Origin of the sequence: Brevibacillus sp. AG (assembly GCF_028369215.1) — a bacterium.
GTDB lineage: Bacteria > Bacillota > Bacilli > Brevibacillales > Brevibacillaceae > Brevibacillus > Brevibacillus porteri.
The window spans coordinates 1-115,343 of record NZ_JAQMYO010000005.1 but is presented as its reverse complement, the minus strand read 5'-3'; the positions used below and the strand labels follow the sequence as shown (position 1 = coordinate 115,343).

108 protein-coding genes, 1 pseudogene and 1 riboswitch (1 of these 110 running past the window's edge) are annotated in these 115,343 nt (G+C 48.7%); of the genes and pseudogenes, 69 read left to right on the top strand and 40 right to left on the bottom strand.

What is annotated here, in order from left to right; all coding sequences use genetic code 11:
• The 16 genes from POF51_RS14450 to POF51_RS14375 form a co-directional block, all read left to right on the top strand.
• On the top strand, positions 1 to 1,701 hold the 3' portion of the coding sequence (locus POF51_RS14450) for a phage tail sheath subtilisin-like domain-containing protein (protein WP_069848284.1). Its footprint begins 60 nt before the window's first position; the window shows 1,701 of its 1,761 coding nt (coding positions 61-1,761); the start codon falls outside the window, past its left edge; its stop codon occupies positions 1,699 to 1,701.
• Positions 1,702 to 1,738: 37 nt separating this feature from the next.
• Entirely contained in the window at positions 1,739 to 2,170 is a 432-nt protein-coding gene (locus POF51_RS14445; protein WP_007721341.1) for a phage tail protein, read from the top strand.
• Between the two features lie 86 nt (positions 2,171 to 2,256).
• Positions 2,257 to 2,634: a hypothetical protein gene (locus POF51_RS14440; protein ID WP_007721338.1), complete on the top strand. Its 378-nt coding sequence runs from the start codon at positions 2,257 to 2,259 to the stop codon at positions 2,632 to 2,634.
• On the top strand, positions 2,631 to 2,822 hold the full coding sequence (locus POF51_RS14435; RefSeq protein ID WP_017250500.1) for a DUF6760 family protein: 192 nt from the start codon (positions 2,631 to 2,633) through the stop codon (positions 2,820 to 2,822). The genes POF51_RS14440 and POF51_RS14435 overlap by 4 nt, the downstream gene beginning before the upstream one ends.
• 5 nt (positions 2,823 to 2,827) lie before the next feature.
• Complete coding sequence (locus POF51_RS14430) at positions 2,828 to 3,292, top strand: phage tail protein (RefSeq protein WP_048034038.1); 465 nt, start codon at positions 2,828 to 2,830, stop codon at positions 3,290 to 3,292.
• A gap of 33 nt (positions 3,293 to 3,325) precedes the next feature.
• Positions 3,326 to 7,306, top strand: a complete 3,981-nt coding sequence (locus POF51_RS14425; protein WP_069847666.1) for a hypothetical protein — start codon at positions 3,326 to 3,328, stop codon at positions 7,304 to 7,306.
• Between the two features lie 57 nt (positions 7,307 to 7,363).
• Complete coding sequence (locus POF51_RS14420) at positions 7,364 to 7,999, top strand: CIS tube protein (RefSeq protein ID WP_069847664.1); 636 nt, start codon at positions 7,364 to 7,366, stop codon at positions 7,997 to 7,999.
• Positions 8,000 to 8,006: 7 nt separating this feature from the next.
• Complete coding sequence (locus POF51_RS14415) at positions 8,007 to 9,122, top strand: phage late control D family protein (protein ID WP_271755640.1); 1,116 nt, start codon at positions 8,007 to 8,009, stop codon at positions 9,120 to 9,122.
• Positions 9,119 to 9,844 (top strand): phage baseplate assembly protein V, encoded by a 726-nt coding sequence (locus POF51_RS14410; protein ID WP_069847660.1) that lies wholly within the window; start codon positions 9,119 to 9,121, stop codon positions 9,842 to 9,844. The genes POF51_RS14415 and POF51_RS14410 overlap by 4 nt, the downstream gene beginning before the upstream one ends.
• A gap of 16 nt (positions 9,845 to 9,860) precedes the next feature.
• A complete protein-coding gene (locus POF51_RS14405) occupies positions 9,861 to 10,262 on the top strand; it encodes a GPW/gp25 family protein (RefSeq protein ID WP_271755639.1) in 402 nt (133 codons plus the stop codon).
• A 48-nt stretch (positions 10,263 to 10,310) separates the two neighbouring features.
• Complete coding sequence (locus POF51_RS14400; RefSeq protein WP_271755638.1) at positions 10,311 to 13,385, top strand: putative baseplate assembly protein; 3,075 nt, start codon at positions 10,311 to 10,313, stop codon at positions 13,383 to 13,385.
• 17 nt (positions 13,386 to 13,402) lie between these two features.
• On the top strand, positions 13,403 to 15,643 hold the full coding sequence (locus POF51_RS14395) for a putative baseplate assembly protein (RefSeq protein ID WP_271755637.1): 2,241 nt from the start codon (positions 13,403 to 13,405) through the stop codon (positions 15,641 to 15,643).
• A gap of 33 nt (positions 15,644 to 15,676) precedes the next feature.
• Positions 15,677 to 17,776, top strand: a complete 2,100-nt coding sequence (locus tag POF51_RS14390) for a phage tail protein (protein WP_271755730.1) — start codon at positions 15,677 to 15,679, stop codon at positions 17,774 to 17,776.
• Positions 17,777 to 17,812: 36 nt separating this feature from the next.
• Positions 17,813 to 19,450 carry a hypothetical protein gene (locus tag POF51_RS14385; RefSeq protein ID WP_069847652.1) on the top strand — a complete coding sequence of 546 codons (1,638 nt, stop codon included), beginning with the start codon at positions 17,813 to 17,815 and terminating at the stop codon, positions 19,448 to 19,450.
• Positions 19,451 to 19,528: 78 nt separating this feature from the next.
• On the top strand, positions 19,529 to 20,353 hold the full coding sequence (locus POF51_RS14380; protein ID WP_069847650.1) for an aldo/keto reductase: 825 nt from the start codon (positions 19,529 to 19,531) through the stop codon (positions 20,351 to 20,353).
• A 187-nt stretch (positions 20,354 to 20,540) separates the two neighbouring features.
• Complete coding sequence (locus POF51_RS14375; RefSeq protein WP_017250488.1) at positions 20,541 to 21,287, top strand: IclR family transcriptional regulator; 747 nt, start codon at positions 20,541 to 20,543, stop codon at positions 21,285 to 21,287.
• Between the two features lie 71 nt (positions 21,288 to 21,358).
• Here POF51_RS14375 and POF51_RS14370 read toward each other — a convergent pair whose 3' ends face one another.
• Positions 21,359 to 22,324 carry an NAD(P)-dependent alcohol dehydrogenase gene (locus POF51_RS14370; protein ID WP_271755633.1) on the bottom strand — a complete coding sequence of 322 codons (966 nt, stop codon included), beginning with the start codon at positions 22,322 to 22,324 and terminating at the stop codon, positions 21,359 to 21,361.
• 180 nt (positions 22,325 to 22,504) lie between these two features.
• Between POF51_RS14370 and POF51_RS14365 the strand changes: the two genes are divergently transcribed.
• From POF51_RS14365 to uvrA, 3 genes are all read left to right on the top strand, one after another.
• Positions 22,505 to 23,137: a TetR/AcrR family transcriptional regulator gene (locus POF51_RS14365; RefSeq protein ID WP_069847647.1), complete on the top strand. Its 633-nt coding sequence runs from the start codon at positions 22,505 to 22,507 to the stop codon at positions 23,135 to 23,137.
• A gap of 9 nt (positions 23,138 to 23,146) precedes the next feature.
• Complete coding sequence (locus POF51_RS14360; RefSeq protein ID WP_069847645.1) at positions 23,147 to 23,650, top strand: DUF4188 domain-containing protein; 504 nt, start codon at positions 23,147 to 23,149, stop codon at positions 23,648 to 23,650.
• A gap of 275 nt (positions 23,651 to 23,925) precedes the next feature.
• Complete coding sequence (uvrA, locus tag POF51_RS14355; RefSeq protein ID WP_271755631.1) at positions 23,926 to 26,367, top strand: excinuclease ABC subunit UvrA; 2,442 nt, start codon at positions 23,926 to 23,928, stop codon at positions 26,365 to 26,367.
• A gap of 60 nt (positions 26,368 to 26,427) precedes the next feature.
• On the opposite strand, the gene POF51_RS14350 is transcribed toward uvrA, so the two are convergent.
• The 5 genes from POF51_RS14350 to acnA all read right to left on the bottom strand — a co-directional run bounded on the left by POF51_RS14350 (position 26,428) and on the right by acnA (position 33,561).
• On the bottom strand, positions 26,428 to 26,751 hold the full coding sequence (locus POF51_RS14350; RefSeq protein WP_069847640.1) for a DUF3892 domain-containing protein: 324 nt from the start codon (positions 26,749 to 26,751) through the stop codon (positions 26,428 to 26,430).
• Between the two features lie 71 nt (positions 26,752 to 26,822).
• Positions 26,823 to 27,629 (bottom strand): DUF2785 domain-containing protein, encoded by an 807-nt coding sequence (locus tag POF51_RS14345; RefSeq protein ID WP_271755630.1) that lies wholly within the window; start codon positions 27,627 to 27,629, stop codon positions 26,823 to 26,825.
• A 110-nt stretch (positions 27,630 to 27,739) separates the two neighbouring features.
• Complete coding sequence (locus POF51_RS14340; protein WP_271755629.1) at positions 27,740 to 29,332, bottom strand: alkaline phosphatase family protein; 1,593 nt, start codon at positions 29,330 to 29,332, stop codon at positions 27,740 to 27,742.
• Positions 29,333 to 29,411: 79 nt separating this feature from the next.
• Positions 29,412 to 30,593 (bottom strand): alanine racemase, encoded by a 1,182-nt coding sequence (gene alr / locus POF51_RS14335; protein ID WP_069847634.1) that lies wholly within the window; start codon positions 30,591 to 30,593, stop codon positions 29,412 to 29,414.
• A 238-nt stretch (positions 30,594 to 30,831) separates the two neighbouring features.
• Positions 30,832 to 33,561: an aconitate hydratase AcnA gene (gene acnA, locus POF51_RS14330; RefSeq protein ID WP_069847632.1), complete on the bottom strand. Its 2,730-nt coding sequence runs from the start codon at positions 33,559 to 33,561 to the stop codon at positions 30,832 to 30,834.
• Positions 33,562 to 33,849: 288 nt separating this feature from the next.
• Here acnA and POF51_RS14325 point away from each other — a divergent pair, with 288 nt between their 5' ends.
• From POF51_RS14325 to POF51_RS14315, 3 genes are read left to right on the top strand one after another with little or no spacing between them, the layout of a single operon-like run.
• Positions 33,850 to 35,607: an ABC transporter ATP-binding protein gene (locus tag POF51_RS14325; RefSeq protein ID WP_069847630.1), complete on the top strand. Its 1,758-nt coding sequence runs from the start codon at positions 33,850 to 33,852 to the stop codon at positions 35,605 to 35,607.
• Positions 35,608 to 35,610: 3 nt separating this feature from the next.
• Positions 35,611 to 36,285, top strand: coding sequence for a response regulator transcription factor (locus POF51_RS14320; RefSeq protein WP_069847628.1), 675 nt, complete (start codon positions 35,611 to 35,613; stop codon positions 36,283 to 36,285).
• Positions 36,282 to 37,364, top strand: a complete 1,083-nt coding sequence (locus POF51_RS14315; protein WP_271755627.1) for a sensor histidine kinase — start codon at positions 36,282 to 36,284, stop codon at positions 37,362 to 37,364. Before POF51_RS14320 ends, POF51_RS14315 begins: the two co-directional genes overlap by 4 nt.
• 36 nt (positions 37,365 to 37,400) lie before the next feature.
• On the opposite strand, the gene POF51_RS14310 is transcribed toward POF51_RS14315, so the two are convergent.
• The 5 genes from POF51_RS14310 to POF51_RS14290 all read right to left on the bottom strand — a co-directional run bounded on the left by POF51_RS14310 (position 37,401) and on the right by POF51_RS14290 (position 41,318).
• Positions 37,401 to 38,426 carry a ThiF family adenylyltransferase gene (locus POF51_RS14310; protein WP_069847624.1) on the bottom strand — a complete coding sequence of 342 codons (1,026 nt, stop codon included), beginning with the start codon at positions 38,424 to 38,426 and terminating at the stop codon, positions 37,401 to 37,403.
• Between the two features lie 4 nt (positions 38,427 to 38,430).
• Positions 38,431 to 39,138 (bottom strand): molybdenum cofactor biosynthesis protein, encoded by a 708-nt coding sequence (locus tag POF51_RS14305; RefSeq protein WP_017250474.1) that lies wholly within the window; start codon positions 39,136 to 39,138, stop codon positions 38,431 to 38,433.
• A 103-nt stretch (positions 39,139 to 39,241) separates the two neighbouring features.
• A complete protein-coding gene (locus POF51_RS14300) occupies positions 39,242 to 40,060 on the bottom strand; it encodes an SPL family radical SAM protein (RefSeq protein WP_069847622.1) in 819 nt (272 codons plus the stop codon).
• A 12-nt stretch (positions 40,061 to 40,072) separates the two neighbouring features.
• Positions 40,073 to 40,786, bottom strand: coding sequence for a 2OG-Fe(II) oxygenase (locus POF51_RS14295; RefSeq protein WP_069847620.1), 714 nt, complete (start codon positions 40,784 to 40,786; stop codon positions 40,073 to 40,075).
• On the bottom strand, positions 40,779 to 41,318 hold the full coding sequence (locus POF51_RS14290; protein ID WP_069847618.1) for a methylated-DNA--[protein]-cysteine S-methyltransferase: 540 nt from the start codon (positions 41,316 to 41,318) through the stop codon (positions 40,779 to 40,781). The genes POF51_RS14295 and POF51_RS14290 overlap by 8 nt, the downstream gene beginning before the upstream one ends.
• 172 nt (positions 41,319 to 41,490) lie before the next feature.
• Here POF51_RS14290 and moaC point away from each other — a divergent pair, with 172 nt between their 5' ends.
• The 5 genes from moaC (at position 41,491) to POF51_RS14265 (ending at position 46,696) form a co-directional block, all read left to right on the top strand.
• A complete protein-coding gene (gene moaC, locus POF51_RS14285; protein ID WP_017250470.1) occupies positions 41,491 to 41,973 on the top strand; it encodes a cyclic pyranopterin monophosphate synthase MoaC in 483 nt (160 codons plus the stop codon).
• A gap of 3 nt (positions 41,974 to 41,976) precedes the next feature.
• Positions 41,977 to 43,224 carry an MFS transporter gene (locus POF51_RS14280; RefSeq protein ID WP_017250469.1) on the top strand — a complete coding sequence of 416 codons (1,248 nt, stop codon included), beginning with the start codon at positions 41,977 to 41,979 and terminating at the stop codon, positions 43,222 to 43,224.
• Positions 43,225 to 43,284: 60 nt separating this feature from the next.
• Positions 43,285 to 43,399: riboswitch (SAM riboswitch) on the top strand.
• Between the two features lie 83 nt (positions 43,400 to 43,482).
• On the top strand, positions 43,483 to 44,664 hold the full coding sequence (locus POF51_RS14275) for a pyridoxal phosphate-dependent aminotransferase (RefSeq protein ID WP_069847614.1): 1,182 nt from the start codon (positions 43,483 to 43,485) through the stop codon (positions 44,662 to 44,664).
• 151 nt (positions 44,665 to 44,815) lie between these two features.
• Positions 44,816 to 45,286 carry a hypothetical protein gene (locus POF51_RS14270; RefSeq protein ID WP_069847612.1) on the top strand — a complete coding sequence of 157 codons (471 nt, stop codon included), beginning with the start codon at positions 44,816 to 44,818 and terminating at the stop codon, positions 45,284 to 45,286.
• 201 nt (positions 45,287 to 45,487) lie between these two features.
• Positions 45,488 to 46,696 carry an aminotransferase-like domain-containing protein gene (locus POF51_RS14265; RefSeq protein WP_017250465.1) on the top strand — a complete coding sequence of 403 codons (1,209 nt, stop codon included), beginning with the start codon at positions 45,488 to 45,490 and terminating at the stop codon, positions 46,694 to 46,696.
• 55 nt (positions 46,697 to 46,751) lie between these two features.
• Here the strand turns inward: POF51_RS14265 and POF51_RS14260 are convergent, their stop codons facing one another.
• The 3 genes from POF51_RS14260 to POF51_RS14250 form a co-directional block, all read right to left on the bottom strand.
• Positions 46,752 to 47,570, bottom strand: coding sequence for an alpha/beta fold hydrolase (locus tag POF51_RS14260; RefSeq protein WP_069847610.1), 819 nt, complete (start codon positions 47,568 to 47,570; stop codon positions 46,752 to 46,754).
• Positions 47,571 to 47,713: 143 nt separating this feature from the next.
• Positions 47,714 to 48,562, bottom strand: coding sequence for a family 1 encapsulin nanocompartment shell protein (locus POF51_RS14255; RefSeq protein ID WP_007721249.1), 849 nt, complete (start codon positions 48,560 to 48,562; stop codon positions 47,714 to 47,716).
• A gap of 37 nt (positions 48,563 to 48,599) precedes the next feature.
• Positions 48,600 to 49,199 carry an IMEF encapsulin system ferritin-like cargo protein gene (locus POF51_RS14250; protein WP_017250463.1) on the bottom strand — a complete coding sequence of 200 codons (600 nt, stop codon included), beginning with the start codon at positions 49,197 to 49,199 and terminating at the stop codon, positions 48,600 to 48,602.
• A gap of 328 nt (positions 49,200 to 49,527) precedes the next feature.
• Here POF51_RS14250 and POF51_RS14245 point away from each other — a divergent pair, with 328 nt between their 5' ends.
• A complete protein-coding gene (locus tag POF51_RS14245) occupies positions 49,528 to 49,809 on the top strand; it encodes a DUF2325 domain-containing protein (protein WP_016742090.1) in 282 nt (93 codons plus the stop codon).
• A 63-nt stretch (positions 49,810 to 49,872) separates the two neighbouring features.
• Positions 49,873 to 50,019 carry a hypothetical protein gene (locus tag POF51_RS14240; RefSeq protein WP_017250462.1) on the top strand — a complete coding sequence of 49 codons (147 nt, stop codon included), beginning with the start codon at positions 49,873 to 49,875 and terminating at the stop codon, positions 50,017 to 50,019.
• 30 nt (positions 50,020 to 50,049) lie between these two features.
• On the opposite strand, the gene POF51_RS14235 is transcribed toward POF51_RS14240, so the two are convergent.
• From POF51_RS14235 to POF51_RS14225, 3 genes are all read right to left on the bottom strand, one after another.
• Entirely contained in the window at positions 50,050 to 50,328 is a 279-nt protein-coding gene (locus POF51_RS14235; protein WP_007721243.1) for a S1C family serine protease, read from the bottom strand.
• Positions 50,329 to 50,350: 22 nt separating this feature from the next.
• Positions 50,351 to 51,802: a recombinase family protein gene (locus tag POF51_RS14230; protein WP_069847608.1), complete on the bottom strand. Its 1,452-nt coding sequence runs from the start codon at positions 51,800 to 51,802 to the stop codon at positions 50,351 to 50,353.
• A 112-nt stretch (positions 51,803 to 51,914) separates the two neighbouring features.
• Positions 51,915 to 52,235 carry a winged helix-turn-helix transcriptional regulator gene (locus POF51_RS14225; protein ID WP_017250460.1) on the bottom strand — a complete coding sequence of 107 codons (321 nt, stop codon included), beginning with the start codon at positions 52,233 to 52,235 and terminating at the stop codon, positions 51,915 to 51,917.
• 199 nt (positions 52,236 to 52,434) lie between these two features.
• Here POF51_RS14225 and POF51_RS14220 point away from each other — a divergent pair, with 199 nt between their 5' ends.
• Positions 52,435 to 53,529 carry a YheC/YheD family endospore coat-associated protein gene (locus POF51_RS14220; RefSeq protein WP_069847606.1) on the top strand — a complete coding sequence of 365 codons (1,095 nt, stop codon included), beginning with the start codon at positions 52,435 to 52,437 and terminating at the stop codon, positions 53,527 to 53,529.
• 64 nt (positions 53,530 to 53,593) lie between these two features.
• Here POF51_RS14220 and POF51_RS14215 read toward each other — a convergent pair.
• A pseudogene (locus POF51_RS14215) lies at positions 53,594 to 53,848 on the bottom strand (trypsin-like peptidase domain-containing protein); the annotation flags it as partial.
• A gap of 398 nt (positions 53,849 to 54,246) precedes the next feature.
• Here POF51_RS14215 and POF51_RS14210 point away from each other — a divergent pair.
• Positions 54,247 to 54,780 carry a PadR family transcriptional regulator gene (locus POF51_RS14210; protein ID WP_017250457.1) on the top strand — a complete coding sequence of 178 codons (534 nt, stop codon included), beginning with the start codon at positions 54,247 to 54,249 and terminating at the stop codon, positions 54,778 to 54,780.
• A 57-nt stretch (positions 54,781 to 54,837) separates the two neighbouring features.
• Here the strand turns inward: POF51_RS14210 and POF51_RS14205 are convergent, their stop codons facing one another.
• Both POF51_RS14205 and POF51_RS14200 read right to left on the bottom strand, forming a co-directional pair.
• The gene (locus tag POF51_RS14205) at positions 54,838 to 55,950 is read right to left on the bottom strand and encodes an aminopeptidase (protein WP_069847601.1); all 1,113 of its coding nucleotides are present in this window, start codon (positions 55,948 to 55,950) and stop codon (positions 54,838 to 54,840) included.
• Positions 55,951 to 56,123: 173 nt separating this feature from the next.
• A complete protein-coding gene (locus POF51_RS14200) occupies positions 56,124 to 56,216 on the bottom strand; it encodes a YjcZ family sporulation protein (protein ID WP_017250455.1) in 93 nt (30 codons plus the stop codon).
• A gap of 225 nt (positions 56,217 to 56,441) precedes the next feature.
• On the opposite strand from POF51_RS14200, the gene POF51_RS14195 reads away from it, so the two are divergent.
• From POF51_RS14195 to ytxJ, 3 genes are all read left to right on the top strand, one after another.
• Positions 56,442 to 56,675 carry a hypothetical protein gene (locus POF51_RS14195; RefSeq protein WP_017250454.1) on the top strand — a complete coding sequence of 78 codons (234 nt, stop codon included), beginning with the start codon at positions 56,442 to 56,444 and terminating at the stop codon, positions 56,673 to 56,675.
• Positions 56,676 to 57,128: 453 nt separating this feature from the next.
• A complete protein-coding gene (locus POF51_RS14190; RefSeq protein WP_017250452.1) occupies positions 57,129 to 57,527 on the top strand; it encodes a hypothetical protein in 399 nt (132 codons plus the stop codon).
• A 123-nt stretch (positions 57,528 to 57,650) separates the two neighbouring features.
• Positions 57,651 to 57,977 (top strand): bacillithiol system redox-active protein YtxJ, encoded by a 327-nt coding sequence (ytxJ, locus tag POF51_RS14185; RefSeq protein ID WP_069847599.1) that lies wholly within the window; start codon positions 57,651 to 57,653, stop codon positions 57,975 to 57,977.
• 132 nt (positions 57,978 to 58,109) lie between these two features.
• Here ytxJ and POF51_RS14180 read toward each other — a convergent pair whose 3' ends face one another.
• On the bottom strand, positions 58,110 to 60,266 hold the full coding sequence (locus POF51_RS14180) for a cell division protein FtsA (RefSeq protein ID WP_271755625.1): 2,157 nt from the start codon (positions 60,264 to 60,266) through the stop codon (positions 58,110 to 58,112).
• Positions 60,267 to 60,580: 314 nt separating this feature from the next.
• Between POF51_RS14180 and POF51_RS14175 the strand changes: the two genes are divergently transcribed.
• The 4 genes from POF51_RS14175 (at position 60,581) to POF51_RS14160 (ending at position 64,216) form a co-directional block, all read left to right on the top strand.
• The gene (locus tag POF51_RS14175) at positions 60,581 to 61,678 is read left to right on the top strand and encodes a bifunctional 3-deoxy-7-phosphoheptulonate synthase/chorismate mutase (RefSeq protein WP_017250449.1); all 1,098 of its coding nucleotides are present in this window, start codon (positions 60,581 to 60,583) and stop codon (positions 61,676 to 61,678) included.
• A gap of 126 nt (positions 61,679 to 61,804) precedes the next feature.
• On the top strand, positions 61,805 to 62,113 hold the full coding sequence (locus POF51_RS14170) for a metal-sensitive transcriptional regulator (RefSeq protein WP_007720961.1): 309 nt from the start codon (positions 61,805 to 61,807) through the stop codon (positions 62,111 to 62,113).
• A gap of 115 nt (positions 62,114 to 62,228) precedes the next feature.
• Positions 62,229 to 63,239: a catabolite control protein A gene (gene ccpA / locus POF51_RS14165; RefSeq protein WP_017250448.1), complete on the top strand. Its 1,011-nt coding sequence runs from the start codon at positions 62,229 to 62,231 to the stop codon at positions 63,237 to 63,239.
• 44 nt (positions 63,240 to 63,283) lie between these two features.
• Positions 63,284 to 64,216: a 5'-methylthioadenosine/adenosylhomocysteine nucleosidase gene (locus POF51_RS14160; protein WP_069847595.1), complete on the top strand. Its 933-nt coding sequence runs from the start codon at positions 63,284 to 63,286 to the stop codon at positions 64,214 to 64,216.
• A 69-nt stretch (positions 64,217 to 64,285) separates the two neighbouring features.
• On the opposite strand, the gene POF51_RS14155 is transcribed toward POF51_RS14160, so the two are convergent.
• The 6 genes from POF51_RS14155 to POF51_RS14130 form a co-directional block, all read right to left on the bottom strand.
• Positions 64,286 to 65,434 carry an acetoin utilization protein AcuC gene (locus POF51_RS14155; RefSeq protein ID WP_069847593.1) on the bottom strand — a complete coding sequence of 383 codons (1,149 nt, stop codon included), beginning with the start codon at positions 65,432 to 65,434 and terminating at the stop codon, positions 64,286 to 64,288.
• Positions 65,431 to 66,075: a CBS and ACT domain-containing protein gene (locus POF51_RS14150; RefSeq protein ID WP_069847591.1), complete on the bottom strand. Its 645-nt coding sequence runs from the start codon at positions 66,073 to 66,075 to the stop codon at positions 65,431 to 65,433. Before POF51_RS14150 ends, POF51_RS14155 begins: the two co-directional genes overlap by 4 nt.
• 34 nt (positions 66,076 to 66,109) lie before the next feature.
• On the bottom strand, positions 66,110 to 66,742 hold the full coding sequence (locus POF51_RS14145) for an acetoin dehydrogenase (RefSeq protein ID WP_069847589.1): 633 nt from the start codon (positions 66,740 to 66,742) through the stop codon (positions 66,110 to 66,112).
• 71 nt (positions 66,743 to 66,813) lie between these two features.
• A complete protein-coding gene (locus POF51_RS14140; protein ID WP_069847587.1) occupies positions 66,814 to 69,954 on the bottom strand; it encodes a penicillin-binding protein 1A in 3,141 nt (1,046 codons plus the stop codon).
• Between the two features lie 180 nt (positions 69,955 to 70,134).
• Positions 70,135 to 70,734: a 30S ribosomal protein S4 gene (gene rpsD / locus POF51_RS14135; protein ID WP_016742106.1), complete on the bottom strand. Its 600-nt coding sequence runs from the start codon at positions 70,732 to 70,734 to the stop codon at positions 70,135 to 70,137.
• Between the two features lie 290 nt (positions 70,735 to 71,024).
• On the bottom strand, positions 71,025 to 73,313 hold the full coding sequence (locus POF51_RS14130; RefSeq protein ID WP_069847585.1) for a YcdB/YcdC domain-containing protein: 2,289 nt from the start codon (positions 73,311 to 73,313) through the stop codon (positions 71,025 to 71,027).
• A gap of 231 nt (positions 73,314 to 73,544) precedes the next feature.
• Here POF51_RS14130 and POF51_RS14125 point away from each other — a divergent pair, with 231 nt between their 5' ends.
• From POF51_RS14125 to POF51_RS14095, 7 genes are all read left to right on the top strand, one after another.
• The gene (locus POF51_RS14125) at positions 73,545 to 74,126 is read left to right on the top strand and encodes a histidine phosphatase family protein (RefSeq protein WP_069847583.1); all 582 of its coding nucleotides are present in this window, start codon (positions 73,545 to 73,547) and stop codon (positions 74,124 to 74,126) included.
• 38 nt (positions 74,127 to 74,164) lie between these two features.
• On the top strand, positions 74,165 to 76,405 hold the full coding sequence (locus tag POF51_RS14120) for a sensor domain-containing diguanylate cyclase (protein ID WP_069847581.1): 2,241 nt from the start codon (positions 74,165 to 74,167) through the stop codon (positions 76,403 to 76,405).
• Positions 76,406 to 76,472: 67 nt separating this feature from the next.
• Complete coding sequence (locus tag POF51_RS14115; protein ID WP_017250439.1) at positions 76,473 to 77,471, top strand: MBL fold metallo-hydrolase; 999 nt, start codon at positions 76,473 to 76,475, stop codon at positions 77,469 to 77,471.
• 127 nt (positions 77,472 to 77,598) lie between these two features.
• On the top strand, positions 77,599 to 78,492 hold the full coding sequence (locus POF51_RS14110; RefSeq protein ID WP_069847578.1) for a hypothetical protein: 894 nt from the start codon (positions 77,599 to 77,601) through the stop codon (positions 78,490 to 78,492).
• Between the two features lie 270 nt (positions 78,493 to 78,762).
• Positions 78,763 to 79,365, top strand: coding sequence for a forespore capture DNA-binding protein RefZ (refZ, locus tag POF51_RS14105; protein ID WP_069847576.1), 603 nt, complete (start codon positions 78,763 to 78,765; stop codon positions 79,363 to 79,365).
• A gap of 47 nt (positions 79,366 to 79,412) precedes the next feature.
• The gene (locus POF51_RS14100; protein ID WP_069847574.1) at positions 79,413 to 81,860 is read left to right on the top strand and encodes a septation ring formation regulator EzrA; all 2,448 of its coding nucleotides are present in this window, start codon (positions 79,413 to 79,415) and stop codon (positions 81,858 to 81,860) included.
• Positions 81,857 to 82,066, top strand: coding sequence for a hypothetical protein (locus POF51_RS14095; RefSeq protein ID WP_017250436.1), 210 nt, complete (start codon positions 81,857 to 81,859; stop codon positions 82,064 to 82,066). Before POF51_RS14100 ends, POF51_RS14095 begins: the two co-directional genes overlap by 4 nt.
• A 237-nt stretch (positions 82,067 to 82,303) precedes the next feature.
• On the opposite strand, the gene POF51_RS14090 is transcribed toward POF51_RS14095, so the two are convergent.
• Both POF51_RS14090 and POF51_RS14085 read right to left on the bottom strand, forming a co-directional pair.
• Positions 82,304 to 83,605 carry an NAD(P)/FAD-dependent oxidoreductase gene (locus POF51_RS14090; RefSeq protein ID WP_069848280.1) on the bottom strand — a complete coding sequence of 434 codons (1,302 nt, stop codon included), beginning with the start codon at positions 83,603 to 83,605 and terminating at the stop codon, positions 82,304 to 82,306.
• Between the two features lie 78 nt (positions 83,606 to 83,683).
• Entirely contained in the window at positions 83,684 to 84,523 is an 840-nt protein-coding gene (locus tag POF51_RS14085; protein ID WP_017250434.1) for a GNAT family N-acetyltransferase, read from the bottom strand.
• A 153-nt stretch (positions 84,524 to 84,676) separates the two neighbouring features.
• Here POF51_RS14085 and POF51_RS14080 point away from each other — a divergent pair, with 153 nt between their 5' ends.
• Positions 84,677 to 85,756 carry a M42 family metallopeptidase gene (locus tag POF51_RS14080; protein WP_069847572.1) on the top strand — a complete coding sequence of 360 codons (1,080 nt, stop codon included), beginning with the start codon at positions 84,677 to 84,679 and terminating at the stop codon, positions 85,754 to 85,756.
• Between the two features lie 41 nt (positions 85,757 to 85,797).
• Positions 85,798 to 86,313 (top strand): hypothetical protein, encoded by a 516-nt coding sequence (locus POF51_RS14075; protein WP_083261635.1) that lies wholly within the window; start codon positions 85,798 to 85,800, stop codon positions 86,311 to 86,313.
• 75 nt (positions 86,314 to 86,388) lie between these two features.
• Here the strand turns inward: POF51_RS14075 and POF51_RS14070 are convergent, their stop codons facing one another.
• Genes POF51_RS14070 through POF51_RS14060 form a run of 3 tightly spaced genes read right to left on the bottom strand, consistent with a single transcriptional unit; the run spans position 86,389 to position 87,938 of the window.
• Positions 86,389 to 86,526, bottom strand: coding sequence for a hypothetical protein (locus POF51_RS14070; protein ID WP_017250431.1), 138 nt, complete (start codon positions 86,524 to 86,526; stop codon positions 86,389 to 86,391).
• A gap of 15 nt (positions 86,527 to 86,541) precedes the next feature.
• The gene (locus tag POF51_RS14065; protein WP_170831590.1) at positions 86,542 to 86,694 is read right to left on the bottom strand and encodes a hypothetical protein; all 153 of its coding nucleotides are present in this window, start codon (positions 86,692 to 86,694) and stop codon (positions 86,542 to 86,544) included.
• Positions 86,691 to 87,938, bottom strand: coding sequence for an MFS transporter (locus tag POF51_RS14060; RefSeq protein WP_069847569.1), 1,248 nt, complete (start codon positions 87,936 to 87,938; stop codon positions 86,691 to 86,693). Before POF51_RS14060 ends, POF51_RS14065 begins: the two co-directional genes overlap by 4 nt.
• 331 nt (positions 87,939 to 88,269) lie before the next feature.
• On the opposite strand from POF51_RS14060, the gene POF51_RS14055 reads away from it, so the two are divergent.
• The 4 genes from POF51_RS14055 to POF51_RS14040 all read left to right on the top strand — a co-directional run bounded on the left by POF51_RS14055 (position 88,270) and on the right by POF51_RS14040 (position 90,314).
• Complete coding sequence (locus POF51_RS14055) at positions 88,270 to 88,494, top strand: hypothetical protein (protein ID WP_069847567.1); 225 nt, start codon at positions 88,270 to 88,272, stop codon at positions 88,492 to 88,494.
• A 133-nt stretch (positions 88,495 to 88,627) separates the two neighbouring features.
• A complete protein-coding gene (locus POF51_RS14050; RefSeq protein WP_069847565.1) occupies positions 88,628 to 88,939 on the top strand; it encodes a YtrH family sporulation protein in 312 nt (103 codons plus the stop codon).
• Complete coding sequence (locus POF51_RS14045) at positions 88,936 to 89,481, top strand: hypothetical protein (RefSeq protein ID WP_017250425.1); 546 nt, start codon at positions 88,936 to 88,938, stop codon at positions 89,479 to 89,481. The genes POF51_RS14050 and POF51_RS14045 overlap by 4 nt, the downstream gene beginning before the upstream one ends.
• Positions 89,482 to 89,537: 56 nt before the next feature.
• Positions 89,538 to 90,314: a sporulation protein gene (locus tag POF51_RS14040; RefSeq protein ID WP_069847563.1), complete on the top strand. Its 777-nt coding sequence runs from the start codon at positions 89,538 to 89,540 to the stop codon at positions 90,312 to 90,314.
• A gap of 66 nt (positions 90,315 to 90,380) precedes the next feature.
• Here POF51_RS14040 and yjcZ read toward each other — a convergent pair whose 3' ends face one another.
• The gene (yjcZ, locus tag POF51_RS14035) at positions 90,381 to 90,470 is read right to left on the bottom strand and encodes a sporulation protein YjcZ (RefSeq protein ID WP_007720887.1); all 90 of its coding nucleotides are present in this window, start codon (positions 90,468 to 90,470) and stop codon (positions 90,381 to 90,383) included.
• Between the two features lie 187 nt (positions 90,471 to 90,657).
• Here yjcZ and codY point away from each other — a divergent pair, with 187 nt between their 5' ends.
• The 10 genes from codY (at position 90,658) to POF51_RS13985 (ending at position 102,024) form a co-directional block, all read left to right on the top strand.
• Positions 90,658 to 91,434 (top strand): GTP-sensing pleiotropic transcriptional regulator CodY, encoded by a 777-nt coding sequence (gene codY / locus POF51_RS14030; protein WP_017250422.1) that lies wholly within the window; start codon positions 90,658 to 90,660, stop codon positions 91,432 to 91,434.
• Between the two features lie 206 nt (positions 91,435 to 91,640).
• The gene (locus POF51_RS14025; RefSeq protein WP_007720885.1) at positions 91,641 to 93,134 is read left to right on the top strand and encodes a M81 family metallopeptidase; all 1,494 of its coding nucleotides are present in this window, start codon (positions 91,641 to 91,643) and stop codon (positions 93,132 to 93,134) included.
• Entirely contained in the window at positions 93,135 to 94,013 is an 879-nt protein-coding gene (locus POF51_RS14020; protein ID WP_017250420.1) for a MurR/RpiR family transcriptional regulator, read from the top strand.
• Positions 94,014 to 94,038: 25 nt separating this feature from the next.
• Entirely contained in the window at positions 94,039 to 95,637 is a 1,599-nt protein-coding gene (locus POF51_RS14015; RefSeq protein WP_069847560.1) for an ABC transporter substrate-binding protein, read from the top strand.
• Between the two features lie 17 nt (positions 95,638 to 95,654).
• On the top strand, positions 95,655 to 96,575 hold the full coding sequence (locus POF51_RS14010) for an ABC transporter permease (protein WP_017250418.1): 921 nt from the start codon (positions 95,655 to 95,657) through the stop codon (positions 96,573 to 96,575).
• Between the two features lie 15 nt (positions 96,576 to 96,590).
• A complete protein-coding gene (locus POF51_RS14005; RefSeq protein WP_069847558.1) occupies positions 96,591 to 97,445 on the top strand; it encodes an ABC transporter permease in 855 nt (284 codons plus the stop codon).
• Positions 97,446 to 97,467: 22 nt separating this feature from the next.
• Entirely contained in the window at positions 97,468 to 98,457 is a 990-nt protein-coding gene (locus POF51_RS14000; RefSeq protein WP_017250416.1) for an ABC transporter ATP-binding protein, read from the top strand.
• The gene (locus POF51_RS13995) at positions 98,454 to 99,461 is read left to right on the top strand and encodes an ABC transporter ATP-binding protein (protein WP_069847556.1); all 1,008 of its coding nucleotides are present in this window, start codon (positions 98,454 to 98,456) and stop codon (positions 99,459 to 99,461) included. The genes POF51_RS14000 and POF51_RS13995 overlap by 4 nt, the downstream gene beginning before the upstream one ends.
• On the top strand, positions 99,442 to 100,554 hold the full coding sequence (gene menC, locus POF51_RS13990; protein ID WP_069847554.1) for an o-succinylbenzoate synthase: 1,113 nt from the start codon (positions 99,442 to 99,444) through the stop codon (positions 100,552 to 100,554). The genes POF51_RS13995 and menC overlap by 20 nt, the downstream gene beginning before the upstream one ends.
• A gap of 33 nt (positions 100,555 to 100,587) precedes the next feature.
• A complete protein-coding gene (locus tag POF51_RS13985; RefSeq protein ID WP_069847552.1) occupies positions 100,588 to 102,024 on the top strand; it encodes a serine hydrolase domain-containing protein in 1,437 nt (478 codons plus the stop codon).
• 70 nt (positions 102,025 to 102,094) lie between these two features.
• Here POF51_RS13985 and POF51_RS13980 read toward each other — a convergent pair whose 3' ends face one another.
• Together POF51_RS13980 and POF51_RS13975 are read right to left on the bottom strand one after the other, a co-directional pair.
• The gene (locus tag POF51_RS13980; protein ID WP_271755624.1) at positions 102,095 to 103,414 is read right to left on the bottom strand and encodes an MFS transporter; all 1,320 of its coding nucleotides are present in this window, start codon (positions 103,412 to 103,414) and stop codon (positions 102,095 to 102,097) included.
• Positions 103,386 to 104,120: a transcriptional regulator gene (locus tag POF51_RS13975; protein WP_069847548.1), complete on the bottom strand. Its 735-nt coding sequence runs from the start codon at positions 104,118 to 104,120 to the stop codon at positions 103,386 to 103,388. Before POF51_RS13975 ends, POF51_RS13980 begins: the two co-directional genes overlap by 29 nt.
• A gap of 164 nt (positions 104,121 to 104,284) precedes the next feature.
• Between POF51_RS13975 and POF51_RS13970 the strand changes: the two genes are divergently transcribed.
• Both POF51_RS13970 and POF51_RS13965 read left to right on the top strand, forming a co-directional pair.
• A complete protein-coding gene (locus POF51_RS13970; protein WP_083261634.1) occupies positions 104,285 to 105,505 on the top strand; it encodes an MFS transporter in 1,221 nt (406 codons plus the stop codon).
• A gap of 135 nt (positions 105,506 to 105,640) precedes the next feature.
• Positions 105,641 to 106,897 carry an MFS transporter gene (locus POF51_RS13965; RefSeq protein ID WP_069847546.1) on the top strand — a complete coding sequence of 419 codons (1,257 nt, stop codon included), beginning with the start codon at positions 105,641 to 105,643 and terminating at the stop codon, positions 106,895 to 106,897.
• On the opposite strand, the gene POF51_RS13960 is transcribed toward POF51_RS13965, so the two are convergent.
• Positions 106,874 to 107,704, bottom strand: a complete 831-nt coding sequence (locus tag POF51_RS13960; protein ID WP_083261633.1) for an SDR family NAD(P)-dependent oxidoreductase — start codon at positions 107,702 to 107,704, stop codon at positions 106,874 to 106,876. The genes POF51_RS13965 and POF51_RS13960 overlap by 24 nt on opposite strands.
• A gap of 52 nt (positions 107,705 to 107,756) precedes the next feature.
• Here POF51_RS13960 and POF51_RS13955 point away from each other — a divergent pair, with 52 nt between their 5' ends.
• Complete coding sequence (locus POF51_RS13955; RefSeq protein ID WP_069847544.1) at positions 107,757 to 107,981, top strand: DUF1540 domain-containing protein; 225 nt, start codon at positions 107,757 to 107,759, stop codon at positions 107,979 to 107,981.
• 61 nt (positions 107,982 to 108,042) lie between these two features.
• Here the strand turns inward: POF51_RS13955 and POF51_RS13950 are convergent, their stop codons facing one another.
• Positions 108,043 to 108,633, bottom strand: a complete 591-nt coding sequence (locus POF51_RS13950) for a 5' nucleotidase, NT5C type (RefSeq protein WP_069847542.1) — start codon at positions 108,631 to 108,633, stop codon at positions 108,043 to 108,045.
• A 97-nt stretch (positions 108,634 to 108,730) separates the two neighbouring features.
• Here POF51_RS13950 and POF51_RS13945 point away from each other — a divergent pair, with 97 nt between their 5' ends.
• The gene (locus POF51_RS13945; RefSeq protein WP_271755623.1) at positions 108,731 to 109,312 is read left to right on the top strand and encodes a DUF456 domain-containing protein; all 582 of its coding nucleotides are present in this window, start codon (positions 108,731 to 108,733) and stop codon (positions 109,310 to 109,312) included.
• Between the two features lie 64 nt (positions 109,313 to 109,376).
• On the opposite strand, the gene POF51_RS13940 is transcribed toward POF51_RS13945, so the two are convergent.
• Positions 109,377 to 109,907, bottom strand: coding sequence for a DUF84 family protein (locus tag POF51_RS13940; RefSeq protein ID WP_083261632.1), 531 nt, complete (start codon positions 109,905 to 109,907; stop codon positions 109,377 to 109,379).
• Positions 109,908 to 110,048: 141 nt separating this feature from the next.
• On the opposite strand from POF51_RS13940, the gene dapF reads away from it, so the two are divergent.
• Positions 110,049 to 110,909, top strand: coding sequence for a diaminopimelate epimerase (dapF, locus tag POF51_RS13935; RefSeq protein ID WP_069847538.1), 861 nt, complete (start codon positions 110,049 to 110,051; stop codon positions 110,907 to 110,909).
• A gap of 113 nt (positions 110,910 to 111,022) precedes the next feature.
• Here dapF and POF51_RS13930 read toward each other — a convergent pair whose 3' ends face one another.
• On the bottom strand, positions 111,023 to 111,169 hold the full coding sequence (locus POF51_RS13930; protein WP_017250402.1) for a hypothetical protein: 147 nt from the start codon (positions 111,167 to 111,169) through the stop codon (positions 111,023 to 111,025).
• A gap of 275 nt (positions 111,170 to 111,444) precedes the next feature.
• On the opposite strand from POF51_RS13930, the gene POF51_RS13925 reads away from it, so the two are divergent.
• The 3 genes from POF51_RS13925 to POF51_RS13915 are packed head-to-tail and all read left to right on the top strand — an operon-like array spanning position 111,445 to position 114,658.
• A complete protein-coding gene (locus tag POF51_RS13925) occupies positions 111,445 to 112,614 on the top strand; it encodes a cysteine desulfurase family protein (RefSeq protein WP_083261631.1) in 1,170 nt (389 codons plus the stop codon).
• A 25-nt stretch (positions 112,615 to 112,639) separates the two neighbouring features.
• Complete coding sequence (gene thiI, locus POF51_RS13920) at positions 112,640 to 113,839, top strand: tRNA uracil 4-sulfurtransferase ThiI (RefSeq protein ID WP_271755622.1); 1,200 nt, start codon at positions 112,640 to 112,642, stop codon at positions 113,837 to 113,839.
• A 42-nt stretch (positions 113,840 to 113,881) separates the two neighbouring features.
• Entirely contained in the window at positions 113,882 to 114,658 is a 777-nt protein-coding gene (locus tag POF51_RS13915; protein ID WP_069847536.1) for a fumarylacetoacetate hydrolase family protein, read from the top strand.
• 68 nt (positions 114,659 to 114,726) lie between these two features.
• On the opposite strand, the gene POF51_RS13910 is transcribed toward POF51_RS13915, so the two are convergent.
• Entirely contained in the window at positions 114,727 to 115,008 is a 282-nt protein-coding gene (locus POF51_RS13910; RefSeq protein ID WP_007720859.1) for a hypothetical protein, read from the bottom strand.
• Between the last annotated feature and the right edge of the window lie 335 nt (positions 115,009 to 115,343).

The following is a 115,343-nucleotide window of genomic DNA, read 5'->3' as shown; positions in this document are numbered from 1 at the left end:
ATGGAGGGAGCGAGTACGAGCACGGCCGGCTTTATCGGGTTGGCCCAAAAAGGACCCGTTGCGGGATTGCCTGAGCTGATTACAGGTGTCAATGATTTCCGCAAGTTGTTCGGTTCCTATTTGTCTGAGAACGCGTTTGGCGAATACCGCTATCTCGCCTATGCGGTGGATCACTTCTTTCTGAATGGAGGCTCCCGTTGCTATGTGATGCGAGTAGCGCCAGCAGATGCGAAGCCAGCTTCCAATGAAGGCAACAGCGAAGGAGCTGTCCTTCGGATTACTGCAAAAAACCCTGGGGCATGGGGAAATCAGATCCGCGTAAATTTGATTCCGTCGAGCAAGGCAAAAACGCAGATTTACGAGCAGCTAGGCGAGGCTCCCAAGTACCGTGTGAAAAATAGTGCAGGCTTTCAACCAGGTGATGTCGTCTCTTTCTATGACGGTGAAACCAAACAGTACAGGGAAGTGGTTTCATCCCAAGACAATGTGATCGAGCTGTCAGCTGTGCTCACAGGAGACGTCGTCGATAACAATTTGCTGCCAGTCAAAATTTTGTCCACATGCGAATTCACGGTGCAAGTCTTCTACAACGATGAGGCTGAAGAGTTCGACAAATGCTCGCTCAATGTCTCTGCTGCCAATCATGTAAGCAAGCTGCTGTCCAAGAGCAATATCGTTGAGGTCGAAGCGGGTGCTGCTCCAGCAAGCCCTGAAGTCATTCCTCCTTTTACCGTTATTTCAGGGATGGCAGAAGAAACTCAATCCGAGGGAGGAAAGACGGAATTCGGTCTGTATCAAATCTCTTTGGCAGGAGGTAGCGACGGTTCTGTCGCCAATCTGTCAGCGGGCGAATACATGGGGGAGGATCACGGACCGGGGAAACGTACGGGAATCCAAGCCTTCATCGATAATGACGAAGTGAGTATTATGGCCATTCCTGGCGTGACAGACCCAAATGTGCAGCTCGCGCTTGTGGCTCATTGTGAAAACTTGAAAAGCCGCTTCGCCATCCTCGATATCCCACGCGACAAGAAAAAAGTAAGCGATGTGTTGACGCATCGCAATATTTTCGATACGCAATACGCGGCCATCTACAATCCTTGGCTGCAAGTGTTTGATCCGCTGGACAAGCGCAACATCTACATTCCGCCATCAGGCTCCATGGCTGGTATTTACGCACGCTCGGACAATACCCGAGGCGTGCATAAGGCTCCGGCAAACGAGGTCGTGCGCGGCTGCACAGGACTGGATTGCCAGTACAATACGGGCGAACAGGATATTTTGAATCCGAAGGGAGTCAACCTGATTCGCGCGTTTACAGGTCAAGGAATTCGCGTCTGGGGTGCGCGGACGATGTCATCGAATGGGCTATGGAAGTACATAAACGTACGCCGCCTGTTCATTTTCCTCGAACAATCGATCAAAAACGGGACAAACTGGGTGGTATTTGAGCCAAATGACGAGAGGCTGTGGGCCCGCGTCCAACGAACGATTGATTCTTTCCTGACGCGTGTTTGGCGAGATGGCGCATTGATGGGCTCAAGCCCGCAGGAAGCCTTTTACATTCAAATCGGCAGAAGCACGATGACACAGGATGATATCGACAATGGCAGATTGATCTGCGTGATTGGTATAGCACCTGTCAAACCAGCAGAGTTCGTCATCTTCCGTATTACGCAAAAAACGTCTGATCAGCAATAATTCACGACGGAAAACGGTGTGAGGAAAGGGGTACAGTATGGCAGATCGCAAGGATCCATACCGCAAGTTTCGGTATCGGGTAGAGATGGACGGGATTCAGCAGGCTGGCTTCAGTGAGGTTTCGGGTTTTGATGCGTCTGTGGACGTAGTTGAGTATCGCGAAGGCAATGAGGTAATTACTCCGCGCAAGCTCCCGGGCTTGGCGAAGTACGGGAATATCACGCTGAAATGGGGCGTGACGGATTCGATGGATTTGTACAACTGGATGCAGGACACCATCCAGGGCAAGGTCGCACGCAAAACGGTAACGATCATCGCCATCAATGAAGCTGGGGATGATGTCGCTACATGGAAGGTCATCGAAGCATGGCCGACCAAATACACGGCGCCTGATTTTAACGGTACGTCCTCAGAGGTAGCGATTGAGCAGCTGGAAATCGCCCACGAAGGAATGACACGCACGAAATAATAGAAGATCCCGACGCCAAAGAGTGGCAAGGAAATGACTTTTCTTTGTCACTCTTGCTGGCCAAGGGTGATGAGGAGGATGATACCATGGCATTTAAAACGGAATACGAATTCGAGCTCCCGCGCGGCTATGTTGATGAAGAAGGAAACCTTCACAAACGAGGTGTCATGCGCTTGGCGACGGCTGCCGACGAAATTTTGCCGATGCGTGATCCACGTGTCCAGCAAAATCCCGGTTACTTGACGATTATTTTGCTGACGAGAGTGATTACCAAGCTGGGAGATGTACGGGGAATTGACACAAGAGTGGTGGAAAGGCTGTTTACCGCTGATCTCGCGTACCTGCAAAACCTGTACAGACAGATTAATGAGTTGGACAGCTCGATGTTCAAGACATCTTGCCCGAAATGCGAGCATGAATTCCAGGTAGACATGGCTTTTTCAGGGGCGCTGGAGGGAGTATGAGTGGGTATCCCATCGACAAGATCTATGAAGAAGCCGCCTTCATCGCCTACTATTTTCACTGGCCACATGACGAGATCATGTCGATGGAACACAAGGAACGGCGGCGCTGGTGTGAAGAGATATCCGCGATTAACCGCAAGCAAAATGACGAACCCGAAAACGTTTTTGATGTGTTCAAGCGGAGGTGATTCTGGTGTTCGCCAATGAGAATCCGTATTACACCAACCTCCGATTTCGTGTGGACTTTCTTCCGTTTGGATTGGAGATGGATGGCATCTGGGTCGCTGGATTTAGTGAAGTGTCCGGATTGGCCGTCGAAACAGAGCTGGAGGAGTACCAAGAGGGCGGCGTGAATCATTTCGTCCACAAGCTGCCGAAACGCAGCAAGTTTCCCAATCTCGTCTTCAAACGAGGGTTTGTGAGATCAAACGAGCTGTGGAGATGGTATGAGGACTTCCACTTTGGCCCGCCAGAAAAGCGCAAGCGCAAGCAGGGAGCGATTATTCTGATGGACCCAAACGGAAATGATGTGGGGGCTTGGGCATTTGAAGGGGCTTATCCGGTCAAGTGGGTTGGACCGGAGTTCCGGGCCACGCATGGAGAAGTGGCCATCGAGACATTGGAAATCGTGCACCACGGCTTAAAAGCGTATTTTTAAGCCTTATCCCGTCTGCAAGGAGCAAAAGAAACGATGATAACGATCAAGGCGCTCCCACCTTCGCGTGGTCCATCACTGCTGCCAAGGGCGTCCAGCCAAGGCTTTGCACAAAGCATCATGCAGAAGTATCGGCACGGGGAAGGGCGCGATCCCGGCTACCTCGCTTTGATCCATCGTGATTTTTCGCCGAGTATCGGAGGGCAGGAAAACCACTTTCATCAAACCTTCATTCATGTACACATGCAAATACAAGTGGACTCCTACCTCGGATTGAATCGAGAAATGTTGCCGAACGGACAGGCTGGTTTCCCATGGCCAAAAGAGCGTGCGGTGATAACGCAAGCATCGGGATCAGGACGAAAAGTACAACCAGCTACTTTGATACATGAGCTTTTTCGAAAGTGGGAGTCATCCAAATTAATCGAGAAGGTTTACCTGCCTCGGATCATGGTTGTCTCAAATGGGAGAGATAGATATCGCTGGTCTAGCTATGTTCAGTCTTCGGTTCAGCGAGCAAGCTCACTTGAAAAATGGTTGCCGCTGGGTCGATTCAAAGAGCAAATAGACCCGGTCGATATTACCACGCCTCTTGGGAAAGCAATCGTTTCAGACAGCAAAGAAACCGTACGGGAAAGATTCAGGACGCCTGAGACTTCCTATGGTTCACCAGAATTTTTGGTACACGGTGATCCTGGTGGACGCAAGAGCATGCAAATTGCACGTGAGCGGATATGGCTCGAATCAGCGACAAGAATAGACGCGATCTCGAATTCACGTGTCAGAGCGACGCGTTCTGAAACAGGGCGATTCGAACGGTTTGGGGTTCGCAATTTTTGGCAGTTGATCGGTAGAGGAATGGAACCAGAGATTGGGACGTGGTCCTTTCCTGTTTTGCTAAAACGAGCAGAAGGACGGGCTGCGAGCTCTTTTTTTGATCGCGCGGTGTGGACAGAGAGAGCCGGAATTGACGGCAAAGATATCACTAGACGAATCGTTCGTGAAAGTGAAAGTACACGTTGGTCCGTAGCTTCCCAGCAGACTGAGCTTTGGGGGCGCTGGTGGGAAAACCTGAGTCTGTACTGGCAGAAAAGTAGAGCAACATGGCTGCCAAGGACGATGACTGTGCATCCACGTCTACGTGTTTTACAGCAGATTGGTTTCCCGAAAAGCCGTCAACATCCGCAAGCGAAAAGCGCATGGATGCTAGAAACGCTGTCCCCATTAGAACGGAAGATATTTCAGAGCAATGAGCTTTCGAAGATGTTCTCGTCCGTATTGCCTAGCATACTTCATCGAGCTGATGCTGGTCGGACCAAGCAGCAGGCTGTAAGGGAACGGTTCAAACAGCTGTTCCATTTGGCTCAACAGTTTTCGAGGGCAGAAAGTGAACGTCGGCAAGCAGTGCTTGTTTCTCGACAGAGGTTGAAGCAGATAGAAAGCAGGCGGGAAGAACAGTCGAGTGCCTTGGCGCATTGGTTGCGTCACCTTGTCATAAGTCGAGAGCGACAAGCAATCGTGCTTGCATCTAGGGTGGAGCAGGAGCAGCCGAGTAGCATTACATTTCACCCGTCACAACTGCTGCTTCCTTTCGAATCCATCGGAACAAGGAATCAGCAGACATACGCGTTCCTTCAACAACTGATATTTCAGGAAGCTAGGTTGAACGAGATTGTCCGGGAGCAGTCCATTCGCTTGCGATCAAGCCATGAGCAAACTCATCCAGGCAAAACGAACATGATCCCGGTTGTCTCTCATGCATCGTATCAGCAGCTTGACGTGCTACAGCATGAGTGGTGGACGGGTTTGTCGTTACGCCTTTTACACCCCTTGCAGGGGCTACTGTTCCCATTGCGTATGACACGTATCACAGATAGCTCCCAAACAGTTCCGCTTCTCTCGCAGCCAATTGTCAGGAAGTCGATCGCTGCTTATTGGATACAGAGCTTCCAGTCCGCCAATGCTCCTGTTTTCTTTGAAAAACGAGGATGGTTGAACCAGCCTTGGATCAAGGAATATCTTGAAACGCATAACGAAATAGAGCGCGGGCCTGCTGGTATAGCTAGTGCTGCACGATTTGCATGGAATCGCTTCGTACCTGTCTTCCATGTGAATCGCCAACTCTGGCAAACGCTACAGAATCAAATCGTCAGTTCTACCCATCAGGAGACGAACAGGAAGTCTGTGATGGCGTGGGTGCATCTTCAACAGAGAGTGGCAAAACAGCTCAGCGCAAGGGAATTCCTTGCAACTAGAACGCATGCGCCAAGGCACCTTCCGTATGAGCCGAGGAATCAATCTCCGTATCCTGTAGGCATCTCCCAACCGTTTTTTCAGTCACCTATTCATTTTCCGGGAAATAAACACGTGTATCAGTTGCCATACGAGACGGTACGTCAGCTACTGTCGTTCCAGGGTAGGAAAAACAAGCGGGCAGATGTTGCTTTCTTCAAGAATCAAGAAAAGTTCAGCCTACCGGGACGAAAAGCGACGATCTCGATGGTACACGAGCATGAGCATAGACTGATACGGCACACCTTCTCCCTAAAAAATGAACAGAGTACAAGTCGAGCATTCTTGCATACTCATCGTCATGATCGGGATGCCGTTTCCCTCAGGTTGAACGGCTTTGGTTCTGCAATGCTTCGTGTCACAGAGTGGATTGGACTTGAAAGAACAGAACATCAGCGATTGTACAACACGTCTGCGAAGTCGTTTTCAATCAGAGAGGATGTCTCTGACAGGAACTCATTGCGACGGATCGCTGCTGGATGGAGTGCAGAACTAGGACTCACGATCCTCTTGCAAAAAAGCGCGAAGCTGGCTGCGATGCGCGAGTTTTCAAAGGTAGGCAAAATTAGCACAAGTGGGAAAGCTCCCCCGAGCAGTGAAAAGCAATCGAATGATCATCCAAGGTCTCGCCAGGGCGAAAGCAATCCAATACGAGAGAGCCGTCCATCCCGTGAAAGCTACCACTCCCGTTTCTTGCACGAGACAGCCAGCTTGTGGACAAGCTCCGTTGCCCTGCGTGCTCGTCTCTATCTTCAAGTCATGGAGCAAATCAAAAAGGCTATCCAGACTGATTTCCGGACGGAAGCCTATATCCAAAACCATCACTCACTCTCGACAGTACTGAATCGTCACGATACACAAATGGTTGTTCAGAAACAATGGGGACCACTCCCTAGCCTTGTGCATGGTCAAAGCGTGAGGGTGCCTGACAGTTTCATGCATGAGAGTGGGAGCATACGTGCAACAGAGCTACTACCACGAAAAGGTCGAGTCAACAGCTGGGAGAAATTATCTCGCCACCTTCCAATCAACTCCGTTCGATTCGCGAGAGAAAAATCCATTGATTCAATCATCGACAGATTGAATTCCAGGCAGCTTAGTCGCCACAGCCGTTTTCAACAAACGAACCATGAGCAGATTCTGACGGTCAATCAGAATGGGCAGATGGTCAAACGGCTAACTCATAGTGAGTCACAGAAGGTTGAGATTCAAGACGCTCGACTCACCCCCTTGCAAAGAGCAGGGATATTCAACCTGACGTCAACAACGCCAATGGCGGCGGAAAAAGTGGAGCATGCGAAAGAAAACACATCCCTAGCACTTTTGCCAAAGCCAATGCTTGCGATGGCGAAGCAGCCACCACTCCTGCAAGCTTTGCAACAAGCTCAAAGAGCGCCCGGAGAATCCGAACAGCGCTCCCTGTCCGAAAACGCAACCCATACTCATCGACAATCGTTACGCACAGCAGACAGCTATGCAAGCCCTGCTGCTACCGTTCAGTCCCCGCCGTCCATGGAGTTTCTGAGAAAAAACATTCAGCCTCAAGAAACCGCAGTGCAGCAGACGACAACACTTCCACTCCAACGCCAAGTCGATCTAGACGTGCAAGAGAAGGCTGGCAATCAGACGTCGTTATCCCCACAAGAGGTGGATCGATTGATGGATAAAATGATGAAGGAGCTGGACAAGCGCCTCATTCAAGAGCGGCAGCGACGAGGTTTATAAGCAGGAACTGCCGCATTCACATACGACTATTTCTTCGGTAAAGAGAGGCAAAAGCCAATGATGGGTCAGGAGAAAAAGGCCAAAATTTTAGTGGATCGCAACGGGCAAGGAGACTTCAAGGAGAGTATTTCCGTTCTCTTTAACCCTTCCGAATACAAGGTGGATGCTTCCAATAACTACTCGTGGCAAAAGATATTGGGACAATCGGTACCAGTGGGGATGTTCACGAGCGGAGATATCGAGACATTATCGGTCGACTTGTTTTTTGATACATACGAGGCTGGAGTGGATGTGCGTGCATTCACGAATCAGGTGCTGGGGCTGATGGCCGTAGAAAAGAAAATCAGTACACCACCCCTATGCAAATTCGTCTGGGACAGCTTTCAATTCACAGGCGTGGTCGAAAAGGTTTCGCAGCGGTTTACGATGTTTCTCGATCAAGGGACACCAGTACGAGCCACGTTAGGCGTCACGTTTAAAGGCACGAGTGTGAAAAAGTCCGCGGACGATATCGGAGCCGCAAGAGAAAAAGTCGCACAACAAACGGTCAACCAAGGAGACCAGCTGTACTTGATGGCGTATCGCTCGTACAGTGATGCATCGAAATGGCGAAACATTGCGAACGCCAATCGGATCGACAATCCCAGACTTCTAAAACCGGCTACTACCCTGCATGTGCCACTTGTGAGGTGACGAAGGAATGAGCGAATTGAAATTGACGACAGACCGCCACTCCTTCGATGACCTGCGCCAAACGTACAATAACTTTCATTCCCCAGCCTTGGAAATACTCGTTGGAGGGAAAAAGCTGATCAGCCAGGTAGGTGTCGCCATTACCAAAGCAACGATCAACTCCAGCTTGGACGGCAAAGCCGATACGTTTTCGTTTTCGGTAACCAATGCTTTTGATACGGCAAAGTGGGAATTTCGCTGGGCAGATGACCATTTGGTTCCTGGAAATGAAATCGAAATTCAGTTGGGCTACGGAACTGAGCTTTCCAGTCTCTTTTACGGGCATATTACAGCCGTTTCGTTTGCATGCGAGGAGACGCCTACCATTACGGTAAAAGGGATGGACAAATCGTTCCTGCTTATGGTGGATAACAAGTCTACCTCCTGGAATAAAAAGAAATACAGCGATGTCGTGAAAGAGTTGGGACAAAAATACGGCTTGTCGACGCATGTGGATGATACGGTTCAGACAATCGAGACCATTACAAAGACGGTCTCCGAGACTGACTTTCAATTTTTAAATCGTCTCGCAAAAATTTGTAACTACGATTTTTTTATCGTCGGGAAGAATTTATATTTCCGTAAGCCACTGAGCAACATGACGCCGGTCCTCACGTTGATCTGGGGAGTTTCCTTGCGCAGCTTTTCCGTCGATGTCAACATCGCTTCCCAAGCTTCCTCCTATACGGTGCGATGGGTAGACAAGGACAAATCAACGGTGCTCCAAGAAGCAAAAGCAACGAGCACAGATATCGGGAAGCTCGGGACCAATTCGAAGACAAGTGCTGATCTGTTGAAAGCAATCGGTGATTATTTTGATAAATACGAGTCAACGAAAAAACTGGACTCACCTGAGGAGATAAAAGCGGTTGCCAAAGCACGCTTGAATCAACTCGCCATGAACCTTCTCGACGGCAGCTGTGAGGCAGTGGGTCTGCCAGAAATTCGGGCTGGCCGCTATATCAAGCTAGAGGGTCTGGGGAAAAAGCTGAGTCAGCCTTATTACATCACATCCGTCACACACACCATCGATGTGGCATCTGGCTACGTCACGACGTTTCATGTGAAGGGAAATACGATATGAGCTTTGATCATTGGTTCTACCAGGATGAAATCACAGAAGAAGAACGGGCGAAAATCCACGGTGTCATTGTCGGCATTGTGACGAACAACGAAGACCCGGAAAAGCTCTCGCGAGTGAAGCTGAAGCTGCCTCTGGTTGATAATGAGCGGGAGACGGACTGGGTGCGAATCGCCACGCTTTTTGCAGGAAAAGATCGCGGCAGCTTATTCATTCCGGAGGTAGGCGACGAGGTGCTGGTCGCATTTCACTGGGGAGATGTACGCGAACCATTTGTGATCGGGATGCTCTGGAATCAGGAAAACAAAGGCCCGGAAATGGCGGAGAAAAACAATATCCGAAAAATCACGACCCGTGCAGGCCACGAAGTGATTTTTGGTGATGATCCGAATGATGGGAAGATCACGATTGCTACGAAAAAAGGACAACAGGTGGAGCTGTCGGACAAGGATGAGAGTATTGTGCTTACGGAGAGCAGTGGAAACAACCAAATCTCCATCAAAGGCGGCAGCACTAACGAGGTTACGGTGAAGAGCGGTTCAAGTACGATTACGTTGAATGCAAAAGGGCAAGTGACCATACAGTCAGACACATCGCTGACAATCAAGTCCACCCAGCTGAATCTGGAGGCGCAGGGAGCCATGTCGATTAAAGCAGGAGCGTCCCTGAACATCAAATCTGACGGAATTGTTGCCGTCAACGGTTCGGTGATCAAATTGAATTAATTCATGGGAGGATTCCATGCGGCAGCCATTCGGTGAAAAAGGATGGAAGTTCCCTATTCAGGTGGATCAGGCTACAGGCCGGATTCGTTTGTCCAACTACGAGGATGACATCGCTGAAGCGATTCGCATCATCCTTTCTACGGCAAAGGGAGAGCGTGTGATGCGACCGAAATTCGGGAGCGGATTGCAAGGCTTCATGTTTGATGGCACGGACGGAACGAGTCTAGCTTTGCTCCAGTCGGACATCGCAGAAGCGATCATGATCTGGGAACCGCGTGTGCGGGATGTGCAGGTGGAGGCCAAGGTCGACAAGACTCATTCCGAAACGGTGAACGTTACGATCAGCTATACGGTACGTGCAACAAACAAAGGCTATCAGCTGTTGTATCCTGTCCATCGTCTTGGTCCACATGGATAGCGCAAGAGTCACAGTCGTATGAAGAAAAAAGGAAGGGAGGTGGGGAACGTGAAACCACCGTTGGTCGTTCCGCAGGACATGCAGGCAGTCATCCGAAAAATGCGCGAAATGGTGCCATTCTATACCCCGGAGTGGCGCTTCACTCCAGAAGATCCTGATTCGGGTACGGCTTTATTTCTCCTTTTCACAGACATGCTGATGAATAATCGTGAGCGGTTGAATCAAGTGCCCGAGCGAAATTTTATCGCTTTTCTCAATATGCTCGGTGTCGGAATGGCTCAGGCTAGATCGGCAGAAACCTTTTTGACATTTGAATTGAGTACAGGTGTGCAAAAGCCAGTGTGGATTCCGGCGGGCACAAAAGTTTCGGGTAAGTCTGCCCTTGGCGATGAAATGGTTTTCGAAACCGATCAGCCTATGCTGGCTACCCCCTCTCTCCCGACAGATCTGTTGTTTTCCAATGGCAGTCGAGACTTTTTAACAGATGTAACGAGTTGGCTTGGAACAAATGCACCGCTCTCTCTCTTGGACAGCAAGGCTTTGCCGAATCATCAGGAGCATTGCTGGTATTTGGGGCATGAGAACTTGTTTTGTTTAGGAGATCGTGCTTCGATCCAGCTCACGATGGTTTCCAATCAGGAACGCTATCTGGAATCCTTGCTGACAGAGAAGCTGGCGAATCCAGAGCTGGTCGAGTGGACGTATCTGTCAGAGGGCGAATGGGTTTTGTTCGACAAAGTCGAGTCTGATCAAAATCGGCTGTGCTTGGAAAAAAAGCAGCGGAAAAAATGGGAGTTTAGTGACATGCAAGGAATCGAAAATCGTTGGCTCCGTTGCAGAGTGAAGCTAGGCATGATTCATGAATGGGTGAAAAATGGCGGGAGCACCTCTCTGACCCAAATCCAGATGAAGACGGATTATTTGCCAACAGATGACCTGGAGGGCCTTTCACCCGACATGCTTTTCTCCAATGATGTACAGGTTTCTGGGAGCGGTTGTCTTGCGTTTGGCGAGCAGCTCGCACCGTATGGCATGTTTTTTTTGTCCTGTGAAGAGGCGCTGACGAAGCCTGGAAGTACGGTTGCCCTTCGTTTTCGGATGAAGACGGTGGCTTATCCCGCTACGCATCTGTCACAACCGGAACCGAAATGGAAATGGATCATGAAGGAATCTTCCTTTGACCCTCCTGCGACGACACCCGTCACGGTCAGCAAGGTGGTATGGGAATACTGGAACGGCAGTGGATGGATGGTGCTCCTGGCAGGAGAGGATCGGGAGAAGCTGTTTGCTGGCACCGATTCGGATGAAGAGATTGTGGTTATCTTTACGTGTCCAGATGATTTACAGCCGACAACCGTCCAATCACAGCTAGGTTATTGGATCCGTGTGAGAATTCTTCAGGTGGAAGGTTTATACGGACCGAATCCTGTATACATGGCCCCGTGGCTGGGAGACATGCGCCTGACCTACTCGTACCAAGAGTCGCTACATGAGCCGGAAGCGATTCTCACACAGAACGACTTGGATTGGCAGCACCCTGTCCGTACAGGTAATCATCAGGCTAGCTTCCAGCCGTTTTTGCCGTCCGAATGCTTGCATCCCGCCGTCTACTTTGGATTTGAACAGCCGCCTTTACAAGGACCGCTCTCTTTCTACTTTTCTTTTCTACCGATGGAAGAATCCCCAGGGCCTGCTCCGGTTGTGCAATGGGAATACAAGCGCAAAGAAACAGGAACAACGTCTTGGGCCAAGCTGCAGACAATTGATCAGACCGCTGGTTTTACGGAAAGTGGTACCGTTCGTTTCGCTGGTCCTTTTGATATGGAAAAAAGCAAAATGTTTGAGCGGGAGCGTTATTGGATTCGCGCCGTCAACGTAGACAATCGTCTGGGAGGAGGCGCTTTGGATGCACGACATCCCGTGCTAAGCGGCTTTTATCCGAATACGATACGAGCCATTCAACAGGAGACGATTCGCAATGAAATGGCAGAGCGGATAGCAGAGGGGCCACAAGCCGAGTACAGACTCATCCGACATCCCGTCATGGGCGAAGAGGTATGGGTAGATGAAACAGGCTTCTTTTTGCCGAGTGAACGAAAGAGCTGGCTGGAACATCCAGATAATCGGGTGGAACTTCTCTATGATTCGGAAGGGAACGAGCAAAAATGCTGGGTTCTGTGGAAGCGAGTAGGGCATCTGCACGATTCGGGCCCGGATGATCGCCATTACTGCTTGGAGAGCGCTACCGGAATAATTTTGTTTGGCGATGGCAGACACGGTAGGGAGCTTCCACAAACCGGACTCGGTTCCGTGAGAGTGACGTATAAGGTCGGAGGAGGAACAGTAGGGAATCTTCCAGCTGGGCAGTTGAATCAACTGGAACAATCGATTCCGTTTGTCCAAGCTGTCAGCAATCCGGTGCCTGCACTTGGGGGAAGTGAGCGGGAATTGCTGACGGAAGCCTTGCAGCGAGGTCCTCAAACCATCAAGCATCGCTATCGAGCGGTGACGGCTGAAGATTTCGAATGGCTCGTCCGTGAAGCGCATCCAGGGATAGCCAAGGTGAAGTGTTTACCGAATCGGAACAGCCGCCTGCAAAGAGAAGCAGGGCATGTCACTGTGATCGTATTACCCGCAGCGGGATGCTTCGGCACACAATTTTTGGAGCTTCGGCGTTCTGTCACGAACTCCTTGCTTACACATGCGGCAGCGACGGTAGCCTCTCCCGAGCGGATTCATGTTAGGGAGCCTGTCTACTTGGAAATTGCGGTGACAGCAGAGCTAGCAGTGGGGTCTTTGGAGGAAATCGTTGAGGTGGAGCTGGAGACACTCAGCAAGCTCGCGCGATTCCTTGACCCGATATCGGGAAATCTGCATGGTGGAGGCTGGGAAATAGGACAACGTGTGCACCCGTCGCTCTTGTTTGCCTTGTTGAAATCTGTAAAGGGCGTCCGCTTTGTGGATCATCTGACCTTGGCTGTATTTCGAACGGAAAGTGGGCAACGAAAGGAAATACTCGCTTCTGAATACGAGACGATCGTACATGGGATCGTCACAGAGGGTGCGCATCGAATCAGCGTCCGCGTTCACGAAAGCCAGGCTTTCTTCCCAACCAAACATTGAAAAAGGAAGTGTGCGCTATGCTTCCATCCAAGAATCTGGATGATCGCCACTTTGAAGAGATCCTAGAACAAGCAAAAAACGCGATCCCCAAGCTGCAGCCAGAGTGGGGTGATCACCGTCATCACGATCCAGGCATTACGCTTTTGGAGATGTTCGCGTGGTTGATGGAAATGCAACAATACTATCTCAATCGGATAACGGAAAAGAACGAACGTAAATTTTTGCAGCTCATGGGTGTACACCCACAAAATCAGTCATGTGCGACGACTGATGTTACGTTTTTCGACGTGTCAGAAGAAGCGATTCTTCCGGAGAAGACGAGATTGTTCGCGGGGAATCTTCCTTTCGAGACGGAACATTCGCTTGTTCTGGTACCCGCCAGTCTGGAGCGTGTTCTGGTTCATACAGAAAGCGGGACGGCGGATGTGAGTTCATCCAATGCGCATAACGGTGTTTCCTACTACGCATTTGGCCAGGAACCAAGGATAGGGAACAAGATTTACTTAGGCTTTGATCGGCCGCTGCCAGTGGGGGAGGCAGTCTCCATCGGTTTGCGTCTGTTTGAAGACTATCCTGTCCCAATGGTCTCGCTTACACCCACGTCCCTTTTCGTTCCATCGGCGAGTCTCGTTTGGGAGTACTATGGACAGAACGAGCGCACGCAAGAAATGGGATGGAGTCCGTTACCGGTCTCGGATGAAACGATGCATCTCTCCTTTTCGGGACGAGTCCTGATCGAGCTTGAAGGGGCAATGAAGCCAATCATGCTTTACCCCGCCAATGATCGGCCTCGATTTTGGCTCTGTGCGACATTGCGTGCAGGTCGATTCGAATTGGCTCCACGCATGGAAAAAATCGAGCTGAACACCGTGAGCGTCATCCAACGCGAAACCTTCAGTCAAGTGTGGGAGTACGATGGAACGGGTCAAGTGGATCAGACGATCGTGCTTGCAAGCTCGCTATCGTATGAAGGCACAGTAGAGGTTCAATGCAAAAAGGGGCGTTATTGGCAAAGTGGATGGGATCAAGATGAACCAGATCAAGCCGATACAGGTGCATTCTCTTTTCGCGTTTCGCGCGGCTCAGAACAGGGAGCTACGATGATTCGGTTTGGGAGTGCAATACCTGAGGGCCGCAAAAATATTCGGGTCATCGCCTATCGGAGTGACTTTGCAAGGCAGCGATTCATTGGAGAAAGCAGTGGATTGCCACATCAAATGTTCCGGTTGAATGTCCAATCGATCTTGCCAGAAACGTTTGTCATTCAGGTGGCGCGTCAGGTCGAAGGCAGTCCGTTTCCCGTCTGGGAAGACTGGTCGCTGGTCACTGATTTTGACCGATCGGGACCACAGGACCGCCATTTTATGTTGAATGATTCGGACGGGGCAGAAATCGCGTTTGGCAACAATGAGCACGGAGCCATTCCCGAAAGGCTGGAAGGCATGGCGGGCATTCGGATCATATCGTGTCAGACAGGCCAAGGCGCGAAGGGGAATGTACAGGGTGGCCAAATTACCCGGTTCCTTCCACTCGCCAGGCAGCGAACTACCGCGCAGGTGACGAATCCCCGTCCAGCCAGTGGGGGAAGCGAGCGCGAAACGATCGATCAAGCCAAACGCAGGATGAGAATGGAATGGAAGAAACCGCAGCGGGCCGTTACAGCAGAAGATTATGAGGCCATCGCGCTGTCAACTCCCGGAGTGCGAGTGGCCCGCGCGAAGGCGATCCCCCTGTATAAAGTAGGGGAAATGGGGGCTTCCGAGCAAAACGCAGCCGCTCAAATGACCGTCGTCATCGTCCCGTTCAGCGACCAGCCGACACCACAGCCAAGTGAAGGCTTCCTGCAGACCGTTCGTCACCAATTGGAACAGCGAAGGCTGCTGACGACAGAAGTCCATGTGACTGCTCCAGCCTATATCAAAGTGACCGTTTTCGCGACAATCGTGGTGGAGCCTGCGTTTGCAGACAAAAAGCAGATCGTGCTACAGGCACTGAAGCGGTATTTGACGCCATTGAATTTCCAAGATTCTTCGAATCATCAAGGAAAAGGATGGGAATTTGGTCGACCTGTTTATAAAAGCGATCTTTACGAGGTGTTAAACCAGATCGAGGGTGTGCTATACGTGACGGATTTGTGGGTTTCCACAGAGGGTACAGGCATCATCAGGGATGAAGGGGGAGATATTCAGATTCCGCTCCATGCACTGGTGTACTCAGGAGAACATGTTCTGGAGCTCGTTGTGGATAGAGAAAGATAGACGGGAACAAACGGAGGAGTGGGCGTGGATACAATGAATCGTTTCTTTTCCCTGAACAATCCGTCCGATTGGCAGCGGGGGGCTTGGTATAACCTTCACGTCTCCAACGAGGGGATCGCGCTGAACAAATCGCCCGAATATGTGATCGATCATGTGCATCAAGCTGGGACGACACATCACTCTCGACTCTTGGATTTTTCCATTGCACGCGTCGGTTCGTTGCTTTGGCTGGATGAAAGCGGGCATATCACGCATTACGATGACAGCAACAACTTCAAGGAGACGGTGTTTCGCGCTGGACGCGGGTTGTTTTCCAAAGACTCGTTTCTCGTCGCTGACGATGAATACGTGTACATTATCGACCCCGAAGCGAGGCGAAAAGTCGGAGCGTATTCCATAGCCAACGGCCAATGCGTTTGGAGCTGGGAAGATGGGGACGGACAGCGGCTTTTTCCTTTGGATGCAGGGGTGGATGAAGAAGGACATCTTTACATCACGACACCCGTGGTCGTAAATCGAGACAACGAACGGAAGGAAATCGCGGCGGGAACACAAGTCGTCGTCCTTCGGCTGAATCGGGCAGGCAAAATAGACGCTACATACGCGCATGCGGAATTGAAAGTAACAGAGACAGCTACACTCCGTGAGATCAGGCGAAGAAGGTTGTTTCGCCTGTCTGTTGCCGAAGCGGGCGAGGCCTATCTATTTTGGGCACAGACGAATCAAGTGTTTCGATTTTCTTCGGAAGGCTCCGATGTGTGCACCCTGGCGATCCCGTCAGGCACCAAGCCCGCGGGATTTGCAGTGGGTCCAGGTCCCATTCTCTACGTGGGTGATAGTCGTTCCATCGATTCGGCTCATGATCATACCCGATTCATTTTGCGTTTTCAACCAACGGGAGAAGCACTCGCGCCACTAACCAACTACCATGGACGAGCAGACAAGCTCGTTTTTGACAATCAGCAACGTTTGTATGTTTGGGACGCACAGAAAAATGTTCTGACCATGTTGAGGCTCGTCTCGCGGACGTCCACCTTGGATGCGACCGGAATACCGATGGGCATCTACTTCTCTCGTGCATTGGATAGCGCGGAATTTGAAACGGTGTGGCATAAATTTACGCTGGATGCAGACATACCGGAAGAAACGCAATTACTCATCTCGACGTTTTCTTCTGATCGAAAAGAGCATGTGATTCATGGAGCCGTACACAACCTGGATGATTTTTTGCTGGCACCCGACATGGACTGGAAAACCAAGCTGCAAAGGACGGCCAATCTATGGTCGGAGCCGGTGATCAACGCCTCAGATGCGTTGTTTCATTCAGCAAAAGGCCGCTATTTATGGCTCAAAATCGAATGGCTCGGTACTGACCGTCACTCCCCGTTGCTCAGGCAATTGCGGATTTACTCGCCGCGCGACACATTTTTGCGGTATCTACCAGCGACTTATCAAAGTGAACCTGCCAGTGCTGATTTTTTGGAGCGCTTCCTCTCCCTTTTCGGGACGTATTACTTGGAGCTGGAGGAACAGATTGATACCATTTCGCGGTTGTTCGATCCTGATACGACACCTGGCGAATTTGTCCCTTGGCTCGCTTCCTGGTTAGGGATGGGCAGGGAAGAGCATTGGACAGAGGCGCAGCGACGAGAGCTGATTCGTCGTGCGCCGGAGCTGTACGCAGAGCGGGGCACTCGTGCGGGCTTGGAAAAGATGGTGGAGCTGTATACCGGGGAGCGCCCGATGATCGTGGAGTATTTTCAAATTAGGGACATGAAGGCGATCCCGGAGCTGCACGAGCTGATCTCTTCCTTGTACATGGATCATCCATATCAATTTTGCCTGATCGTTTCGCAGGAATGCGCGAAAACAGAGCGGGAGCAGTCGGTTCTGCAAAAGATTTTGGAAGATCAAAAGCCTGCTTTTACAGAAGCGAAGCTCATCGTTCTGCGCCCGGGCATCTACGCCGACTTCCATAGCTACGTGGGGATTAATTCTTATTTGACAGAGCCGTCGTTCCTAACGCTTGATCAAAATTTATCCATGCCATACAACACAGTGCTAAGCGGGAAGGACCGCAGCAGACGAATCGATTATGACACGAGGATTGGCCTGGATGCAGAGCTGGAGTAAGAAGCCGAGATTTTTACGCAAAGTGAGGTGTTCGAGATGAAGAATCTGCGTTATTTTCCACATGAACGGAATGTGTATTTCAAAGGGAAGCTGTTGACCGTCAGAGATTTCGAATCAGAACAGCGTTATTTCAATGACAAACGTCGACTTACCAATCGCTTGCTTCACGGGGGTGGAGTGGTATGCGGTTTGCAAGTGATCGCTGTGGACGAAAAGCAGATTTCGGTCGAGGCTGGAGTCGCTCTCGATTATCTCGGGAGGGAAATCGTACTTCCTGAGCCTGTGAAGCTGAAGCTGTCTATGATGGAAGGCTTTAGCAACAACGATTACGCGAAAAATGTGTACGTCTGCTTGTCCTATGATGAAAAAGGCAAAGAACAGGTCTTCTCCGTCTCCGAAACGGTCGAGCAGGAAATGGCTGAATACAACCGAGTGGCAGAAGGATATCGGCTCTTTATCAAAGAGGAGGCACCACATCCTGCTTCCATCGAAGGGGTGCAACTAGTAGAGCAAAGAGTGCTGCTATTTGCAGATCCACAGGTGCGCATCTGGCAGGCGACCCCACGATACGTCAATCCGGGTGAAGTATTTTCCTTACAGTTGCACATTGAGAAGACGGTACAAACGTCGCGTGTGCAATTCCAATACAAGCTGGATGCACCAGGGCTGACAGTCTTGGAGAGCAGTGACGGTAGTGTATCCTTCTTAGAGCCTGTTGACGCGAAAGAGACAGATTACGTCATCTCCATTCCGATCAAGGCTGGCTGGGATCGTGGAACGGTGGAGCTGGCAGTGCTGGGGGGCAAGGCAGAGGTTCAACTCGGCGATCGCTTGGTGCATACCGATCTCGGTTCTGTAGGAAAAATCGAAATCACGCCAGACGATCTGGTAGAGCGTCTCGTGTCCGATTACTACAATCGCAAGCTGGATCAGGTGACACATGCAAACGAACAGCCTTTTCTTTATTTGGCAAAAGTATGCTTGCTGCAAATGAATGCGACCTATGTCATTGAGAAGGTTGTTCCTGTTCCGTTTGGTGAGTACGTGTATACCCCAGCGCTTTTGCAAAAGCTTGCGTTGCGTGCACAGAAGGGAAAGCAAGTCGAGCAAGGGTCCCATGCGGATTCCTTCCGGGTGACCACGCGTGTGAAAGAAATCGCGGCAGGCGATAAGCCGCAGTTTGATGTGAGCTACGATAATCTGGCGTCCGTCTACCAGTTTGAGCTTGGTCTGCCCCGACCCGGAAAGGCAAATGAACAAGTAGCAACTGGCGTGGTGGAAATACCGATTGAGCCATATTCGTCCAACTGGCCGTTTGGAGTGAGGATCGGCAATCGATATTTTTCTGACGAGATCAAGCACTCCCTCGGAAAAGGGAACGTGTATGTCAGTGCAGGAGTCGAGGATTTTCATGCAGATGTGATCGATGAGTTGCTTTCCCAACATGAGCAAGTGATGTACGGGCATAGTAGTGTTTTTGATGATTCAGAGTATGCGACAGATGCAGCGCATTTTGCCGTAGGGGTCATCGTTTATCCGCAGAAAGGAACGTTTCGGATCGGCGTTCAGGTAAAGGGACCTGTTCAGACAGATCGGGCAAGGATCAGGTGGTGGGCGATCAAACCGCTGGCAGCTGAGACAGAGGACGTGGCGTATCAAGATTCACAAGAGTAGCAAGGTTTGCTTCATTCTGTATTTATGCTACACTTTCTTAATGTAAGTACATATCAGCGTTAGACGGGAGGAGATCCAATGGCAACACATATCACAGATCATTCCGTTTTGAACAACGGGGTGAAGATGCCCTGGCTGGGTCTGGGTGTCTGGAAGGCAAAAGACGGAAACGAAACGTTGGCCGTCCGTTCCGCGATTGAGGCGGGCTATCGCAGTATAGACACAGCAGCCATCTACGGTAACGAAGCCGGCGTAGGCGAAGGAATCCGTCAAGCCGGGATTGATCGCGATCAATTGTTCATCACGACCAAGGTGTGGAATGCGGATCAAGGCTACGAGTCAACGCTGAAGGCTTTTGATGAAAGTATGAAAAAATTGAGTATCGATACGCTGGATTTGTACCTGATTCACTGGCCCGTAAAAGGCAAGTACGTAGATACATGGAGGGCTTTGGAAAAGCTGTACCGTGATGGATATGTACGTGCGATTGGCGTCAGTAATTTTCATAGCCACCACCTCGAGGATTTACGCCAACATAGCGAGATCATTCCGGTTGTCAACCAAGTCGAGTATCATCCATTGCTTACCCAAAAAGAATTGCATGCGTATTGCAAAGAGCACCATATTCAACTAGAAGCATGGAGCCCGTTGATGCAAGGAAACCTCGATCATCCTCTCTTGGTGGAATTGGGACAAAAATATGGCAAGTCTCCTGCACAAATTGTGCTTCGCTGGGATTTGGAAAACCAAGTGGTCACGATTCCGAAGTCGATCACACCAGAGCGGATTCGCCAGAACGCAGATGTTTTTGACTTCTCCCTCAGCGCAGAGGATGTAGAAAAAATCACTGCCGTAAATGACAACAAGCGGTTTGGGCCAGACCCAGATAACTTTGATTTTTAAAGGGACAACGATAAGGCATAAAAGGGGAGCCGCAACAGGTCGGCTTCCCTTTTTTTCATTCCTGTCTTTGAGTGGTCCTTGGATTCGCTCTTTACTATGCTTTATTTTTTCGTATACTGAAAAGTAGCATATTCGTTTCATCAGACGAAACGATCGGAACAAAGTAGGAAGCAGGTGTCAAACACTTATGGAAGAAGAACAAAAAGCAAACGTTCGGGCAGTCGATCGGGCTTTGGATATCCTGCTCTGTTTTACAGACGCTACGGATCTGGGCCTGAGTGAGATAGCGAGTCGACTCTCCTTGCATAAAAGTACCGTGCATCGTTTGCTGGCAACGCTGGAGAACAAAGGATTTCTGATACGTGATGTTCAGACGGAGAAGTATCGACTTGGGTTTCGGGTTTGGGAGTTATCCGCCAATTTGTCGCAAAACGATGATCCAGCGATATTGCTGCTGCCGGAGATGGAGCGATTGCGGGATTTGGTGGAGGAAACAATCAGTCTGTACGTGCGGGATGGAAACGAGCGGATACGCGTACAGGCAGTCCAAAGCAAGCAGCCGATTCGCAGGGTGGCGCCAATCGGAGCGCGTATGCCACTCACGGTGGGGGCATCCAGCAAAGTACTTGTGGCATATGCAGAGCCTTTCATTTTGCAGGAAGTCATCAGCGACCCGAATTGGCCTGACTATGTGAACAAGGAGTCTTTTATTGAGCAATTGGATCAAATCAGGAAGCAAGGCTTCGCGACTAGCGTGGAGGAACGGGAGCTGGGAACAGCAGCCGTAGCCGTCCCGATATTCAACCGCAACGGACAATTGGTAGCGTCTATTGCAGCGTCGGGTCCTTCCAACCGCCTGACTCCTGAAAAAATGAGCCAATACGCGCCTTACATCATGGAAGCAGCCTATCGGATGGGGAAAATGATGAAATAACGAAGAAGCCAGTCAAAACACGAAGAGAATGTGTTTTGGCTGGCTTTATTTATTGAACGATCAATGCGTAATCATTGTCGCACGGTTAACACCACGTTTCCTTTCTTATGTCCCAGCTCCACATAAGAGTGGGCCTCCACTGCTTGCTCTAGCGGATAAATGCGATCGATGACGGCACGCAGCTTGCCAGCCTCGATCAGCTCCTTTACATACCTCAAGTCTTCCGCGTTTTCCTTCGCGGTCCCACCAATCACCTTCTTACCGCTCGTCATGTTCGTCCATAAACCGCGAACGATTGGCAGAGGGCTAAAATGGACCGCTCGCAGGTAGTAACCGTTCGGTGTGAGTCGCTCGACGCATGCCTGAAACGGACTCTTTCCGACCGTATCGAAAATGATATCGTAGATCGTATCGTCGTCCTCGAAGTTTTCTTTTGTATAATCGATGATTCGGTCGGCCCCCAACGATCTTACCAGCTCCACATTCGATGTGCTGCATACTCCGGTCACTTCCGCACCGAAATGCTTGGCGAGCTGTACCGCATACGTCCCGACACTGCCAGAAGCACCGTATATGAGCACACGCCTGCCGTGCTGGATATTGCCCTTCCGGAGAAATTGCAAGGCAGTATAGGCACCGACCGGAACCGCGGCTGCTTCCTCAAACGTCATGTTCGCAGGCTTCAGCGTAATACAACCGTTCTCAGGTAAGCATTTGTATTCGGCATACGCGCCGAAGCCGTTTCCGCAGGCAGCATAGACGGCATCCCCCGGTTTAAACTGAGAAACACCACTGCCCGTTGATTCGACCACCCCGGCTAATTCGAAGCCGAGAATCTTGATTTTCCTCGGCTTCCACAGACCATTGAACAGACGTGCCAGGAAAGGATCTGCCTTGCGTAAACGCCAATCCCCCGCTGCGGCAGTTGCAGCATAGACTTTGATTAATACCTCGTCGTCCTTTGGTACCGGCTTGGCGACATCCCGGAGCTGTAGGACATTGGGCGGTCCGTATTGCTCGTATATGATCGCTTTCATCTCTTCGCCCTCCAATTAGCCTTGGCTGTTTTCCTAATTTATACGGAGTCATTTGATTAAAGTTTTCATTTTTTTGAATAGGAGAGCTGATTTTTTGCTTACTTGAATAAAAAACTTTACTCAAGTTAATTTATATACTATTATAAATTTAAAGTAGAAATATGGAAAAAGGAGTTCAAGATGGCAGAAGCATTATCGCTACGCGAGAAAAAGAAAGCCAAAACTAAATTCGCCCTTCTGGACGCTGCCTTGGAGCTGATAGGCGACGGGAGCTTCCGAAATGTCCTAGTGGATGACATTTGCGAACGAGCAGAGGTGTCGAAGGTCACATTCTTTAAATTTTTCCCGCAAAAGGAAGAGCTCTTGATTTATTACATGAGCATATGGCAAGCAGAGTGCTTTGTTGAGTTGCGGAGTACAGGTAAGAGGGGATGGGAAGCCGTTCGGCATATTTTTGCCAAGGTTACACGCGATAGTGAGAAGCAACCTGGGATCATGCTTAGCCTTATCAGCTTTTTAGCCGAGCAACAAATGCACCCGTGTGTCCCACTTTTATCTGATGCTGAATTGTATTTGCGCTTCCCCGAGGAAGAGGAGAGAGAAGCCATTCGAGCTACTGATCTGCATGAAATGTTGCAAAAGTGCGTGCAAGAAGCAGCCGAAGATGGACAGCTTGCCCTTCACTTGTCGGAGGAAGAGGCCGTTATTTTGCTATTCTCGATCTTTTACGGAGCCTATCTGACTGCACATTTGTTTCATGTGTCTGATTATATGGCGTTTTACGAGTTGCACCTCAAATCTTTGATAAGGTAGGGGAGTCAGATGGCAAAAGTAGTTCCGGGGCGTTTTACAGCACAAATGGAAGGACCTTTCGTCGTATTTATCATCGGGATGCGAATCAATCGTAGGCTTGCGGTTCACAAATGGATGCCAGTAGCCAACGCCATGGGAGGCATGATGCGAGAGTTGTATCAGCACCCGGAGCTCGGACTGTTGGGTCACACTTCGCATTTTAATCTGCGTGAAATCACCCAAATCCAGTACTGGCGATCCTATGAGCACTTGGAAAATTACGCGAGAAAAAGCCACAATCATTTGAGCGCGTGGAAGAAGTTCAACCAAGCGGTAGGAACGGATGGAACGGTTGGGATTTTTCACGAGACGTACTTGGTTGATGCTGGAAAATACGAATGCCTTTACGGAAATATGCCTGTCTGGGGATTGGCCAAGGCAGGTGAGCATCTACCGGCAGTGGGAAAAAGGGAGACGGCACGCCGGCGTTTGGGCGGTGAGAACGAGCCAGCGGTACCTTCTCCTACACAATAAAAGCTTGTCGCAAACAAGCGGCCCTTTCTTCTTTTTTGAGCGATGCAGCATTGGACTGATTGTCCAACTGCTGCAAGGTCTAAGGAAGAGAGGGTCGTTTTATTCGAGAAAAACATTAAAGCTCCATGACGTGATGCTTCGTCTTTCTAGCAGTAGTAAAAGGGTCGTTTTTGCAGTAACCTTGGCACTTGCATGAATGTTGTATAGTAGATCAAGCAGGTCGGTCTTCGTCAGCGAAAGGGACTGACATTTCAATCATGAAGGAGGTTTTGTGCATGAAAGACTTGATTCGCATTCGGGGAGCAAGAGAAAACAACTTGAAAAACATTTCTCTCGAGATTCCCAAGCATCGTCTCGTGGTGGTAACCGGACCATCTGGATCGGGTAAATCGACACTGGCACTTGATATTCTGCAACGAGAATGCCAACGACAATATTTGGAGTCCAGTGGAATGTCATCTGAATCACTAGCGAAGCCTCGTGTGGATTCGATCGAGGGACTGTCTCCCTCCATTGCAATCAGTCAACATGTGACCAACCGTAATCCTAGATCGACAGTGGGAACCGTTACAGACATGTATACCTATCTGCGGACAGTCTATGAAAAGAAGGGGGAGAGACACTGCCAGAAGTGTCACGCACCAATAGCATCTGCTGCCAATGGCAAAGAAACAGAAGCCGTCACGTGTCCGGTATGTGCCTATATTCATTTCCCTCTGACCAAAGCAGATTTTTCGTTTAATACGCCCCAAGGTGCTTGCCCGACTTGCAGTGGATTGGGGACGGTCGTCGATATTGATGTCGAAGCCGTGTTTGATGAAACAAAGAGCATTCGGGAAGGAGCTGTTACCTTTTGGTACGAGGCGATTAATGAATATCAGGCCAGCGTGATGGAGGCGGCAGGAAAACATTACGGCTTGTCGATGAATCTGCCTTTGAACGAGTACAACGAAGCGCAGTGGGATTTGCTCAAATATGGCGTGGAGAGCGAGGAGTTTTCTCGACACTTCCCTTCTGTTCAGCCTCCGAAAACGGTAGGAAAGGGAAGGTTTAAAGGTGTGATCACAGGGATGTGGCAACGCTATAAGGAAAAAGACGGACAATCGGGTGAAGCTGCTTACTTTCTGACCCAGCCTTGTCACGACTGCCATGGTGAGAGGTTAAAGGAGGAGAGTCGCCTCGTTACAGTGGAAGGGAGGACGCTGCCGAGCCTATCCAAGAGCTCATTGGAGGAGCTGGGGGATTGGGTGGAGAGTGTGCTTGTACGAGCTGTCCGTGAAGGAGACACGATTTTGGAGGCTGTCCTTCATGATTTGCTCATCAAGATCAGGCGCGTCATCCATGTGGGGCTGGGCTACTTGACCCTCGATCGACAGGCCATCTCTCTTTCTGGCGGTGAAGCACAGCGATTGCGGCTCGCTTCCATTCTCGGCTCTGGCTTGACGGGTGTACTTTATTTTCTGGATGAACCAACATCGGGATTACATCCAAAGGACACGGATGGACTCGTGAAGGTCATGAAGGAGCTGCGTGATTTGGGCAACACTGTGCTGCTCATCGAGCATGACCAACGAGTCATTCAAGAAGCGGATCACGTGATCGATGTAGGGCCAGGAGCAGGACGTTTTGGCGGCGAAATCGTCGGGCAAGGTTCGCTGAAAGAATTGCTGAACCAACCGCATTCTGTCACAGGTCGCTACTTGAAAGAACAGAGAGTGCTGTCGTCCAAAGAGCGCAAGGGAACAGGCGAGTGGATTACGATTGAAGGGGCCACGTTGCACAATTTACGGGATGTGACGGTATCGTTCCCACTGGGAAGGCTGGTAGCAGTTTCGGGTGTCTCTGGCTCGGGTAAATCGACACTCGTCTACGATTTGCTGGCAGCCGCTGCCGAGAAGCGAACGGGAAAAGTAGCAGGATGCCGCGCAATTACAGGACTCGAAGCCATTCAAAGCGTAATAACAGTGGATCAGTCGCCGCTATCACGCATGCAGCGCTCCAATGTCTCCACGTACGTCGACTTGTACACGCTCTTACGCAAAATATACGCTGCCTTGCCCGCAGCCAAAAAGCGTGGTTTGGATGCCAAACACTTTTCATTCAATACGCCGGGCGGAAGATGTGAGCGATGCGAGGGACTGGGGCGAGTGGAAGTGGACATGCACTTTCTATCCAACTTACAGGTCGTCTGCCCGGATTGTCGCGGAAAAAGATTTCGTTCAGAGGTCTTGGAGGTATCGTACCAAGGCTATTCCATTTCCGATATATTGATGCTTAGTATTGAGGAGAGCCTCTCCCTGTTCAGCGAGCAAAAGAAGATGACGCAATTGCTGACCCTGCTGTGTGAGGTAGGACTCGGCTACTTGCAATGGGGGCAGTCCGTGACGACCTTGTCCGGTGGTGAAGGACAACGGTTGAAGCTGGCTAGGGAGCTGAGTGCATCTTCTACAGGTCATACGCTGTATTTACTGGATGAGCCATCGACAGGACTGCATCCAATTGACGTCGAGAAGCTTCATGTCCTCTTGAGCAAATTGGTTGACGCCGGAAATACCGTATTTATGGTCGAGCACAACACAGAATTGATCGGCGCTTCTGACTGGGTGATTGATATGGGACCTGGGGGCGGTAGTTCTGGAGGGAACGTGGTTGCGAGCGGGACACCAAAAGAAGTGGCGGCCACGAAAGAGTCGATTACCGGAAAGTTTATCTACTAATCCAATACGCGTCGATACAAAAAGGTCGCCCCGATTCTGCTGTGGGCGACCTTTTTTCCGTCAAAAGTCAGGCAGACGATCCAAATTGTTTTCCTTGATTCCGTCTGGCTCACTCCGCAGAATGTCTCTCCCATACTTGTGAAACACGTCTACATGAGTCAGCTTGCCAGCCTTTGCATCGTTGAGTGCGGTGATATAGTCGAGCTCACGGCCTGTGTCTGTTTTAAAGGCGATCAAGTCTCCATCGTCGTTTTTCCTGACAGCCACGATTTGCTCTTTTCCTGTATTCGTCAGTGGGCTGTTATCTCCATTTTCCTGGATCGCCTGTTGTTCTCCAGCATTTTTGTAGGCCTCATAAATTTGTTCAAAGCTCCGTTGATCCATGCATCATCCCTCCTCATCAGTAGGGTGCCTAAAACAAAGGAGAACATGCATTCGTTTTTTGCTTTCGGGGACTATGCTCGCTGTGCACTAAGAGGAAGTAAGGTCGCTGCTATCCGCTTATATTTTTCCTGGTCGTGGATGCGATAGTACAGGCTCCGCAAAAAGTTTTTCACATTGATTCGCCCCGTATACGCTTCGATTGTATAGCTACTATCCAAACGATTCGCAAAACTCCGAACCCATCCATCGATATCATTCAAGGAGAGTTCATCACGATTCCAGACAGAAAGGACAGCAGTCACCAAGCGCTCATCTTCTTCGTGCGCATAAACTGATTTCGCCTCTGTGATTGTTTCGCGGATGACTCCGAGAATTTGCTTCAGGTCAGTCTGATCCAGTTCACTGCATTGGGCCAGGTCATCGAGAGCGTCAGCAGCATGAGCGGTAGCATGTGCCCAGCCCTTTTCTTCCACATAGCCTCGCAGGTCTGTTTCTTGCCGTATGTAAGCGAAAAGTTTGTCTTTCACGTAAAGGATCGCTTCTTTGGCGAGAAAAGGATGATTCCGATGCAGGATCAGGATAAGGGGAAGCAATAAAACGGAAAAGGAGCGTGTGAATACCGAGTCAGTCCCACTTTCACCTATGCGATAAAATAAATGCTGGTCGTCGAGTGCAATCGCTAGCAGCTCTTGCAGCTGTTCAGGGGAGAGCACACCTTCCTCTATCCAATGAGAAAACGTGGAATAGATGAGCTCATCACGCAGTTGGGGATCGGGGGAACCGATGTGCGTAACCATTTCGAGCGCCAATTCAAAAGCATGTGGCGGCGCCAGAAAGCTATTCGCCCGAATCGCGAGCAAGGTTTCTTTTAATGACATCTTCTCAGCTCCTTTATTTTCCTAATTTTACAACATTGCTGGAGACGGCGAAATAAAAAGAGAAGAAGGCAGATTTGCCGATACTGCCCTTTCTCTAAAAGCTGATTCGCTCATTCGGTTGTCAGACGCAGCAGCCAGTCTTTCAAGTCGACGATACGCAAAGTTTGGGGCCCCGTGGCGATCCCGGTTACCAGCAGGGGAACGAGTGAATCCACCTCGTGCAAGGAACCGTGTGCTGCTCCGCCGATATGGGTGGGAGAACTTTCGGTAATGAGCTCATGCCCTGGCTGAACAGTAACGACCACATATCTGCCTTCATGCGAATTCATCGCACCGTAGAGCCTCGCCAAAACGTCCGGATATTTCCCATACGTGATCCGGTTCTTGTTCATGGTCATATCGAGCAGACGAGGATCGCCGCTGAAGGTCCATGTTTGCTCATATGGATCGGTAAAGGGACCGTTTGGTTGATAGCTAAACTCTCGGTTGATCTTGCCTGCTGTAACGACAATCTTTTTGTCTTCCTTCCTTGCAAGGATGTCCAGCTTTGGTTCACGCTGCAAACGTTTCACGATATCGGATAACGGAATACGTGAGTCTAGGGCATAAATATAGGCCATCCGTTCGTTGGCCGAAATCACGATTTGGTCAGTGGGTGTGACAGGCTGACTGATTTTGGCTATTTGATAGTCGGTCAATAAGCTGCGCAAGTCAATGGTAGCGGCCTTGCGATCATCCAGAACAGCACTCTGGGCACTGTCTCCCATGACGATCCACCGCGCTTCTTTGAGTGCCTTGTCCCAAGATCCAAATGCATCGAGTACGGCTTGAAGCGCTTTATCCGCTTTTTCAATCCCTTCGATCGTAGCGGGGCCATTCTTATGTACTTCCATATCATTTTCCGGCAAATAGGTGATGGTAAGAGGCGGGAGCTTCTTGTTGGCGATGAGATAGGCAGCCTCCTGCGCGGAAAACTCATCATTCATCCCGTATTTTCGCCAAATGCGCTTTTCACTCTTTTGATTCGGATCCAGCTGGACAAATGCTGCATACGACATCAGTTTTGGTCCGGTCACATTCAGTTCGTCTGGCAAACGCGTGCCGAAATCAATGAGACGGGGGATTTGTAAGGCGTGCGGCGTTTTGCCTCGCCATAGAATAGCATTGATGGAAGCAGTATCCTTGCCTTTTTCCGCCAATTCTTCATGGATGGTTTTCGTATCACGATTGAGCTGGACCAGGTTCAATTGATGAAGGATATCTAGCAGCACTTGGGGCTGATCGATCTTCAGACCTTCTTTGGGACCATACCCGTAATAAATCATCCGCTTTTCCTTGTTGCTGAACCAGGATAATCCCGGTACATGATGCTCATTGGCATACGTTCCTGTAAGGAGCGTGCTGTCGATAGTTACCGACATGGTGGGAAAAGAACTCACAACTTGCGGGTAATAGCGCCCGTTTGCAAGCAAATAACCTAAAGCAGGAGCGCGACCTTGCCGGATCGCTTCTTGAAGTGGTTTGTCCATTAACGAATCAATGAGAATGAGCAGGACAGGCTTTTGCGATTTATTTCTCTCAGCTGAGGGTTGAGCCCTAAGGCTATGCTGACGGATTTGGGAGGCTGAGTCTGGCTTGCAGCTGATCACAGTCAGACTCAGCGCCAACAGGAGAAGGATGGCGTATGTGAATCGCGACTTCATGTTTCCATTCCTTTTTTGCGAATTTGATTTTCCCTATTTTTTGTTTTCGCGGAAAAATTATTCACCAAGCCTGCCTCATTTAACCTTCCGGCAACAGATGAGAGATCTCGACAACCACCCCTTTTTCCAAAAACAAGCGAGGGATGCGATTACTAAGGGTGGCAACGACTTCATAGTTGATCGTCCCGAGCATTTCGGCAATCTCATCGACAGTAATCTCACGGTTTCCTTGCTTGCCGTAAATCACGACTTCATCGCCTTGCTTTCCACTGCCTTCTCCCAAGCTGACCATCATCTGATCCATCGTCACTCGCCCTGCGATCGGCAACCGTCTGCCTCGATACAGAACAAATCCCCGGTTAGAGAGTGCGCGGGAATAACCATCGGCATAACCGATTGGAATCGTCCCGATGACCTCTCCGCGCTTTGCTATGTATGTAGCACCATAACTGATCGTATACGGTGGCGTCAGCATGGTCTTTACATAGGAGAAGCGCGATTTCAAGCTGAGTGCCGGAACGAGCTTGACGCGATTGAGTTGTCGGATATAAGCGGACGGATACAGCCCATACATGCCGATTCCGAGGCGGATCATATCGGCGCTGAATGCGGGAAAAGCAATGGTAGCAGCGGTGTTGCACATGTGTACGGTCGGAAGCTCGAACCCTTTTTCCTTCAGATAACGAAGATATTGAACAAACAACTCGTGTTGCGCTTTGGTCAATGTGTGATCGGGTTCATCCGCAGTGGAAAAATGAGTGAAGATTCCGGTCCATGCAAGGGAAGAGCTTGACGTTAAGGCCTTCACGACTGAAAGCAACCCAGATCTTGTCCGTACGCCCAAACGTCCCATACCTGTATCGATGTTGATATGGATGTTCAGACGATTGGAGAAAGCTGTTGATTTGACAATTTGATCGGCTTTTTTGATCCAATCAGTCTGGAAGGCAGACAGCTCAATATTCCAGGCGACCGCCTCTTTGATACGTGAAAGAGGAGTGAATCCCAGCACGAGTATAGGGGCTACAATTCCTGCCTTTCGTAAGACGATACCTTCTTCCAGAATGGCGACAGCGAGGGAAGTAGCCCCGTATTCGAGGGCATGGCGGGCTACTCCAACAGAACCATGGCCATAGGCATTCGCTTTTACAACCGCCATGATTTTCGTCTGTTTAGGAATATGCCGACGTATCGCTCGAATGTTTTTCTTGATGGCATCGAGATTTACCTCAATCCAGGTTTCGCGAAACAACTGTTTCATCACGAATCCCTCCCTTTTTCTGGGAAACGGCTCCCTCTTCCATGCGTATTCACCGTATCTTCCACTTAAGCGTGGCCTACCGGGAAGAGATAACAAAAAGCAGGCCATGTGTAGAGTGGCCTGCAAACGACAACCATGTGTCTGGCTGGAAACGTAAAAAGAGCAGACTACCGAATACTCGGAGTCTGCTCTTTTCGTTGGGTGGGTGCTGATACGAACTTATTTTTTAATCGTTTGCTTACGCAGTTACTGGTTTACCTTCATCCAGCAATTGGCGCAGAACCGTTTGCAGGATACCACCATTGCGGTAGTAGTCTACGTCTACCATGGAATCGAGGCGCACGATTGCTTCGAATTCGAAAGTGCTGCCGTCTTTCTTAGTAGCTTCTACTTTTACGCGTTGGCCAGGTTGAACATCATCGGAGAGGCCTACAATGTTGAAGGACTCAGTACCGTCGATGCCGAGAGACTTCCAGCTTTGGTCACCAGCGAATTGCAGAGGCAGAACGCCCATACCAACCAGGTTAGCACGGTGGATACGCTCGAAGCTCTCAGCGATAACCGCTTTGATACCCAAGAGGAATGTACCTTTTGCTGCCCAGTCACGGGAAGAACCAGTACCGTACTCTTTACCAGCCAGTACAACGAGTGGAGTACCGTCTGCTTGATACTTCATGGAAGCATCGTAGATGGACATTACTTCGTCAGTTGGCAAGTATTTGGTTACGCCGCCCTCAGTTCCAGGAGCTACTTGGTTGCGGATACGGATGTTTGCAAATGTACCGCGCATCATTACATCGTGGCTACCACGACGAGCACCGTAGGAGTTGAAGTCTTTGCGCTCTACGCCGTTTGCTTGCAGATACAGACCTGCTGGGCTAGTTGGCGAGATGTTACCAGCTGGGGAGATATGGTCAGTTGTCACAGAATCACCGAAGAGTGCGATCGTGTTCGCTGCTTTGATGTCTGCGATTTTAGCGATTTCTCCAGCCAGGTTTTGGAAGAATGGCGGCTCTTGGATGTACGTGGATTTTTCATCCCACTCGTACAGGTCGCCAGTTGGAACGTCGATTTTGTTCCAAGCTTCGTTTTGCGTGAACACTTGGCCGTACTCAGCGCGGAACAGAGCAGGATTCATAGCTTTGTCCATTGCAGCTGCGATCTCTTGTGGAGAAGGCCAGATGTCTTTCAAGAATACAGGTTGACCGTCTTTGCCAGTACCGATTGGCTCTGTAGTCAGGTCGATATCTACAGTACCTGCCAGTGCATAGGCGATAACCAATGGAGGAGAAGCGAGGTAGTTCGCTTTTACCTGTGCATGGATACGGCCTTCGAAGTTACGGTTACCGGAGAGTACCGCTGCAACTGTCAGATCTTCGTCAGCGATTGCTTTGCTGGTTTCCTCTGGCAATGGACCGGAGTTACCGATGCAAGTGGTGCAACCATAACCTACTACGTTGAATCCGATAGCATCCAAGGAGTCGATCAGACCAGCGTCAGTCAGGTATTGCGTAACTACGCGGGAACCAGGAGCCAGGGAGCTTTTTACGAAAGCAGGCTTTTTCAGGCCTTTTTCCACAGCTTTTTTCGCCAGGATACCTGCACCCAGCATTACGCTAGGATTTGATGTATTGGTACAGGAAGTGATCGCTGCGATAACAACTGCACCTGTTTTCAGCGTAGCTGTTTCACCGTTTGCATAAGCAACTGGTGCGCTAGCTGCGATTTTCTCTTCGGAGAGACCAAATCCGCCTTTGTCGATCGGCGTACGCAAGCTGTTATTGAAGGATTCCTTCATAGCAGTCAGTTCTACGCGGTCTTGAGGACGTTTTGGACCAGCCAAGCTAGGTACGACAGTGGACAGATCCAGTTCCAATGTTTCGGAGAATACTGGGTCAACAGTCTCGTCAGTACGGAAGAGGCCTTGTGCTTTGGTGTAAGTTTCAACCAAGGAGATGAGGTCTTCTTCACGACCGGTTTGACGCATGTAGTTGATTGTCTCAGCATCTACTGGGAAGAAGCCCATTGTAGCGCCGTACTCAGGTGCCATGTTCGCTACGGTAGCGCGGTCAGCCAGCGAGATGTTGGACAGGCCTGGTCCGTAGAACTCCACGAATTTACCTACAACGCCTTTTTTACGCAGCATTTGCGTAACAGTCAGAGCGAGGTCAGTTGCAGTTGCACCAGCATTCAGTGTGCCAGTCAGTTTGAAACCAACTACTTCTGGCGTTACGAAATACAGAGGTTGGCCGAGCATTCCTGCTTCTGCCTCGATACCACCAACACCCCATCCAAGAACACCAAGACCGTTGATCATAGTGGTGTGGGAGTCAGTACCTACGAGAGAGTCAGGGAAAGCAACCAATTCGCCATCAACTTCGCGAGTAGCGATTACAGTAGCGAGGTACTCCAAGTTTACTTGGTGAACGATACCAGTAGCTGGAGGAACCGCACGGAAGTTGTCAAACGCAGTTTGTGCCCAACGCAGGAAGCGGTAGCGCTCTTGGTTGCGTTCGAATTCCAATTTCATGTTGTTGTCCAGAGCGGACGCGTTACCGAAATCGTCAACCATGACGGAGTGGTCGATAACGAGGTCAACTGGAACCAATGGGTTGATTCGTTTTGGATCTCCACCAGCGCGTTTCATCGCGATGCGCATTGCTGCCAAGTCAACTACAGCTGGTACACCAGTGAAGTCTTGCAGTACGATACGAGCAGGCATGAGAGGTACTTCTTGGTTTTCGTCGCGGCCTTTTGTCCAGGTCGCCAATTGTTGTACGTGTTCTTTCGTGATTGCACGGCCGTCGAACTGACGAACAGCAGCCTCGAGCAGAACTTTAATGGAGAACGGCAGTTTGGAAACATCGCCCAAACCTTGTTCTTCCAACCCTTGCAGGCGATAGTAAGCAAAAGACTTGTCGCCTACTTGCAGGGATGACTTTACTTTGTAAGCATCTTTGTTAGCCAATGTATACAACCTCCCTATAATAACTTGGAGTTTCACCAGGTGAAACGTTGTTTCGTTTCTTCATTACGAACCTATTATATACGATTTGTTTCCCGGCTTCTACCCCAAATTCATCATTATTATACAAAAATCATAGGTAAAGAAAAGTGGATCACGAACGTCTTCTTATTATAAAGAAGAAAATTGCACGCACTTCAATTATTATCCCGTTTATATTTCGTTTACATTCATGCAGTATCTTATCTCTTGCAAGAGAAATGAGTGGAGGAAAAAGGGGAGAAATAACGAATGGAACAGACCAATCGCGTAGCGAAATGGGGAAACTGGAGGCCTTTCTTTCGATTAATTAAGGAAACAAAACCATCCAAGCTAAAAATCGGTGTTGCATTGTTCATGAGCATCGCCACCACACTGGTTACTTTAGTGATTCCGCTCTTTACAAAAGACTTGGTCGACAGCTTTTCCCTAGCTACGATCACGACAGGACAAATTGTGCTATTGGTCGTCGCTTTTGTTGCACAAGCCATTGCGGGAGGGCTGTCCATCTACTTATTAAACCATGTTGGCGAAAGTGTGGTAGCTTCGCTCCGTGAACGACTCTGGAAAAAGCTCCTCGTCCTGCCGATCTCTTATTATGACAACAACCGGACAGGTGAGACGATCAGTCGAATGACCAACGATACGGGCGTCGTGAAAAGCCTGATTAGTGATCAATTGTCCAGCTTTTTCACCGGATTGATCACGATTGTTGGTTCCGTCGTGACGTTGCTATACCTCGATTGGCAAATGACCTTAACGATGCTCGTTGCTGTTCCGTTGTGCATGGGGATTCTCATGCCGCTTGGCAGCCAAATGTACAAAATTTCAAAAGGATTGCAAGATGAGACTGCGAGCTTTACAACGATCATGAATCAGGTGCTTCAGGAGATGCGGCTCGTAAAATCCTCCAATGCCGAGGTGTACGAATTGGGGATGGGGACAAAGGCAATCGGAAACCTGTTCCGATTCGGGTTGAGAGAAGGAAGAGTCCAAGCCATCATTGGACCGTTAATGTCCTTTATCCTGATGGTGCTGCTCGTGGTTGTCATCGGCTATGGCGGCATGCGGGTGTCCTCGGGAGCATTGACAGCTGGTGAGCTGGTCGCGTTTATTTTGTATCTGGTGCAAATTGTCATACCGCTGGGGCAATTCACACAGTTTTTCACCTCCTTGCAAAAGGCCATGGGGGCAACAGAGAGAATCATTGCGACACTGGAAGCAGAGGAAGAAGATCTTCTGGCAGGACGGACCCTTGATAACGCAGGGCTGCCGATTCATGTGAATCATGTTAGCTTCGCGTATGAGAACGGGGAAACGATTCTTGACGATGTCAGCTTTACGATTGGGGCCGGAAAAGTAAATGCGATTGTCGGGCCGAGCGGCAGCGGCAAAACGACGTTGTTTTCAATGGTCGAAAGGTATTATCAGCCACTGAATGGAGAAATCAGGCTGGGCAATGATCCCATCACGGATTTTTCATTGAAGTCATGGAGAAGTCAAATCGGCTACGTATCCCAGGAAAGTCCTTTGATCGCAGGAACCATCCGAGAAAATATTTGCTACGGGATTTCACGGACGATTAGCGAGGAGGAACTGAAGGAGGCGGCAAAGATGGCCTATGCGGATCAATTTATTGAAGAATTGCCGAATGGCTATGAAACAGAAGTAGGGGAGCGAGGTATGAAGCTATCGGGCGGACAGCGTCAACGAATCGGCATTGCCCGTGCACTGCTTCGTGACCCGCAAATCTTGATGCTGGATGAAGCGACCTCTAGCTTGGACAGTAATTCCGAGATGATCGTCCAGAAGGCGTTGCAAAATTTGATGAAGGGACGTACCACCCTCGTGATAGCCCATCGCTTGTCGACTGTGGTGGAAGCAGATCAAATCATCTTTTTGGAAAAGGGAAAAATCACAGGGATGGGTACACATGAAGAGCTTTTTCAAACCCATGCGATGTACAGTGAATTAGCTAGTCAGCAATTGCTCGTAAAAGAGAGGGTGTAGAACGTGACCACAATTATGGTAGTCGACGACGATCCGCATATTCGCGAGCTCGTCAGCGTCTTCTTGCGCAATGAAGGCTTTACGATAGTGGAAGCCGCAGACGGACAGGAGGCACTGGATAAACTAGAGTCGGTTCAGGCACAACTGGTGATTCTTGACATTATGATGCCGAACATGGATGGCTGGGAGCTGTGTCGAAAGCTTCGCAAGCATTACGATTTTCCCTTACTCATGCTGACTGCCAAGGGAGAGACATCACAAAAAATCAAAGGCTTCGAGCTAGGGACAGACGATTATTTGGTGAAGCCGTTTGATCCGCAGGAGCTGGTCGTCCGGGTAAAAGCGCTGCTCAAGCGTTACCGGATTGCCGCTTCGCATCAGGTTCAAGCAGGAAAACTGCTGCTTGATCGTAAAACGTTTGCAGTCGCCAGTGGCACGAAAACATGGAGCATTCCACTAAAGGAGTTCGAGCTGCTGTTCAAACTGGCCAGCTATCCCGGGCAGACCATCTCCCGCGAGCAGCTGATCGAACAAATATGGGGCTATGATTTTGAAGGCAATGAACGTACGGTAGACGTGCACATCAACCGATTGCGGGAGCGATTTCCGGAAGCGATGTACGGCTTTTTGATCCGGACAGTCCGGGGACTTGGTTATCGTTTGGAGATCGTCGTATGAAAAAGAGGAGGCCAGAACGTCCCCATGTTTTGCTGAAAATCGCAGGCGTAGTGGGCTTATGTGCTGTTTTTGCTTTATGCGGGCTAGGTGCATTCGGAATTACCTCTCTCTTTTATGGCTATATGGACTATGATCCCCATGATCTTGTAAAAACGTTGGTCAATTCAGTTTTGAGCTGCATTCTGTTTATTGGGGTAGGCATGATCATTTCTTTCTTCACCATGCCAAGACATCGGGGCAGGTTTCAACCATTGATTGATGCGCTCAGACGGATTGCCATGGGGGATTTTCGGGTCAATCTCGATATCAAGCTGGCGCACGAATGGGGGGAGTTGGTTGAGGGCATTAACCACGTGGCGGAGCAATTAAACGAGATGGAGAAGCTGCGGCAGGAGTTCATCTCCAATGTTTCCCATGAAATTCAATCGCCCTTGACGTCGATCAGCGGGTTTGCTCGCGCCCTGCATAATGAAAGACTGAGCCCAGAAGATCGTAAACGTTACTTGGAGATTATCGAGTCGGAAAGCAAGCGCCTATCCAAGATCAGTGACAACCTGCTTAAACTCACTGCGCTAGAGGGCATCCAGCATGATTTAGAGCGGAAGCGGTATCGGCTGGACACGCAACTACGCGCAATCATCCTCGCATGCGAGCCGCAATGGATGGCGAAAGAGATTGAAATGGACATAGACTTGGAAAAAGTCGAAATCGTCGCCGACGAAGATATGCTGAACCAAGTCTGGACTAACTTGCTTGGCAACAGCATCAAATTCACGGAGGCAGGCGGGAAAATTAACGTAAAGCTGGAGAGGGTAAACGGAGAAGTACTCGTGAAAATAATCGACTCGGGAATCGGGATATCCAAGGAAAATCAGGAGCGCATTTTCGAAAGGTTTTTCAAGGCGGACCCATCGCGGAACCGAGCCAATTCGGGCAGTGGCCTGGGACTGGCAATCGTGAAAAAAATAATCGATTTGCATCATGCCACGATCGTCGTTGAGAGTGAAGTAGGGATTGGTACCACGTTTACGATTACATTTGTTCAATCAGATAAAAAAGCTGCCCCTTCGTCCGGATGACGGTCTGGGACAGCTTATTTTCATTACGGGTACCAGTTACGCGCCGATATACTTGGCATGGAGCGAACGTGCTAGGCTAATGTCATCTGTGCCTTGCACGAGGACACGACCATCCGGGAAAATGACGAGCGTGTACGTATCGACACGGAATCGCAGCAAAAATTTGTTTTGCTCGATTTGTCCCAAAGGGGAGAGTCTATCAGCCAATGCGTTCAGATCAAGTGTCATGGCAGCGGCGGGCGAGATTTGTACGGTGTCTCGACCACAAAGCGAAACGGCTTGTCCATCCTGGGTATCCGGCTGCAAAAACGAAAATTGCTTGTGCCCACATGTCGGACAGTCGTCTCGGCGGGCATTGACCACCTTGATTTGCTGATGGCGGTTATGCCAAATCTCAAAGTGCTCCAAATTCGGATTAAGCTCATCCGTTGCATCAACTAACAGCTTGAATGCTTCTGTTGCCTGATAGGAGGCGATGATGTGAATGATTGGTCCGATGACGCCAGCCGTGTCACAGGTAGGCATCTCACCCGGGTTTGGGGCTTCAGGGAAAAGACAGCGCAAGCAAGGCGTGATCCCCGGACGAATCGCGGTAAATGTTCCAGTCGCACTCACAGCGCCACCGTACACCCACGGAATTCTATGCTTAACGCAAAGATCGTTCACTAGATATCTCACCTGAAAATTATCCGTCGCATCCAGAACGAGATCGACATCTGCCAGCAATTCCTCTGCATTGTAAGCGGTGAGGTCTGCGACAATCGGTTCGATCGTGACAGCTGAATTGATCTTTGTCAGCTTGGCGTGAGCGGCGATTGCTTTTGGCAAATGCTCGGCTGCATCGGATTCGTCGTAGAGCATTTGACGCTGCAGGTTGCTCGGCTCGACGAAGTCGCGGTCAATGATGCGGACAAAACCTACTCCAGCACGGACCATATGATTGGAGAGAACAGTTCCAAGTGCTCCCATGCCGACGATCGCTACGCGGCTTTGCCCCAATTTTTCCTGTCCACTGGGCCCGATCGGATGAAACAATGTCTGACGGGAATAGCGAGTATCCAAGGCGTTACTCCACCTTTCCTTCTGGCATCGCAAGCGGATTCCACGGTCCTTGCTGATGTCCCTTCCATTCGCTTCCATCTTCCCACATTTCTTTTTTCCAAATGGGAACGATCTCTTTGAGTCGCTCGATGGCATAACGGCCTGCTTCAAACGATTCATTACGATGCGCTGTTGCAACGGCACAAACAACCGCAATTTCTTCTACAGCCAAGTTACCGATACGATGGTGCATCGCGACTTGCGCTCCCGGCCAGCGTTCCTCGATCTCTGCTGCGACCTGCTTCATTTTTTCAACAGCCATAGGGGCATATGCTTCATAGGACAAATACACGGTGCGCTGGCCATGGGTAAATTCCCGAACAGTTCCGACAAAAGTAAGGATTGCGCCTGCATGCGGGTTGCTCACCAGACGAACCAACTTGTCCGCCGAAATGGGCTCCTCGGTAATGGCGAAGCGCGGGTCTTCTTCTCCGCCGCTTACAGGAGGTAAGAGGGCAATCTCGTCGTCGGCTGAAATGACCTGATTTTTCGCCGCATATTCATGATTGATGGAGACAAAGCAACTGCCCAAAAGCGCAGAGAGCGCAGGATATTCTCTTTCCACTGCTTGCAGTAGGTCGCTAACGGTCGCGCCTTCAGATAGGGTCAACTGTACTTCCCGGGCATTCGCTCGTTCAGCGAGTCCGGCAAATAACAAGATCGTAATGGTCAAGACAATTCCTCATTTCCCTGGATGATACTACACTCTAGGCTAGACGATATCATAAACCGATCAAAGTTGCCAATGAATGGGGTGTTTCAATCAGCGGTTGATTCTAAGGAGCGAAGCCTTCCTGACTCAAATAGATCTGGTTCGGGGGAAAAATACGTAATAGCCGATCATAGACGATCCGATAGGCGGTAGGATCATACCATTCTTCCAGTCCAAGCTGTTCATAGAGAGCGGGAATGCCGTTTCTTTTCGTTCGTTTACCTCCGCTGCCATCTCCCATATAAAAGTCGTCGACACAGACACGTGTTACCAAGGGGCGCAAAATCTCGGGGAATGACTCACTGCTAGGCAAAACAGGGGCAATGGTTGCTTGTGTAGGGATGCCTGCTTCCGCCAAACGCTGGAGTGTTTTTAGCCGCGCTTGAATGGGGGGAGCTTGTGGGCTAAAGTGCCTGCGAATCTCCTCCAAATCGGTCTCGACGGTCATGCTGACGCGGACGCGATCACCCAGCAGGAGCAACAAATCGGCATCTCGCCAAACCAAGGGACTTCTTGTCTGCACCAGCAAAAAATCGGGTGGATGCTCTACCATGACTTCGAGTAAAGACCTCGTTACCTTTTCTGTTTGTTCGATGGGCTGGTACGGGTCTGTACTCGAAGACATGAAGATGGTCACCTTTCCTTTTTTCTTAGCCCGCATTAGCTCCTTGCGCAATAAATCGGCAGCTTGCTGCTTAATGTCAACCCATGTGCCCCATTGCTCGTTGCGAAACAAAGAGACAGGCATTTGCCGAACATAGCAATAAGAGCAGGCGAAAGAACAGCCCGTATACGGATTGAGCGAGTGGGTGTAATCCGCAAGAAATCCGCTTCCTTTATTGAGGAGGGTTTTCGGCATTTTATAGGAAAGGATGCTCTTCATATTGTGCGTTCCTCACTTTGCATCATGAAAAATAATTCCGAGGCTGTAGCGCTTTCCTGAGGTAATCGTGCTGACACCGTGGCGCAGCGTGTTTTTATAGAAGCCTCGCGTTCCCTGCACAGGACGATAGGATGTCGGGAAAATCAGTCCAGCGCCTTGGTCCAAGGTTATCACATGTCCCCGGCTCTGCGCGCGCGGCCGTTGCTCCATCAGCAGAAATTCTCCGCCAGTGTAGTCCTTCTCCTTCTGATTCAAGGCAAACACGACTTGAAACGGGAAGAACACCTCGCCGTACATATCCTGATGTAAACAATTGTAGCCACCCGTTTCGTATTTCAAAATCAATGGAGTAGAGCGCAGCTGCCCCTGGTCGTGACATTGCGCCAAAAAATCAGGGAGGGTAGCAGGATAAATAGCTTCACGTCCAAGCATTTCCAGCCACCGATTCGCAGTCTGCGCAAGCATCGGATAAAAGCCTTCGCGAAGCTCCTGCAAAAGTGAGGGAAGGGGAGCCTGATAATAACGATACTCCCCTTCACCGAAACGGTACCGTGCCATCTGGATCGTATTGCGAAAAAGATCATCCTGTCCATACGAAGTGATTAATTCTTCGCACGCATCCGAGCTTATTAAGGAAGGAAAAGCTACATACCCTTGTTCGTCCAACTTCTGTTGCAGGGAATGCCAGTCAAGTGCAGCGATCCTTTCTGTCAGTGAACTAGCCATGCTTCACACCCCGATTCGACTTTTGCTCCAGATCAAGCAGAGTTGTCTTCATGGGCAGTCCTCCACGATAGCCAGTCAGTGAACCGTTTTTACCGACAACGCGGTGGCAGGGGACTGTAATGAGAACCGGATTGGCACCGATTGCTGCACCGACTGCACGAACAGCAGCAGGCTTTTCAATGATGTTTGCAATGTCGGTGTACGATGCCGTTTGACCGTATGGGATTTGACGGAGTGCCTCCCAGACAGCGAGCTGAAAAGGCGTTCCAGAGAGGTCGCAATTCATGGAAAAATGCTCGCGCGTTCCCTGCATATATTCCATCAGTTCTGTTGCAAAAGGCTTTAACCATGGGTCGTCTTGCACCAGTGAACTTTGTGGGCGATGCTTTTCAACCCAAGCTTCCAATTCAGCAAAAGGCTGGTTGACCGAGCCGACATAACAAAGTCCGGCAGCCGTTGCAGCCAAATAAATAGTCCAATCACCATGCACAAGCAATGACCAACGTACCGTCTGATCCTTCATCGTTTCCATTTCCATACGCCTCCTTTGAGCTGTGTACGCACAGTATACCTCCAGCACCTGTTCTTCGTACGTTTTTGGGAGTGGATGAGCAAGATAACGAAACGATGTCCTCTACATTCCCATTGCTTTTATCCAGCGGCGGGAGTAAGGTAGGAGAAGATAGAGGAGGAAAGATACTCGTATGACTGATCAATTAACACATTTTAATGAACAAAATCGCGCGCGGATGGTGGACGTGTCTGAGAAGGACGTCACAAAACGGGTGGCTGTAGCCGAGAGCCAAATCAGCATGAAACCCGAAACACTCGCCCGAATCCGTGAAGGTCGAATCGAAAAGGGCGATGTACTCGCAGTTGCGCAGGTAGCAGGTGTCATGGCTGCCAAAAAGACGTGGGAAATCATCCCGATGTGTCATCCGCTGCCATTGACTGGCATCGACATACAATTTGCTTTTGTAGATGAAACGACGCTTGCGATTACAGGAACCGTGAAGACGACAGGGAAAACAGGCGTCGAGATGGAGGCGTTGACCGCTGTCAGTGTAACGGCTTTGACGGTGTATGACATGTGCAAAGCCATGGATAAAGAAATGATAATCGGTCCGACCAGTCTGCAATCCAAAACAGGCGGAAAAAGCGGCGATTTCCATCGGGGTGAGAAGTAAGCCATGAGGCAAAAGTGGGAATCCTATCCGAGCAGCATTCGTTTATTGGCGATTGCTGCCGTCATTTTTTCTACCGGAATGGCGTGTATTTGGCCGCTGGTCACGATCTATATTCACAACCATCTCGGAAAGCCGCTGACTGTAGCCGGCTTCTTGTTGCTTTTAAATCAAGGCGCATTCCTGATCGGGAGTATTGTCGGCGGGATGATGTTTGACCGCTGGGGTAAAATGCGCACCATTGTTGTAGGCTCCATCGGTGGAATGATTATTTCGGTCTGTTTAGGTGTTACACAAGATTTTACCGTATATGTCCTACTGTTATTATTGAATGGTCTGTTTTATGGATCCCTTTCTCCCGTTATGAATGCGCTGGCAGTGGTTTTATGGCCGGAGGGAGGCCGTAAAGGAATCAATCTGATTTACGTCGCCCTCAATGTGGGTGTAGCTGCCGGCTCTGCTTTAGGCGGCTTCTTGGCAAGCGTTTCGTTTGCTTGGACGTTTTTCGGAAATGCGATCACACAAGTAATTGTACTGACGATGTTTATGCTCATTTTGCCGCGTCAGTTAAAACTGGCAGAGCAAAAACGTCAATTGCAGACGACTGCTCCCGAACAAGCTGAGGGAGAACTTCTACGAGAACCACAGCAAGAGACCAAGGTCGTATGGGGAGCATTGCTGCTCTTATGCGGAGGGTTGCTCATTAGCTGGATTGTCTATGTCCAATGGACAACGGTGCTGTCGACCTACATGCAATCCCTGGGCATTTCACTCCGTCAATACAGTCTGTTGTGGACGCTAAACGGTGGTTTGATCCTGTTTGGTCAGCCATTGATTGCGTGGGTCATTCGACGCTTTGCCCGTACGCTAAAAGCACAAATGCTCTTGGGCGCTTATATTTTTGCCATGTCGATGTTGATTTTGTCTCAATCAACGGTTTATGCAGGCTTTGTTGCAGGCATGTTCATCATGACGCTGGGAGAAATGCTCGTATGGCCAGCGGTGCCGGCAGTAGCGGCACAGTTTACGCCAGAGGGACGAGAAGGCTTCATTCAAGGTCTGATTGCAGGGACTGGATCTGCTGGGCGGATGCTCGGACCACTTCTCGGCGCCTTCATTTTCCAATCGATTCATGCGCAGGGACTATTGTTCGTGATGGCGGGCTTGTGTCTGTTGTCTGTCGCATTCTTTGCCTTCCACACATCTTTTCAAAAAAGAAGGCATCAGGTACCCTTACAGAATCAAGCATCTTGACACGGTTTACGTGCTCAAGTAGTATGATATAGACGAAAAAACAGTATATTCCGTGTGTTTGACTTATTCAGAGAGGTGGAGGGACTGGCCCTATGAAGCCCGGCAGCGGATCTGTTCTATGTGATGGACAGATGCTGTGCCAATTCCAGCAGGATTTTTTCCTGACAGATAAGGACGTGACCAAGCTGATCTCCCCCTTTTTCTGTATGGAAAAAGGGGGTTTTACTGTATTGGGCCCAAGAAAGGAATGGAAGAAAGATGCGCATTCAACCCTCCGACATGATTGATCGACTCCCTACCCAGTTTTTTGCGACCCTGGTGGCAAAAGTAAACAAGGTCATTGCGCAAGGCCATGACGTCATAAACCTAGGGCAGGGCAATCCTGATTTGCCGACACCGCCACACATTATTGAAGAATTACAGGCGCAAGCGGCACAACCACTCCATCACAAATATCCGCCTTTTCAGGGACGCGTGGAACTGAAGCAGGCAGTGGCTCATTGGTATAAGCAAGAATTTGATGTGGACCTCGATCCGGAGGAAGAAGTCGCGATATTGTTCGGCAGCAAAACCGGACTCGTAGAGATTTGCCAAGTCCTTATGAATGCAGGCGATGTTGCACTGGTTCCAGACCCAGGCTATCCGGATTATTGGTCGGGTGTTGCTGTCGTAAACGGACGGATGGTCATGATGCCGTTGAAGGCGGAAAATGACTTCTTGCCAGATTACAGCCAGCTCTCCCAAACTGATTTGGATCGAGCGAAACTGATGTTTCTCAACTATCCGAACAATCCGACAGCAGTCAACGCACCACTGGAGTTTTATGAGGAGACCATTCGTTTTGCCCGAAAACATGAAATCGTCGTCTGCCACGACTTCGCCTACGGGGCGATCAGCTATGACGGGAAAAAGCCGGTCAGCTTCATGCAGGTTCCGGGTGCAAAAGAAGTGGGTGTAGAATTTTATACCTTGTCTAAAACGTACAACATGGCAGGCTGGCGTGTTGGTGCTATGGTAGGAAATCGCGAGCTGGTTCGTCTGATTAATCTCATTCAGGACCATTACTTCGTCAGTCTGTTCGGAGCGGTACAGATGGCGGCAGCGAAGGCGATGACAGAGTCACAGCAGTGCGTTCGCGATCTCGTTGCTGTCTACGAAAGCCGCCGCAATGCTTTGTACTCCAATCTGCATCGGATTGGCTGGCAGGCGCCACCATCTCAAGGGTCGTTTTTTGCTTGGCTTCCTGTTCCAAGCGGCTTCACATCCGTGGAGTTCTCTGACCTGCTTTTGGAAAAAGCGCATGTCGTCGTAGCGCCAGGAAATGGCTTTGGTCCGACAGGTGAGGGTTATGTGCGAGCAGCTTTGTTATCAAATGAAGAGCGTCTCTTAGAAGCGGTTCAGCGAATTGAGCGGTTGGGGTTATTTACGAAAACAAAATAAAGGCGAGGTAATTCGGCCACACTACCATACAAATGGAGTGTGGCTTTTTTATTCTAGAATAAAAATCATTCTCATTATTGACAGATAATGATTTTCATTATACGATGGCATTGTTAATGATAATTAGTCTCATCGAGAGCGGGAGGGTACCATGCGCTATCAGATTAACGGTTACACGGATATGTATACGGTGATCGCCAACGAGCGGAAAATCGGCGGAGCCATTGAAGCAGGCCAGATTCGCCTGCGGACGGGAGAAGTTTACGCCAATGCTGTTCTCACTCGTTTGGAAATGTCAGGTGCGCATTTTTGCTCGATCGGTTTTGTTACGGAAGAAGGCAAAAGACTGATTGTCCATGTGAATGATATCAGCATGATCGCTGATGCTCGTCACGTCAACGTTTGTGAGCTGACGAATGAAGGCATGAGAGTGGAGAAATCCGCAGAGAGACTGAAGCGTTTGAAACGTCTCTGTGAACTGAATGAAGGCAGCTGTACGCCGACCTTCCTGGAAGAGGCATTGCTGTTGGCAAACGATATTGGCATGGAAGAAGCGTCCACGCACGTAGACCTCTCTTTCCTCCCACACACAGAGAAACCGCGTGTGTTTCGCATCGCCTAGGAAGATATAGCCCATACATATTGGACCCCTTTTCGTTTTCGGTTGAGACGAAGAGGGGTTTTTTGCATGCAGTGGTCAAGACTAACGATTGAACAACCGCTCGACATAGTCAAAACCTATCCACTCATAGCTACCAAGGATTGGACTTACGCTGTGGACAGTGATAAAACAAGGATAAGCAAAATCAAGGGGGAACGGAACATGGAGTACTCATTTTCAAAATCTGTCGAAGCACTATCCTCCTCGGCTGTCCGGGAAATCTTGAAGCTGACCCAAGGCAATCAAGTGCTCTCGCTCGCAGGTGGACTGCCAGCAGAGGATTCTTTTCCAATTGCAGAGATGCGTGAAGCGTTCAACCGCGCATTTGAACAAGGAGCTAAAGCTCTTCAGTACGGATTAACTGATGGATACTTGCCGCTTCGTGAGTGGATTGCATCCCGCATGAAGCAAAAGCATATGAACGTCGGTGTAGATAATATGATCATCACAACGGGCTCTCAGCAAGCGGTAGACTTGTTGTGTCGTGTATATTTAGACGAAGGCGATGTCGTTCTCGTTGAAAACCCTACTTATTTGGCAGCTGTTCAGTTATTTCAATTCCGGGGAATCAAAGCGATCCCTGTAGACGGTGACGCCGATGGGATGGATTTGGACGATCTGGCGAAAAAAATTGCCCAGTACCGCCCAAAAATGGTGTACGTCATTCCTACCTTTGCCAATCCGACAGGAAAGGTATGGAGTCTCGAACGCCGTCTCGGCTTGCTTCGTCAATGTAAGGCGCAAAACATTCTCATCCTAGAAGACGATCCATATGGAGAGATCCAATTCGATGGGGAAGCACCGTACCGCTCGATTTTCTCACTGGATGAGCATCCGACTGATTCCTGTGTGGTGTACACCAGTACCTTTTCCAAAATTGTCGCGCCAGGCTTGCGTACCGGATGGGCCATCGGAGATACACGTGTGATTCAAATGATGGTGAAGGCGAAGCAAGCAGTTGATTTGCAGTCAAGCACAATCGACCAGTATGCTCTGTATGAACTTTTGTCCCGCTTTGATCTGGAGCGCCACATTGAGAAGATCCGCGAGTCTTACAAAGCGCGCATGGAATGGATGCATGAGCTCTTGGTTGCGCAAAACTGGGAGGGCGTACAGTGGGAGAAACCAAGAGGCGGGATGTTCCTCTGGGTGAATCTGCCGGAGCATATCGATGCGGAGAAGCTGCTGGCCCGTTCCGTACAGGAAGGCGTGGCATTCGTACCAGGGAAGCCGTTTTATGCAGCTGAGCCTCAAGTTAATACGATGCGCTTGAATTATACACTCTTGAACCGGGAAGACACGGAGCTTGCAATTTCGAGATTGGGCAAAGCATTCCACGCCTACAGTGAATCTCTCGTGACAAATGTTTAATAGAAGCAAAAAGACAACCATTGCCATTGAGCTGGTTGTCTTTTTTGATGCATGTTTACAGGGAAAGCTCCCTTTGCGCCCGATCCAGCCATTCATTCACAAGCTCCGTAAACAAAAGTGGCTGCTCAATCTGCAAGTTGTGTCCCGCACAATCGAGTGCGGCAAAAGAAGAGCGGTGATAGCCCTCAATAATATTCCAAATATCGCGATAGCCGACAGAATGATCTTGTTTGCCCACAACAAAAAGACTCGGGTGGGGGAAGGGGGCCGTATCCAATGGGAAGGACACGCCGTAGGACTGTCTGATTTTACTGAGGAAAGATGGGTCAGACAGCATGTAGCCGTCGACAATCTCTTTTTTATAGCGATTCCACGTATATTCAGTAGCTACTACCGCCATCGACTCAAACTCCGCTCGTTCCGTCTCACTCAACTTCTCCCAGAGAGAAGGCTCCTCTATTAAGACGGGTTTATCCGGCAGTGTGCGCTTTTCTTTTTCAGGAATGACGTTCGGGCAGATGAACAGGGCGCCCTTCACTTGATCCCGGCGCTTCTCGATAACTGCTCGTGTAAGATATCCGCCGTATGATTCACCCGCAATGAAAAAGGGTTCACCTGGAATGAGCTGATCGATGAACGCGAGGACAACCTCCAGAATATCGTCCGTGGTGTGGATATGTTCGTAGTTTTCCGTTTGTCCCATTCCAGGCAGGTCTATGTAAAGTCGTCGGTATCCTGAGCGTTTCTCAAAAATTGGTTCCAGACAACCAGTCATGCAGCGGTGATCAAGTGAAAAACCGTGAATCATCACGACAGGAAAACCGCTTCCGATCTCCTCATAATAAAGGTTAACGCCATTGACCTCGCATCTCATATAAATCCCCCCAACGACATTTGTGTCAGATTGTTTCGAAAGTTTGGAACGTACGTTCTTATTATAAGGGATCTGTTACATATTTCAAGGATGAAAAAACACACCCACAACGAGAATCGTCAATGGGTGTGCCAAAGGGCTTCCTATTCTTCTGTTTCTTCCAAAGTGCAAATTGCGCTTGGACGCTTGATCCGCAATACAACGCACTCGTAAACACGGAACAGACTGTTCATTTGCTCGTCTCCGAGGAATGCGGAGTCGAAGTCTTCTGCAATCGCCAGATCGAGATTGTGGCGGCCAGTCGCTACCAATACGCCGGAACGGCCCTTAATGGTAGGAGATTGGAAGACACCGTCTGTAACGAGATTGCGTACATGCTCGATCTCAAGCACGTTGGTGCCTTTATGCACGCGATGCAAGAGTGAGTAGAGCTCAGGAGAAACAACCAGTGCATACGGACCGCTGTGGCCCATTTTCAACAGCTTGTTGCGTGCTTCCACGATATCAGCAAACGCATTGCCAGATTCCATCCAATCGCTCTTTAGATGAGTGAGACGGCCTTTTACGTTCATCAGACCTGGGAGGTCGAATTCCGCAGCACCGTTGAAGATCAGATCGTCTTCCATCAGTGCACCACCAGCAGCTGCATTGGCAGCCGCGCTCATGTCCAAAGGCATGCCCAGTGTGCGTGCTTGGGCAACATCACGCCAGTAGAGCATGAAATCCTTGTACAGGATTGGAATCGTCATGCTGACACGGCGGCTAGGCTGTGTCATTTCCAGTGATTCTCCGCGCAGGGAGAGACCTCCAAAACGGGATTCCTCATATACATCGTTGGTAATGGTTTGGATACCTTCACCTAATGGTCCATAAATATCGATAAAACGACGTCCTACCAGCTGGCGGCGAGCCATGTCAACGACAGTTGCATCCAACTGGTTCCATTCTTCAGTCGTCAAGGGAGAGTCTGGGTATTTACGAAGCTTGTCCATAGTGTAACCTCCATGTTATTTCAGGATTTCCGATTCTTTACATTCCTTTCAAGCTGCCAACTGTCAGTCCTTTTTTGCCAGAAACTGCAGGAGCGGAATGCTTGACCACGGAAGCAACACCGTGAGGAGCGGAAGCCGAAGCTTTCAAATGATCTACCTGGTGAATGTCGTGCCCCTCATCGTGATCAGTGAGATCAGGATGAGCAGCATCAGAGAATCGTTGGCTCATGTTCGCCATGATCTCTTTGACTGTCAAATAGTCTGTATGCGTTTTTTCACGCATGCCATCCAGGAGCTGACGTGTTTCGTCATCCTTGAATTCATACAGAGAGAGCTCCAGATGCTCGCGGAAATTGTGCAGTCCAAAACGTTCCAGATTCACATCGGACAGCATTTGCGAGAGGTCGCGATCACTTAGCTGATCCAGGCTTTTTCCTGAGGACACCTTCTCCAGGTAGGGAACCAATTCCTGCAAGCGACCCATGCGCTGTTCTTCTTCTTCCAAAATATGATGGTAGTAAAGACGAGTATGCTCGTCCGTTGCCGCGTCGATAATCGGCTGGATAACGCCCATGAAGCTGTTGATATAACCTCTGGTGCGATCAAAAATGGCGTGCAGCTGTGTAATTTCTTGCACCCTACGCCACCTCCTCATTACAATCTATTTTTTCATTATACCGTTGGAAAAAACACCCGGGCAACACCTATGTACATTTTCTTATGATTACGAAGAATATGGTGCGGTGTAATTTGGAAAAGAGGGCGGGAGCGCTAGAGCGCCGTGGCTTTACCTAGAGGCTTCGTTTCTAGTTTTGTTTTTTGACAAAAAAGTTATCATGGAGAGTATTGTCAAAGTCAATTGGGAATGATAATATTTATCAATAAGAGTGATATTCATTATCAATTAGCATTCTGAGAAGAAAACATAAATCCTACATTACCTAAATTTAAGGAGGTAACACGTTATGTCATCCATTTTAGTAATAGGCGGAGATCGCCTGGGCAATATTATCGAACTTCTGCAAGGGCAAGGCTTCAAGGATATTCACCACGTAACTGGACGGAAAAGCTCGCAAACCGGGGTGAAAATTCCAGCTGGTATCCACATGATTTTGGTGTTGACTGATTTCGTCAATCACAACTTGGCCAAAACGGTGAAAAACCAAGCCAAAGATCGCGAGCTGCCCATCGTTTTCTGCAAGCGTTCGTGTTCTGCGATTGCCAAAGCCTTTGATCTCACTGCGTAAATACATACTCTCCAGAACGGGCAGACTACGTTCGTGAGTCTGACACCAACGGAGGAATGACGCATGGAACAGAATCGTTTGAGTGAACTGCCTATCGCACAGCTTACGGCCGCTCAGCTGCAACAATTAAAACAGGCAGAAGAACAAATCAACACAGAAGGTCCAAATGTATATCTTATTGCATTAGAGAAGCAATCCCCGTCCTCCTAGACGGGGTTTTTTTGTTGAATCGTTTGCTTCTCACTTGAATACGTATTGCTCCAGTTGCATTTTGAGGGCGTCAATCCCGATGGCGAAGCCCAAGCATTGGCTGGATTGAATGATGAATGCATTGAGGCCAACGACTTCCCCATTCAAATTAATGAGTGGACCTCCGCTATTTCCTGGGTTAATGGCAGCATCCGTCTGAAAAATTTCTTCGTACATTCGCTTCGCAACCTGTAAGCGGCGGTTTTTGGCACTGATGATTCCCGCTGTCACAGAATTTTCCAAACCAAGTGGGGAACCACCTGTCGCCATACAGGCAAAATCAGGGGCAATTTTAGTGAAAAGACAATAGATGCAGGCAGACCTCTCGATTTTTCTGACCAGAGGCAGTGTCTGTTGCTTCCACATCAACACGTTGGATGAGTGTGCATACGAGCAATTGCCGTTCTTTTTCATTTGCATACGTCCAAATCAGTTTCCAATTGGAAAGCGCATCTAGATCAAGCCGTTGTCCTTTTGAAACAGAGGAGTAAGCGCGTTCCTGTTCTTTTGCAGCTCTCTCCAACGCACTGATTTTCTCTCGTAAGGCAGGGAGAGTAAGGAATCCCTCTTCATAAGCTTGTTCCCAGCGCTGCCTCCGAATTTGCAGCTGTTGCTCGGTTTCTTTCGCGGGAGCGCGGGAATTCGTCTGTAACACAGTCTGATACACTTCCTTCAACGCAGCGATTGACTCTGGCGAATGCTGCATCAGCTCGTGCACAATGGCTTTTTCCAAGCGATCCTCACGTATGGCAGGAGCATCACACGTACCAGCCAGCTTGTTTTTACATAAATAGTAGCGGTGCGTGTAACGTTTTTCTCCTTTTCCCGTAATCGTGGTTGTTTTCCCGCGCATAGAGGAGCCGCAACGCGAGCAGTACAGCAATCCGGAAAAGAGGTAGCGGGAGCTGAGAACGCGGGGATGGCTTGTTCCGCGAGCACTCATCCGCTCCTGCACTCGCGAGAAACATGGCTGATCGATAATGGCTGGGTGAGTCGCCTCTTCGATAATCCATTCCTCCGGGTCATTGCGTTGTTGATCGGCGTCGGTGTAATTCCAACGCAACGCACCATGATAGACAGGATTTTTTAACAGTCGAAGTACGGCACTTGCACTCCATGAAGCGCCATTTTTCCCGCGCAATCCGGAATAATTCGCCCATTCAGCGATTTGACGCGGGGACTCGCCTCGATCATAGCGCTCGAACATACTACGTACGCCAGCTGCTTCCCTTTGATTCACGACCAGCGTTCCTCTCACCAGATTGTATCCATATGGTGCAGGTCCTCCTGGTCGTTTTCGTTCTCTTGCCATCTGGCTCATTCCCAGCTTGACCCGTTCTGCCAAGTTTTCTCGTTCCCATTGTGCGAGGGCAGCCACTAAGGTAATAAACAGTCGCCCGATTGCCGTAGTCGTATCGTATACCTCGGTGCAGCTTTTAAAGTGTACTGCATGTCGATCGAACTCCTGCAGGAGCTGATACAGATCAAGGACAGAGCGAGTGAGTCGATCGAGTCGATAGACGAGGACGACATCGATTTCACCCGTTCGGATATCCAGCAGGAGCTGACCGAGTGCGAGGCGATTCGTATCTTTGGCACTCACGCCTTCATCTGCGTAGACGGCATGGACTTCCCAACCTTGGGAGTGAACGTACGAGAGCAGCTTTTCCCTTTGAGCGGGAATCGAAAATCCTTCACGTGCCTGATCCTCCGTACTGACACGAATGTAGACGGCCGTTCGCATCGCCCGCCCTCCCTTCACCTTGGGTTGCTAGAGTGTACAGCAAAAGGGAGGAGCTTATGCCTGACCGCACATAAAAAACCCCGCTTATCCGTCTTGGACAAGTGGGGTTATGCTACATCCATTTTTGGCCCCATTCGTGAATGGAATCAATGACAGGACGCAGATCTTTTCCTTTTTCGGTCAATTCGTATTCAATGCGAACCGGGATCTCTGGGTACACTTTGCGCTCCAAAATTTCCAGCTCCTCCAGCTCTTTCAGCCTTTCAGAGAGCATTTTATCGCTCATATGCGGAACCATTTCGCGGATATCTTTGAATCGTACAGTCCCACGTAGCAACACATGAATAATCAGGCCGGTCCAGCGCTTTCCAAGGACGTTTATTGCACATTCATATTTTGGACACATGTGTTCGCCAGAAAAATCTTGACTCATATCGGCGTCACCTCTATCTAGCAGCATTATTGTTGCCCTTTATTCTAACAGATTAGCTTGAAAAAAGTAAGTAACGAAAAGTTGGAATGACACTTTGTCTATGGTTGAGTAGTCAAGCCCGTTTTCATGGACAAATGTTTCCCAATAAGGTGTCCACACATACACTAATCGCGAAATAAGAAGCGAAGAGGGTGTTACGATGCTTTCTAAACGGGTAATCGGCATTTTAACCTGGCGGGAGGGTGTACGCTTTGAGGAACCAGATTATTTGCGAAGGTTGGTTCAAACAGGGCAAAAGCTAGGCGCAGTAATCTACCTGTTTTCGCATCAGGACGTCAATGTTCCCGCAAGAAAGATCAAGGGCTTCATCCCCAAACCGAACGGGGGCTGGATAAGTAAATCTTTCCCTTGGCCAGAAGTCGTAATCGATCGGTACCGACGTAGGGTAAAAGAGTATATCCGGCTGCGGAATAGCGATCTGTTTTTCTTTGCAAACAGTCCGTTCAGTAAGAAATGGAGAGTGACGAATCTACTCGCTTCCGATGATCGTGTCAAACGCTGGATTCCGGAGACACATATTTACGAAAAAGGCTTGGTCCGAAACATGCTCGCACGCCATGGGCTCGTCTATGTCAAGCCAGGCAATGGCACAGGGGGAAGAAGTATCCTCAGAGTGAAGAGCAGCGGCAAGGACTATAGCCTCTCCGGACGTGACAAAAAACATAACCATCATGTAGCTCGGATTGATACGGTGGAAGGCGTGGAAAAATGGGTCAAAACGTGGGTGGCGGAACAGCGTATTCGCGATGGCAATTTCCTGGTGCAGCAAGGTTTGAACCTGGGGCTGCTACGCAAGCATGTCGCCGATGTACGGTTATTGATTCAAAAGGACGAGCGTGGGGAGTGGGTGGTGACAGGCTGCGCAGTACGTATGGGGGAGAACGGCAGTGCTACTTCCAATTTGCATGGGGGAGGCAGAGCGATTCCCTTTGAATGGTTTATGTTCAAGCGATTTGGAGAGGAGCGGGGAGAGCAGATCAAGCAGGAATGTTATCAGCTTGCTTTCGAGGTAGCAAAGACGCTCGAGGATTATTTCGGTCGCATGATGGAATTCGGTCTGGATATTGGGGTGGATGTGGACGGACGTGCGTGGTTAATCGAAGTGAACCCCAAGCCGGGGAGAGAGGTTTTTCGCCAGATGGGTAACATGGGACTATACAAAAAGGCGATCGCTCGTCCCGTTCAATTTGCGCTGTATTTGGCCCGGAACCAGGCTCGTTTTTTGTCTCTTTGAACACAAATGGTGAACCGACGCTGATGACCCATTCTCCTACTTTTGTATGAGAGGAGTTGCCTAGTGGCAGTGGATATAGCTTGCAGTCTGCATCAATTTTGATGACGGCGTAATCCCGGACTCGATCAGCTATAATGCGTTTGGCTTCAAACACTCTACCGTTATATAGCTTCACGAAAATGTTTTTGGATTTACCGATGACATGCTCGCTCGTCAAGATATACCCTTTCGGATGAAAAAGAAATCCGGAGCCAAAGCTTCGTTCCGTGGGTGGAGAATTATCCTCTTGATCAATAAGGCTGCGAATTAACGAATCCACGTCTTTGGAATGGGGAGCATCTTCGGTCACGATGGAGACTACTCCTTCTTGAACTCGCTCGACAATGGGAACGAAGAAATTGAATGGGTGCAGACTGCTGCTGCTCACAGGGTACTTTACCCGCGTATATTGGGACCATTTTTTACTTTTCACCGATCTCTCCCCCTACAGCAGATAGGTATGTATCATCTTATGGGGAGTGGAGTGGGAAGGGACGCCCAATTTCTAGTCACGTGAAGGATATATCATTAATTTTGATTGATATAATAAAGAAATAGCATTGGTATAATTATTTAAATCCATTTATAATAACATGTAGTTAAAGAATATTTTGAACATAAAGGCTAAGTCCTAGCCGCTAGAGAGAGAAAAAGAACGGTAACGGAGGATGCGAAGAGATGGATGTTAAAACGATCATACTGGGTTTCTTGAGCTATGGGGAAATGAGTGGCTACGATATTAAGCAAGCGTTTACAAACAGCATTGGATTCTTTTATGACGCTAGCTTTGGTGCTATTTATCCAGCATTGCGCAAACTGGAGGAAGAAGGCTTCGTGACGAAGCAAGAAATCATTCAGTCTGGCAAGCCGAACAAGATTTTGTACCGTATTACAGAAGCCGGAAAACAATCTTTCCGTCAAGAAATCCAGACGCCTATCTTGCCGCCAGTATTGCGCTCAGACATGCTGGTTAAGATTTTCTTCGGCAAGAGCCGCACGATCGACGAACAAAAGGATTTGCTAGAGGGCTGTTTGGATACGCAACGTCAATTGCTCCAACAAAGTAAGGCCTCTTATAAAAAGCTGGAAGTGAATTTTGACGAATATCAACGTTTTTGCTGGGAGTATACCATTCATCATCTGGAGTCAACGATTTCCTTCATGGAACAAAAAATGACTTCCTTGATGAAACAACCAGCTTATTCCGTTTAGCCACATAAAGCGAAGGGCTCATGTCTTGTGAACAATGAGCCCTTCGCTTATTTTCATTTATTTAAGGTTTTCTGGATTGAGGCATTCGAGCTCTGGTACAACGAAACGTCCGTCTTTGCGGATCAGGCGATCGTCAAACCAAATTTCTCCTCCGCCCCACTCAGGGCGTTGAATCATGACCAAGTCCCAGTGTACGGAGGATTTGTTTCCGTTAAACGCTTCATCGTATGCCTGTCCTGGTGTAAAGTGGAAGCTTCCATCGATTTTTTCGTCGAAGAGGATGTCTTTCATCGGGTTTTGGATGTACGGATTCACACCAATCGCAAACTCCCCAACGAATCTGGCACCTTCATCGGTATCAAAGATTTCATTAATCTTTTCTGTATCGTTGGCAGTTGCTTCGATGATTTTGCCATCCTTGAAGGTCAGCTTGATATTGTCGTATGTAAAGCCTTGGTAAGGAGATGGCGTGTTGTACGCGATCGTACCGTTGACAGAATCACGGACAGGAGCAGTGAATACTTCTCCATCAGGGATGTTGGCTTCGCCTGCACATTTGATTGCAGGAATATCTTTGATGGAGAAGGTCAGATCGGTGCCTGGCCCTACGATACGTACCTTGTCGGTTTTCTCCATCAGCTCGACCAGGCTGTCCATGGCCTTATCCATCTTGCCGTAATCAAGTGTGCACACTTTGAAATAGAAATCTTCGAAAGCGGCGGTGCTCATGTTAGCCAACTGAGCCATAGATGCATTTGGATAGCGAAGCACGACCCATTTGGTATGCGGTACGCGAATATCCAGTACAGGACGCGCTAGCAGCTTGGAGTGCAGCTGCATTTTGTCTCCAGGCACATCAGAGAGCTCGCTGATGTTGTCGCCGCCGCGGATGCCAATGTAGCAATCCATTTGCTTCATGAAAGCCACATCTGCTTCACGCATGATACCCAATTGTGTTTCGTTGGCACCCATCAAAAGTTCGCGCTGAACGGATTGGTCGATCAGTTGAACAAACGGATTTCCCCCAGCTTCGTATACCTTGGCAATAACGGCTTTTGTCAAATCGGTAACGTTGCCAATGGAGTAAATTAAAACGTTTTCACCAGGCTTGACAGTCACCGAATAATTGACAAGGACGTCAGCCAGTTTTTCAATTCGTGGATCTTTCATAGGAAGGGGATCCCTCGCTTTCCATATCATTCATATCCATTGTACACAACTCAAACAGAAAAAAGCTACCCACTGGCGAGGGTAGCTTGCGGAGGAAACGCGCTTGAAGGATTCGGTATTTCATGTATATGCAAGGACCTGCTGAATATGGCTATATCTTCGGGGAAGAAAGATTAGTCGCAGCTGCACCCGATAATAACCAGCAGGATGAAAAGAATCAAAACCAGAGTGAAGCCGTCGAATTCTCCATTAAAGATGCCGCTCATCGAATAAACATCCTCCTCATATGTGTGTTAAGCCTCTTGTGCTTACATCTACAACATATGGGTGATCGCATAGGACCGAACCGGGCATCCGCCCATTTTTAAGAAAATTGTTTGGGGAATCTCTCTTTTTCATACTCTTGCAGTTCTCGATGTTTATTATTCTGAAAAGCAGGAAAAGCTAGAGGATACCAAAAGACTTTGCAAGTATGAAAGGATGTTTATGTGATGCAAAGATCATTATCGAGCCTGCAGCATGAGTTGGTCCAAATTACGATTAATGTTGGCGAAGACTTTAAATCCATTGTGTGGAAAGCGCAGTACGATATGGACTTCAATACAGAATGTCTGTTTTGTTTTTCCGAGCAAATTACTGGCTATCGTGTAGAAGATGAAGACGGAAAAGCAGGGAAAGTCGCTGTTTGTCCGCATTGTGAAAAAGTAAACGCTATCTACGCGTGAGATTGAAGTTTGATCGCAAAAGAAAGATGATGCTGCTTGCTAGCATCGTCTTTTTTAGTATGTTTAAGTTGTTGCTAGTTTTCAAAGGTACCGATGAACGCACAAAGCTGGTGAGAAGAAAAAGCACAGGGCTCGTAGACCTTGACAACGCCTACCCAGTCGGAACTTAAAAAAGGGGACCACGCTTGTCGAACACTTCTTCCTTGAGAATCTTCCGCCCGTAGGGTGGCTTTGGCTCGACGGTCCCCTTTTTTAAGTGTAGACGGACAGTTCCCCCCATGCTGGCGTGTCAGAGTCGAAGAGAACTGTGCTTTTTCTTCTCCTCCACTATGTTGACTCTAGTCTATATCTGACTCTATATCCACCAAGTACCACCTGTTCTTTAGCAGGATTGAAAGGAGGCTTCTCGAATAGTATGAGAGGCATACATAAGTAGATATAGGGGTGAACACCGTGCAAAAGAGATGCAGCCGCTGCGGGAACGAAATGGAGATCGAGCTGCGCAACGTCGTGTACCGGAAACGGGTTAAAATTATGAATGTACCTGTACACGTCTGCGTGGACGAAGACTGTGACCATTCCCAAGTGGTAGATGTGATTAAGGATGATTTGAAGTCACTCATGGAGGAACTGGGCCAACATCCGCAGCGCAAGGCAGTCGAATTCGAGGAAATGTCAGAGTTATCCAACTTATTGGTATTGATTGCTAATGAGAAGGTGAATTCGACCGTAAGAGAATTACTTGGTGAAAAAGTCAACGAGCTATTGGATCTGTTTTTGTTGGCGCAGTCCCTTGGCGATGAAAAATGGATGTTGGAGCTACGCGAACGTCTCACGAAAATTATGGTGTAAGGATAAAGAGATGCCTGGAAGAGAGGTATCTCTTTTTTCATTTCTCCACTGCACCGCAAATGTAGACTTTGCTGCTTGGACTTATGTATACTGATAGGCACATAAGATAAGGAGAGATGAATCATGTCACAAATACAGCTTCACTCCATTGAAGAACTGGATGAGTTCGTAGCGAAAAATGGGAAAAAGCTTTTGTTTAAGCATAGCACGATTTGCCCAATCAGTACGTCTGCTTATGAAGAGTTTCAGGCGTATTTGTTGAACAATCAAGTGGAATCTGCGGTCATTCTGGTACGAGAGGATCGCCCTGTCTCCAACGCCGTAGCGGATCGTTTTTCCATCAAACACGAATCCCCGCAAATCTTTTTGCTGGAAGACGGCGAAGTAAAATGGCACACGTCTCACTGGAAAATTACAAAGGACGCGATTGGCCAGGCGCTCAACGCATAATCATTCATACAGGAAAAAAAGCTGCTGACGATAAATAAAGTCGGACAGCTCTTGAGTAAAGCAAAAAGCCGGGACACCCGATAAGCGAGGTGAATCCGGCTTTTTGCATGGAGAAAAAGGACGCTGGATAGACTATTCCCAGAATAACTCCAACTTGTCTCCACTTTTCAATTCTGTCTGGAAGTTGGCTTGTTCGCCGTTGACGAGCATGACGAATCCGGAGATACTCTCACGGTCGGGCTTTTCCAAGGAAACATCGACAAAACGGAAGACGTCGCTAAACACAGGTGTAGACGCAGGTGAGGATTTTACCGTGATGTCGGCACCTTCGCTCACGGGATCAGAGGCATTCGCCGCATTTCCGTCTACGGTAATCGTTACTTGTGCGACAGGCAATACGACCCGTTCACCATTGAAGTGTACGATCATTGTCTCCTGTACCCATTCTTCCAAAGGGATGACATCTTGTATGGAAGGGGTAGGGACTTCATCCAGCCGATATACGAGGACATCACCTTTTCGGACGATATCTGTCAAAGCTGCTGGTCTTCCGTTCAGCTCGATCACCTCCATACGGGACGGAACCGAATAATCTTGTCCATTCACAGAAAAACGCAAGCCTGATTCCTCTGACGTTTTCAGTTCTGCGAGCTCGAGTACTTCATAGACAGTACGTGGAAGGCGGATGTCCACCTCGGCACGATCAGAGATCCATGTATCGAGAGTAGCAACCGCTCCGTTAACATGTACGACTGGACCGAGCGAGTAGGGACGGTCATTGCAGATCACTTCAAGCGTGTCTAGCTCATCGAATAAATCTTTGGCAAATACACGTGCATCATCGCCATTTGTACCTGCTACTACGATGATTTGGTCCCCGTCATTGATTGGCGTGTCGAGACTGACGCTCTCTTTGTTGCGCTCAATCACCGGCGCCGTCCCATGACCACCCGGAATCATTTTCATCCGTCCGTTTACGGTGACTGTCATCGCCAATCCGGGGCGACCATACAGACGGCGGATATCCAATCCAGATGCAATGAGCGCATCACCCAATGTCATTTTTCGCAAATCGAAAATGCGCACAGGAGTATCATTGACCGTAACGGTTACATAGCGCAATGGATGACGACGCGCAGCAACAGCGATACCGACTGGCGTTACGAACTCAGGTCCACTGAGCGCAGGATTGTCTCCGACGTACTGTTTGATCGCATCGCCGCCTCTGACAGCAACACGGGCGGCAGGGATATTCAAGACCTGAGCGACTTTTCCAGTAAGCCCAGGGGTGAGGCTGCCGCCGCCGATCAGCATGACCGCTTGCGGAGCTTTTCCGTTGAGCTCCAATATTTTAAAGGCAATTTTATCGGCGAGTTGCTGGATGTCTGCTTCAATCGCACTCGTTACCTCGGTAGCGCTCATCGTATGCTCCATGCCGAGAATGTCGGTGAAGGTGACGGACTCCTCGGTGGATAAGAGACGCTTCACTTCTTCTGCCATCGGAAAATCCATGAGAAAGGCGTTCATGAGCGCATCCGTGATTTCATCACCTGCAACAGGTACCATGCCGTAAGCGGTAATCGCCCCTTCCTCAGTCAGCGCTACGTCAGAAGTACCTGCCCCGATGTCCACCAATGCGATATTCAGTCGGCGCATGGTCACAGGAATCAGGACATTAATCGCCGCAATAGGCTCAAGTGTCAATGCCTGCATTTCCAGATCGCATCGTTTCAGAGCAGCAATCAGCGAGTCGACAACCACGCGTGGAAGGAAAGTTGCGATCACATCTGCGCTTGCTATGTCACCCCGCTGGTCAATCAGACTCCCGATCAACTCGCCATCCAGATGGTAATTGACGACGCTGTAACCGACGCAATAATAGCGGGTGACGTCTTGATCCTTTAGCTCTTGGGCTAATGCGGCTTGGGCCTCCTGTACAGCGGAAAACTCCAAAGCGACAACATCTTCACGAGAGATGAAGGCATGTCTGGCTAACGGCATGTCCACTCGAACGCGGCGGGTGCGCAATGACCGACCGGCAGCAGCGACCGCTACCTGATGTAGTTTGCCATATTTTCCTTCCAGCTCTTCTTTTATTTGTTGAATCACCTTAGCTACGGCGACAATATCGTGAATTTGCCCATCGAGCATGGAGCGTTCATCATGCTCTCGAATTGCGCAGTCCAATACGCGGTACTGCTCGCCGGTCGTTTCTACGATCAGGCCGACGACGCTGCGCGTTCCAATATCTAATGAAAAAATAAGCTCAGGGGCTGTGATGTCAGACAAAAGTAGGTCACTCCTTGTAAGAGGTTGTTCAAAAAGTCTTTACAATACTTATCGGTGATTTTGGACTGCATCGGAAAGGAACAATCACTTTTAGCTAGAACATATATCCAAAACTATTCGATTCAAAAGGGAAAGAATCCTGTCGAATCAAGGAATCTTCTTCGGTTTGACGAATAATTTGAAAAGATAAAAAAACAGAAAAAATTTACTTTCGCGCTTTTTGGCGCTAAACTGCTGACAAGGGTGTTTGAATCGATTATAATTACCCTAATTTATCGATAAATCCCTATATAAAAAGAGGAGAGTGGAGAGAGATGGCACACGATCAAATCGAAACCATGCGCAAGCAGATAGACGAGATCAACCTGCAAATTCTTGAATTGATCAACAAACGAGCTACCTTGGTTCAAGAGCTCGGCAAAGAAAAAGAAAAACAGGGCAGCAACCGTTTTGACCCAGAGCGTGAGCGCCAAATGCTCAATCTGCTCGTTGAAAACAATAAAGGTCCTTTCAATGACAATGCGATTCGTCATTTGTTCAAGCAAATTTTCCAAGTTTCCTTAGATCTGCAAGACGACGATAAGAAAAAAGTACTCCTCGTTAGCCGTAAGAAAAAGGCAGAGGATACTGTTATCACTGTAAAAGGCGTTGAGTTCGGAGGGAAAAATCCGATTCTTATCTCAGGTCCATGCTCCGTGGAAAGCTACGAGCAAGTAAGAGCAGTAGCAGAAAACCACGCAAAACGCGGACTGCGCACACTGCGCGGTGGTGCGTACAAGCCTCGTACTTCGCCATACGACTTCCAAGGTCTGGGTGAAGAGGGCTTGCAAATCCTCAAGCGTATCGGGGATGAATTCAACCTCGTAACGATCAGTGAAATCGTGACGCCAGCAGATCTCGAGATGGCGACGAAATACATCGATGTCATCCAAATCGGTGCTCGCAATATGCAAAACTTCGAGTTGCTGAAGGCAGCAGGTCGTGTGAACAAGCCGATCCTCTTGAAGCGAGGCCTCTCTGCTACGATTGAAGAGTTCATCTACGCGGCAGAGTACATCCTGTCCGAAGGTAACACACAAGTCATGCTGTGCGAGCGTGGAATCCGCACGTATGAAAAAGCGACACGCAATACGCTCGATATTTCTGCTGTACCACTCCTCAAGCAGGAGACGCACTTGCCAGTGTTTGTAGACGTGACGCACTCTACAGGTCGTCGTGATCTGCTCTTGCCTTGCGCAAAAGCAGGCTTCGCAGTCGGTTCTGATGGAATCATGGTAGAGGTTCACCCAGATCCAGATGTGGCACTGTCTGATGCAAAGCAACAGCTGAACATTCCACAATTCAACGAGTTCGTTGATGAACTGCTCGCTTCTGGCCTGTACAAAGGTGAGATTGTGGCAGCGAAAGCATAAGAATACCTTTCGGTTACGTTTTGAGGGTCCTTCCTGCGCGCGGGGGGACCTTTCTCATTTGACGAACCATTGGCGACCAAGTAAGCTAGAATTACGTGCTGATATTGGTGAAGGAGGATAGGCCATATGGAAGACAACCATCAATGCTGCTCGACTGATCGGTCCACCGAAAGGCCAGATAAAATCAAGTCTAATCTCATCTCCCGTCTGAATCGGGTAGAGGGACAAGTTCGCGGAATTCGCGGAATGGTAGAGAAGGATGTCTACTGCGACGACATTCTCAATCAAATTGCGGCTGTGCAATCTGCACTAAATGCGGTTGGGAAAATGCTCCTCGAAGGACATATGAAAAGCTGTGTGATGGATCGCATTCAGCAAGGCGATCATGAAGTAATTGATGAGCTTTTGAAAACGATGAACAAACTTATGAAGTAACGGGTGCGCAAGCCGTCAAAAACGATTGCAACGGCATACGGCTTGTCGTATCATAGGTGCATATATTTATGAAAACGCTTATGAAAACCAAAAAATAGGGAAATGAGGGTGCATGATGCCGGTTACTATATACGACGTAGCAAGAGAAGCGGGGGTGTCGATGGCGACAGTTTCCCGCGTAGTCAACGGGAATCCCAACGTAAAGCCTTTGACCCGAAAAAAGGTATTGGCTGCGATTGAGCGCTTGGGATATCGACCAAATGCGGTTGCTCGTGGACTCGCTAGCAAAAAAACGACAACAGTTGGTGTCATCATCCCGGATATCTCCAGTTTGTTTTTCTCCGAATTGGCGCGAGGGATTGAAGATATCGCTACCATGTACAAATACAACATCATCCTGTGTAACTCTGACCAACGGATGGAAAAGGAATTGCAGCTCATTAATACCTTGCTCGAAAAGCAGGTGGACGGGCTTCTGTTCCTGGGCGCAGAAATCAAAGAAGATCATTTGCAGGCATTAACAAGCACGTCTGTACCGACTGTACTCGCCGCGACTCGCGATGCAGACAACGTACTGCCGTCGGTTAGCATTGACCATTTCCAAGCCGCATACGATGCGACAGAAGCATTGGTTGCACGCGGGCACAAGCGCATTGCGATGATCGCGGGTCCTGCAAACGATCCATTGGCAGGGTTAATGCGCTATGAAGGCTATAAAAAGGCGTTGAAAGATGCGGGTATCGAGTTGGATGAAGAGCTGATTGCGACAGGCAACTACTTTTATGAATCTGGCTTGTCCACTACAAAAGCTTTTCTTGCCCTTAAAAATCCGCCAACGGCGATTTTCGCAGCGAATGATGAGATGGCCATTGGCGCGATCCACGCCATTCAAGATTCTGGCCTGAACGTGCCAGGTGACATCGAAGTCATTGGTCACGATAATATTCGTCTGGTTGAAATGGTACGTCCACGACTGACTTCTGTCGTACAGCCAATGTATGATATTGGTGCGGTGGCGATGCGCCTGTTGACCAAGTACATGAATAACGAGAATGTCGAAGAGCATGTCGTGCTGCTGCCGCATCGAATTGAGTATCGGGAGAGCACTAAGCCCGAGCAAGCTTGATTGCAAAGGGATGTAGGCAATTGACAGCAAGAGGAGGATGGGAAATGCGTTACGGAATTATCGGCGCGATGGATGAAGAAATCGCGCTTTACTTGGAAGCGATGCAAGAGACGACTACTGCGACCAAAGCAGGCATTACCTATTACACAGGTAAAATGGAAGGCAAGGATGTCGTGCTGTGCAAATCAGGTGTCGGCAAGGTGAATGCTGCCGTGACGACACAAATCCTCATCGATTCATTCCAAGTAGAACGTGTCATTTTCACAGGTGTGGCAGGAGCTGTTCACCCTGAATTAAATATTGGTGACATTGTCGTTTCGACGGATTGCATCCAACATGACATTGATGTGACACCGCTTGGCTTTGAGCCAGGACAGATACCGTTTACAGAGCAATGGACTTGGCAAGCGGATGCTGGGCTGATGCAGCAAGCGATCGATGCGGGCAAGGAGCTGGAAGCGGGAGTTCAAGTAGTGAGCGGGCGTATCTTGTCCGGCGACCAGTTCGTTGCCAGTCGGGAAAAGGTGCAATGGCTGTATGAGCAATTCGCAGCACATTGTACCGAAATGGAAGGGGCATCTGTCGGACAAGTATGTGCGATGAATGGCGTGCCGTTTGTCGTTGTTCGTTCGATGTCGGATAAAGCAGACGGCTCCGCGCATGTAAACTTCGTGGAATTTACCAAGCTGGCTTCCCAGCGCTCGTATGCGATTGTCCGTAATATGCTGACAGCTTCTCAAGCATCGACAGCTGCGGGAGTGATCGTCTACTCGACGAAAAACTGTGTGGATTGCGACATGGTTAAAAATTGGTTGACAGCAAAAGATGTTTCCTTTGAAGTGCGCGATGTTATGACGAGTCGTGCCTATCAAGAGGAAGTGGAGCGCTTTGGCTTCATGGGTGTACCTGTAACAGTCGTAGGCGATAAAGCGGTAAAAGGCTTTGCACCTTCTGAGCTGGAAGAGCTAGTGAAATAGGGTTTGGAATAGAAAAAGCGTGCTGACCAGTACCCAAAGGTACGAGGGCAGCACGCTTTTTTTTACTTTTCATCCAATAGGTGCGTTCAGCATCGCACGTTCTAACGTAAGACGATTTTTTTCCGTGATCTCTGCTCGTCGTGGGATTGTTGGGAATGGTTCGTCAAAAAGCCGAGGTGGCAAGGGCAAATCCGTCTCAGGTTGCCAGCGCTTGAGCCAAGCTTCGGGAAGATCACTGTCTGTCAGAGGCTGATCGCTCATCTCACTCCATACCAGCGTCCACGCCCGCGGCACCACCCGCCAAATATCGTATCCCCCGCCGCCTACAGCGATCCAACGACCGTCGCTATATTCATGAGCAAGACGGTGGGCAAGACGAGGAATGGTTTGATAAATTTTCATTGAGCAAGACAAATGGGTGAGGGGATCAAACGCATGAGCGTCACAACCATTTTGGGTCAGAATGACATCAGGCTTGAAGCCAGCTGTTAGCTTTGACACCAGCTCTTCATATACTTCCAGAAAAGAATCGTCTTCCGTGAAGGCATCGAGCGGAACGTTGACAGAATAACCGTAACCGCTTCCATCTCCACGTTCAGACAAATTCCCTGTTCCCGGGAAGAGATACTTTCCCGTTTCGTGAATGGACACAGTTAGTACAGAAGGGTCATCGTAAAACGCCCACTGTACCCCATCTCCATGATGGGCATCTGTGTCGATATACAGCACACGCGCATTCCAGTTTTTTCGCAAATAAGCGATCGCGACGGAGCAATCGTTGTAGATACAAAATCCAGAGGCGCGTCCACGAAAGGCATGATGCAGTCCGCCAGCGGGATTGAAGGCGTGTTCTGCCTGTCCACTCATAACCGCGTCCACTGCGTTTAACGTACCTCCGACGATCAGCGAGGACGCTTCATGCATGTTCGAAAAACAGGGAACATCCTCTGTTCCCAAGCCATAACTGGCTGCCTGCGGAAGCTCGTGTTCACTATGGCCCTGATCGCGAACAAATTGGATATAACGTGGGTCATGCACCAGGGCAAGCTCTTCATCTGTCGCCGGTCGGGGAGTCAGGATGTCTGAGTCTTTGAGTATTCCGTAACTGCTCATCAGATCGTGTGTGAGGAGCAGACGACGCTGGTTAAACGGATGATCATCATGAAAATAATATTGCGTGTAGTCTGGAGAGTAGATCAGACGAGCATTTCGGCTCACTGGGGTATCCCTCCTTCCGTAGGTCCGATTACGGAAAAGCCTTTTTCAAGGAGTAATTGCGTCACGATACGTGGATCAATTGTCTGTACCCGAAAAACAAGATTCTTTTTTGCAGGCTGTTTCCCAGGAAAGACCACAACGCTCGTGACATTTACTTGTGCATCGCGAAAGACTTGACTGACTTCTGCCAGCATGCCGATGCGGTCATCTACTTCGACTTCGATATGGGAGCTAGGCTTGTTAACGCCGAAAAGTTCGATCAAGCTAGAGAAAAGATCCGATTCTGTGATCAATCCTACGAGCCGATTCCCTTCGACGATGGGTAGCGAGCCGATTTTGTGCTCATATAGTTGGAGGGCTGCGTCTTCGATGAAATCCAGTGGGTGGGCAGTGATAACTTGTTGATTCATGATATCGGCTACAGGCTTGTGCAGGACGGTGTCGTCATCGTCATGCGTCAGCAGGCGAGAGGGGAGAGCGTCTCGCAGATCACGGTCCGAGACAATGCCTACGAGTGAGTCGTTTTCAATGACAGGCAAATGCCTGATTCTGTTTGCGCGGAGGAGAAGAAGCGCTTCTCCGATGGTAGTGGATGGCTGGATCGTGACAATTTTTTTTCGCATAATCTCTTCAATACGCATAAGAGTGACCTCCTGGAATCAAAAGGCATCCAAACTAGTAAAGAAAACGATTTTGAAACCGCATAGCATCAAAGGCAACGACTGTTTCTGGCGGTACACGCTTGCCGATTTTGGCCATGAGACAGTTGGCGGGATGTGAGCATATTTCCGGATCGTCTGTCGCCATCCAACTAAGGCCTGCGCTGCCCATGACCTTTTCCATAACCTTTCTGTATTGCCATACATCGAGTCCTGTTCCTTTCAGATCCCAATGCCAGTAATACTCCGTTGTAATAATGACGTAGTCTTCCATGGCGTCGTCCATGAAGCCGACTTCCAGCAGCTTTTTGCCTACGCCACCCGCTCTCACTTTATGACTGATTTCAATCGCGCCGAGCTCCAGCAAATCGGGCAGTTGCGCTTGTGACCATCGCTCCAGTGGATCGGGGTGCAGAAAGGTAACGTAGCCGAGGACGAGGTCTCCTTCGCGTGCAATAATAATGCGTCCTTCAGGCAAATCTGCGATTTCGATGAGAGCTTCATGCTGCTGTTCAGGGATACGAAAAGCTTTCAGACCCTCATCAAAGCGTAATGAGGCCAGATGACTTCCTGTAATCGGTCCTTCGACGAGCAGCTCCTTGTTGTTCACCATTAGGCTCAATGAATGATAGCGTTTGACGTGCTCCATCAGTTCCCCCCCTTACGTTTGTAGAAAAACAGAGATGGCGTCTAACCATCTCTGTCAGTTGTTATTCCAGTTTATTCTGTGGTGTTGGCAGTTACGATGTTAGAATGTGGCGATTCTCCGTAACTGTTGACTGCGGTAATGTAATAGTTGCTGCCATTCGGTACTTCTGCTGCGTGAGTAAAGCTTGTGCTAGAGACTGTACCGAGTAGCAAATAGCCGCTTGCTGAGTCTGGGCTAAAATATACGTTGTACATCTGCTCAGACGAGCTGCTTCCTTTCCACTGTAGCTGCCAACCGTTTGGCGTATTCTTGATGGACAAGGATTTCGGAGCAGCAGGTGGTGAAGCGGAATCTGTGTTTGTATTCGTGCCTCCTGATCCATCTGGTGGGTTCGTCGCAGTTCCACCTGGATCTGTTTGACCATTCCCGTTATTGTCCGTCGGATTCGGGAGACCTGTTTCCGTACCTTGATTTGGATCAGGCAACTGCCATGTCTGTGTAGATCCGACAGAAGCGATTGCGGAAGGCTGCGATTCATTGCCAGCGATATCCACAGAAGTGACATAATAGCCTAAATCTCTATGGGTTGCAGTCGTATCGGCAAAAGTCAATTCGGATGGATCTTTCACAGTCGCTACTTTGACAAAGCTGTTCTGCGCATCAGCGCGGTAGATGCGATAACCGACCAAGTCAGCTTCTTTGGCTGATTGCCAGGTAAGCGTAATTTGCTTGCCTGAGCCCGTAGCTGTTACACCGCTTGGCGAAGATGGTGTTCCACCTTGCTCTGTACGAGGGTCTTCCTTATCAGGCAGGCGTTGCTCCCAATCTGGTGGTTGGGTGGCGACCCTATTGTTTTTCGCTTGAATTTGCTCCTTGGTAGGGAGCGGATCAGGTGAGCGGTAGAAGACGCCTTCGGTAACAAAATCTTCAGGTGTTCCTTCCTTCGCCAAATACCGTTCGCCATTATACGAAATGAGTCGTGCTTTTTGGTGGGTGTCGTCCACCTTCGTTGGAACGAATTTGCTGTTGAATATATCAGTGATCAAATGGCCAGCTTCTTTTGAAAGCTCACTTGGCAAAAGACCTGATTTCGAGTCAACAGTCGCGCTGACAATTCCTGCCGGCTTTTTAAAGGTGGAGTCAGGAGGCGAAAGGTTCGGATGCTTCGCAATGACATCCTTCATGACCTTACCCCATACGACCATCGGAACATATTTGTCCGCGTCTGGCATTGGATATGGCTCGTCAAAGCCAACCCATACCCCCATGGACAGCTCTGGCGTGTAACCGACGAAATAGAGGTCGTTGCTGTTGTTCGTTGTTCCGGTTTTACCTGCCACATCGACTTTGCGCGGCACGTATTTGCGGATGTGTGTACCTGTACCGTTATTGACAACGGAACGCATCATATCAGTGATCAAGTATGCTGTTTGCTCGCTGTACACTTGCACAGGTTTGGTTTCATGGCGATAAATTGCTTTTCCAGTGTTATCTTCAATTCGGTCAATCAGATAGGCATCCACGAAAGAACCGTGATTTGCGAATGTCCCATAGGCGTTTGTAATTTCCTCGACAGTTGTTCCGTAAGTAAGACCGCCAATTACGCCGGTGGCTGCATAGTTGTCAGCATCCACCAATGTTGTGATCCCCATTTTCTTCACGTATTCAAGAGCCGTTGGAATGCCAACTTTCAAATACGTCTTGATCGCCGGAATGTTCCAGGACATCCGCAGTGCTTCGCGGGCACTCATCATCCCTTGCCATTTGTTGTTCCAGTTCTTAGGTAAATGGGAACCGTTCTGGCCGTCAGCGAGTAGCACCGGAGCGTCATCGATTGGGGATGCTGGCTGGAGCAATCCCAGTTCAAAAGCAGGAGCATAAGCTGCAAGTGGCTTCATGGCCGAACCAGGCTGGCGTGGTACGGTGGCGTGGTTCGTCTGTTCCACCTTGAAGTCACGTCCCCCGATCATGCCGAGGATGGCTCCTGTTTTGTTGTGAATCAGCATTGCGCCGACTTCTTCCAGAGCATTTTCGATTTTTTCTGTTTTGCCGTTCGAGCGACGAATCGTATAGGTACGATTCTTACCGAAGTTTTTCGGATCGGCTGCAACAGCCTGCATGATGTCATATACGCTCTTGTCGATTGTGGTATGTATCTTGTACCCTTTTCGCAGTATGTCGCGACGTTTCTCTTCAACCAGCTGTCGGTATTCGTTGCGGCCGATGGTTGATTTGTCTCGACCTTTTTCCAAGAGGTCTGCATCCACAAGTTGACGTGCGGCACGATCTTCAATTTCCATCATCAAGAAAGGTACTTCTCGATAAGCTTGCTGCGTCGGTTTTGCTAGCTGTGCCTTCAAATCACTGGCGAGAGCTCCATCGTATTGGGTTTGTGTGATGTAGCCATTTTCCAGCATGCGATCCAACACCATTTTTTGGCGTTCCTTCCCGCGCTGATAGCTTTCTGCACGGAATGGAGAGTAGGCACCTGGGTTTTGAATCATGCCCGCAAGATAGGAGCCCTCAGCGAGCCCGAGCTCTTTTACATCTTTGCCAAAAATCCCTTTTGCGGCAGCCTGAACGCCGTATACGTTTGATCCGTTGGCGTTTTTTCCGAAGTAAATTTCGTTCATGTAGGCTTCCAGAATCTGATCTTTGGAAAACATGCGCTCGATCCGAATCGCAGTAAAGATTTCACGGGCCTTACGGGTGTGGCTAACTTCAGCAGAAAGGATTGTATTTTTTACAAGCTGCTGTGTAATCGTACTACCACCTGTTACGACAGGCTGGTTGGTAATTTCCTGAATCGCTCCACGCATGGTAGATTGAAGCGAAACTCCAGAGTGGTGGTAGTAGGTTTTGTCTTCAGTTGCAATGATGGCATTAATTAAATAGGGAGAAACGTCTGCTTTCTTCACCAAACGTCGATCGCCTTCTTCGGCCCGCAATTGGCCGATCAGAGAGCCGTCGCTGTAGTAGGCGAATCCAGTCAGATAGTTGGTGAAGATTTTATTCTCCAGTTCCTCCTTGCTGCGCACAGGCTCGTCCTTCACGAGTGCGGCAACATAACCTGTCACGATTCCTCCCGCGACTGCAGCTCCCATTAGCCCGAGTACGAAGACGATTTGGAAGATGATCCAAAACGTTCTACCACGGCTTCTGCGTCGCTTTTTCTTCGTCGGTTCAGAGGAAGATGTGTGGTTATTCGACATAGTCTACGACCCCCTAGCATACCCCCTGATTATACCATACGAGGAACCTAGAGGATAGAAGATGCGAAGGAGATAGCAAAATGTGTCAAAAACCGTTGAAAGTTGTCGGGTGTATGAAGGCAATAAAAAAAGAGCAGGCCGACAAGCGGCACTACTCTTTTTCTTTTTATCCTCAGACGATTAACGGCTGTAGAACTCAACGATCAGAACTTCGTTGATTTCAGCTGGCATTTCTTCACGGTCTGGCAGACGAGTGAAGGTACCTTCAGCAGCAGCATCGTTGAATGTAACGTAGTTCGGCAGGAAAGTACGGCTTTCCAGAGCGTCCTTGATCAGTTGCAGACCACGGGACTTTTCACGAATGGAGATTACATCGCCCGGTTGTACGCGGTAGGATGGGATGTTTACTTTTTTGCCGTTTACCAGGAAGTGACCATGGTTTACCAACTGACGAGCAGCTGGGCGAGTTGGAGCAAAGCCCATGCGGTATACCAGGTTGTCCAGACGGGATTCCAGCAATTTCATGAAGTTTTCGCCCACTACGCCAGCCATTTTGCTAGCATTGTCGAAAGTGCGGCGGAATTGTTTTTCGTTAAGGCCAAACATGTGGCGCAGTTTTTGCTTTTCTTGCAACTGGATTCCGTACTCGCTCAGTTTACGACGGTTGTTGTGACCGTGTTGACCTGGAGGGAAGTTGCGTTTGATGTCTTTTCCTGTACCATCGAGGGAGATACCCAGACGACGAGCAAGTTTGTGACGAGGTCCTGTGTAACGTGACATGTATTCATTCTCCTTTAATATGGATTCGCAGGTGTTTACTTCCGGCAGGTTAGTTCCTACTTTATCTACACGAACTTCGGACGGTAGCGTTTCCGCATCGTGCTCCTCACAGATGATCAGCCGCAGTCTGTAAGGGAGGGAACTAAGAGGGTACATCCTTCCGTTTTTACCTACAATCAATGCTACCCTGTACACATACATTCAATAATACTAGGCGCGATATAGTAAAGTCAAGGGAAAAGAAGCGCGCCATCCGCCGCAAGAAGTGGGATGGATGGCGCTTTTTGGGTTTATTTTCGCAACAGAGTAACAGGACCGTCTGGAGTATCCCGTTTTTCAAGGAAACGGGTAAAGGTAATGGCTGCATCGGCACGAGGGACGAGGCTTTGCGGCTGGAACTTCTGTTTGTCAGTCGGCACGATACCGAGTGTAGTCGCGATGATGATCGAACCGCGGTACTTCGAATTGGCAATGTCTGAGAGCTCAGATTGGAACATGCCAGGGAAGTCCGTCAGTTTTTTGTAACCGAGTGCACGAACAATCATATCCGCGAGCTCTTCACGTGTAATCGTCTCATTTGGATTCAGCTTGGAAGCATTTTTATCGAGAAGTCCGCGATCAACAGCACCTTCTACGGCTGAGAAGTAGCGCGAACCATTTGCCACATCGCTATAGGTGGCCTTACGTTCCAGAGAGTACTGCGGATAGTGTCTGCCCTGGTTGAGACTGATCATGAGCATTTCAATCATTTCGCCACGTGTGATCGGTTTTTGCGGCATAATATTGCCGTTTTCAAGCGATAGTGCGTCATATTCATACATCAACGAGAGTTCCTTCTCTGCTGGATGACCTTTCAAATCGGCAGGAGCCGGGCGATGCAGCGCAATCGTTTTGCCAGTAGAGGTAGAGCTCCACTCGCCTGTTACAGCGTCAAGGTAGTACGGCTGCTCAAACGGCGTCATTGTTGCGCGATAGACAATCTTGGCCGTTCGCTTCGGTGTGTAGGAAGGCTGCTCTTTTGCGCGTTTGGCATCCTCAGGAGTAAGGGGGACGAGGGCGTAAACGGCCTCTGCTTTTGTCTCAGTCCACCACTTTTCACTCGCTTCGGCAGCAGGCAGATGCTTGGGAACTTGTGTCGGGTATGTTTCGTTGCCCAATTCAGCACTGTAATTCAGCAGATCGCCTGTTTCGATGTCAAACGTGAAGTGGGCAGAGCCGCTAGCTGCAGCTATTCCATTGATAAAACGCTCAAATCGGATCTGCGTCCGCTCGGAATCAACAGGTTGGTTTTGGTTTTCCTCTTCAATAGGCTCTGTCCAGTAAAGCTGGTGGGCCATGGTTGGCGCCAAATCACGAATTGTTTCCATCGCTTTTGCCTTGAATTTTTCCGTGTCTGGTTTTTTAGAAGCGGTTGTTTTTTCTTTATGGCCACGGAAGTCCTTGTTCAATCGGTAGATGTCCCCGGTTACAGCATCCACGGAGACATACGCAAATCCGTCTTCGCTATTGCCCTTTTCGCCAAATTCGAGATCCCAGATGGGACGATTGCCACGGTAGTCTCTTTCATTGTAATTGGCAGAGCGAAGCTCGTAGTTGGACAAATTCAACGTTTTCGATGCCCATTGTACAGCTTCCTCTTGGGAGAGCGGTTGTCCGCTGCGGCGTGCAGGAAGGACTTTGCTGCTTACAGGCTCAGGATCTTTCGCTAGTTGATACGAGGTCAACGATTGTGTCAATGCTTTGCCAGTCTCCGCATCAATGTAGAATGTGAAGGGATTCATATACCCGAGAGACGGCTTGTTATTTTGAGTTTCCATCCGCTCCCATGGCAGCAGGTAAACTGGTTTTGGATTCGCTTGTTCTTTAAACAGTTTCTCAGCTTCTTCTTCTGAGATTTTCGTATCCGTGTTCTCGAAAGTCACGTCGTTCCAAGACAGAGAATAGTTGGTCACTTTGCCGGAAGCATCTACCGTGATATCTGCGCCGTTGTCAGGAAAGAGAATGCCGTCCACGTCACGAACAAAGCGGAAATTATAGTAGACTTCCGAGTTCAGCGGAGTTTTTGGCTCTGGCATATCACGTGTATACAGTCTTGTTTCCGCTGCTTTTCCTGCATTGTTTTTCTCGAAAAAGCGCTTCGCCTGCTCTTGCGCCTCTGTATAGGAAATTCGTTTTGCATAGGGAAGCTGAGATGCTTCCTGCTCTTGACGCGAATAGGAAGTCAGTTCGCCTGTATTGGCGTGGATACTGACGCTATAGGATAGACGGACTTCGCCGTTTTCTGGATCTTTCTTCACCCAACTAAATGACCATTCTGGAAATGGGCGCCAGCTATCCGCTGAACGAAATGACACATTCTGCACCGTCATCCCGGCGGTAGGCACTATTTTTGTAGCGAGAGCCAAGGCTGCTTCCTTGGACAGCTTTGCTTTGGCTTGTGCCACAGAGTCTGCTTGTGCCACAGTAGTCGCCATTTTATTGGTACTCACATGAGGTGATTGTGCATGCGCTTGAGCCACAGGCAGCAACAGACTGACAGATAGAACAAATGAGCTAGACCGAATGATCCACGGTTTCATAGGAACCCCTCCAACGATGTCATATTCTTCTTATCACCTCTGACGAGAGGAAGTAAAAGTTCGTTTCAGTTCAAATTCATGAAAAAAAAGTGTCCGGTATTTGCAGAAAGGAATGAAATATAGGAATTTTGTACCAAATGTTTTTTTATCAATCTAGAATTGTGAACATGCATCTTATATAATAAGAAATACTATCGAATAGAATACAGAACGGTAAGGAGATAAATCGTTTTGGAAACCATCATGTATCTCATTCGTCACGGAGAGACGGAGTGGAATCAGATTCGTCGTATACAAGGCCACAGTGACATCGCATTGAACGAGCTCGGGGTACGTCAGGCCGAGCGAGTAGCAGACAGGTTCCAAGGCGAGAAGATTCACGCTTTTTATTCGAGTGATCTCAGTCGGGCACACGATACGGCTGCCAAGATTGCTGGTAACTTCCAATCCTCTGTTTCTACGCGGACAACCTTGCGGGAGCGCTGCTATGGGGAGTGGGAGGGGCTCACCTATGAAGAAATACGTGAGCGATTTGAGAATCAGGATGAAGCCTCCTGTGGAATTGAGACATTCGAAGACATGCAGCGACGAGCTGTAGCTGCCATGACAGAAATAGCAGGGAGCCACCCAGGTGAGGCGATTGTCGTTGTCTCGCATGGCGGTCTCATTAATAGCTTCTTGCATTATGTGACGGTAGGAGAACAAGGAACGGGTATCACACGTATCGATAATACCAGTATTACGATATTTCGGTATGTAGATCGTAGGTGGGAAGTTCTATCCGTTAATGATACAGACCATTTGAAAGCTTGAGAAAATGCTGAGAGAGGGAGTTTCTCGTGTCAAGTAAAATGTTGGGGAAGTTAGAGACGGTCTTTTCCTACACGGCCCATTTTATCTTACAATCTTGGCCGGAAAAGCGCCCAGGCATCCTTTTCTTGACAGATTCCGGGGGCCGCGTAATCAACTTCATGGAAATGCAGGTTGGTCCATCTCGGAATTCTCAAGGGCTTACCCTGCAACACGATGTATCGATTGGCAAAGTCTTTGATTTTATTTTAGAGGCACTTTCCTCCAAAGAGATCGTAGTCAAAACGAGAAGTGAAACGAACAACGTGTGTGGAGCCTTTCCTTTGTGTGAAAAAGATGGAAGGGTTCGAGCTGTCATTGGCATGATAGCGCCCGAAGACCATATTCATTTCGATTTGTCATCCTACATGCGCGGGCTAGAGCCGTTGATTCGCATGGGATATGATGCTTATATTCAACACGTCACAAGCCAGATTGTCATGGATTTGACGTTGCATGATACGACCAAAGAGCTGCTGCAAAGCTTGACGGGTCAGATCAGTGACATTATCCAAAAAGGCTATTGTTCGGCCGTGAAGCTCGCGGACAATGCCACATTGATTCCGCAGGAGAGCGTAACAACGCAAGCGGTCGAAGTTGGACAAACCCACATTGCCCAACTGGTTTCGAGATTCGGTACGACGCAGGTCGTGCCTTCCATTTTAGACGACCACAGGCTTGTCGTCGTTCCTGTCTCCTTGAACCAAACACCGCTCTACGCACTGTTTTTGCATCTGCCACCCGAAGAGTCAGATTGCGTGTACGATGAACGGGATGTTGCTTTTTTGCAGGAAGTAGGCGCGAAGGCAAGCTGTGCGCTTTGGCGTTCGATCATGTCGGACGACCTACGCCGTGAAGCGAGCAAAAAAGATTTGTTGTATCAGTTGATGTCAAAGATTCAGGCATCGATTGATGTGAATGATGTTTTGCATGAAATCGTGACGAGCATTCCCAGCCTTTATCCGTACTTGTCGGCAGAGCTTTTCCTGACGGTTGAACCCAATGCAACCACCCCGGTCAAACAGCTTTCTTTTCAAGAAGTAGAGCCGTCTACCAGTACCAAGGCCTATTTGGAAGGACGTCTCATTGCCGAAGAAGTGGGAGAAGGGGAGCAACAGGTGACGGTGATCGCAGCGCCACTCTTAGGCAAGCAGGGAATCTACGGAGTTTTACAAGTGACGTCCGATCAGCGAATCACCTTGAATCAGCATGAAAAGGACTACATCTCAATCTTGGCGGATACGGCTGGCACTGCGTTTGAAAACGCACAGCTCTATCAGCAATCGCGCAATTTGATTCGAGAATTGCGTTTGATTAATGAGATGGCGCGCCAGTTGAACAGAAGTCTTGATTTAAAGGAAATTCTCGATTTTGTTACGACGATGATGCGGGCTACCTTTGATGCAGAGTTTTGTGCTATTTTGCGAAAAACGCCAGGAGAGGATTGCTTCGATGTGCTCTCTTCCTCCATTCCAGCGTTCAATGGCATGGCTATCGATTCTACAGAAAAGCCATTTCAGCAAATCTTGCAAAACAAGCAGGCATTGCTGCTGGCTCAACCAGGGGCAGGACCGCTTCCTTTTTCGCTCTTTTCGTGCTGTTCCTTCATGGGGGTACCGCTCGTTGTTGAGGGTGAGATTAGTGGAGTCCTTTTAGTCGCAGATTCCCGTTATCATTTTTTTAGTTTTGACGACTACAAACTCCTCGAAATATTTGGACAACACGCGAGCTTGGCAATGACCAACGCCGTCCTGCATAATGAAATGGAACGAATGGTCATTACGGATAATTTGACGGGTCTGTACACGAGAAGACATTTGAATGAACGAGTAAGAGGGTCATTACAAAAAGACAACTATGGCTCGTTGATCTTGATCGATATTGATTATTTTAAAACCGTGAATGATACATTTGGCCATCAGGTAGGGGACGAAGTACTGATTCAGGTCTCCAATCTGATTCGACATAGCATCCGAGACAGTGATATCGCGGCAAGATGGGGTGGAGAGGAACTCGCTGTTTATTTGCCGCGTGTGGACAAAAACACCGCGCATTCCGTGGCAGAGCGCATACGGGAATGCGTCGAGCAGGAGACGTCTCCACAAGTCACGATCTCGTGTGGACTAGCGAAATGGAGCAGGGAGATGGATGTAAACCTGAGTGTAGAAGCGCTGTTCCATCAAGCAGATATTGCTTTGTATGAAGCCAAAAATTCAGGTAGAAATCAAGTTGTTCTCGCCTAGAGCCAAAACAATGGCTCTTTTCTCATTTTCGGAAAAAAAGGCAAAAAACTTGAGGGGTAGATAAAAAATGACAACGAACGATGGCAAGCAAACGATCGCGACCCTAGTAGCACCTGATATTTTTTGTCTGGAAATACCTACGCCTTTTGATGTGGGGGCAGTAAACGTCTACTTGTTAAAAGGGGAGCGCTTGACCTTGGTTGATGTGGGTCCATTGACCGACGATGCGTGGGCGGCCTTAACAGAAGGCTTAGAATCGATTGGGGTCAGCGTGGAAGATATCGAGCAAGTCATACTGACGCATCATCATGTGGATCATTGCGGGCAGTTAGAAAAAGTACGGGAACGATCGGGAGCGAAGACGTTTGCCCATCCGCAGGCAACACCTTATGTACAGCAGGATGAGCAGTTTATGACTTTTCATGATCAGTTTTTCGAAGAGCTGTATATCCAGAGTGGTGTACCAGAAAAAATGATGGTCATTATCTCGAAATTTCACAAGCTGATGAAGACGTTTTCTGCGCCAAGCCAGATTGACTTTCATCTGAAGCATGAGCAAAAGGTACCGTATTTGGAGGACTGGCAGGTACTGTATACACCAGGACACAGCCAAAGCCATCTGTCGTTGTATCGGGCAAAGGATCAAGTCATGATTGGTGGAGACCATATCATCAAGCGAATATCATCCAATGCCTTCATTGAACCACCCCGGAATCGTTCGAGTACAAGACCACTGACCTTGATTCAATACCGCACAGCGTTGCAAATGTGTGCGGACATGGAGATCAAACAGGTCCTCAGTGGGCACGGTCAACCGGTGTACAACCATCGAGAGCTCATACTCGCTCGACTGCAAAAGAACTGGGAGAGAACAGACACGCTCCGCAGGCTTCTTGCAGATGGAGAAAAGACAGCTTTTGAACTGAATGCTCTCTTATTTCCAGGCTTGTACCAAAAAGAATTGCCATTGACGCTATCCGAGACATTAGGGCACATAGATTTGTTGATGATTCTCCACCAGATTGAAGTGAGAGAGCAGGATCGCATCTTGTATTTCCACCTGTAAAACCTGATCGTACAAGAGAGGCTTGCAAGTAGAATAAGCCTATTCCTCCCCGGAAACGCTAAAAGGGACTATTACCCTGGGACCCCACATGAGGTTAACCCAGGGTAGCCGAGGGAGGGTAGCATCTATGCAGAAGTATTGGCCCATTTGCGTGATGGCTCTTGTGTGTACAGTTGTTGTAGGTGGCTGTAATCAAATGAGTGTGAAGCAGGATGCGAATACAACGTTTGAGCAGGTACGTGACAAGTTCGATGCGCAGAAATCGTATGCGTTCTACGGGCAAACCAAGCTGTTGACGGCGAATAGTGCCAATGCGAACATGGTTAACTTTTCGGGCAGAAAGGACGGAGAGGCTGTTTACATGAACGTGAAGCTCTCTGTCCCAGAAGAAAACAGAGTGGACAACTTATCCTTACTTAGTCATGGGAACAAGCTGTATACCAAGCATGGTCAAAACGAAAGCTGGAAACATGTCGCAGGGGATAGTCCGGCCCTGCATCAAGAAATGAACAACTGGAACCCTATGGCTTCCTTTCAGCAAATCGACAACATGAAAAGAAACGTTCGAATGCTGCCTGATGAGAATCCAAAAGACGATTTTGAGGCGTTCGGAGTTGTATTGGATTCTGCCAAACTAAAGAGTTGGCTTGTTTCCCAAATGCAAGAACAAACAAAGTCGGGAGCAAAAGTCCAATCGATAGCAGGGCGAGAGAAACCCTACATACCGAAGCTAAAGATAGCGATGTCACTCTCGGAAGGCAATTGGAGAGGGACGCCTGCACAACATTCTGGACCCACGATTCAGTCCAAGAAAAAGGTGGACGTAAACGAGCTCGTGAACCAGATGGAAGTGGAGGCAGAGTATACGATTCACTACAACAAAAAAACGATGCTCCCCACGAACATGACGATGTCCATTCGATCTGCGTACGATTTAAACGATCAGCGTGTAAAAGAGCATACGCAAGTAGAAACGTATTTGCAGCAATACGGAGCAGTAGCCCCCATCACAGCTCCATAGGAAAAAGCAAATAGGGAGTAAGAGTAATCAAGTGAGACGTTCCTCTTGCAAAACAGACAGGAGCGTCTTTTTTCTGTCAGGGAAAATTTAAAAATGGAGGTAACGTGTTCGATGCTTTTTACGTACTTCTTATGTGGAAGAAAATCTATGCGATAGCGGTTTTTTTCGATGGAATCAGCATTTCTAGAAGGAATTCTGGAAAACATTGTCGAACATACAACAAGACTATCTTTTTTCGTCGAATAATCTGTACAATGGGAAAGATGCCTGATGGATCAGACGAAAATGCGTATTTTATCCGCAGCAGCGAAACTTTTTGATGTTCATGGCTACAAAGGGACCTCCGTAAGACAAATTGCCTCTGTTGCTCAAGTAAATTCCGCGCTGATTTCCTATCACTTTGAAGGGAAGCAAGGAGTCCTGGAGACGTTGATTGCTTCTTACTTTGAGACGTTGTTTCGCCTTTTGGAAGAACTGGAAAACGAGCAGGAAAACATCCCTGCCTATCAACGATTGGAACAAGTTGTGCAGCTGTATTTGCAGTTTCAATGTGAGCATGCGCCTATCACGCGTTTGATTCATCGTGAGCTGAGCGTAGAATCCATGCTTGCACGTGAAGTGATGACGCTATATATGAGCCGCTGGAAGCACGGTCTTTCTCGTGTGATCGAGTGCGGTGTCGTCTCGGGTGAGTTTTTGCCCGTCTCTATTGATTGTACAGTGCTGGCTATGACGAGCCAGATGATATATCCTTTTTTGCAACCACAAATGGTTCGCCAGGTCTATGATCTGGAACCATCTTCCGAGGAGTTCGTCCAATGGCTGCAAACCTCGATTATGTGTTATCTGCGAGGTTCTTTGCTGCCCGTTTAGGCGTGGCCTCTCCCAATGAATGATTCTAGTAAGGGGATGTATGACAAGTGAAACGAAAACTATTCATGCTCTGTTTGGCAGGCATGTTGTTATATACGAATCCGGCTTATGCGACGCCGTTTCCAGATAAAAAAGAAGAAGTTGTTCAGGACGCTGACAACTATTTGAAAAAAGAAGACAGGACCGCCTTTGCCAATTCATTGAACGGCATACCGGGCAGCTACAAAGTCGTGGTAGTGGAAAGCACTGCACCAGAAGCCGAATCTCCGGATATCTACGCGCAAAAGCTGTTTGACAATTACAATTTAGCCGACGATGCACTCATGATCGTACTCGACATAAACACCGAACAGCTGGGGATTTATGCAGGTCCTAGCTTACAGGCAAAAGGTGCCACGATGGCATTGCTGCATGACAAGATCGCGTCTTTCTATGAACCATTCCGTACACAAAAGCAGTATTTGACCGGGATTCAGACGTTAATTGCGGAAGTAAACCAAGAGCTTAGCCGCATGGAAAGCAAGCAAGCAACAGCAAAACCGGGTGAGACAGACGCAAGTAAAGCGGGAGAGAGTGAAAGCAGTAGCGCTCTCGGAGGCATTCCATGGTGGATCTATCTGGTGGGGGCGGTATTTGCTGGCCTATCGATCGGATTGATTTATGCGATGATCAGACGCCGTGCTATTTTTGCTCAAGTAGACGATGTAGAGGATTGGAAGGAAGAGCTCGTTGAGAAGCTCAATGTCATCGAGGTGGAAAAACCGCTTCGCCGTTCCAGCGGCATGACAGAAGTACGTTACCACCACTTGGCTGACAAAAAAGAAAATCTGTTGCGCATTCGCATCCCTGATGTGGAAATGATGATTCTCGATGCGGAAGAGGCTTGTGATCGCTTCCGTTTTACGTTGGCACTTGGCATGCTGAATGAGGCGAGAGAGGCCATTTCAAAAATTGAAGAAGAGCTGAATGAGCTAAAAACAGACACTTCCAAAGTGGCCGTTACCAAGCAAGAAAACAAGGTTGTTGTTCCAGAGATCGGAAAGCAAGTGGAGCAGATGGAACGACGTTTGTCCGATTTGCGTCTGGAATACGGATTGTCTTTCCATGAGCTGAAAGCATCGCTCGATGAAGTAGACACAATGCGAAAACTCGTGAAAACTGCGCGTGCGGCAGGAGACGACATTGCTGCGTACGAAACCACACAAAAAGCGCAGCAAGTACTGGAGCAGGTAGGACAAGCAATGGAGCTCATTCCAAAGCTTGTGCAACGTGTGAAAAAAGAAATGCCGGAAGAATTCAAGCATCTGGAAGAAGGAATTGAGCAGGCCTTTCGTGACGGCTTTGATTTAAAACAGGATTCCTTGGACAATGCCCTTTTGCAGGCGAAGCAATTGGTCATGTCCGCGAAAAGCTCTTTGGAAGAGGGCAGCCTGGAAATGGTGTTGACCCATGTCAAAGCGTTCGAAGTACTCATTGATGCAACGTATCAAGCGATAGAAGATGGCGTTCTTGCTCGTGATGAAGCAGCAGCGACGGTATATACAGAAGCGGAACCGCAAGCAGAAGTGAATCAAGGCAATGATGAAACAGAATTTGTGCAGGTAGAAAAGAGAGCAGAAGTAGAAGAGGTGGAACAGGATGATTCGCTACAGCAAGTAGCTGCGACATCCGCGCCTGTGGAGCCGGAGATTCGTATACCTGAGCCGACTCCAGCTAGCAAGATCGAGCATTCTACCAGCGAAACAGATCCTGAAAAGCCGACTCATCTCCAGCAGTCGAAAGTGGAAGAAGAGCGACCAGTGCGAGGAAAATCCTCAGAGCTGAGTGAAGCTGAACGTTCCGTTTTGTTGCAAGCAATTCCTCAGCTTTTCAATAAAAAAGCACAAAAGCCTGTGCCAGCAGTTAAAGCAGAGGAGCCTACGTACGAAGAAGAAGAGTATGAACTGGTCATGCCAAAGAGTCAGCCTGAACAGGAAGAGCTGATTCCGGAAGAAGAAGAGCAAACGTATTTGGTCATCGAAACGGAAGACGATGCGCTGGATGAACTGGAGCGAATTTCTAACACATTAGTCCGCGTCCGTCAGCAAATCAAGCGCAGCTACTTGCCGGGGATTCCGGATCAATTGAAATACATGTTTGAAGAAGTCGTGCAGACGTTGGGCCGCGTGCAAACGATCATGGAGCAATACCGCTATGATCTGGAAGAGGTGGCTATGCTGGTTCAGGACGCAAGTGATTTGGTCGGCGAAACAGAGCGGATGGCAGAACGCATTATTACAACTTGTCAGATGGCAGAGGGTGCCATTCAGTATACGAACCGTTATCGCCGCCAAAATCGCCAGGTCAATGAATTGTTGACGAAGGCAGAGATATCATTTCGACAACTAGCTTTTGCAGAAGCCTATCAGCTTGCCGAGGAGGCCCGTCTGGTAATCGAAGGCGCACCAGCCGAAGAGGACAACCGTTGGCTTCTACGTCGTAAGAAAAAGGGATGAGTCCGATGATGATCTTTCCTCTCTTCTTACTGGCAGCTGGCATTCTCGTCATGGTACAGCCGAGGACAAAACGCTGGCAATCGCGGATGAACGCTCATTTTCAAGGAGACGAAAGGCGCATTAAGCAGCGTGCCAACACGTTTTTTCTGTTGGGCCTAGCCTTTTTTTTCGCTGGGTTTGCGTATTTGTTTCGCCTTGTCGGATAAACCAATAATGACGAATAAAGCACCTGCTATGAAAAGATGGCCTAGCCTTCTTTTGTAGCAGGTGCTTTTTGTTGGGCAAAAAAAAGAAGCATCGCTCACGCAGGCGATGCCCATCTAGGAAGATAAAGGGAGTAAGGTCTGTTAAACCAGCACATTACAACTAGGGGGGAGTAATGTGCTGATTTCTCTTTTCATGAAAAGAGAACCTGATTCATAGTTTCCCCAATCCCACTTCATCTAAACGTCATTCTCGTAAAAAAATTCAAATGCTTCCTGCGCACTATGCGTACCCGCAGAATGGCCGGACGAAAAGGCGATGGTGATGTTGTAACCACCGGTATGGGCGTGGACGTCCATAACCTCGCCAGCAAAATACAACCCATCCATGAGCTTGGACCTCATTGAGCGTGGATCGATCTCTTTTACGCTTACACCACCACCTGTAATGAACGCTTCCTCAAGAGAGAGCGTCCCCGTAATGGTGAGTGGAAAAGCTTTGATCAAGCTCGTGAACTTGCTCCACTCTTGTTTTTTCATATGGCTGTAAGTCGTTTCTTCCGAAATTCCTGCCATCGCAAGCAAGAGTGGGATAATCCGTTCGGGGAGGAAGCCTTTGATTGCATTTTTTATTGCCTTTTTTGGCTGCTCCTCAATCAACTGCCAACTTTCCGCCATGATTTCCTCGGCTGTTCTGTCAGGCATGAGATCGATTGTCAGAGATAGAGGAACCGCACTGTATTTTCGTTGCGACACAGAGACATAGTGTCCCATGCGCAGGGAGGCGGGGCCTGATATTCCGAAATGAGTGAAGATCATATCGCCTTCTTGGGTGTTGATCTTTTTCCCATTGGGCGCATACAAGGTCATCGTGATGTCACGCAGCGATAGACCCTGAATTGATTTGTCGCGAATAAAAGAGTCATTGGCTATAAGCGGTACTTCAGTAGGATACAGCTCTGTGATTGTGTGCCCGGCTGCTTTCGCCCATGTATAGCCATCGCCTGTAGACCCTGTCTGTGGTACAGAACAGCCTCCGACAGCAATAATCACACAAGGCGCGGTGATTTTCTCACCGGACTGGAGCATGATGCCACCGACTCTCCCTTCCGAATAGAGAACTTCTTTTACAGCGGCATTTAAATGAATGGTGGCACCTTGGCGCTTCAATAAATCAATCAATGCTTGAGCGACTGTCACTGCTTTATCTGTGACAGGAAACATACGGCCCCGATCCTCTTCTTTTAACGCGACACCCATCTCCTCAAAAAACTGGATAATCTCTCGGTTGCCGAATTGGGTGAGAGCACTGTACATGAAGCGTCCATTTCCTGGCATTTGCTTGATTAATTCATCTTGTTCCTTGGCATTGGTTACATTACAGCGTCCGCCGCCCGATATGATGAGCTTGCGTCCGAGCTTCGAGCCTTTTTCCACGAGACAAACTCTCGCTCCTTGGCCAGAAGCAGCAATTGCAGACATCAGCCCAGAGGGGCCGCCGCCTATGATGATAACGTCATAATTGTATTGTGATCGATTCATTTCATTCTCGTCCTTTGTTGTATAGGGTTGGGCAACCACCATTTTACCACAACCTGATCACCCGACGCGCAATTCTAGCTAAGATAGAGAGGACGAGGCACCTAAAATATCAGGAAATGGCTGCTTTTCTAAGACGTAACGAACGGTGGATGGACCACGGAGGATATTCGTGACAACATATCCTTTGGCAAAATACGATGTGAACAATTCGCGCGTCATTTCTCTCCACAAGGAAGCGACGCTTATATCCGCTCGTTTTACATCTTGGAAGAAGGCAGGGACAGGGAGCAGTACCGCAGGCTCATCGCGTGACAAATCGATTTCGATAGGATGTGGAATACCATCCTTGATTTCAAAGCGCAATAGGTCTGGCGCCTGTTGAAAAGAGGGAGCAGAGCTCTTTCCAGACTGACGAGATTCCACACGATTGCTTCCGATAAACCATTCCACGAGGAAACGGTCTGTCGGCAGTCCACGATTGAAGTCGTCATCGAGCTGGCCGTAGCAGTTTGGCAAATAAGTTCGAACGATACCTCCCAGCTTAGCGATGTTCAGAACACCGTTTACAGTCTCAAGCGGATCGTACGTCCATGTGATTTTGGAATAGCCTGCTGCTGCTGCTTCTTCTTTTTGCAGCCATTTCATTTGTACGCCCAGCCCCTGCTTGCGATACTCTGGCAAAAAGCCGAGCATGTGCGAGCAAAGATGGGATTCTCCGTTGGTGAAGCCCGGGAAGCTGTATAAAAAGCCGATCATTTCCTCGTCATCGAATGCCCCTAAAAACAGACCGCCAAACTTTTGCATGGTAAGTGTCATATGGTGGGGAATAGCAGTAGAAGGGTCCCATATTTTCCCCTCCATTGCTTCTAATTGCTCAATCTCACTGAATTCGGCCAACTTTCGCAACGTGATTGTCATCTACTTTTTCCTCCTCAAACGATTCGTGTTTTTTTCTTCATTCGGGACAATCGCTTGCATTCCTGCTTGGGAGGAGTTGCGTCTGAATTCTCTCTCGCGGATAATAGAGAAGGATAATAGGCATGAAACTAGGGTCGAGGAGGATTTGTGGCGATGGAAAATAAATTTCAAATGGAGCTGTGGAACCGTTTGACGCAGGCACCAGGAGCGCCTGGCTTCGAAGGTCCGGTACGCGAGATTATGCGGGAATACATAAGCAGCTATACGAGTGAACTCATGTACGACAATTTGGGCAGTATTTTTGGCGTTATGCGTGGTGACGAGAACGGTCCGAAAATTATGGTAGCGGGTCACATGGACGAAGTGGGCTTCATGGTCACCCGAATTTCTGATAAGGGATTTATTTCTTTTCAGACGTTGGGAGGCTGGTGGGGGCAGGTCCTGCTCGCGCAACGTGTACAAATTATTACGGACAATGGACCAGTCGAAGGCGTAATCAGCTCGATCCCACCGCATGTCTTGAGCGACGATCAGCGCAATCGCCCGATGGATGTACGCAACATGTACATTGATATCGGCGTAGATTCACGTGAGGAAGCAGAACAGGTAGGAATACGGGCTGGCCAGCAAATCGTTCCGGTTTGCCCATTGCAGGTCATGGCCAATCCACGCCGCATAATGGCTAAAGCATGGGATAATCGCTATGGTTGCAGTTTGGCAGTGGAGCTCGCAAAAGAGCTGCACGAAAAACCAGATCATCCGAATGTCGTCTACGTCGGGGCTACTGTACAGGAAGAATTGTCCGGGCAGCGCGGCGCGAAAACTGCGGCTGCGTCCATCGATCCGGATTTGTTCTTGGCTGTGGATGCGAGTCCAGCTACAGACATACCAGGTGTAAAAGACGATGGCGGCAAGCTCGGCGGTGGACTTTTGATGCGCATCTACGATCCGATGTACGTCATGCCGGTAGGATTGCGTGAGCTTCTTATCTCCACGTGCGAAGAAGAGAACATTCCGTACCAGATTTATGTGGCAAAAGGCGGGACAGATGCAGGGGTCGTACAGTACCATGGCAAGGGAGTACCGTCTGCCGTTATTGGCATTCCTTCCCGTTACATTCACAGCCATGCTTCGATCATTGATCGCGAGGATTACGAGGCAGCCAAGCGTCTCTTGTTCAGTGTCATTCGCAAGCTGGACCGTGCCACGTGGGAATCCATTTTGCCTAGATAAATGGTCTGGAGAATATCGTCGAGGAAAGAGAAAGCGGAGGAGTGCTTTTGAACGCGATCAAATTGTATACACGGCGTCAGGGCGAAGTTACGTCCTTTGAATTTAATGTATTTGACAATCAATTCGCTACGGAGAATCTGGCAGTGCGCAAGGTGTTGATGGCAATGCTTGCAGCCGTTTCTAACAACTTGACCGATCTGGAAGTGGAGTACAACGATAGCATATTGGTGGAAAAGGTCGGGGCGAAGCGTGCTGGTGAACTGCTTCGTTTTCTCGGGGCAACAAAAGAGAACATGCGGGAAAATCTGAGCAATGGTGTAGTCGTCAGCCGGATCTTTCAAGTGCCTTTTACACAGGAGCACTATGAATACTTCTACAACTTGACGGACATCGCGCAGCTGTCCCACTATCGCTTAAAAGAGGGCAAAGAAGATCGCATCGTGTTTTATTTCACGCGCTATCTGCAACTGATTGCGCCTGATGAAAAGTCTCGCCAAGCATTTTTGGAGAGATTGGAAGGATTTTCTTTGCCGTACATGCTCGTGCCGATTGCGTAAATGAAACGAAAAAAGTCATTTTGCCCTTGCATGAAGGCGCAAAATGACTTTTTTTATTGATTGCCTGCCTGAGGGTTAGGTGGACGGACGATTTGGCCCCTCCAGTTTTTTGTCTCCATAGCCCGGTGCATCGTTTTGAACAGTTTTGGGCTGGCGATTGCGCTCATCTGGTCGATTTTGCTGTACAGAGGAATCCTTGCTTTGCTTGGTCATGTAACTACTCCTTTCCTAGAGCCATGGCTGCCAAGGCGAATTTGTTTTTTGGCGAATGCGGGAGGATACATGGTCCTCCAGTTGGATGAATAGGGAGGTGAGCGGCACTCGCCTAAGCACTTCCATTTGCTTTTCGGGTTGATGCTGTGTGTGTTCCTCTGCGCTCATGTGGCGCCTTCCCTTCTACGATTTTTTGAGGGTGAGTCAAGCACAGTGTTTTTGTGGCGAGGAATTGCATATACGGCAAACAGACCAAGAATGGCCGCCAAAAACAGCGTAAGCACTCCATAGCCGATCCACGGATAATTGCTGCCGACTCCTCCTAGCTTTTCAACCATCGCTCCACCCAATCCCGTCCCAAGAGCCGTTCCAAGACCAGATACGAAATTGGAAAAGCCAAAGTACGCTCCCAGCCATTCTTCCTTTGCGAAATGAGTGACGAGACTGTCCAGCATCGGCATAAACAGCATCTCACCCAAAATGAAAAGAATAGCTGCCCCGCACAGTGTTAGAAAGTGGTTCGCCCATCCCATGAGCGTAAGCCCTGCACCCAACAAGATCGTTCCCATCGTTACAGACAAGTACGGATTGATGCGCTGTAGAACAAAACGTGAGATAAACCCTTGCAAGACGACGACACTGAGCGAGTTGATCGTCCAAATGAGGCCAATCATCGTAGCGGAATGCAGGACATGCTCTCCCCGCAGCGGCAGGATCATGGCGAATTGAGCGTAAAGCGCCCAGATTAAGAGCGAGATCCCGGAAAAAAGCAGAAAGCTGCGATGGGTCAAGATGTGACGATACTCCTTGATCGGCGTTTGCTTGCAATCTGTTCCCACACACCGATCATCGGGGAGGATGAAGCGAGAAAAGACAGCAAGTGCTCCGTACACAAAGGCAGCTACGAGAAACGGTTGTTTCCCACCCGCAGTCATCCACGTAATGACCAAGCCAGCGACAATGATCCCGCTATGAGCGAGTATCCCTCTCCACGAGAAGGCAGCGGTTCTTTGGCTCTCATCCACTTCATCCGCGATCATGGCTTTAATGGTAGGAGCGAGCAGGCCAAGACCTAAGCCGTTGACAGCGGAGAATAACAAGAAGAAACCATAAGAATGGCTGAAGTGATAGCCTGCCATGGCACATCCTTGAAGGAATGCCCCAAAGGCTAGGATGGAGCGTTTGCCCCAGCGATCTGACAGCAAGCCGCCTGCCAAGCTTCCGATTTGGTATGTGATGCTTCCCGCTGCCAAAATGATGCCGACTTGGGAGAGAGAAAGAACCCGTACCTTTTGCAAAAAGACTGGGAAGACGGGAATGACCAGATAAGAGGCCATGTGCATGAAAAAGACGACTATCAGTAACAGCAAGTAAGGCTTGTTGCGTAACAGTGATCCAGTAGAGGCTGTCATGTTCGTCTCCTCTTTGATTCATTCCTCTCTAGTATGCTCATCCTGTTGTATGAAAAACGTCTAGCCGTTTTCACAATCAAAATATAGGCCAGCACACAAAATCGATATGAACGCAGGCAAGCGTCCAATCCAACAAGCGTGGAACGACATATACCTATAGGGAAAGGTACCATGGGCGGTAGGGAATGGTGCGAGGAGCGCGGCAGGATGAAAGGGGGATCTGACGTGAGAGGATTTGGTTTCTTCAACGAGGAAGGTTTCGAAGTGATCATCTGGATCATCGTGATCGTTTTTCTCCTCGTTATATTTTTTGACGAAGGGATAGATTAAGATGAGCGCATATCGGCCGGTTCGTCAATTGAATGACTATTACAAATCAAACGAAGGTTTCAAGAAATGGATTCGTGCCAATGAGCAATGGTTCAAGCAAAATCCAGAGGTGTTTAACCAGATGCTGCGTAATCCGAAAATGGTCAACTTGTTTACGGATCTTATGATCATGAATTCGCCGCGCATTGAAAAGAAACTGAAGAAATGGAGAAGGAACCAACGCTGACCGATCCGGCATGCTGCCAAATAGAGCATGCCGCTTTTTTATTTGGAACGCTGACAAGTCCTGTTATAAAACCGGGATGATGAGCGTAGGGATAAGCATATGCAGCTTGTTCGAAGAAAGGATGAAGCACAACATGGCACAAGTCATTTTGACGTTTTTCGTGGCTTATGGCATTGTGGTCGGCGGCGCTCTTTCAGGTGGGGTGGGCGCATTTCTCACAGAAAAGCCCCCGCTGTTATCCATGGCCCAATTGGCTGACCAGCTCAAAATATGGGGATTAGTTGGGGCATTGGGTGGAACCTTTGATTCGTTTTTGCAGATCGAAAAAATATTGATGGGAAATTTGACACCTGTCTTTAAGCAGCTTTTGATGATCGTCGTCGCATTTTTGGGTGCCCATATCGGAACGATTTGTGTGCATTGGCTGGTACAGGTGCGCTCATGAAGGTGACTCTTTGGAAACGTTACCTCGCTCTTTTGCTCATGGGGTGCGTCTTGGGCGGAAGCGTGATTTTATTTACATACGGACGCGAAATGGAACAGATGATGCTGATCAAAAAAAGCTTGGAGCTACAAAATAAAAAACTGTACGAGGAAAATCTGGAGCTGAAGCAAAATCAGCGGGTCTATCGGAAAAAGCAAGAGACCGTCATCGAAGACGTACGCGCTTCTGTACTCACTGCGGATCAGAAGCAGCCACTCCATGCCACCATTGTGGTACAAGTAGTCGATCGCGTGGAAAAGGATCTCGCTTCGTTAAAAGGGAAGAAGGTTGAGCAGGTTGCGGAGGTCCATCAGGTCTTGCATGAAATGCTGCGACGCCGCGAATACATTTTGTCTGATCGAACGACAGTGGAGGTACGAATCAAAACGGTGGTAATCAGTAGAACGCTGCATGTGTTCGTGACAGCGGACGTTATACCTGATGATGTTTGGCAAAAGATTGCGCGAAACTTTCTATTTCTTCCGCCGTATATTTCAATATAGAATATCTGATAGCCAGATTATGTAGGTCTGGGTCGGTATAAAGGAGAGGCGAACACATGTCTATGTTCAAAAAATTGTTGGCTAGTGTAGGTATTGGCTCTGCGCAAGTAGATGCACGTCTTGAGCAGGATTCACTCATTCCCGGAGATATGGTCAGAGGTGAGGTCCATATCAAGGGAGGAGATGTGGCCCAAGAAATCGACGAGATTTACATGTATGTCGTCACACACTATGAAAGAGAAGTCAACGACACCAAGACGAAGGAAGAATGCACACTTGTAAAATATCGTCTGTCTGAGCGGGTACAATTGAAACCGAAAGAAGAAGCCGTTCTGCCATTCGCTTTTCAATTACCTTATGAAACGCCATTGACGATGGGGCGCCAACCGGTTTACTTGCGGACAGGTCTCGATATTAAAAATGCGATTGACCCAGGGGATTCCGATTTCATCGAGGTTCGCCCACATCCGTTAATGTCTAAAGTGTTGGATGCGGTTCAACAGATCGGATTCCAGCTGTATAAGGTAGACTGTGAATACAATCGCCACCTAGGTCGCAAACATCCGTTTGTACAGGAATTTGAATTCCGTCCGACAGGGCCTTACCGCAGCCAATTGGAGGAACTCGAAGTAGTCTTCTATCTTCGCGATGGCGAACTGGAAGTTTTATTGGAACTGGATAAACGTGCGCGAGGCTTTATGGGATCTTTTGAAGAAGCGTTTAATCTCGATGAACGCTATATTCGTTTCCGTTTAACGAATGCGGATGTGAACAAGCATACGCATGTCATTGCAGAAGCGATTGAAGCACTCATTAAGCAGCAGCTTCGATAGAGAATATACAAAAAAGGCCTGACGGAGTGAAAACCACTCTGTCAGCCTTTTTTCTTTATGGAGGTCTTAATCATCGCCAACGCCTACGATAGTCAACAGAACGAACAAGACGAGAATTAGCGCAATCCCATTAAAGCCGCCGTTAAACAAGCTCATCGATTTTCCTCCCACATGTAAGGCGTAGTCAATTCCCTATAGGATAGTCATTGATCTATGAATCGGTGTCGAGGCTTCTACCTAATTCCTGTACACAACTTTCTTTTTAATTTTTCGATTTGCATGTATAGGGCTGGATTTTTCTGACAATACTGTGAGCATGAAGAATCCAGAGGAGGATATTATTATGAATTTGTTAGAAAAAACGAGAAAAATTAATGTGATGCTTCAAAAAACAATGGGTGGCAGCGGAGTAGGCTTCCAGGATCTCGCAAGGCTTTTATCTGAAGTGATTTCTGCAAATGTTTACATCATTACCGCAGATGGCTCGATCCTGGGAAGTGGAATGAATCAGGAAATTTCCCTGCAAGAAGACGGTCGTTCTTCCACGCAGCTGCAGGAAGGTGTACATCAAAAGCTGCTGGAAGTTACACAAACCTTGGCGAACGAGCCGGTTACTAGTCCGTACAGCCTGGTTCCAAAAGAGTTGAATTCGATCTTCCCGCAAATGATGACGACGATTGTTCCTATCAATGCAGGGGGAAGCCGTCTTGGCACACTCGTCCTGCTGCGTGCTTACGGTCAGTTCGAAACAGAGGATCTGATTTTGGGCGAGATCGGTGCTACCGTGATCGGTATGAAAATCGTTCGTCAGCGCACAGAACAGATTGAAAATGAAGTGCGCGACAAAACATTTGCCAAAATCGCACTCTCTTCATTGTCCTACAGTGAACAGATCGCGATTGAAAAAATTATGGAGCAATTGGATGCACGCGAAGGTCTGCTGGTAGCTAGTCAGCTGGCAGATCAAGCAGGTCTGACACGTTCTGTCATCGTGAACGCTCTTCGCAAGCTGGCAAGTGCCGGTGTGCTGGAATCCCGTTCGTTAGGGATGAAGGGTACATATATCAAAGTGCTGAATGACAAGTTCCCATCTGAATTGGCAAAATGGAAAACCTCATAAATGGCATAAGCTACGAAAGAAGCTCTCCCTGTACTAGGGAGAGCTTTTGTTTATGAATCAACGAGTATAGCAGAATAGATAAAACGTTCATGATTTAGCGATTGAATAAATGATTTTCTTCCCTTTATAATGTCCACAAAGGTTGAAACTTCAAAAAAATCAAAAATTTAAAGTTCATACTTCAAAAATGAATGGAGGTTCTAAGAATGAAGGTGATTATTGGTGGGATTGCGCATGAAACAAACACGTTTTCCAATGTGCCCACGACGCTTGAGATGTTTCAAAGCTATGAGTGGGATTATCATGAAACGATTGTAAATCGCAATCGGGGCGTTCGCAACTTTCCAGGAGGGATGGTGGATCGCGCCGAAGAGCTGGGCATCGAGCTACTACCGACCTTTCTCACCTTTACGTATCCAGCGGGGACGATTTTGCGAGAAGCGTACGACCGGATTAAAAAGGAGCTTCTTGACACCATTGCCGCGACAGAAGGTGCAGATGCCATTTGTCTAGGGCTTCACGGAGCGGGGGTCGTTGAAGGAATGGATGACCTGGAAGGCGACATTCTGGCGTCCGTGCGTCAGTTGGTCGGTTATGACATTCCCTTAATTGTTACGCTCGACCTCCACGCAAACATGACACAAAAAATGGTGGATGAAGCCGATGCGCTCCTGGGTGTCCATCTCTACCCACACGTGGATTGCTATGAACGTGGAATCGAAGCGATCGATCTGGCACACAAGATGGTTACGGAAGGTATAAAGCCGACCATGCATTTGACCAGACTGCCATTATTGATTCCGACATCAGCTACTCATCATTCCCCGGCACGCGAAATAAACGAAGCCTGCTGGGCGTGGGAAAAGGAAGAAGGCGTCATCGACTGTGCATTCTTCCACGGATTTCCGTATACGGACATTCCTGAGCTGGGCGTTTCTGTTTTGAGCGTCACCAATAACGATCAGGAGCTCGCCAAAAAAGTGAGCGAGGATGTCGCCAGTCTGATTTGGGAAAAGCGGGATGAGTTCGAGCTGAACATGCCCGCGCCTGCCGAAGGAATTGCGATGGCACTGGAAACGGAAGGGATGCCCATTGTAATCAATGAGACCTCAGATAATCCAGGCGGAGGCACACCCGGAGACGGTACGCATTTACTGCGGGCCATGCTGGAAGCCCAGCTGACAAATGCATGCTTTGGTTTTATTTACGATCCCGAAGTGGTACAGATTGCCCATCAAGCTGGAGTAGGCGCTACCATACAGCTATCCCTTGGTGGAAAGACAGACTACTTGCATGGAGAGCCACTTGAAGTAACAGCCTACGTTAAAGCTTTGACAGATGGAAAATTCATTGCGACGACGCCGATGGGGCAAGGCGGTCATGAGAATTTTGGCAAGTCCGTTCGCTTGCAAATTGACGGGGTTGATGTACTGGTTTGCTCCGTGAAATCGCAAGTGCTGGATGAGCAAATTTTTCTGTTGCACGGAATTGACGTGACCAAATACAAGATCGTGGCCTTGAAATCAAGCACACATTTCCGGGCATCATTCGAACCGATCAGCGCACGCGTCATTACCGTTGATTCGCCGGGATTGACGACACTAAACTTCCGCTTTTTCAAATACGAGCGCGCCATTCGTCCGATTTATCCGTTAGACCCAGCCACAGAGTGGAACCTACATCAATTGACAAGGAAGTAGATGATCATGGAATCCGTACAGGAGCGCATCCGCAAGCATTATCCGGAATTGACCAACCAACAAAAACTCGCAGCCAAATACATTCTCGCCGAGCCGAAGAGCGTTGCACTGCAACCAGCCAAAGTTGTCGGGGCATTGAGCGGCACAAGCGAAACCACAATCATCCGATTATCATACGCTCTCGCCTACTCCGGGTACAGCGAATTGCAAAACGAGATCCGCAGCTCCTTATTGGAAAAAGTCCCAAAAGCTGATGCCATCCACAGTTTTCGTACAGCGGCTGTGGAGATGAAGGGGAAACAAGACCTGATTTCTTATAACATGGAGCAGGATGTTGCGTATATTCGGCAAACGTTAGGGGAGCTACAAAAGGACCAACTTTTGCAAGCGGTTTCAAGTATTATGGCAGCCAAACACATTCTTGTCGTAGGGTTTCGCAGCTCCTTTGCTCCGGCCCATTGGCTCGCCTTTACACTGAATGTCGTCCGAGGAAACGCGCATCTGTACAATGGGCCAGTTGATGACGTCAACTATCTGTTGACCCAGATCAATCAGGAGTGGCTCGTGATCGCACTCTCCTTTCCCCGCTATACGAGTGAAACCATCCTGTTTGCAAAAGCAGCCAAAGAGAGAGGTGCCAAAATCATCGGGATTACAGACGATGAGCTATCTCCGATTGGACCGGTAGCCGACCAGATTTTGAAAGTCAGCGCACCTGCTCCTACTGCCTTAAAAGGAATGACGGCGATCTTTTCCATGCTGAATATTTTGATCAGTGGTGTGGTTCAGGCTGATGGTGAACAGGTACAACAAAGACTGAAAGAATACGAAGAGACAAGTCGACAAATATACCCGTTTGTGGAAGGGACAGAAGTGTAACGGCCATTGATAAGGGGGATGGGACATGAAGATTCACAAGTGGAAGCAAGGGGCCTTGAGTGTATTTGTGGCAACGGCGTTGATTGCAGGCTGCTCCTCACAGCCGACCAATCAAACGGGGAATGACACGTCGGCCAAAGGGAACACATTAGTCATCGCTTCCTTGACGGACCCAGACTCGCTTGATATGCACAAAACGAGCTGGCTCAGTATGGAAAACAGTTTAATATACGAGCCTCTATTGACCCGCGATGCAACAGGCAAACTCCATCCGGGTTTGGCAGAGAAGTACGAGATCTCGCAGGACGGCAAGGTTTGGACATTTACCCTCCGAAAAGATGTCCGCTATCACTCCGGCGATCCAATGACGGCAGCATCCGTAAAAGATTCGTTTGACCGTTTGCTTGCCATTTCTCCTGTGAAGGGGCTTGCAGGTCCGATTGAAAAAGTGGAAGCAACAGACGAGCATACGCTCAAGGTGCATTTTAGCCAACCATTTGCTCCTTTTGTTAACGTCATTGTCGGTGGATTAGTCTCACCTCTTGACGCCAAAAAGGCAAAAGAATTAGGGGATGGCTTCTCAGATAACCCATCTGCAACGGGGCCGATTATCTTTGACAAACGCGAGCGGGGGGCTTCGCTCACCTACAAGAAAAATCCTGATTATAACTGGGGACCGGAGTACGCTACCAACAAAGGTCCTCTGCAATTCGACAGCATGATGTTCCGGTTTATGAAAGACGACGATACACGCCTGATGGAATTCAAAAAGGGTACGGTCCATGTGTTGTATGATGCGCCGCCGAACTCGGTTGCGGAGCTTGAGGCACTGCCCGGAGTCAAGATTGAGAAAGCGATGGACGTTGGAAACAAATACATTGCTTTTAACAATAAGCACCCGCTGTTTTCAGACGTTCGTCTGCGCAAAGCAGTAGCACTCTCCGTAGATCGTGATCCACTTGTTCAGGTAGCATTGAACGGATTCGGCAAGCCAGTCTATGGTCCATTGGCACCCACGATTTATGGCTACAGTGAAGCGATTGAAAGTAAGGCGAAGCAGTTGTATACGAGAGATTTAGGCAAAGCCAAGCAGTTGCTAGCGGAAGCAGGCTGGACGGATAGTAATGGGGATGGCATCGTAGATAAGGACGGAAAACCGTTGTCTGTAGAAATGCTCGTCTCTCAAGAGCCAGCATTTCAACGAGCAGTGCAGATTTTGCAGAGCCAGCTGAAAGAAGCAGGTATTGATATGAAAATCAGCGTGCAAGAAATGACAACCATCAAAGAGCGCATTTCGAAAAAGTCGTATGACATGGCTTTGATGTACTACGGCTGGTTTGATGCTGATATCTTGTACCTCATCTTTGAAAAGAGCAATTCAACAAGCCGTACTCATTACAACAACCCTGAGTTGGATGTGTTACTGAACAAAGGACGTTTGGAAATGAATGAGCAGGCGCGTCTCAAGATTTACGAAGATGCACAGGAGATTTTGCTAAATGATTTGCCGTGGGTCCCTTTATGGGTTAGTGAGACGGTGATAGCAACTCGCGGCGTTAAAGGCTTCACGGTCAATCCGTACACGCAAGGTATTACGTTGCATGATGTCATGCTCGAAAAATAGACAACTGGGGTGAGGGCATGCGCCGATATGTAGTAAAAAGATTACTTTCCCTGGTAGGTACACTGTTTGGCGTTTCCGTCCTGATCTTCTTGATGGTGCACCTTATACCGGGCGATCCCGCAACACAAATCCTCGGACAGTTTGCAACACCAGAGGCCATCAGTCAAATGAGAGCGTCGCTAGGTCTGGATCAACCACTGTGGCAGCAATACATGCGATTTGCTGGAAACCTGTTCGCTGGCGATTTGGGAACATCGTTATTCACTGGCGAAAAGGTATGGGATCAGATTATGAACCGTTTCCCGATCACCATGCAGCTTGCCATCCTTAGTGTAATCATTGCCGCAATATTCGGTATCTTGTTGGGCACGATTGCTGCCGTCAAACAAAACACCATCATCGATCGGCTTGTCGTGCTTACCTCGTTACTCGGTATTTCGGCACCTGGCTTCTGGATTGCCTTGTTTCTCATCTGGATTTTTGCTTACAAACTTGCCTTGTTTCCGATTTCCGGCTATGAGGGGATTCACTCCTTGCTGCTGCCAGCGATTACGTTGGGTATGGCGGAAGCGGGGATGATCGCCCGTATGACCCGATCCAGCATGCTGGAAGTCATCAAGCAGGATTACATGCGGACAGCTGAGGCCAAGGGGGCAGCACTTTTCCGAATCATAGTGAGCCACGGTCTGCCGAACGCCATTATTCCTGTTGTCACGATGTTAGGCTTGCAGTTCGGTTCGCTCATGGCTGGAGCTGTGGTGGTGGAAACCGTGTTTTCTCTGCAAGGGATCGGCAGCCTGGCGATTGAGGCGATCAGTAAACGGGATATGCCGACCATACAGGGCATGGTGTTTTTCATGGCGTTGATTTTTGCCTTAACCAATTTGATCGTGGATCTCATTTACAGCCGGATTGATCCGCGAATCCATTTCGACTAAGGAAGGAGCAGATGGATGGTGAACAGTAATCGTCCGGAGTCGTATTGGGGAGGGATGGGCAAACGGCTGAGACGCAATAAGACAGCAATGGCGGGTGTGGTTATCCTAATCGTCTTCACACTGGGTTCGCTTCTTGCTCCAGTCATTGCCCCTCATCCTGTCGAACAAATGAACTTTAACAGTCGATTAAGCGCTCCGAGTACGACTCATTTTCTCGGAACAGATGATTTTGGCAGAGATATTTTTTCCCGTTTATTGCACGGGGGACGGATTTCCTTGCTGATGGGTTTGATAACGGTTGTGCTTTCTACCTTGATAGGTGTAACGCTTGGTATTATCGCTGGCTATTATCGTCGCGTGGATCTGTTTATCATGCAGGGCATGGATATTCTCATGTCACTTCCTGCTCTGCTTCTGGCGATCGCTGTCATTGCGGTCTTGGGTCCCGGTTTAACGAATGCCATGATTGCGGTAGTGATTGCCGTTATTCCGTCTTATGTGCGGGTCGTTCGCTCTGCAGTCTTATCCATAAGGGAAAAAGAGTACGTTGAGGCTGTTCGTGCTCTGGGGATCAGAGACTGGCAGATTTTACTGAAGCATATTTTACCCAATATTCTCTCCCCGATCATCGTGCTTTCCACCATTCAATTCGGCGTGAGTATTTTGGCGGCAGCTGCCTTGAGCTTCCTCGGACTGGGTGCGCAACCGCCGATGCCAGAGTGGGGAGCCATGGTTTTTGTCGGCAAGGCATTCTTGAGTCAGGCCTGGTGGATGTCCATTTTTCCTGGATTGGCCATTATGCTGGTTGTCCTTGGCTTCAATCTGTTAGGTGACGGATTACGGGATGCATTCGACCCGAAAACGAGGTAATGGATGAAGGGGGCACAAGCTGATGAAAGAGGTACTCTTGGAAGTAATTGATTTACGCTTGCAGTTTAAGACGGATAAGGGCGAGCTACCAGCGCTGCAAGGCATTTCTTTTCAACTGAAAAAAGGTGAGACGGTCGCGCTGGTAGGCGAGTCTGGCTGTGGAAAAAGTGTGACGTCCTTGGCGATCATGGGGCTCTTGTCACGGGCGAATGCGCAGATGGAGGGAAGCATTCGGTTTCGTGATACCTTATTGAACCAGTTGAGTGCCAGTGAACTTCGCAACATTCGCGGAAAAGATATCGCGATGATTTTTCAGGAACCGATGACGTCACTCAATCCGGTCCATACGATCGGACGACAGCTGGAGGAAGTGTATCAGCTGCATACCGATTTATCGAAAAAAGAACGCCAAGCAAAAGCGGTTGAGATGCTCAAAAAAGTGGGCGTGCCGCGGGCAGAAGACATCATGCGGGAATATCCCCATCAGCTATCAGGTGGGATGAAGCAGCGTGTCATGATTGCGATGGCGATGGCTTGTAACCCGGATTTATTGATCGCGGACGAGCCGACGACTGCACTGGATGTGACCATTCAAGCGCAAATTTTGGAATTGATGAACGATCTGAAGGAGAACGATCATACCTCCCTGCTGCTCATTACGCATGACTTGGGAGTGGTGGCTGAAATGGCTGATCGTGTACTTGTCATGTACTACGGGGAGATCGTAGAAGAAGCTGACGTTGCCAGTCTGTTTTCGAATCCGAAGCATCCCTATACGATTGGACTTTTACGCTGCATCCCCGATCTGGATGAGGAGGAGAAGCTACGCCTCGATCCGATTGAAGGCAGTGTCCCGCTACTGGGTGAAGTGACACAAGGGTGTGCATTCCGCTTCCGCTGCTCGCAGGCCGAAGAGCGATGTTACCAAGAAAAACCGCCGCTTAAGGCAACGGGCACAGGCACACAGGCCGTTCGATGCTGGCTGTACGAGAACAAGGAGATGGCGGTATGAGTGATATCTTGTTATCGGTAAACGATTTAAAGACGTATTTTCCCATTAGCAAAGGAATGTTTCGCAATAGCGACGAAGTGATCAAGGCAGTCGATGGGGTTTCTTTCCAGTTGCGAAAAGGCGAAACGCTTGGATTGGTAGGAGAAAGCGGTTGTGGCAAGTCAACGACTGGTCGTAGCATCATGCGACTCATTGAGCCGACAGGTGGAACGATTGAATTTGAGAGGCAAAACATTTTGGATATGTCGGCTGCACGATTTCGTCCACTCCGCAAACGAATGCAAATCGTGTTTCAGGACCCGTATGCGTCGTTAAATCCACGGATGACCGTGCAAGGGGCTTTGGAGGAAGCGTTAGGCGTCAAAGATCCGCAAATGTGTGCGAAAGAAAGGCGCGATCAAGTAAAAGAACTGCTTCAGATGGTCGGACTGAATGCTCAATACGCTACTCGCTTCCCCCATGAGTTCAGCGGTGGGCAGCGGCAGCGAATCGGGATCGCTCGAGCATTGGCGGTAGAACCTTCATTGATCGTAGCAGATGAGCCGGTTTCAGCACTTGACGTCTCCATTCAGGCGCAGATCGTGAATCTGTTGCAGGATTTGCAGCAACGTCTAGGCTTGAGCTATCTGTTTATTTCACACGATCTAGGTGTCGTTCGCCACATCAGCGACCGAATTGCGGTCATGTATCTTGGAAGAATCGTCGAAATCGCCAGCAAAAAGGATTTGTTTGCGCGACCGTTGCATCCGTACACGGTAGCGCTCATGTCAGCGGTTCCCAAGGCCAACCCGTTTCGGAAGAAGGAGAGAATCGTTCTTTCCGGGGATGTTCCCTCTCCAGCGAATGTTCCAGTTGGTTGTGCGTTTCATACCAGGTGCTCCTATGCTACGGATGTTTGCCGCACAGTGCGTCCTGTCGCTACACTTGCTTCGCCACAACATTATGTTGCTTGTCATTTATATGGAACAGAAGGGATGAAGTACATTGAAAATCGAACGAATTGAATTGCAGCAACTGCACATGCCACTTCGTTTCCGTTTTGAAACGAGCTTTGGATATACGACCATCAAGGAGCTCATTCTGGTCAGTGTGTATGGAGAGGGAGAGGTAGGGCACGCGGAAAGTGTGGCGATGTCGGCCCCTTATTATAGTGAAGAAACGACAGAGACAGCATGGCACATGATGGAGAAGTTTATGATTCCGAAGCTGTTCACGAGTGAAATCGAGACCCCGGAAGATGTGGATCGGCTGTTTGCCCCCATTCGCCGTAATAACATGGCGAAGGCGGCTTTAGAAGGCGCGATCTGGGATCTCTACAGCAAGCAGAAAGGAATCTCTCTCGCCAAAGCATTAGGAGGCGAGAAATCTGTTATCGATGTAGGGATCAGCATCGGTATTGAACCGACTGTCGATCAAGTTTTGGCAAAAGTAGAGCGCCATCTCGGTGAGGGCTATAAGAAGATCAAAGTAAAGATCAAGCCGGGCTTTGACGTAGAGGTGATTCGAGCAATCCGCGAACGCTTTGGAGAGGGTGTCCCGCTGATGGCGGATGCGAACTCCGCATACACGATGGAGCATTTGAATGTGATGAAGGAGCTGGATCAATATGGGCTGATGATGATCGAACAGCCACTCGCCCATGATGACATTATTGATCATGCCAAGCTGCAAAGGGAGCTGTCCACTCCAATTTGTCTCGATGAAAGTATTCATAATGTGGATGATGCCAGAAAAGCGATAGAGCTAGGCAGCTGCGGCATTATTAATATCAAGGTGGGGAGGGTCGGTGGATTAACAGAGTCCAAACGCATTCACGACTTATGTCAGGCACACGACATTCCGGTTTGGTGCGGAGGCATGATTGAGTCGGGTGTCGGCCGCGCGCACAATATTGCGATTACCTCTTTGCCGAATTTCACGATCCCTGGTGATACAGCCGCCTCCAGCCGTTACTGGGAGGAAGACATCGTGGAGAATGGAGTAGAGCTGATGGCTCCCGGTCAATTGGCTGTTCCAGATAGCCCGGGCATCGGTTACGTCCTGAACCAAAAGGCGATCGGTAACTATGTGATTCGTACGGCAAACTTCCGGCCTTAAACCAAAAGCTAAAGTGAAAAGGGGAGAAGGAACATGGCGGATTGGGTACAGTCGTTTGAGGAATACGCGCAAAAGCTACTTGCAGAGGCAAAAGTAACAGGAACAGCGGTCGGATTGGCAGAGCAAGGAGAGCGGAGGTATTTCCATGGCTTCGGTTTGGCAGACAACACAGAGGATGCAAAAGCATTAACGCCTGATACAGTGTTTGGCATTGGTTCTGCTACCAAGTCCTTTACATGTGTGGCCATTATGCAGCTTCAGGACGCAGGAAAGCTATCCGTTCATGATCCGGTCATTAAGTATCTCCCAGAGCTACGCACACCTAATGAAGCTTATACTCGCGAGATGACCATCCATCATCTGATGACACATACGGCTGGATTCCCTCCTTTGGATACATTAGCTGGTGCGATGAAAAGAAGTATTCTGAAGGGTGGGGACGTTAAGTCCTCTAGCTCCGGTCTTGAGTTTGATCTCGATAAAGTGGAAGAGATCAATACAAAAGAAGAATTCATGGCCTACATCGGCAAGCTGGATTACGAGTTTTTAGGTGCGCCTGGAACGGAGTTTAGCTACTCCAACGACAGTTATGCCATGCTCGGTCTGATTATTGAACGAGTGAGCGGGATTTCTTACGAGCAGTTTGTGCATGACCATATTTTGGTGCCAGCCGGGATGAAGAACAGTGCCTTTCTCGTCGAAGATTTGCCAGAGGGAGCAGAGGTAGCTACCTTGTTTACCCGAAAAAGCCCAAAGGATGGCGGTGAGGTATACCGTTCCCCCTCGTGGTGGGATTCACCATCGATGCGCTCCGCTGGTTTTCTGAAATCGACGATTCACGATCTATTGCGCTATACCGAAATATTCAGAACGGGTGGATTGGTAGGAGAGAATCGCTTGCTCTCACCGGAGAGTGTGCAGGCCATGATAGCGCCTCATTTCCCGATTTCTCCGTTTCAAGCATATGGCTATGGATTGTTTGTAGCCAATTGTCATGATGGAACACTCATTGAGCACGGTGGAGCGATCAAGGGAGTTGCGGCACAAATTTTTGTATTGCCGGAGCGGGGCCTGACAGGAGCCATATTGATGAACACAGATGGCGGGCCAATGGCAGATTTGATGCACGGTATTTTGAATGCGACCAACGGACGTTCTACGGATACGGTACCGTTCCCATATCCGGATTATGAGCTGGCTGTCGAAGCACTCCCTGCATTTACAGGCGAGTATCGTTCTTCCGAAGGGGCGATCGTATCAGTTGAAATCGAAGAAAATGAGCTGGTAGCAAAAAGTAACGGAACGAACATTCCGCTACGATCAGTGGGAGAAGACAGCTTCGTCATGAAACGTGGAGAAACCGACATGTTTATCCGCTTTGTACGAGATGAGGCCGGAGTAGTCACACGGATGGGCTTTGGTGGTCGTCAGCTGGTAAAGGTCTTTGCTGAAAAAGAACAAACTGTTTAAATAGCAAAACGCGTACCTGCAAGAGCTCATGCTTGCGAGGTGCGCGTTCTTTCTATTTATAATAGAGGCGTTACGAAGAAAGGGTGGCAGGAAGCTGCTGCTCCTCTACCATAGGTCGTTTCCAGTTCGGATGCTGCTCCATTTGCCAGAACGAGCGGAAAAAGAACAGGCTAAGGCTGATACTTGCAAATATGATACCGCCAAAGAATAATAGAAGCCTCGGTGTTGCGATGTTTTTGGCGAGAAGAAAGGAGCACAGTGCATAGCTGACTGGCCCAAAGCCGACGGACATCAAGGAAAGCAATGACATGACACGACCGAGCATGTTGGCAGGGACGATACTTTGAATGTAGGTGATAAACGGAATATTCGTCATACTGAGTGCCATTCCGATGAGAAAATGAGAGACAAGTCCAAAGGAAAGCTCCTCAATGAAATAATACGAGCTGATTCCAACTCCCATACATCCGAGAATGACAGGGAGTAACATAAATTTTCCACGGAATCCTTTAAACAATCCAGTCAAAATACCGCCGACAATCATGCCCACTCCAAGTGAGGTACTGAGTGAGCTAAAAGCACTCCCGTCCCATCCGAGGTCATTTACATGAATGGGAATGATCATGTTAACTGGGCCAGAGAACATCATGTTGGTGAACAGTGATGTCGTTAAAATAAGAGCAAGGATCGGGATTGAATACGTAAAACGAATTCCCCCCACGATATCTTTGAAATATGAGCTTGCCCTTGATTCTGTTGAAGACTCTGAAGTCGTGTCTTTGGTGTATGAGTGTGAATGGAGAGAGAGTACAAAGAGTGTTCCTACGAAGAAGGTGCATGCCAAGATCATAAACATGATCGGATAACTAACAGTTCCAATTAATAAGGCAGTAACTACCGGTCCGGCAACCAAGCTAATCTGATGGCATAGTTCCATTAAGCTGTTAGCTGGCGCAAGTTGTTCTCGAGAGACAAGAGAGGGCAGAATCGAGCTGCGTGCTGGCCAAAAAAATGCATCGACTGTTCCGAATAAAGCTGCCATGACGTACAGGCTTACTGGGAACCAGGCGCCATTTCCTTGAAGCATAAGCAAACTGAAGCAGGCTAAAATAATGCCCCTAACCAGAAGGGAGGAAAACATAATCCATTTTCGATTCAAACGATCAGCAGCCACCCCGCCCGCCAGCATAAAGAGGAGACGGGGGATGGACAGACAAATCAAAGTCGTGCCGAGGATTGCTCCTGAGCCCATGGTATTCACGATATACCAGTTGAGCAGGATGAAGAAAGCCCCGTCAGCCATTGCCGAAAATAAAGTGCCGCACCATAACCGGACAAACGATCCATTTTTCCACAGGGAATTATTTGTCGCCAGAGTGCTCATCTCCATTTTCCTCCTTCTTTTTCTTCACCACAATCTTGCTGGTGTAATGCTTGAATTCAGACTGTTGGTGCTCATAGTTATCTGGCAAGGATTCGTCTTCTGCGACGTAGTAACGTTCATTTGTCATGAATCCGACCGTGACCATGTAAAAGTTTTCAACCGTATCCTCCGCTTCTCCAGTAGCAATCCTCTCTAAGTAGCGATCTTCCATTTCGGATAGCTCCTCAAGTAAAGCCTGATATTTTTTGAGCCAAGCAAATATTTCTTTTCGAGGTGCTCTCACTTCGGAGCTAGCTGCAATGGCAGGAGGACGATCCTCTTGATCCGAAAAGAGCATGAATGACTCGTCTGGTGCGTTATACAGGCGATTAATACCGGAGCGCAGGTGATTTATCATCGTTTCCTGCAACAGGATACTGTCTTCGCGCAGGGAGGGCAGCAAATCATCACTAACCTTGAAGTCGTAAGCAACAGCCCGATAAAACTTTTGTACGATCCCATTCTTTTCTTCCGTACGCACGACCTCAACGAAGCCGTGGCTTTCCAATTCCTTCAGGTGATAATGCACTTTAGAGGGAGAAAGGGAGAGAAGGGTCGCGAGCTGCTTGCCGGTGTATTCCTCCTTGACCAGCATCGTGATGATCTGTAGGCGCAAGGAATCGCTGACAGCTTTTAATTGATCCAAAGTTTCCACAACTACGTAACGTTTCAAGTCGATCAACCTCGTTTCGCTGAACGTAAATGTTTTTTTATTTTTAAACGTTCAGATTTATTTGAACGTATTGTAACAACAAAACGATCTGTTTCGCAAGATCAATTTGCGCTTATTTTTTGACAAGTGCTACAATATTGAAAACGGTGAGAGGGTGCATTCCTGTGGCGATCTTGCAACATCCCGTCTTTCGTCGTTTGTATACGGCCCACATTGTACACATCATCGGAAATGAATTTACATTTATTGCGGTCGTTGGACTTTTACATGATTTAAGTGGATCGGGTCTTTCTTTTGCGGCAGGTACGGTGTTTCGCATGATCCCTTATGTGTTTGCCAGCTTTTTCGCAGGGACGCTTGTAGAGAATTGGGATAAACGGAGGGTCATGATTGTCGTCAATTTGCTTCGCGGCATTCTCGTCAGTTTGTTTTTCTTCATCACATCCGCGGCCTACTTATGGGTGGCTTTTTTGTTATTGATTCTGGTCAATATTTGTAGTGCTTTTTTTCAACCAGCCATGCAAGTAGCGATCGTACAATCCGTGGAGGAAAAGGATAGGCTGGCTGGGAATTCCCTTTTGCAGGGGACGACTTCGTTTCTCATTATTGTTTGTCAGGGTGTGGCAGCAGTTCTGGTTTACTTGTTCTCCTACCGTTACAACTTTTTGCTCGATGCCGCCTGTTATTTGTTGTCGCTGTTTATTTTGCTTCCGCTCCCGCATATCGCTAACCATGTTGTATCGAAAGCCGCTGTACCTTTTATGGAAAGGCTAAAAGAGGGCTTCCGTTATATCGGCAAACATCGGGAAATTGGCAGTGTGATCGGCTATCAGATGGCGGAACGAGTATGTGGCGCCTATTACATTATGCTGATGTACTATGTTCTTACGGAGCGGGGAGAGGGCTTGTATGTATTCGGACTCTTGGATATTCCGCTGGGCCTCGGGGGTGTGATCGCTGGGATTGCCGTGAACAAGCTGTCTGACAGCCTGAGTGAAAAGGGAACGTGGCGTGTCCAAGGCTGGGCACTCGTTGCGATGGGCTGCTCGATTATCGCTGTGTTTCATACGAAACCACTACTTGGGCTGGCCATTGCCATCCTCTTTGCATCAACGGCTCAGTTTGGCTCGTCGATATTGTCTGTAACGAAGCTTCAGCGACTGTCTGATCCTGCTTATTTGGCTCGCGTATTTTCCATTCGGGAAATGGGGACCATGGGAAGCTTTTCTGCGAGCTGCTTGATTCTCGGATTCAGTGCGGAGCAGGTCGGGAGTGCCGCTGTCTCCGTGTGGCTTGGTTTCTTTGGGGTTGCAGCAGGACTTCTGTGGCTTTGGAGCCGTCGTAAGTTGCAAAAGATCTCAGACGTACAGTTAGACTTAGGATAGATTCCTCTGCTTATTTGGAGCAGAGGCTCTTTTTTTATACAAAACGAAACTTTTAGATTTAATAAATATAATTATTGAAAAAGTATGAATCCAATTATACAATGAATGGAAAAAAGAGAAAAAGGAAGATGCAGAATGAAGGAATTATGGCGGCAGCGTTCATTTCGCTGGTACTGGCTGGGGATGTTTTTATCTGGTCTGGGGGATCAGTTTGGCTGGATGGGCTTGACGTGGTTTGTCATGAATAAAACAGGCTCACCTGCTGCGATGGGTGGAGTTGTTCTTGCGTATATGCTCCCTGCTGTTTTTGCTGGTTTAGTGGCAGGAGTTTTGCTGGATCGGTTTGATCGACGCAAGCTCATCATGATGGACAATGTGGCACGAGGACTCATTTTTATAGCATTGGTCGCATTATTGCAGATCGATCAAGTTCCGCTTTTTGTGATATACGTACTGATTGTGATTGCAGGAATCCTTTCTCCGCTGAGCACAGCTGGGGCGCAGACTTTGTTGCCGAGAATCGTTTCGGACAAAAATCAATTGGTCAAAGCAAATGGCGTGATGGAAACACAATGGCAAATTGTTTATATGTTTGGACCGGCACTCGCGGGTGTTTTAATCGGGTTGATTGGTGAAGCTTATGTTCTGTTGATCGATGCGGCCAGCTTTTTTGTATGTGCCTTCTGCTTCTCCCGGTTGCCGCGTGAGCTTACGAAAAGTGCAAATCCTACTGCGATGGTAAAAGGTCAAATGGGAGTATTCTTTCGTTCTCTCTTGAGTGACATGCGGACAGGGTATCACTACATATTGGGACGCAAGCAATTGATTATTCTTATCTTTTTTACATTTTTATTTAACATGTCGTATGGTCCCATTGAAATTGCACTACCTCTGTATGCGAATCAGGATTTGGCAGGAGGAGCTGTTGCATTAGGGATGCTGTGGTCTTCTTTGGCAGTCGGGGCATTACTAGGCTCTCTCTTTTTCTCAACGATTACGTGGAAACTTCCGTTGGGTTCGACACTAGCAGGGATTATCGTAGCGTGGGGATTGACCACATTGCCGATCGCATTATTCTCGAGGTTGGAGATCGCGATGGCTTCGATGGTTGTGGCGGGCTTTTGCTTTGCTCCTTATAACATCATGTACAGAAGCTATCTGCAAAAACAGGTGCCTGATGCTCTCTTGGGGCGGGTATTGACCAGTGTTCGTACGATTACGGGGACAGGAATGCCAGCAGGAGCGGCTGTCTCTGGCTTCCTCATACCCTTTTTGGGCGTTCAAGGGATCATTGGAGCCGGAGCAGCCGTATGTATCATTTTCGGTCTCCTTGCATTCGGGGCATTGAAAAACTTGGAGGATTCCTCCTCACTTCCGATTGAGGAGAGGTGAGACGAGATGTTTTAGCCACTGAGGCAATAGGAAGTAGATGCGGGAGAGCGCATGCAGACGAAATGGCATGGCAACCTCCGGACGCTTTGCTTCCGCTGCTCGATAAATGGCCCTTGCCGTTTGTTCCGGTGTCAATAAATACCGACTCACTTTGCTGCGATAGCTACCCGTTTTGTCAGCTTTATCCAAAAAGGGCGTGTCGATCGGTCCTGGCATCGCACACGTCACAGCAATTCCAGTGCCTTGCAGTTCGTGGCGCAATCCTTCACTAAAGCGAATAACAGCTGCTTTGCTGGCTGCATACACCGCAGCTTTGGCAGTTGCGACCTGTCCGGCAAGTGAGGCAACTGTGATAATATGACCTTGCTTTTGTTGAAGCATCATCGGCAAAAAGGCGCGGGTTGTGTAGAGAACACCGGAAATATTCGTCCGCAATGTTTCTTCCAGCTCTTCTACGCGCATGTCGATCAGCGGTTCAAAGACAGCCATCCCGGCATTGTTGTAAAGAAAATCGCAACGCTCGAAACGGATGTTCACCCATGCAGCGAACTGCCGAATGTCTTCGTTGCTGCTGACGTCTAACGGGTAATGATGGAGATGATTCGGATAAGCGTTTTGTAACAAAACGAGTTCCGCGTTGATAGCTCTGCGACTCGTGGCAATGACACAATCCCCTTTTTCTAAATGAAGTCGAGTCAAAGCTAGACCAAGGCCACCAGAAGCACCGGTGATGACGACAATACGGGGAGTCGACATGTCATCCACTTCTTTCTTGTGTAGAGTTTTGATTTCCACTGTGAATGGCAAAGTATAAGCCCCCTAGTTGTTGTGAAGGCTAGCCTCTAGGGGGTGAATGCACATGCCAGCAGTAAAATGTTCTGTAGCAAACTGTGAGTACTGGGCGCAGGGCAATCTTTGCAGCGCCGAAGAAATCATGGTAGAGATTGACGCACACGCCACCGTAAACGTGAAAGAAGAATTCGCGGGCGAGTACGGTCAAAACACGCAGCATCAGGATCAGGCAAAGACATCGTCTGAGACCTGTTGTCTGACGTTCAAGCCGAAGACATCAGCGAAGAAATAACGCTGTCTCGGCGCAAAAAGGACGTATCCCAAAACGGTGATACGTCTTTTTTCTATTCAACCTATACGCTTGTCCTAGCTGGAAAAAGCTCGTTGACTTTTTGGGCAACCTCTTCCCAAGAAGTGACTCGATGGACGAGTGGAGGTAGGGACGCTTGATTATACGGAGTGTCAAACAAGAACACGGGAATTTGCAGCGCTTCTGACAATTGCAAAGCGTTCTCCAGACGATCCTCCAAAAAGAGGTCCACGCCCCATTTTCGGGCAGCTGACAGCTTGTCGTGGCTCCCAATCAAATCCACTTCATGGTGAGGGATATTGTAGCGAGCAAACCATTGTAAGGTCACATCGCGATGACGATCCTCTCGAGCACTTATATATACCAGCTTGTGGGAGGTAAACCAATCGCGCAAAACCTGATCGGCAATTCCGTGAACAGGCGCACCATCATAAAGGCGTTCCCCGTTTTGATCCAGCCACATTTCAAACTCTGCGTCTGTGATTTGATACACGTTGGCTAAATTGTACTCCACACAGTCTTCATATCGTAAATCTCTTCCAAAGCTCTCATTCATCAACGGAACAATACTGCTAGGTGATGTGACTGTGCCGTCAATATCAATGCCAATCGTTAGGATTTTGTCTGGTTTCATTCTCTCGCCTCCCGTTTAAATTGTACAACGTAGGCAGACAATAAGGCTACTTCCTTCACTTAAATAATCCTTTACCAAAAAAGGGGCTGAGCATGCTATGTTGGATCGACACGAACGTAATGATGCGAAGCGGAAGGAAGATACCGGTTTTTCCGAGACGGTTGATCAGCACGACAGGGAGTTTGCAGCGAATACTTGGACACAGGCCGTCTTTGACGAAGAGGAAGAGCGGTCGAGGCGCAGGGTTCACTATGACCCCCACTCCTTTACAGAGCGCTATACAGGCGAGCTGGATGAGGAGCGTAACGACTTTTCGGAGCGTTTGGATGGCGTTGTCCTGACAAAGGAGGACCGTTCACCGGTCGCCAAAGTCAGAGATGACGACATCGAGGCAGCGGCGGAGATCGCCGAGCCGTTTCCGACCAGTCGTGCTGCCAGTCAGATCGACACAGACGAGGACAGCCGGGAAAATGGGGCCACCGGTATTGGAATGACTGGCTTGGGCTTATCGATCCTGTCCCTGTTTCTCATGCCGTACTTGGTGGCTCCAATTGGTATGGTGCTTGGCTATCTGGCGTATCGACGCAACTCGAAGACGCTGGGAGCCTGGGCGATGATCGTAGGTGCTATTGCCATTTTGGGCGCATTAGTCATCTACCCGTACTATACGGCTCGCTAAAAGTATCAAACCGCAAAACCTCTCCGGTTCATTCAGCCGGAGAGGTTTTTGTGTTGCCCCACTGCTATTTGTACAAGGAGGAGACGAAAGGTGTAATCGCTGCGATAACAGCGTCACAAAATACATCAGAACGACTTACGCGATTATCCGTTAAAAGGGAATAGGCGCCGCCGCGGTGATTACTGCCGACGGTTTTCCCCCATTCATCTATGATGGTACTGAGCTCGATTTGCTCGTGCTGGATTCGGTGGACGGCTTGATTCGGGATAGGAAAAGCCAATCCCTTTCCAATAAAGAGCTCATTTCCATTCCAGGCTGCGCAGATGGAAATCAAATACCACTGTTTGGTAAACGGCTCATCGTACATAAGTCCGCCTTCCAGACCTAGCCCAATCTCTGCTTCTGGGGTTTGACTATGTGCAGCTTTTGCTCGATTGATCGCTCCTGTAATCGTCTCTTCTTCACTCATCGGCTGAGCCGCTACGCCAGAGGGGACAGATAAGCAGAAAGGTTCCGTTCCGGTTGCTTTTTGTACAGCGAGACGTTTTGCTTCATTTTTCGTTCCGAGTGCATAGCGGAAAATATGATAATCCAACGGCTTGTTCCACCTCTTTCCATCATCGATGCTAGTGGTAGTATACCACCTTTTGATTCGACCGCGATTCCCCAGGTTGTGATAAGATAATGCATAGAGAAAAGTCAGACCTAGCATACGAAAGAGAAAGAGGAGTGGACGATGAAATTTACAAAGCTGCATGGCTTGGGTAATGATTACGTTTACGTCAACTGTTTTGAGGAAGACTTGTCGGGTGTAGATTTACCCGAATTGGCAAGAAGGGTGAGCGATCGGAATTTTGGCATTGGTGGCGATGGACTGATCCTCATTATGCCATCTGAGCGAGCAGACTTTCGCATGCGGGTATTTAACAATGATGGCAGCGAAGCAAAAAATTGCGGAAACGGCTTGCGTTGTGTGAGTAAGTACGTTTACGATCATGCTTTGACTCAGCAAACAACGTTTACCGTGGAGACGTTGGGAGGGACCGTTACTCCTGTTGTATCGCTTGGAACAGACGGTAAGGTCGATCAAGTAACAATAGATATGGGAGAGCCTCATTTTGAGCGAGCAGCAATTCCGATGACAGGCATTCCTGAAGAGCAAGTGCGAGAAGAGGTAATCGAAGTCGGTGGAACTGCGTTTACGATGACGGCTGTTTCGATGGGCAATCCTCATGCCATCCTTTTCGTGGATGAAGTGAAGGAAGAAGATGTTCGTCACTACGGGCCAATGATCGAGTATCACGAATGGTTCCCTGAGCGAACCAATGTCGAATTTATCCAAATATTGAATCAAGAGGAAATTCATTTCCGTGTATGGGAGAGGGGTTCGGGTGTAACGCTTGCCTGTGGGACAGGAGCTTGCGCTGCTGCAGTAGCTGCCCACTTGAGTGGAAAGACCGGTAGAAAAGTCACTGTTCATCTGGCAGGAGGCGATCTCTTTATTGAATGGAAGGAAGCGGATAACCGTGTCTATATGACGGGTCCGGCTACTGAAGTTTTTTCTGGTAAGTATTTGGGGGATATCCCATTTAAATAACAGCAAGCCAAAACCGTTCCGTCGAAATCGACAGGAGCGGTTTTTTCACAAAAAATAGCGTGGTCACGGCGAATCCTTCATGCCGTCACCACGCTATCGAATTCGAATAAGTGTCACGCGTTGTACACCTCATTTAGGTATGCGACGTCCGTGCGATCGTACTGAGGAGTATTTTTGTTCATCTTCGCCAGTTCCGCTTGCAGTCTTTTCAATTCGGCTTCCATCTTCTTGATTTCTTCTTGCATGGCTTGTGCTGTCATGGTGGTTCTCTCCTTGTTGTCGTTTTTATCTAAATTTATTGACTATTCTAACGAAAGGCTAAAACAATGTAAATAGCCTATATCTGGATGTAAGCGTTTTATTCGTGAATAGTCTGTGAACGCTTGTTCAGATTGTCTGATTTGGCCTTTTGAGAGCAACGAACTCGGGGAAAAATAAGGTCGAGAAGTGTAATACTTTATATGTTCTTTACGAAAAGTCATGTTATGATGAAGCGTAGTATTCGGGCATCTTGCCCTTAGGAAGGTGTGTACTGGTGATTTACTTGGACAACAGTGCGACTACCCGGCCTCATCCTCAAGTGATTGAAACCGTTAGACGCGCGATGGAAAGCTACTATGGAAACCCGTCTTCTTTGCATCAAAAAGGAGTAGAGGCGGAAAATGTACTGAAGCAGGCGCGAAAGGTTGCCGCTCAGTATTTGGGCTGTAAAGAAAGTGAAGTTATTTTTACTTCAGGTGGTACGGAGAGCAACAATACGGCGATCAAGGGTATAGCCTTTCAATATCAAAACAGAGGGAAACATATTATTACGACGCAGGTAGAGCATCCGGCTGTTTACGATGTTTGCAAACAGTTGGAAGGCCTAGGGTTTACTGTGACGTTTCTGCCGGTAGATCATGAAGGTCGCGTATCGGTAGAAGCTGTTCAGAAAGCAATGCGTCCGGATACGATTCTCGTTTCGGTCATGCATGTGAACAACGAGCTGGGAACTATTCAACCGATCTTGGAAATCGGACAATGGTTGAAGCAATTCCCGAAAGTCTTGTTTCACGTCGATGCTGTCCAAGGAATTGGGAAAGTTCCTTTGCGCATCAAGGATTCAGGGATTGATCTGTTGAGCGTCTCTGCTCACAAGTTTTACGGACCCAGGGGAGTCGGCATTTTGTATAAACGGGAAGGCTTGATCATTCACCCGTTGATGATGGGTGGCGGCCAAGAAGGCGGAGTTCGCTCAGGTACGGAAAACCTCCCAGCCATCGCCGGTATGGCAAAAGCAATCCGGATTTTAGAAGAACTAGGCAGCGTGGAGATGATCAGGCTGCAACAATTGAATCAACAGCTTCGTCAAGGGATTGCAACGATTGAAGGTTGCATAGTGAATACCCCAGAAGCGAATACGGCTCCCCATATTATGAACTTGTCAGTACCAGGAGTAAAAGCGGAAGTCCTGTTGCATGCTTTGGAGGAAAAAGGCTTTCTGATATCCACCAAGTCTGCATGTTCATCCAAAGTCAATGAGCCAAGCAGAGTACTGACTGCGATTGGCATTGAGCGGGATTGCGCGTTGTCGTCTTTGCGGGTTAGTTTGGGCCGGGAAAATACAGCGGAGGACATTCAGCAGTTTTTGAAGGCGTTAGAGGAATGCGTCAGTGTGCTTCGTTCTTATATAAAACAACAACCTGCCCCCGCTCATAGAAAATAGTGTGGACAACTAAAAGGAGATAAATATGAACTACGATGTTATTTTAATTCGTTATGGTGAGTTGGCGCTTAAAGGAAAAAACCGCGATCAATTCGAAGAGGCACTTGTAAAAAGTGTGAGAAACGTACTGCGCTCGTTTTTTAAAGTAAAAGTTCGACGCAATTACGGTCGGATGTATGTGGAGCTGCATGGCGAGGACGCTTATGCGGTTATGGAGCGTTTGAAACGTGTATTTGGTATTTCTTCCTTTAGTCCGACGATCCAGGTAGATCCTGATATTGAAACGATCAAGGAAAAAGCGCTGGACTTGGTTCGTCAAATGGACCCACAGCCGCGCACTTTCCGTGTGGTTTCTCGTCGTGCAGATAAACGCTATCCAATTCAATCGATGGAAGTGAACCGCATGGTGGCAACACACATCTTGCGTGCACTTCCAGCTATCAGTGTAGATTTGCATGAGCCTGATATGATTGTTAATGTAGAAATTCGCACGGAGGGTACTTACATTAGCTGTGAAACCATCCCGGGACCAGGTGGCTTGCCAGTTGGGGTGAGCGGAAAAGTACTGCTGCTTCTATCTGGGGGTATCGACAGTCCTGTAGCTGGTTGGATGATGCTGAAGCGTGGTGTGACGCTTGAAGCGATTCACTTCCACAGCTACCCATTTACGAGCGAGCGTGCTTTGCAAAAAGTACGGGATCTAGCACATAAGCTGACCAAATGGGGAGGAACAGTCCGCCTCCATGTCGTACCGTTTACAGAGATTCAAACTGCCATTCGTGAAAAATGCCCAGAAGACTATTTGATCACCATCATGCGTCGCTTTATGATGCTCATTTCGGAGCGTGTAGCGGAAAATACCAATGCGAAGGCACTCGCAACAGGGGAAAGCCTCGGTCAAGTCGCATCGCAAACCTTGGAAAGCATGGACACGATCAACAAGGTGATTTCGATTCCAATCCTGCGACCGCTCGTCGCCATGGACAAAGTAGACATTGTAGACCTTTCTCGCCAAATCGATACGTACGAGCTGTCTATTTTGCCGTATGAAGACTGCTGCACAGTGTTTACACCGAAAAATCCTGTGACGCGACCGAAGCCTCGCCTCGCTGCAAAATTTGAGGAAGCACTGGATGTAGAAGCGCTAGTGGAGGATGCTGTAGCGAGAACTGAAATAGAAGAGATTACAACGAAGCCAATAGAAACGACAACCGACCTGTTCTAAATACAAGTATAGAGAAAATCGCGACACGGGGGAGAAGGAACCATGATAATCCGTTATGAGCGCAATGGTAAGGTGAAGCATGGCTGGATGGTGGAAGAGGATCACAAAGTACGCGTGATTGAAGGGGACATTTACAAAATCCATACGGCAAAACCGATCATGACGGGCCTTGAGCTGTCTTTGGATGAGGTCACGTTGAAGGCGCCAAGTGATCCAAGCAAGGTCGTATGCATCGGATTGAATTACCGGGACCATGCGGCTGAGATGGGGATTGACCTGCCAAAAGAACCGTTGATGTTTTTGAAGCCGTCAACAACTGTCATTGGACCTGGTGAGCCCATCGTCTATCCAAAGCTGACGCAGAACCTTCATTATGAAGGCGAACTCGCCGTGGTGATTAAGAAAGAGGCCAAGAAGATCAAGGCTGCGGATGCAGACGATTATATCTTGGGATTCACTTGTGCGATTGATGTGACCGCGCGCGATCTGCAGATGAGCGATGGGCAATGGACACGGGCAAAAGGTTTTGATACATTTTGTCCGCTTGGACCTGCTATTGCGGCTAAACTGGATTATCATAACTTGCGTATCGTGACACGAGTAAACGGGGAAGTGCGTCAGGATGCTTGCACTGACCAATTGATTTTTTCGATTCCACAATTGATCGAGGCTGTATCTGCGGTCATGACGCTTCGTCCTGGCGATGTTATTTTAACCGGGACTCCATCTGGTGTAGGTGAGCTTGTTCCAGGTGACGAGATTTCGGTAACCATTGAAGGGATCGGAACCTTAACGACTCATGTAGTGGCCGAGGAGTAGTCATACATTCTTTGATAAGATGGACCAAGCCCCCTGCTTGTGTGAAGTGGGGGCTTGGCTTTTTTATTTTATTCTTCTTTGTTCGGATCATCATGAATGGGATGCGCAGATGGGTCTTGTCGCGGGAGGTCTTGATGCATCTGCCGTGTTTCGTAAGTGAACCGAGTGGTGGTGGAATGCTGTCCGGGCTCCCAGCCTGTTGCTTTCCCTAAGCGAGTTTCGTTGGTGGCAGCTCCAAATGGCCCCTCTGGGAATTCCTCCTGAAGGATTTCATTGCGCTGCGACTCTACAGTAGATAATTCACTGTAATTGTCGTTTTCGTATTCTTCATAGGTTGGTTTTGGATCCATAGTAACACCGCCGTTTATTTGTTGGGTACTTCACGGTTACGCAGCTTAAACGCCCAGCGGTTATAGTTTGAAATAAAAAGAGAATCACTATTCGTTTTTCCTATTGACTCCGCCATTCATTTCATTTATATTTAAATTCTGCTCGAAACAATCAATACACATAAAAAATCACTGATAAAAAAGTGAGAGAAACACTTGACTTATGCCTGGTGATTTTGTTATATTAGATCTTGTCGCTGCTGAACGAAGCGAATTGGTTAAAAAACCTCTTGCAAAAACAGTTGCGATATGATAAGATAGAAAAGTCGTCTTCGGGCGAATGACACAAAAAATGC

What these genes read in the sequence shown, in the direction of transcription:
- POF51_RS14345 (WP_271755630.1), bottom strand. Translation starts at nt 27,629, where the DNA reads ATGTCATTAAAAGAAACCTTGCTCGCGATTCGGGCGAATAGCTTTCTG.
- POF51_RS13980 (WP_271755624.1), bottom strand. Translation starts at nt 103,414, where the DNA reads ATGGAGATGAGCACTCTGGCGACAAATAATTCCCTGTGGAAAAATGGA.
- POF51_RS14000 (WP_017250416.1), top strand. Translation starts at nt 97,468, where the DNA reads ATGAAAGAGGTACTCTTGGAAGTAATTGATTTACGCTTGCAGTTTAAG.
- POF51_RS13950 (WP_069847542.1), bottom strand. Translation starts at nt 108,633, where the DNA reads ATGAAACCAGACAAAATCCTAACGATTGGCATTGATATTGACGGCACA.
- POF51_RS14245 (WP_016742090.1), top strand. Translation starts at nt 49,528, where the DNA reads ATGTCATCCATTTTAGTAATAGGCGGAGATCGCCTGGGCAATATTATC.
- POF51_RS14095 (WP_017250436.1), top strand. Translation starts at nt 81,857, where the DNA reads ATGAGTCCGATGATGATCTTTCCTCTCTTCTTACTGGCAGCTGGCATT.
- rpsD (WP_016742106.1), bottom strand. Translation starts at nt 70,734, where the DNA reads ATGTCACGTTACACAGGACCTCGTCACAAACTTGCTCGTCGTCTGGGT.
- POF51_RS14240 (WP_017250462.1), top strand. Translation starts at nt 49,873, where the DNA reads ATGGAACAGAATCGTTTGAGTGAACTGCCTATCGCACAGCTTACGGCC.
- POF51_RS14175 (WP_017250449.1), top strand. Translation starts at nt 60,581, where the DNA reads ATGGCACACGATCAAATCGAAACCATGCGCAAGCAGATAGACGAGATC.
- POF51_RS14085 (WP_017250434.1), bottom strand. Translation starts at nt 84,523, where the DNA reads ATGACAATCACGTTGCGAAAGTTGGCCGAATTCAGTGAGATTGAGCAA.
- POF51_RS14435 (WP_017250500.1), top strand. Translation starts at nt 2,631, where the DNA reads ATGAGTGGGTATCCCATCGACAAGATCTATGAAGAAGCCGCCTTCATC.
- alr (WP_069847634.1), bottom strand. Translation starts at nt 30,593, where the DNA reads ATGAAACAGTTGTTTCGCGAAACCTGGATTGAGGTAAATCTCGATGCC.
- POF51_RS14255 (WP_007721249.1), bottom strand. Translation starts at nt 48,562, where the DNA reads ATGGACAAGCTTCGTAAATACCCAGACTCTCCCTTGACGACTGAAGAA.
- POF51_RS14065 (WP_170831590.1), bottom strand. Translation starts at nt 86,694, where the DNA reads ATGAGCGCAGAGGAACACACACAGCATCAACCCGAAAAGCAAATGGAA.
- POF51_RS14060 (WP_069847569.1), bottom strand. Translation starts at nt 87,938, where the DNA reads ATGACAGCCTCTACTGGATCACTGTTACGCAACAAGCCTTACTTGCTG.
- POF51_RS14365 (WP_069847647.1), top strand. Translation starts at nt 22,505, where the DNA reads ATGGCAGAAGCATTATCGCTACGCGAGAAAAAGAAAGCCAAAACTAAA.
- POF51_RS14315 (WP_271755627.1), top strand. Translation starts at nt 36,282, where the DNA reads ATGAAAAAGAGGAGGCCAGAACGTCCCCATGTTTTGCTGAAAATCGCA.
- POF51_RS14025 (WP_007720885.1), top strand. Translation starts at nt 91,641, where the DNA reads ATGAAGGTGATTATTGGTGGGATTGCGCATGAAACAAACACGTTTTCC.
- POF51_RS14420 (WP_069847664.1), top strand. Translation starts at nt 7,364, where the DNA reads ATGATGGGTCAGGAGAAAAAGGCCAAAATTTTAGTGGATCGCAACGGG.
- POF51_RS14440 (WP_007721338.1), top strand. Translation starts at nt 2,257, where the DNA reads ATGGCATTTAAAACGGAATACGAATTCGAGCTCCCGCGCGGCTATGTT.
- POF51_RS14290 (WP_069847618.1), bottom strand. Translation starts at nt 41,318, where the DNA reads ATGGAAACGATGAAGGATCAGACGGTACGTTGGTCATTGCTTGTGCAT.
- uvrA (WP_271755631.1), top strand. Translation starts at nt 23,926, where the DNA reads ATGAAAGACTTGATTCGCATTCGGGGAGCAAGAGAAAACAACTTGAAA.
- POF51_RS14370 (WP_271755633.1), bottom strand. Translation starts at nt 22,324, where the DNA reads ATGAAAGCGATCATATACGAGCAATACGGACCGCCCAATGTCCTACAG.
- POF51_RS14325 (WP_069847630.1), top strand. Translation starts at nt 33,850, where the DNA reads ATGGAACAGACCAATCGCGTAGCGAAATGGGGAAACTGGAGGCCTTTC.
- dapF (WP_069847538.1), top strand. Translation starts at nt 110,049, where the DNA reads ATGAAATTTACAAAGCTGCATGGCTTGGGTAATGATTACGTTTACGTC.
- POF51_RS14160 (WP_069847595.1), top strand. Translation starts at nt 63,284, where the DNA reads ATGCGTTACGGAATTATCGGCGCGATGGATGAAGAAATCGCGCTTTAC.
- POF51_RS14005 (WP_069847558.1), top strand. Translation starts at nt 96,591, where the DNA reads ATGGTGAACAGTAATCGTCCGGAGTCGTATTGGGGAGGGATGGGCAAA.
- POF51_RS13945 (WP_271755623.1), top strand. Translation starts at nt 108,731, where the DNA reads ATGTTGGATCGACACGAACGTAATGATGCGAAGCGGAAGGAAGATACC.
- POF51_RS14270 (WP_069847612.1), top strand. Translation starts at nt 44,816, where the DNA reads ATGCGCTATCAGATTAACGGTTACACGGATATGTATACGGTGATCGCC.
- POF51_RS14010 (WP_017250418.1), top strand. Translation starts at nt 95,655, where the DNA reads ATGCGCCGATATGTAGTAAAAAGATTACTTTCCCTGGTAGGTACACTG.
- moaC (WP_017250470.1), top strand. Translation starts at nt 41,491, where the DNA reads ATGACTGATCAATTAACACATTTTAATGAACAAAATCGCGCGCGGATG.
- POF51_RS14350 (WP_069847640.1), bottom strand. Translation starts at nt 26,751, where the DNA reads ATGGATCAACGGAGCTTTGAACAAATTTATGAGGCCTACAAAAATGCT.
- POF51_RS14275 (WP_069847614.1), top strand. Translation starts at nt 43,483, where the DNA reads ATGCGCATTCAACCCTCCGACATGATTGATCGACTCCCTACCCAGTTT.
- POF51_RS14265 (WP_017250465.1), top strand. Translation starts at nt 45,488, where the DNA reads ATGGAGTACTCATTTTCAAAATCTGTCGAAGCACTATCCTCCTCGGCT.
- POF51_RS13985 (WP_069847552.1), top strand. Translation starts at nt 100,588, where the DNA reads ATGGCGGATTGGGTACAGTCGTTTGAGGAATACGCGCAAAAGCTACTT.
- POF51_RS14220 (WP_069847606.1), top strand. Translation starts at nt 52,435, where the DNA reads ATGCTTTCTAAACGGGTAATCGGCATTTTAACCTGGCGGGAGGGTGTA.
- POF51_RS14445 (WP_007721341.1), top strand. Translation starts at nt 1,739, where the DNA reads ATGGCAGATCGCAAGGATCCATACCGCAAGTTTCGGTATCGGGTAGAG.
- POF51_RS14425 (WP_069847666.1), top strand. Translation starts at nt 3,326, where the DNA reads ATGATAACGATCAAGGCGCTCCCACCTTCGCGTGGTCCATCACTGCTG.
- POF51_RS14080 (WP_069847572.1), top strand. Translation starts at nt 84,677, where the DNA reads ATGGAAAATAAATTTCAAATGGAGCTGTGGAACCGTTTGACGCAGGCA.
- POF51_RS13910 (WP_007720859.1), bottom strand. Translation starts at nt 115,008, where the DNA reads ATGGATCCAAAACCAACCTATGAAGAATACGAAAACGACAATTACAGT.
- codY (WP_017250422.1), top strand. Translation starts at nt 90,658, where the DNA reads ATGAATTTGTTAGAAAAAACGAGAAAAATTAATGTGATGCTTCAAAAA.
- POF51_RS14205 (WP_069847601.1), bottom strand. Translation starts at nt 55,950, where the DNA reads ATGAAAGATCCACGAATTGAAAAACTGGCTGACGTCCTTGTCAATTAT.
- ccpA (WP_017250448.1), top strand. Translation starts at nt 62,229, where the DNA reads ATGCCGGTTACTATATACGACGTAGCAAGAGAAGCGGGGGTGTCGATG.
- POF51_RS14235 (WP_007721243.1), bottom strand. Translation starts at nt 50,328, where the DNA reads ATGGCGACAGGTGGTTCCCCACTTGGTTTGGAAAATTCTGTGACAGCG.
- POF51_RS13915 (WP_069847536.1), top strand. Translation starts at nt 113,882, where the DNA reads ATGATAATCCGTTATGAGCGCAATGGTAAGGTGAAGCATGGCTGGATG.
- POF51_RS14385 (WP_069847652.1), top strand. Translation starts at nt 17,813, where the DNA reads ATGAAGAATCTGCGTTATTTTCCACATGAACGGAATGTGTATTTCAAA.
- POF51_RS14300 (WP_069847622.1), bottom strand. Translation starts at nt 40,060, where the DNA reads ATGAAGAGCATCCTTTCCTATAAAATGCCGAAAACCCTCCTCAATAAA.
- POF51_RS14360 (WP_069847645.1), top strand. Translation starts at nt 23,147, where the DNA reads ATGGCAAAAGTAGTTCCGGGGCGTTTTACAGCACAAATGGAAGGACCT.
- POF51_RS14395 (WP_271755637.1), top strand. Translation starts at nt 13,403, where the DNA reads ATGCTTCCATCCAAGAATCTGGATGATCGCCACTTTGAAGAGATCCTA.
- POF51_RS14090 (WP_069848280.1), bottom strand. Translation starts at nt 83,605, where the DNA reads ATGAATCGATCACAATACAATTATGACGTTATCATCATAGGCGGCGGC.
- POF51_RS14115 (WP_017250439.1), top strand. Translation starts at nt 76,473, where the DNA reads ATGACAACGAACGATGGCAAGCAAACGATCGCGACCCTAGTAGCACCT.
- POF51_RS14070 (WP_017250431.1), bottom strand. Translation starts at nt 86,526, where the DNA reads ATGACCAAGCAAAGCAAGGATTCCTCTGTACAGCAAAATCGACCAGAT.
- POF51_RS14020 (WP_017250420.1), top strand. Translation starts at nt 93,135, where the DNA reads ATGATCATGGAATCCGTACAGGAGCGCATCCGCAAGCATTATCCGGAA.
- POF51_RS14340 (WP_271755629.1), bottom strand. Translation starts at nt 29,332, where the DNA reads ATGAAGTCGCGATTCACATACGCCATCCTTCTCCTGTTGGCGCTGAGT.
- yjcZ (WP_007720887.1), bottom strand. Translation starts at nt 90,470, where the DNA reads ATGAGCTTGTTTAACGGCGGCTTTAATGGGATTGCGCTAATTCTCGTC.
- POF51_RS14050 (WP_069847565.1), top strand. Translation starts at nt 88,628, where the DNA reads ATGGCACAAGTCATTTTGACGTTTTTCGTGGCTTATGGCATTGTGGTC.
- POF51_RS14130 (WP_069847585.1), bottom strand. Translation starts at nt 73,313, where the DNA reads ATGAAACCGTGGATCATTCGGTCTAGCTCATTTGTTCTATCTGTCAGT.
- POF51_RS14380 (WP_069847650.1), top strand. Translation starts at nt 19,529, where the DNA reads ATGGCAACACATATCACAGATCATTCCGTTTTGAACAACGGGGTGAAG.
- POF51_RS14145 (WP_069847589.1), bottom strand. Translation starts at nt 66,742, where the DNA reads ATGGAGCACGTCAAACGCTATCATTCATTGAGCCTAATGGTGAACAAC.
- POF51_RS14120 (WP_069847581.1), top strand. Translation starts at nt 74,165, where the DNA reads ATGTTGGGGAAGTTAGAGACGGTCTTTTCCTACACGGCCCATTTTATC.
- POF51_RS13995 (WP_069847556.1), top strand. Translation starts at nt 98,454, where the DNA reads ATGAGTGATATCTTGTTATCGGTAAACGATTTAAAGACGTATTTTCCC.
- POF51_RS13965 (WP_069847546.1), top strand. Translation starts at nt 105,641, where the DNA reads ATGAAGGAATTATGGCGGCAGCGTTCATTTCGCTGGTACTGGCTGGGG.
- POF51_RS14225 (WP_017250460.1), bottom strand. Translation starts at nt 52,235, where the DNA reads ATGAGTCAAGATTTTTCTGGCGAACACATGTGTCCAAAATATGAATGT.
- POF51_RS14140 (WP_069847587.1), bottom strand. Translation starts at nt 69,954, where the DNA reads ATGTCGAATAACCACACATCTTCCTCTGAACCGACGAAGAAAAAGCGA.
- POF51_RS14195 (WP_017250454.1), top strand. Translation starts at nt 56,442, where the DNA reads ATGCAAAGATCATTATCGAGCCTGCAGCATGAGTTGGTCCAAATTACG.
- POF51_RS14015 (WP_069847560.1), top strand. Translation starts at nt 94,039, where the DNA reads ATGAAGATTCACAAGTGGAAGCAAGGGGCCTTGAGTGTATTTGTGGCA.
- thiI (WP_271755622.1), top strand. Translation starts at nt 112,640, where the DNA reads ATGAACTACGATGTTATTTTAATTCGTTATGGTGAGTTGGCGCTTAAA.
- POF51_RS14045 (WP_017250425.1), top strand. Translation starts at nt 88,936, where the DNA reads ATGAAGGTGACTCTTTGGAAACGTTACCTCGCTCTTTTGCTCATGGGG.
- POF51_RS14280 (WP_017250469.1), top strand. Translation starts at nt 41,977, where the DNA reads ATGAGGCAAAAGTGGGAATCCTATCCGAGCAGCATTCGTTTATTGGCG.
- POF51_RS14040 (WP_069847563.1), top strand. Translation starts at nt 89,538, where the DNA reads ATGTCTATGTTCAAAAAATTGTTGGCTAGTGTAGGTATTGGCTCTGCG.
- POF51_RS14230 (WP_069847608.1), bottom strand. Translation starts at nt 51,802, where the DNA reads ATGCGAACGGCCGTCTACATTCGTGTCAGTACGGAGGATCAGGCACGT.
- POF51_RS14150 (WP_069847591.1), bottom strand. Translation starts at nt 66,075, where the DNA reads ATGCGTATTGAAGAGATTATGCGAAAAAAAATTGTCACGATCCAGCCA.
- refZ (WP_069847576.1), top strand. Translation starts at nt 78,763, where the DNA reads ATGGATCAGACGAAAATGCGTATTTTATCCGCAGCAGCGAAACTTTTT.
- POF51_RS14260 (WP_069847610.1), bottom strand. Translation starts at nt 47,570, where the DNA reads ATGAGATGCGAGGTCAATGGCGTTAACCTTTATTATGAGGAGATCGGA.
- POF51_RS14295 (WP_069847620.1), bottom strand. Translation starts at nt 40,786, where the DNA reads ATGGCTAGTTCACTGACAGAAAGGATCGCTGCACTTGACTGGCATTCC.
- POF51_RS14415 (WP_271755640.1), top strand. Translation starts at nt 8,007, where the DNA reads ATGAGCGAATTGAAATTGACGACAGACCGCCACTCCTTCGATGACCTG.
- POF51_RS14055 (WP_069847567.1), top strand. Translation starts at nt 88,270, where the DNA reads ATGAGCGCATATCGGCCGGTTCGTCAATTGAATGACTATTACAAATCA.
- POF51_RS14110 (WP_069847578.1), top strand. Translation starts at nt 77,599, where the DNA reads ATGCAGAAGTATTGGCCCATTTGCGTGATGGCTCTTGTGTGTACAGTT.
- POF51_RS14375 (WP_017250488.1), top strand. Translation starts at nt 20,541, where the DNA reads ATGGAAGAAGAACAAAAAGCAAACGTTCGGGCAGTCGATCGGGCTTTG.
- POF51_RS13930 (WP_017250402.1), bottom strand. Translation starts at nt 111,169, where the DNA reads ATGACAGCACAAGCCATGCAAGAAGAAATCAAGAAGATGGAAGCCGAA.
- POF51_RS14405 (WP_271755639.1), top strand. Translation starts at nt 9,861, where the DNA reads ATGCGGCAGCCATTCGGTGAAAAAGGATGGAAGTTCCCTATTCAGGTG.
- POF51_RS14410 (WP_069847660.1), top strand. Translation starts at nt 9,119, where the DNA reads ATGAGCTTTGATCATTGGTTCTACCAGGATGAAATCACAGAAGAAGAA.
- POF51_RS14390 (WP_271755730.1), top strand. Translation starts at nt 15,677, where the DNA reads ATGAATCGTTTCTTTTCCCTGAACAATCCGTCCGATTGGCAGCGGGGG.
- POF51_RS13955 (WP_069847544.1), top strand. Translation starts at nt 107,757, where the DNA reads ATGCCAGCAGTAAAATGTTCTGTAGCAAACTGTGAGTACTGGGCGCAG.
- POF51_RS14210 (WP_017250457.1), top strand. Translation starts at nt 54,247, where the DNA reads ATGGATGTTAAAACGATCATACTGGGTTTCTTGAGCTATGGGGAAATG.
- ytxJ (WP_069847599.1), top strand. Translation starts at nt 57,651, where the DNA reads ATGTCACAAATACAGCTTCACTCCATTGAAGAACTGGATGAGTTCGTA.
- POF51_RS14170 (WP_007720961.1), top strand. Translation starts at nt 61,805, where the DNA reads ATGGAAGACAACCATCAATGCTGCTCGACTGATCGGTCCACCGAAAGG.
- POF51_RS14200 (WP_017250455.1), bottom strand. Translation starts at nt 56,216, where the DNA reads ATGAGCGGCATCTTTAATGGAGAATTCGACGGCTTCACTCTGGTTTTG.